The 115,343-nt window shown below is 53.4% G+C and carries 98 protein-coding genes, 1 tRNA gene, 3 pseudogenes and 1 riboswitch (2 of these 103 cut by a window edge); of the genes and pseudogenes, 47 read left to right on the top strand and 55 right to left on the bottom strand.

Going from position 1 to position 115,343, the window contains the following annotated elements; genetic code table 11:
• Both G7064_RS08505 and recA read right to left on the bottom strand, forming a co-directional pair.
• Nucleotides 1–218, bottom strand: the 5' portion of a protein-coding gene (locus tag G7064_RS08505) for a DUF3108 domain-containing protein (protein WP_166073249.1). 619 nt of this gene lie to the left of the window's left edge; the window shows 218 of its 837 coding nt (coding positions 1–218); its start codon is at nt 216–218; its stop codon lies off the left edge, out of view.
• 245 nt (nt 219–463) lie between these two features.
• A complete protein-coding gene (gene recA / locus G7064_RS08500) occupies nt 464–1,543 on the bottom strand; it encodes a recombinase RecA (protein ID WP_133271716.1) in 1,080 nt (359 codons plus the stop codon).
• A 272-nt stretch (nt 1,544–1,815) separates the two neighbouring features.
• Between recA and G7064_RS08495 the strand changes: the two genes are divergently transcribed.
• Together G7064_RS08495 and G7064_RS08490 are read left to right on the top strand one after the other, a co-directional pair.
• The gene (locus G7064_RS08495; protein ID WP_166073248.1) at nt 1,816–2,610 is read left to right on the top strand and encodes a hypothetical protein; all 795 of its coding nucleotides are present in this window, start codon (nt 1,816–1,818) and stop codon (nt 2,608–2,610) included.
• Nucleotides 2,574–2,924 carry a hypothetical protein gene (locus G7064_RS08490; protein WP_166073247.1) on the top strand — a complete coding sequence of 117 codons (351 nt, stop codon included), beginning with the start codon at nt 2,574–2,576 and terminating at the stop codon, nt 2,922–2,924. Before G7064_RS08495 ends, G7064_RS08490 begins: the two co-directional genes overlap by 37 nt.
• 36 nt (nt 2,925–2,960) lie before the next feature.
• Here the strand turns inward: G7064_RS08490 and G7064_RS08485 are convergent, their stop codons facing one another.
• Nucleotides 2,961–3,539, bottom strand: a complete 579-nt coding sequence (locus G7064_RS08485) for a GNAT family N-acetyltransferase (RefSeq protein WP_166073246.1) — start codon at nt 3,537–3,539, stop codon at nt 2,961–2,963.
• A 173-nt stretch (nt 3,540–3,712) separates the two neighbouring features.
• Between G7064_RS08485 and G7064_RS08480 the strand changes: the two genes are divergently transcribed.
• A complete protein-coding gene (locus G7064_RS08480) occupies nt 3,713–4,597 on the top strand; it encodes an SDR family NAD(P)-dependent oxidoreductase (protein ID WP_166073245.1) in 885 nt (294 codons plus the stop codon).
• A 78-nt stretch (nt 4,598–4,675) separates the two neighbouring features.
• On the opposite strand, the gene G7064_RS08475 is transcribed toward G7064_RS08480, so the two are convergent.
• From G7064_RS08475 to G7064_RS08430, 10 genes are all read right to left on the bottom strand, one after another.
• A complete protein-coding gene (locus tag G7064_RS08475; RefSeq protein ID WP_133271720.1) occupies nt 4,676–5,092 on the bottom strand; it encodes a hypothetical protein in 417 nt (138 codons plus the stop codon).
• A gap of 83 nt (nt 5,093–5,175) precedes the next feature.
• Nucleotides 5,176–6,141, bottom strand: coding sequence for an AAA family ATPase (locus tag G7064_RS08470; RefSeq protein ID WP_133271721.1), 966 nt, complete (start codon nt 6,139–6,141; stop codon nt 5,176–5,178).
• A gap of 93 nt (nt 6,142–6,234) precedes the next feature.
• Nucleotides 6,235–7,623, bottom strand: a complete 1,389-nt coding sequence (locus tag G7064_RS08465) for a peptidylprolyl isomerase (protein WP_133271722.1) — start codon at nt 7,621–7,623, stop codon at nt 6,235–6,237.
• Nucleotides 7,624–7,925: 302 nt separating this feature from the next.
• A complete protein-coding gene (locus G7064_RS08460) occupies nt 7,926–10,247 on the bottom strand; it encodes a peptidylprolyl isomerase (protein ID WP_166073244.1) in 2,322 nt (773 codons plus the stop codon).
• A 173-nt stretch (nt 10,248–10,420) separates the two neighbouring features.
• Nucleotides 10,421–10,834 (bottom strand): ATP-binding protein, encoded by a 414-nt coding sequence (locus tag G7064_RS08455; protein WP_133271724.1) that lies wholly within the window; start codon nt 10,832–10,834, stop codon nt 10,421–10,423.
• 21 nt (nt 10,835–10,855) lie between these two features.
• Nucleotides 10,856–11,185, bottom strand: coding sequence for an STAS domain-containing protein (locus G7064_RS08450; RefSeq protein ID WP_133271725.1), 330 nt, complete (start codon nt 11,183–11,185; stop codon nt 10,856–10,858).
• A 14-nt stretch (nt 11,186–11,199) separates the two neighbouring features.
• Complete coding sequence (locus tag G7064_RS08445; RefSeq protein ID WP_166073243.1) at nt 11,200–13,122, bottom strand: PP2C family protein-serine/threonine phosphatase; 1,923 nt, start codon at nt 13,120–13,122, stop codon at nt 11,200–11,202.
• Between the two features lie 555 nt (nt 13,123–13,677).
• Complete coding sequence (guaB, locus tag G7064_RS08440; protein WP_166073241.1) at nt 13,678–15,150, bottom strand: IMP dehydrogenase; 1,473 nt, start codon at nt 15,148–15,150, stop codon at nt 13,678–13,680.
• Nucleotides 15,151–15,371: 221 nt separating this feature from the next.
• Nucleotides 15,372–17,912: an ATP-dependent helicase HrpB gene (gene hrpB / locus G7064_RS08435; protein ID WP_205711197.1), complete on the bottom strand. Its 2,541-nt coding sequence runs from the start codon at nt 17,910–17,912 to the stop codon at nt 15,372–15,374.
• Nucleotides 17,913–17,974: 62 nt separating this feature from the next.
• Nucleotides 17,975–18,343 carry a rhodanese-like domain-containing protein gene (locus G7064_RS08430; protein ID WP_240935824.1) on the bottom strand — a complete coding sequence of 123 codons (369 nt, stop codon included), beginning with the start codon at nt 18,341–18,343 and terminating at the stop codon, nt 17,975–17,977.
• Between the two features lie 36 nt (nt 18,344–18,379).
• Here G7064_RS08430 and pnuC point away from each other — a divergent pair, with 36 nt between their 5' ends.
• The 3 genes from pnuC to G7064_RS08415 are packed head-to-tail and all read left to right on the top strand — an operon-like array spanning nt 18,380 to nt 20,414.
• A complete protein-coding gene (pnuC, locus tag G7064_RS08425) occupies nt 18,380–19,012 on the top strand; it encodes a nicotinamide riboside transporter PnuC (protein WP_240935823.1) in 633 nt (210 codons plus the stop codon).
• Nucleotides 19,012–19,539 carry an AAA family ATPase gene (locus G7064_RS08420; RefSeq protein WP_133271731.1) on the top strand — a complete coding sequence of 176 codons (528 nt, stop codon included), beginning with the start codon at nt 19,012–19,014 and terminating at the stop codon, nt 19,537–19,539. The genes pnuC and G7064_RS08420 overlap by 1 nt, the downstream gene beginning before the upstream one ends.
• On the top strand, nt 19,536–20,414 hold the full coding sequence (locus tag G7064_RS08415) for an aldose 1-epimerase family protein (protein ID WP_133271732.1): 879 nt from the start codon (nt 19,536–19,538) through the stop codon (nt 20,412–20,414). Before G7064_RS08420 ends, G7064_RS08415 begins: the two co-directional genes overlap by 4 nt.
• 115 nt (nt 20,415–20,529) lie before the next feature.
• On the opposite strand, the gene G7064_RS08410 is transcribed toward G7064_RS08415, so the two are convergent.
• The gene (locus G7064_RS08410; protein WP_133271733.1) at nt 20,530–20,775 is read right to left on the bottom strand and encodes a hypothetical protein; all 246 of its coding nucleotides are present in this window, start codon (nt 20,773–20,775) and stop codon (nt 20,530–20,532) included.
• 200 nt (nt 20,776–20,975) lie between these two features.
• Nucleotides 20,976–21,097, top strand: a riboswitch (TPP riboswitch).
• 58 nt (nt 21,098–21,155) lie between these two features.
• Here G7064_RS08410 and G7064_RS08405 point away from each other — a divergent pair.
• Nucleotides 21,156–21,971, top strand: a complete 816-nt coding sequence (locus tag G7064_RS08405; RefSeq protein ID WP_166073240.1) for a TonB-dependent receptor plug domain-containing protein — start codon at nt 21,156–21,158, stop codon at nt 21,969–21,971.
• Between the two features lie 35 nt (nt 21,972–22,006).
• Nucleotides 22,007–23,653 carry a TonB-dependent receptor gene (locus G7064_RS08400; protein ID WP_166073239.1) on the top strand — a complete coding sequence of 549 codons (1,647 nt, stop codon included), beginning with the start codon at nt 22,007–22,009 and terminating at the stop codon, nt 23,651–23,653.
• A gap of 111 nt (nt 23,654–23,764) precedes the next feature.
• On the opposite strand, the gene G7064_RS08395 is transcribed toward G7064_RS08400, so the two are convergent.
• Nucleotides 23,765–25,504 (bottom strand): APC family permease, encoded by a 1,740-nt coding sequence (locus G7064_RS08395; protein ID WP_166073238.1) that lies wholly within the window; start codon nt 25,502–25,504, stop codon nt 23,765–23,767.
• Between the two features lie 284 nt (nt 25,505–25,788).
• Here G7064_RS08395 and G7064_RS08390 point away from each other — a divergent pair, with 284 nt between their 5' ends.
• Nucleotides 25,789–27,024, top strand: coding sequence for an acyl-CoA dehydrogenase family protein (locus G7064_RS08390; RefSeq protein ID WP_166073237.1), 1,236 nt, complete (start codon nt 25,789–25,791; stop codon nt 27,022–27,024).
• A gap of 155 nt (nt 27,025–27,179) precedes the next feature.
• Complete coding sequence (locus tag G7064_RS08385; RefSeq protein WP_133271736.1) at nt 27,180–27,515, top strand: HIRAN domain-containing protein; 336 nt, start codon at nt 27,180–27,182, stop codon at nt 27,513–27,515.
• A 53-nt stretch (nt 27,516–27,568) separates the two neighbouring features.
• Here the strand turns inward: G7064_RS08385 and G7064_RS08380 are convergent, their stop codons facing one another.
• On the bottom strand, nt 27,569–28,078 hold the full coding sequence (locus G7064_RS08380; RefSeq protein ID WP_240935821.1) for a DUF4268 domain-containing protein: 510 nt from the start codon (nt 28,076–28,078) through the stop codon (nt 27,569–27,571).
• Nucleotides 28,079–28,268: 190 nt separating this feature from the next.
• On the opposite strand from G7064_RS08380, the pseudogene G7064_RS23240 reads away from it, so the two are divergent.
• The 5 genes and pseudogenes from G7064_RS23240 to queG form a co-directional block, all read left to right on the top strand.
• A pseudogene (locus tag G7064_RS23240) lies at nt 28,269–29,329 on the top strand (cation:proton antiporter); the annotation flags it as partial.
• Nucleotides 29,321–30,259 (top strand): NAD-binding protein, encoded by a 939-nt coding sequence (locus tag G7064_RS23235; RefSeq protein ID WP_410505551.1) that lies wholly within the window; start codon nt 29,321–29,323, stop codon nt 30,257–30,259. The pseudogene G7064_RS23240 and the gene G7064_RS23235, both read left to right, overlap by 9 nt.
• Before the next feature lie 255 nt (nt 30,260–30,514).
• A complete protein-coding gene (gene ruvB / locus G7064_RS08370; protein WP_133271738.1) occupies nt 30,515–31,567 on the top strand; it encodes a Holliday junction branch migration DNA helicase RuvB in 1,053 nt (350 codons plus the stop codon).
• A gap of 241 nt (nt 31,568–31,808) precedes the next feature.
• Nucleotides 31,809–32,498 carry a tetratricopeptide repeat protein gene (locus G7064_RS08365; RefSeq protein WP_166073236.1) on the top strand — a complete coding sequence of 230 codons (690 nt, stop codon included), beginning with the start codon at nt 31,809–31,811 and terminating at the stop codon, nt 32,496–32,498.
• A 271-nt stretch (nt 32,499–32,769) separates the two neighbouring features.
• A pseudogene (gene queG, locus G7064_RS08360) lies at nt 32,770–33,707 on the top strand (tRNA epoxyqueuosine(34) reductase QueG); the annotation flags it as partial.
• A 105-nt stretch (nt 33,708–33,812) separates the two neighbouring features.
• Here the strand turns inward: queG and G7064_RS08355 are convergent.
• From G7064_RS08355 to G7064_RS08335, 5 genes are all read right to left on the bottom strand, one after another.
• Nucleotides 33,813–34,001, bottom strand: coding sequence for a hypothetical protein (locus G7064_RS08355; protein ID WP_166073235.1), 189 nt, complete (start codon nt 33,999–34,001; stop codon nt 33,813–33,815).
• A 259-nt stretch (nt 34,002–34,260) separates the two neighbouring features.
• Complete coding sequence (locus G7064_RS08350; protein WP_166073233.1) at nt 34,261–35,142, bottom strand: ferritin-like domain-containing protein; 882 nt, start codon at nt 35,140–35,142, stop codon at nt 34,261–34,263.
• A gap of 23 nt (nt 35,143–35,165) precedes the next feature.
• The gene (locus tag G7064_RS08345; RefSeq protein ID WP_240935817.1) at nt 35,166–35,873 is read right to left on the bottom strand and encodes a ferritin-like domain-containing protein; all 708 of its coding nucleotides are present in this window, start codon (nt 35,871–35,873) and stop codon (nt 35,166–35,168) included.
• Between the two features lie 205 nt (nt 35,874–36,078).
• Nucleotides 36,079–37,068, bottom strand: a complete 990-nt coding sequence (locus G7064_RS08340; RefSeq protein WP_166073231.1) for a ferritin-like domain-containing protein — start codon at nt 37,066–37,068, stop codon at nt 36,079–36,081.
• A 49-nt stretch (nt 37,069–37,117) separates the two neighbouring features.
• Nucleotides 37,118–37,882, bottom strand: coding sequence for a ferritin-like domain-containing protein (locus G7064_RS08335; RefSeq protein WP_133271744.1), 765 nt, complete (start codon nt 37,880–37,882; stop codon nt 37,118–37,120).
• A gap of 270 nt (nt 37,883–38,152) precedes the next feature.
• Between G7064_RS08335 and G7064_RS08330 the strand changes: the two genes are divergently transcribed.
• The 6 genes from G7064_RS08330 (at nt 38,153) to G7064_RS08305 (ending at nt 44,852) form a co-directional block, all read left to right on the top strand.
• Nucleotides 38,153–39,667, top strand: a complete 1,515-nt coding sequence (locus tag G7064_RS08330; RefSeq protein ID WP_166073230.1) for a BatD family protein — start codon at nt 38,153–38,155, stop codon at nt 39,665–39,667.
• A gap of 180 nt (nt 39,668–39,847) precedes the next feature.
• Complete coding sequence (aroC, locus tag G7064_RS08325) at nt 39,848–40,927, top strand: chorismate synthase (RefSeq protein WP_166073229.1); 1,080 nt, start codon at nt 39,848–39,850, stop codon at nt 40,925–40,927.
• 150 nt (nt 40,928–41,077) lie between these two features.
• Nucleotides 41,078–41,701: a NifU family protein gene (locus G7064_RS08320; RefSeq protein WP_166073228.1), complete on the top strand. Its 624-nt coding sequence runs from the start codon at nt 41,078–41,080 to the stop codon at nt 41,699–41,701.
• A 148-nt stretch (nt 41,702–41,849) separates the two neighbouring features.
• The gene (locus G7064_RS08315) at nt 41,850–42,449 is read left to right on the top strand and encodes an RNA polymerase sigma factor (protein WP_166073227.1); all 600 of its coding nucleotides are present in this window, start codon (nt 41,850–41,852) and stop codon (nt 42,447–42,449) included.
• The gene (locus G7064_RS08310; protein WP_166073226.1) at nt 42,424–43,812 is read left to right on the top strand and encodes a hypothetical protein; all 1,389 of its coding nucleotides are present in this window, start codon (nt 42,424–42,426) and stop codon (nt 43,810–43,812) included. The genes G7064_RS08315 and G7064_RS08310 overlap by 26 nt, the downstream gene beginning before the upstream one ends.
• Nucleotides 43,813–44,000: 188 nt before the next feature.
• On the top strand, nt 44,001–44,852 hold the full coding sequence (locus tag G7064_RS08305; protein WP_166073224.1) for a hypothetical protein: 852 nt from the start codon (nt 44,001–44,003) through the stop codon (nt 44,850–44,852).
• Between the two features lie 95 nt (nt 44,853–44,947).
• On the opposite strand, the gene secDF is transcribed toward G7064_RS08305, so the two are convergent.
• The 5 genes from secDF to G7064_RS08280 all read right to left on the bottom strand — a co-directional run bounded on the left by secDF (nt 44,948) and on the right by G7064_RS08280 (nt 50,081).
• Nucleotides 44,948–47,938 carry a protein translocase subunit SecDF gene (secDF, locus tag G7064_RS08300; RefSeq protein ID WP_166073223.1) on the bottom strand — a complete coding sequence of 997 codons (2,991 nt, stop codon included), beginning with the start codon at nt 47,936–47,938 and terminating at the stop codon, nt 44,948–44,950.
• A 142-nt stretch (nt 47,939–48,080) separates the two neighbouring features.
• Nucleotides 48,081–48,323, bottom strand: a complete 243-nt coding sequence (locus tag G7064_RS08295; protein ID WP_166073222.1) for a hypothetical protein — start codon at nt 48,321–48,323, stop codon at nt 48,081–48,083.
• Nucleotides 48,287–48,445 (bottom strand): hypothetical protein, encoded by a 159-nt coding sequence (locus G7064_RS08290; RefSeq protein ID WP_166073221.1) that lies wholly within the window; start codon nt 48,443–48,445, stop codon nt 48,287–48,289. The genes G7064_RS08295 and G7064_RS08290 overlap by 37 nt, the downstream gene beginning before the upstream one ends.
• A gap of 211 nt (nt 48,446–48,656) precedes the next feature.
• A complete protein-coding gene (locus tag G7064_RS08285; RefSeq protein WP_133271753.1) occupies nt 48,657–49,289 on the bottom strand; it encodes a uridine kinase in 633 nt (210 codons plus the stop codon).
• Between the two features lie 207 nt (nt 49,290–49,496).
• Nucleotides 49,497–50,081, bottom strand: coding sequence for a non-canonical purine NTP diphosphatase (locus tag G7064_RS08280; RefSeq protein ID WP_166073219.1), 585 nt, complete (start codon nt 50,079–50,081; stop codon nt 49,497–49,499).
• A 634-nt stretch (nt 50,082–50,715) separates the two neighbouring features.
• On the opposite strand from G7064_RS08280, the gene G7064_RS08275 reads away from it, so the two are divergent.
• The 6 genes from G7064_RS08275 to G7064_RS08250 all read left to right on the top strand — a co-directional run bounded on the left by G7064_RS08275 (nt 50,716) and on the right by G7064_RS08250 (nt 56,430).
• Nucleotides 50,716–50,961 carry a type B 50S ribosomal protein L31 gene (locus G7064_RS08275; protein ID WP_133271755.1) on the top strand — a complete coding sequence of 82 codons (246 nt, stop codon included), beginning with the start codon at nt 50,716–50,718 and terminating at the stop codon, nt 50,959–50,961.
• Between the two features lie 180 nt (nt 50,962–51,141).
• The gene (locus tag G7064_RS08270) at nt 51,142–52,350 is read left to right on the top strand and encodes a GlmU family protein (RefSeq protein WP_166073218.1); all 1,209 of its coding nucleotides are present in this window, start codon (nt 51,142–51,144) and stop codon (nt 52,348–52,350) included.
• 40 nt (nt 52,351–52,390) lie between these two features.
• Nucleotides 52,391–53,524 carry an ATP-binding protein gene (locus G7064_RS08265; protein ID WP_166073217.1) on the top strand — a complete coding sequence of 378 codons (1,134 nt, stop codon included), beginning with the start codon at nt 52,391–52,393 and terminating at the stop codon, nt 53,522–53,524.
• A gap of 222 nt (nt 53,525–53,746) precedes the next feature.
• Nucleotides 53,747–54,715: a hydroxymethylbilane synthase gene (hemC, locus tag G7064_RS08260; RefSeq protein WP_166073216.1), complete on the top strand. Its 969-nt coding sequence runs from the start codon at nt 53,747–53,749 to the stop codon at nt 54,713–54,715.
• Between the two features lie 80 nt (nt 54,716–54,795).
• Nucleotides 54,796–55,437, top strand: coding sequence for a peptidylprolyl isomerase (locus tag G7064_RS08255; protein ID WP_166073215.1), 642 nt, complete (start codon nt 54,796–54,798; stop codon nt 55,435–55,437).
• Between the two features lie 87 nt (nt 55,438–55,524).
• The gene (locus G7064_RS08250; RefSeq protein ID WP_166073214.1) at nt 55,525–56,430 is read left to right on the top strand and encodes an SDR family oxidoreductase; all 906 of its coding nucleotides are present in this window, start codon (nt 55,525–55,527) and stop codon (nt 56,428–56,430) included.
• A gap of 117 nt (nt 56,431–56,547) precedes the next feature.
• Here G7064_RS08250 and G7064_RS08245 read toward each other — a convergent pair whose 3' ends face one another.
• The 5 genes from G7064_RS08245 to G7064_RS08225 form a co-directional block, all read right to left on the bottom strand.
• The gene (locus tag G7064_RS08245) at nt 56,548–56,769 is read right to left on the bottom strand and encodes a hypothetical protein (RefSeq protein WP_133271761.1); all 222 of its coding nucleotides are present in this window, start codon (nt 56,767–56,769) and stop codon (nt 56,548–56,550) included.
• Between the two features lie 327 nt (nt 56,770–57,096).
• Nucleotides 57,097–57,999, bottom strand: a complete 903-nt coding sequence (locus G7064_RS08240; RefSeq protein WP_166073213.1) for an ABC transporter permease — start codon at nt 57,997–57,999, stop codon at nt 57,097–57,099.
• A 166-nt stretch (nt 58,000–58,165) separates the two neighbouring features.
• Nucleotides 58,166–59,143 (bottom strand): ABC transporter permease, encoded by a 978-nt coding sequence (locus G7064_RS08235; protein WP_166073212.1) that lies wholly within the window; start codon nt 59,141–59,143, stop codon nt 58,166–58,168.
• A 6-nt stretch (nt 59,144–59,149) separates the two neighbouring features.
• Entirely contained in the window at nt 59,150–60,886 is a 1,737-nt protein-coding gene (locus G7064_RS08230; RefSeq protein WP_166073211.1) for an ABC transporter substrate-binding protein, read from the bottom strand.
• 147 nt (nt 60,887–61,033) lie between these two features.
• Nucleotides 61,034–61,231 (bottom strand): hypothetical protein, encoded by a 198-nt coding sequence (locus G7064_RS08225; protein ID WP_133271765.1) that lies wholly within the window; start codon nt 61,229–61,231, stop codon nt 61,034–61,036.
• A gap of 746 nt (nt 61,232–61,977) precedes the next feature.
• On the opposite strand from G7064_RS08225, the gene G7064_RS08220 reads away from it, so the two are divergent.
• Complete coding sequence (locus G7064_RS08220) at nt 61,978–63,123, top strand: hypothetical protein (RefSeq protein WP_166073210.1); 1,146 nt, start codon at nt 61,978–61,980, stop codon at nt 63,121–63,123.
• Between the two features lie 77 nt (nt 63,124–63,200).
• Here G7064_RS08220 and G7064_RS08215 read toward each other — a convergent pair whose 3' ends face one another.
• Both G7064_RS08215 and G7064_RS08210 read right to left on the bottom strand, forming a co-directional pair.
• On the bottom strand, nt 63,201–65,237 hold the full coding sequence (locus G7064_RS08215; RefSeq protein ID WP_166073209.1) for an OmpA family protein: 2,037 nt from the start codon (nt 65,235–65,237) through the stop codon (nt 63,201–63,203).
• Nucleotides 65,238–65,336: 99 nt separating this feature from the next.
• The gene (locus G7064_RS08210) at nt 65,337–66,398 is read right to left on the bottom strand and encodes a tetratricopeptide repeat protein (protein ID WP_166073208.1); all 1,062 of its coding nucleotides are present in this window, start codon (nt 66,396–66,398) and stop codon (nt 65,337–65,339) included.
• A gap of 303 nt (nt 66,399–66,701) precedes the next feature.
• Between G7064_RS08210 and G7064_RS08205 the strand changes: the two genes are divergently transcribed.
• Nucleotides 66,702–67,124 carry a BrxA/BrxB family bacilliredoxin gene (locus tag G7064_RS08205; protein ID WP_133271769.1) on the top strand — a complete coding sequence of 141 codons (423 nt, stop codon included), beginning with the start codon at nt 66,702–66,704 and terminating at the stop codon, nt 67,122–67,124.
• A gap of 78 nt (nt 67,125–67,202) precedes the next feature.
• Here the strand turns inward: G7064_RS08205 and recQ are convergent, their stop codons facing one another.
• Nucleotides 67,203–69,401, bottom strand: a complete 2,199-nt coding sequence (recQ, locus tag G7064_RS08200; RefSeq protein WP_166073207.1) for a DNA helicase RecQ — start codon at nt 69,399–69,401, stop codon at nt 67,203–67,205.
• 255 nt (nt 69,402–69,656) lie between these two features.
• Here recQ and G7064_RS08195 point away from each other — a divergent pair, with 255 nt between their 5' ends.
• Both G7064_RS08195 and G7064_RS08190 read left to right on the top strand, forming a co-directional pair.
• Entirely contained in the window at nt 69,657–70,634 is a 978-nt protein-coding gene (locus G7064_RS08195) for an SIS domain-containing protein (RefSeq protein ID WP_410505550.1), read from the top strand.
• Between the two features lie 140 nt (nt 70,635–70,774).
• Nucleotides 70,775–71,863 carry a mannose-1-phosphate guanylyltransferase gene (locus G7064_RS08190; RefSeq protein WP_166073205.1) on the top strand — a complete coding sequence of 363 codons (1,089 nt, stop codon included), beginning with the start codon at nt 70,775–70,777 and terminating at the stop codon, nt 71,861–71,863.
• A 111-nt stretch (nt 71,864–71,974) separates the two neighbouring features.
• Here G7064_RS08190 and rlmB read toward each other — a convergent pair whose 3' ends face one another.
• The 5 genes from rlmB to G7064_RS08165 all read right to left on the bottom strand — a co-directional run bounded on the left by rlmB (nt 71,975) and on the right by G7064_RS08165 (nt 79,087).
• Complete coding sequence (rlmB, locus tag G7064_RS08185; protein ID WP_240935815.1) at nt 71,975–72,907, bottom strand: 23S rRNA (guanosine(2251)-2'-O)-methyltransferase RlmB; 933 nt, start codon at nt 72,905–72,907, stop codon at nt 71,975–71,977.
• On the bottom strand, nt 72,868–74,085 hold the full coding sequence (locus G7064_RS08180) for a GWxTD domain-containing protein (RefSeq protein ID WP_166073204.1): 1,218 nt from the start codon (nt 74,083–74,085) through the stop codon (nt 72,868–72,870). The genes rlmB and G7064_RS08180 overlap by 40 nt, the downstream gene beginning before the upstream one ends.
• A gap of 167 nt (nt 74,086–74,252) precedes the next feature.
• Entirely contained in the window at nt 74,253–77,240 is a 2,988-nt protein-coding gene (locus G7064_RS08175) for a DUF2723 domain-containing protein (protein WP_166073203.1), read from the bottom strand.
• Nucleotides 77,241–77,440: 200 nt separating this feature from the next.
• A complete protein-coding gene (locus G7064_RS08170; protein WP_166073202.1) occupies nt 77,441–78,028 on the bottom strand; it encodes a T9SS type A sorting domain-containing protein in 588 nt (195 codons plus the stop codon).
• A 282-nt stretch (nt 78,029–78,310) separates the two neighbouring features.
• Nucleotides 78,311–79,087: a biotin--[acetyl-CoA-carboxylase] ligase gene (locus G7064_RS08165; RefSeq protein ID WP_317172846.1), complete on the bottom strand. Its 777-nt coding sequence runs from the start codon at nt 79,085–79,087 to the stop codon at nt 78,311–78,313.
• Nucleotides 79,088–79,131: 44 nt separating this feature from the next.
• Between G7064_RS08165 and rsfS the strand changes: the two genes are divergently transcribed.
• Nucleotides 79,132–79,542 (top strand): ribosome silencing factor, encoded by a 411-nt coding sequence (gene rsfS, locus G7064_RS08160; RefSeq protein WP_166073201.1) that lies wholly within the window; start codon nt 79,132–79,134, stop codon nt 79,540–79,542.
• Nucleotides 79,543–79,589: 47 nt separating this feature from the next.
• Nucleotides 79,590–81,698 carry an ATP-dependent zinc metalloprotease FtsH gene (ftsH, locus tag G7064_RS08155; protein ID WP_166073200.1) on the top strand — a complete coding sequence of 703 codons (2,109 nt, stop codon included), beginning with the start codon at nt 79,590–79,592 and terminating at the stop codon, nt 81,696–81,698.
• A 64-nt stretch (nt 81,699–81,762) separates the two neighbouring features.
• Here the strand turns inward: ftsH and G7064_RS08150 are convergent, their stop codons facing one another.
• The gene (locus G7064_RS08150; protein ID WP_166073199.1) at nt 81,763–82,824 is read right to left on the bottom strand and encodes a hypothetical protein; all 1,062 of its coding nucleotides are present in this window, start codon (nt 82,822–82,824) and stop codon (nt 81,763–81,765) included.
• A gap of 134 nt (nt 82,825–82,958) precedes the next feature.
• The gene (locus G7064_RS08145) at nt 82,959–83,858 is read right to left on the bottom strand and encodes a sulfatase-like hydrolase/transferase (RefSeq protein WP_240731622.1); all 900 of its coding nucleotides are present in this window, start codon (nt 83,856–83,858) and stop codon (nt 82,959–82,961) included.
• Nucleotides 83,859–84,101: 243 nt separating this feature from the next.
• On the opposite strand from G7064_RS08145, the gene G7064_RS08140 reads away from it, so the two are divergent.
• The 5 genes from G7064_RS08140 (at nt 84,102) to G7064_RS08120 (ending at nt 90,750) form a co-directional block, all read left to right on the top strand.
• On the top strand, nt 84,102–84,755 hold the full coding sequence (locus tag G7064_RS08140; RefSeq protein WP_166073197.1) for a lactate utilization protein C: 654 nt from the start codon (nt 84,102–84,104) through the stop codon (nt 84,753–84,755).
• Entirely contained in the window at nt 84,730–85,512 is a 783-nt protein-coding gene (locus G7064_RS08135) for a UDP-2,3-diacylglucosamine diphosphatase (protein WP_133271781.1), read from the top strand. The genes G7064_RS08140 and G7064_RS08135 overlap by 26 nt, the downstream gene beginning before the upstream one ends.
• Entirely contained in the window at nt 85,472–86,437 is a 966-nt protein-coding gene (locus tag G7064_RS08130; RefSeq protein ID WP_166073196.1) for a hypothetical protein, read from the top strand. Before G7064_RS08135 ends, G7064_RS08130 begins: the two co-directional genes overlap by 41 nt.
• A 292-nt stretch (nt 86,438–86,729) precedes the next feature.
• A complete protein-coding gene (locus tag G7064_RS08125) occupies nt 86,730–87,890 on the top strand; it encodes a zinc-dependent alcohol dehydrogenase (RefSeq protein WP_166073195.1) in 1,161 nt (386 codons plus the stop codon).
• Nucleotides 87,891–88,275: 385 nt separating this feature from the next.
• Nucleotides 88,276–90,750 (top strand): S8 family serine peptidase, encoded by a 2,475-nt coding sequence (locus tag G7064_RS08120; protein WP_166073194.1) that lies wholly within the window; start codon nt 88,276–88,278, stop codon nt 90,748–90,750.
• 138 nt (nt 90,751–90,888) lie between these two features.
• Here the strand turns inward: G7064_RS08120 and G7064_RS08115 are convergent, their stop codons facing one another.
• Nucleotides 90,889–91,701: a M57 family metalloprotease gene (locus G7064_RS08115; RefSeq protein WP_166073193.1), complete on the bottom strand. Its 813-nt coding sequence runs from the start codon at nt 91,699–91,701 to the stop codon at nt 90,889–90,891.
• A 967-nt stretch (nt 91,702–92,668) separates the two neighbouring features.
• On the opposite strand from G7064_RS08115, the gene G7064_RS08110 reads away from it, so the two are divergent.
• Both G7064_RS08110 and G7064_RS08105 read left to right on the top strand, forming a co-directional pair.
• Nucleotides 92,669–94,267, top strand: a complete 1,599-nt coding sequence (locus G7064_RS08110; RefSeq protein ID WP_240935814.1) for a stage 0 sporulation family protein — start codon at nt 92,669–92,671, stop codon at nt 94,265–94,267.
• A gap of 2 nt (nt 94,268–94,269) precedes the next feature.
• On the top strand, nt 94,270–94,749 hold the full coding sequence (locus G7064_RS08105; protein ID WP_166073191.1) for a gliding motility lipoprotein GldH: 480 nt from the start codon (nt 94,270–94,272) through the stop codon (nt 94,747–94,749).
• Nucleotides 94,750–94,937: 188 nt separating this feature from the next.
• On the opposite strand, the gene G7064_RS08100 is transcribed toward G7064_RS08105, so the two are convergent.
• A complete protein-coding gene (locus G7064_RS08100; RefSeq protein WP_084446316.1) occupies nt 94,938–95,132 on the bottom strand; it encodes a cold-shock protein in 195 nt (64 codons plus the stop codon).
• 223 nt (nt 95,133–95,355) lie between these two features.
• Nucleotides 95,356–95,547 carry a cold-shock protein gene (locus tag G7064_RS08095; RefSeq protein ID WP_133271788.1) on the bottom strand — a complete coding sequence of 64 codons (192 nt, stop codon included), beginning with the start codon at nt 95,545–95,547 and terminating at the stop codon, nt 95,356–95,358.
• Between the two features lie 286 nt (nt 95,548–95,833).
• On the opposite strand from G7064_RS08095, the gene G7064_RS08090 reads away from it, so the two are divergent.
• Complete coding sequence (locus G7064_RS08090; protein WP_133271789.1) at nt 95,834–96,058, top strand: hypothetical protein; 225 nt, start codon at nt 95,834–95,836, stop codon at nt 96,056–96,058.
• A 59-nt stretch (nt 96,059–96,117) separates the two neighbouring features.
• Nucleotides 96,118–97,233, top strand: a complete 1,116-nt coding sequence (locus tag G7064_RS08085; protein WP_166073190.1) for a hypothetical protein — start codon at nt 96,118–96,120, stop codon at nt 97,231–97,233.
• Between the two features lie 95 nt (nt 97,234–97,328).
• Here G7064_RS08085 and G7064_RS08080 read toward each other — a convergent pair whose 3' ends face one another.
• The 3 genes from G7064_RS08080 to G7064_RS08070 form a co-directional block, all read right to left on the bottom strand.
• Entirely contained in the window at nt 97,329–98,213 is an 885-nt protein-coding gene (locus G7064_RS08080; RefSeq protein WP_166073189.1) for an SDR family oxidoreductase, read from the bottom strand.
• 86 nt (nt 98,214–98,299) lie between these two features.
• Complete coding sequence (locus G7064_RS08075; protein WP_166073188.1) at nt 98,300–99,169, bottom strand: hypothetical protein; 870 nt, start codon at nt 99,167–99,169, stop codon at nt 98,300–98,302.
• A gap of 214 nt (nt 99,170–99,383) precedes the next feature.
• Entirely contained in the window at nt 99,384–100,379 is a 996-nt protein-coding gene (locus G7064_RS08070) for a ComEA family DNA-binding protein (protein WP_166073187.1), read from the bottom strand.
• A 238-nt stretch (nt 100,380–100,617) separates the two neighbouring features.
• On the opposite strand from G7064_RS08070, the gene G7064_RS08065 reads away from it, so the two are divergent.
• Nucleotides 100,618–101,226, top strand: coding sequence for a DinB family protein (locus tag G7064_RS08065; RefSeq protein ID WP_166073186.1), 609 nt, complete (start codon nt 100,618–100,620; stop codon nt 101,224–101,226).
• Between the two features lie 3 nt (nt 101,227–101,229).
• Here the strand turns inward: G7064_RS08065 and G7064_RS08060 are convergent, their stop codons facing one another.
• Genes G7064_RS08060 through G7064_RS21910 form a run of 4 tightly spaced genes read right to left on the bottom strand, consistent with a single transcriptional unit; the run spans nt 101,230 to nt 103,843 of the window.
• On the bottom strand, nt 101,230–101,991 hold the full coding sequence (locus G7064_RS08060; RefSeq protein WP_166073185.1) for a fatty acid desaturase: 762 nt from the start codon (nt 101,989–101,991) through the stop codon (nt 101,230–101,232).
• The gene (locus tag G7064_RS08055) at nt 101,984–102,739 is read right to left on the bottom strand and encodes a DUF4166 domain-containing protein (RefSeq protein ID WP_205711196.1); all 756 of its coding nucleotides are present in this window, start codon (nt 102,737–102,739) and stop codon (nt 101,984–101,986) included. Before G7064_RS08055 ends, G7064_RS08060 begins: the two co-directional genes overlap by 8 nt.
• A gap of 52 nt (nt 102,740–102,791) precedes the next feature.
• Entirely contained in the window at nt 102,792–103,466 is a 675-nt protein-coding gene (locus G7064_RS08050; protein ID WP_205711195.1) for a DoxX-like family protein, read from the bottom strand.
• Complete coding sequence (locus G7064_RS21910) at nt 103,430–103,843, bottom strand: hypothetical protein (protein WP_205711194.1); 414 nt, start codon at nt 103,841–103,843, stop codon at nt 103,430–103,432. Before G7064_RS21910 ends, G7064_RS08050 begins: the two co-directional genes overlap by 37 nt.
• Before the next feature lie 162 nt (nt 103,844–104,005).
• Between G7064_RS21910 and G7064_RS08045 the strand changes: the two genes are divergently transcribed.
• The gene (locus G7064_RS08045; protein WP_166073184.1) at nt 104,006–110,191 is read left to right on the top strand and encodes an alpha-2-macroglobulin family protein; all 6,186 of its coding nucleotides are present in this window, start codon (nt 104,006–104,008) and stop codon (nt 110,189–110,191) included.
• A gap of 150 nt (nt 110,192–110,341) precedes the next feature.
• Nucleotides 110,342–110,758: a hypothetical protein gene (locus tag G7064_RS08040; protein WP_133271800.1), complete on the top strand. Its 417-nt coding sequence runs from the start codon at nt 110,342–110,344 to the stop codon at nt 110,756–110,758.
• A 138-nt stretch (nt 110,759–110,896) separates the two neighbouring features.
• Here the strand turns inward: G7064_RS08040 and G7064_RS08035 are convergent, their stop codons facing one another.
• The 4 genes from G7064_RS08035 to G7064_RS08020 all read right to left on the bottom strand — a co-directional run bounded on the left by G7064_RS08035 (nt 110,897) and on the right by G7064_RS08020 (nt 113,598).
• Nucleotides 110,897–111,226 carry a 2Fe-2S iron-sulfur cluster-binding protein gene (locus G7064_RS08035; protein ID WP_084446342.1) on the bottom strand — a complete coding sequence of 110 codons (330 nt, stop codon included), beginning with the start codon at nt 111,224–111,226 and terminating at the stop codon, nt 110,897–110,899.
• A gap of 164 nt (nt 111,227–111,390) precedes the next feature.
• Nucleotides 111,391–112,407, bottom strand: a complete 1,017-nt coding sequence (locus G7064_RS08030) for an NAD(P)/FAD-dependent oxidoreductase (protein WP_133271801.1) — start codon at nt 112,405–112,407, stop codon at nt 111,391–111,393.
• A gap of 282 nt (nt 112,408–112,689) precedes the next feature.
• Nucleotides 112,690–112,763 (bottom strand) — tRNA-Arg (locus tag G7064_RS08025).
• Nucleotides 112,764–112,878: 115 nt separating this feature from the next.
• The gene (locus G7064_RS08020) at nt 112,879–113,598 is read right to left on the bottom strand and encodes a TVP38/TMEM64 family protein (protein WP_240935813.1); all 720 of its coding nucleotides are present in this window, start codon (nt 113,596–113,598) and stop codon (nt 112,879–112,881) included.
• Between the two features lie 219 nt (nt 113,599–113,817).
• Here G7064_RS08020 and G7064_RS08015 point away from each other — a divergent pair.
• Together G7064_RS08015 and G7064_RS08010 are read left to right on the top strand one after the other, a co-directional pair.
• Nucleotides 113,818–114,956: pseudogene (locus tag G7064_RS08015) on the top strand (cystathionine gamma-synthase).
• Between the two features lie 359 nt (nt 114,957–115,315).
• Nucleotides 115,316–115,343, top strand: the 5' portion of a protein-coding gene (locus G7064_RS08010) for a TonB-dependent receptor (RefSeq protein WP_166073182.1). Its footprint extends 2,795 nt past the window's final position; only the first 28 of its 2,823 coding nucleotides appear in the window; its start codon is at nt 115,316–115,318; its stop codon lies beyond the right edge, outside the window.

Raw genomic sequence — 115,343 nt, 5'->3', positions numbered from 1 at the left:
TGGTAGCAAGGCCGGTCGTTGATGCGATGCAATGCGCTGGAGACTTCAATGGTGGCCTCAGCCGCGTTTATTAGCCCATAATGCACTTTGTAATGCATTTTCTCGCCCTTGGTAAAGCTGGTGTTCTTAACTGTGCGCGACCCGTCTGCCGGCTGCCAGGCCAGCAGCGCCAGCAAAGGCAGCAAAAGCGTAAGGAGCAAAGACCAGCGGCGAGTCATGAAGGGCAAACCAAAAAGTGATTCAGCTGACACTAAGTCAAATGAAATGCCAGCAAATATATCCCTAACCATGCGAACGACCGGCAAGACAAGACTAAGCGAAACGTCAACGCTTAAAAACGAGTTGCACGACGGCACGGATTGCCGCTAGCACTCAACGGCTCAAGAACGCAGCTTATTGCTGAATAAAAAAGCCCCCAGAAATCATCTGGGGGGCTTTTTTAAATTACAAAAACTCAGAAAGATTAATCGTCGTCTTCGTCAATCGACTCATCGGTAGGAATGGCAGCCAGCGCAACAGCGGGCTCACCTTTCACCATTGCCCGAATCTTAGCTTCGATCTCATCAGCTAGCTCAGGGTTGTCGTGCAGAATGGTTTTTACACCCTCACGGCCCTGGCCCAAACGGTCGCCGTTGTAGCTGAACCAAGAGCCCGACTTCGCGATGATGTTCATATCAACACCCAAATCGAGAATCTCGCCGACTTTGGAAATACCCTCGCCGTAGATGATATCGAACTCAACTACTTTGAACGGTGGCGCTACTTTGTTTTTCACCACCTTCACTTTCGTGCGGTTACCAGTCACGTTGTCCTTGTCCTCCTTGATCTGGCCAATACGGCGAATATCAAGGCGTACAGAGGCGTAGAACTTCAGAGCGTTACCACCGGTAGTCGTTTCGGGCGAACCGAACATAACCCCGATTTTCTCGCGAAGCTGGTTAATGAAAATGCAGCAGCAACCGGTTTTGTTGATCGTACCGGTGAGCTTACGTAGAGCCTGGCTCATCAAGCGGGCGTGCAAGCCTACTTTTGAGTCGCCCATGTCGCCTTCCAGTTCGCCTTTCGGCACCAGCGCAGCTACGGAGTCAATAACAATGATATCGATGGCACCGCTGGAAATCAGCTGGTCAGCAATTTCAAGGGCTTGCTCACCGTTGTCGGGCTGCGAAATCAGAAGGTTTTCAGTGTCAATGCCTAGTTTCTCGGCGTAGCTACGATCGAAGGCGTGCTCGGCGTCGATGAAAGCAGCCATGCCGCCTTTCTTCTGAGCTTCAGCAATGCAGTGCAGCGTAAGCGTAGTTTTACCGCTCGACTCAGGACCGTAGATCTCTACGACCCGGCCCCGGGGCAGACCACCGATGCCGAGGGCAATGTCCAGCCCGAGCGAGCCGGTGCTGATAGCAGGAATATCAACGACTTTATTGTCGCTCAATTTCATGACAGTGCCTTTGCCGTAGTTCTTGTCGAGCTTGTCCAGCGTAAGCTGAAGAGCTTTCATTTTCTCGGCGTTGGCGTTGACAACTTTGTCAGTGGATGCAGCCATTAGAATGGGGTTGGGGTATAAATGCTTAGGTTTGGTGAAATTAGGCTTTTTAGGCCGTTTTTACAAGTGGAAAACCGCTTTCTACGTGTCGAATACGGCTGTTGTAGGTCGGCAGTGGGTAACATAGGGATGCTATATTTTGTGCCCGCAATGCTAAAAATATTTGCTGATTCTGGGATAAATAAATAATGCTAAAATTTTTGTCAAAGGTAGTCATTGATACCCAGTCTAAACCAGTTTTTTGGTGTGCACTCGGTCTGTTTCTTAGTTTGTTGCTAAGCAGCTTTCCAGTCACTGCCCAGCTCGATAATCATGCTTTCAACTACTCATTGCCCATTAAGCCGGAGTACGAAGGTCAGCTTCGAGTGGCTGTGCAGGGCTTCTTGTTTACGAAGGATAACGAGTATTTCAACAAAATAGACGAGGGCCGAACGTATTATGGGACGCAGTTGGCCCCACGGCTCGTGTATTTTCCTAGCGCTAACATCCGCTTGGAGGCCGGTATCTTTCTATATAAAGACTACGGCACGTCGCGCCTGCGGCAAGTGCGGCCCGTGTTTACGGCTAAGTACCAAAATGGCCCCCACAGCTTTCTATTCGGAAATATTGAAGGACACTTGCAGCACGATTACATTGAGCCGCTGTTTGATTTTGAGCGCGTGATGACCAACCGGTTGGAAGAAGGCATGCAGTATAAGCTTCAGACCGACCGCGTGAAGCTCGACGCTTGGGTTGACTGGCAGCGGCAGCAGTACCGATTCAGCAACTTTCAGGAGCAGGTAGCCGGCGGCCTCACCTCTGAAGTCACGGCCTATCAGGACTCGGCGGGCTGGCGGTTGGGCGTGGTGCCGCTACAGTTTCTGGCCATGCACCGCGGGGGCAAATTGATACGATTGCGACCCCGCTGCAAACCCTATTCAACTTCGCTACAGGCCTGCGCGTGCGGCGTAAGCTGTCCGCCACTGGCTTTGTGCGGGCGCTGCATTTCGATGGCTACGTTACGCGCTTCACCGACTACTCCTTTTCGGAAGTGCTGCCCTACAATAAGGGCAACGGCTGGTATTTAAACGCCAGCGTAAATACGCGCCTCTCCAATATTATGCTCAGTTATTGGTCGGGGAATGGCTTTGTATCGCCTCAAGGCGGACGGCTATACCAATCCATTTCCAGCACCGTCAACAACGCCGACTTTACCCAACGCCGCCGCGAATTGCTTATTCTGCGCATGTTCAGCGATTTTCATTTGCCTGGCAACATCCTGCTGACAACCCGCTTCGAGCCTTTTTATGACCTCAACCGCCGGCAGATAGAGTTTTCCTTCGGCACGTATTTGAACTTCAATCAGGAGTTTTTTCTGACGATGCTACGGCGGGCAGACTAACGTAAGAGCTAGCGTTCGTAACCCTGAATAGCTGTGTCAGGACCGGTCAAGGGCAAAATGTAGAATTTGAGATTCTTTCTCATTGCCTTGTAGTGACCACAAACGCGGCTTAGGAGGTACGGAGCGAAAGCCAGCCGCTACGGCCACAGCACAGCTCTTAGGATTATTAACCCTACAACGAATAACTAGGCGGTCAGCGTTGATAATGGGGCTAAAGCCGAGCTGTACGGCCGCCGTTAGCGCCTCTCGAGCGTACCCATGTCCTTCGGCTTCTGAGGCGAGGTAGTAGCCAATTTCGGCCGTAACAGTTCGTGCCCAGGTAGGCTTCAGACTGATATCGCCCAAATATTGTCCCCCAGCCGTGTGCCAGATGCCCAGCACAAACATCCGCTTGGTGTGCCAATCCTGGTCGAATGACTCTAAGATGCGGCCCGCATCGGCAGAAGTTTGAACGGCGGCGAGGCGAGCCGGAAAGGCTTCCTGGAGTCGAGCACGATCTTTTTCAAGAACAGCGAAAAATGCCGCTTCGTCCGAAGGCACATAGGGCCGCAGCGTAAGGCGAGGCGTGAGCAAAGGCAAGCGGGCCGGAGAAGGTGGCGGATCGGCGGCGTACATAATTCGGCGAAAGCGACAAGCTAACCTACGCGCAAACTAAGCTCCGAGATGATCAAAGACAGGGAATAGTAACTCTGGGGGGCAAATCTCGTTTGGTTTGAATAGCTATCATACGAATAGAAAGGAGTTTTTTCCTTGCTACAGAAGCTATTCTCAACCTCACACTAACTGCTATGAAAAGAAGACTTGAAGGCAAAGTTGCCATTGTAACCGGTGGCGGCACTGGCATTGGCGAAGCTATTTGCAAACGATTTGTGCAAGAAGGCGCGGCCGTGGTGGTCGTGGGCCTCGATACGGACCCCGTGCGCGAAGTAGTAGACGAAATTCAAGCCCGCGGCGGCCGCGCCATTGGCTTCCTTGGCGATATTTCTAGGAAAGAAGCGGCCGAAGAATGCGTAAAGCTAGCTATTCACGACTTCGGCAAGCTGGATATTCTGATCAATAATGCTGGCGTATTTCCCGCCACTTCTACTATCGATAAATACCCGATAAACGCGTTCGAGTACATGATTAAGCACAACGTGTACTCCAACTTCATGATGACCCGAGCGGCCATTCCTTACTTGCAGAAAACGCGCGGCAATATTGTGTCGGCTGGTTCGGAGGCGGGGCATATGGGCATTCCACAGAACGCACCTTACGGCGGCACTAAGGGCTTTGTGCACGCTTTCCAACGTGGCGTAGCCGTGGAGCAGGCGAAGTTCGGGGTGCGGTCTAATATCGTGGGTCCTGGCCCTATCGACACAGCCTGGACCCATAAGGAAACCGGCCCGATGACGGCTAAAATGGAAAAGCAAACGGTGCAGGGCGTGCCAATGGGCCGCCGCGGCACGCCGGAAGAAGTAGCCAATGTCTACTTGTTTCTGGCCTCCGATGAAGCCAGCTACGTAACCGGCGCGACGTATTTCGTGGATGGTGGCGTAACGCTTTCCAAAGGCCCGCATGGCGACGAGGTACCTAGCAAACTCAAGCGGGAGCCCGCCGATGACCTAGACCTACAGCACGAAAGAGACGGCCATACCAAAATCAAGTCAGAGTATAAGGCTAAGATGAGCTAAGCTTGAATCTGAATTCATAAAAAAAGCCCCCAGAATTATTCTGGGGGGCTTTTTTTATGAATGTATTGTATAGCGTGCTTATGGGTGTTTATACTGCAAAGGACTTCCTAGGGCTTGCTGAATGCGCATGACATTTACTTGCCGAGCAGCCTCGTTGAAAAACTCAAGCCGACGGATAAGCATTTCTTTCACCAGCATACGTCCTTCCGGGGTGCGCATGACGGCTTTTTTGTCATCCAGAATGCGTTGCATGATAGCTTCAGTTTCGGCTTCACGCTGTACATACTGGTCACGAAACTCAGCCAGACGTGCTAAGCCGTCGGTAGTCAAGCGGAACTGAGCGCCGCCTTGGTTCAGCACCTCGCAGAGTACATACACTTCCAGCGGCAGAGAAGTAGCCAGCGTGGTAGTGCGCAAATCGAGGCCGGCCTGCAAGGCATCCAGAATAATAGCAATGTTGCGCTCGAATTGCTGGTAATAACCGGAAGCTTCCATCCTTGAAATATTGGGCGTTAAATGTTGAATGCGAAAGGGGAATAGAGAGCACAAAGCTAGGCTCTATTCAAGCTTTCAGCGCACTACAGTAATTCTTTTACAATCTGCTCTACCGAAATTCCTTCGGCTTCCGCTTTAAAATTGCGCACCAAGCGATGACGTAGAATAGGCAGTGCTACAGCTTTCACGTCTTCAATGTCGGGCGAGTACTTGCCGTTGAGCAAGGCGTTGCATTTGGCCCCTACAATGAGGTGTTGCGAAGCCCGCGGCCCGGCGCCCCACTCCAGCAACTGCGTAGCCCGCGCTGCCCCCCGATCTGTGTTCGGACGGGTTTTGTGCACCAGATTAACGGCGTACTCCACTACATTATCGGCCACGGGTACGCGGCGCACCAAGTGCTGAAATGCCTGAATGTCATCGCCGTGCAATATTTTACTCACCGTGGGACGATGGTCGGAAGTTGTGTTCTTCACGATTTGCAACTCAGCATCATAGCTCGGATAGCCTAGCTGAATATTAAACATGAAGCGGTCGAGCTGGGCTTCGGGTAGGGGATAGGTGCCTTCCTGCTCAATCGGGTTTTGGGTCGCGAGCACGAAGAAAGGCCGCTCCAATGGGTAGCGCTGCCCAGCCACCGTTACCGAATATTCCTGCATGCTTTCCAGCAAGGCGGCCTGCGTCTTGGGCGGCGTCCGGTTGATTTCGTCGGCCAGCACGATGTTGGCAAACACAGGTCCTTTCACAAAGTGAAAATCGCGCTGCTGATTCATCGTTTCCGAGCCTACGATGTCGGAAGGCATCAGGTCAGGTGTAAACTGAATGCGGTTGAACGACAAGTCGAGCGAGTCGGCAATGGTCTGAATAAGGAGCGTTTTGGCTAAGCCTGGAACTCCGACCAACAAACAATGACCCTGCGAAAATACGGCTGTAAGCACCAGGCGAACCACCTCATCTTGCCCAATAATTATTTTACCGATTTCCTGTCGTAGGGCTTGATAAGACTGAGCCAACGCGTCGGCGGCTTCTTTATCGGAAGAGAAATTTCGCATGTAAGGGGAGGAGCTAGAAGCCGAAAGCTAGGAGTAAGAAGCCAAGAACACACTATTAGGTGTTCCTCGCCTCTCACTCCTAGCTCCTAAAAGTTAATTAACCGCATTAAGTAGCTTACAGTCAGCATACTGCGGGTCTACTTCAATATAGACGTCGCCACGGTTCTTCTTAAACCACTCATCCAGAGCCTTGTTTTTCTTCTCGTTGAGAGCAGCGGCGGCTATTTTCTGATAGTCGTCTTGCAGGTTAGCCTGGTGGGGCGGGTTGTTCGATTTCAGCCACAGAATACGCATAGCATCCTTGCCGTCATCGGTGCGGTAGGGCATGGGAGGCGTGATGCTGCCCACTTTCATGGTATCGATGGTGAAGAAAATAGCCGGATCGATCTTATCCAATGGTAGGTAGTTGCTCCGGTCTTGGGGGTTCTGAATCAAGCCACCGTTGCCACTAGTGTTTTTATCGTCGGAGAAATCCTTGGCTGCTTTGGCAAACGTGATGCTGTCGGCCAGAATGCGCTTACGAATTTTGCTGAGCTGCACGGCCGCCTCACTTACGTCGGAAGTACCAGTGGCTGGTTTAAGCAGAATGTGACGGGTGCTGAAGGTCTCACCTTTGCGCTCAATGAGCTGGATAAGGTGGAAGCCAAACTGCGACTCTACAATGGGTGACAATTGGCCAGGCTCCAAGCGTAAAGCCGCCGCCTCGTACTCGGGCACCAATTCACGGCGCTTAAAAAAGCCTAAGTAGCCACCTTGGGCCGCGGAGCCAGGATCTTGGGAGAATTCCTTAGCCAGTTTCTCGAAGTCTTCGCCCGCTATGATGCGCGCCCTGAGCTCGTTGAGTTTCGCCTGCGTTTCCTGCTTGGCCTTTTGGTTGACTTGGGCAAACTTAATAATCTGGCCGACCTCCACTTCGGTGGAATAATAGGGCAAGCTGTCCTTTGGAATGCGATTAAAAAACTGCTTTACCTCCCGAGGCGTTACGGTCACTTTACCAGCAATCTCTTCCTGCATTTTCTGCTGGATGAGCTGCTCCTTTACTTGGGGCCGTAAGTCGTCCTTGAGCTGCTTAATGGGCTTTTTGTAGTACTCTTCCAGCTTCTGCTCCGAGCCAATCTGCTGCACGAAATACGCCATACGCCGATCCAGCTCGCTCCTTACCTGATCGTCTTCCACCACCACGGAGTCAACCTCGGCTTTTGCCAGCATGAGCTTGTTCAGCACGATGCTCTCCAAAATCTGACACTTAACATTAGGAGGCAGGGGTTTGCCCTCCGCACGAGCCAGCTCCTGCTGATAAATATTTTCGAGGTCGGAGCGCAGCACAATCTGGTTGTCCAGCTTCACGATGATGGCATCCACAGTTTGGCGACCTACAGGCCGGGCCAAACCTAGCTGAGCGAATCCAGTGCTCATCGCACCTACGAGTAAGCCACCGCTCAACAGCGCTACACGAGCCGCCGTACGAAATAATTGAGTCATGTAATTCAGAAAATAAGAGGCTGAACAGCAAAGAATATCCAGCCCAACGGCTATCGAAACGCGAAAAGCCGCCGGTAAATTTCAACATAAATCCCTTCTCTGGCAAAAAGCTGACTTTGAGGCCGGAAAAGAGCGTTTCGGAGTAAAGAGACCTTATTGCCGGCTAACGTTGCGCGGCCCAGCAACTTTTGCTAAGGTAGAGCGAACACGTCCCGTGCTCATGTTTATACAATGAAAAAGCCCCCAGAAACCGGCTGCCTTTGCTGGGCTCTCTGGGGGGCTTTTTCGGCAGTTTCGCCTGCTTATTTGGTTATCAGCTTATCTACTTCCGTCTGATTGACCTGCACCGGATTCTTGGTGCGAAGCTCGGCCAGCCACTGCTTCTCCAGATAGTTCTGATAGTCAGAGGTAGCCTGGCCCCGGGTTTCGGATAAAGTCTTTGGCCCGGCTGGCAGCGCTTTCTCAATGGTAACAGCGTAGAAACGGCCATCTTTCTGCACTTGATAAGTGCCTGGACCACGGTCTATTACATCGTCAACTACTTTGCTATCGCCCTTTTGAAAATTCTGCTTTAAAATCTGCACAGCCAGCGGGTTTTTCGCATTTAAGTTTTCTTCCAATACGGCTGTGCTGGTGCTGGTTAGCGTGAACAGGGCCGAAGCATCAGAGGCAGGTGTAGGCGTCGTCTTGGTACTGATGCGGCTGGCAGCTACGCCCTTGCCAGTCAGGTAGGCAACTACTGCGGCCGCGCGGCGCTGAGCTAAAGCAGTGGTTTCGCCGCGCTTTACTCTGCCCGTAACCGTCAGATTCAGGGTTGGGTCGGCTGCTAGGCTGGTAGCCAGGCGGTCGAGACTTGCCTGGCTGGGGGGCAAAATGGTGGCCTGACCAGCGCGGAACGATACTGGCGATGGCGTATCGCGGGTTACTTCATAGCGACCCGTAGCCAGTTGCTTTTGTGCCTGCGTCAGGATAGCTGGCGAGGCTGCACTGATCATGGTGGCCTGCACACGAGGCCCCCACTGATAATTGGCTTGGTTAGCTGTGAAAAACTGCTGCAAGCCCACTGTATCCGTCAGCGCCTTCGACCATACTTTCTCATCCATCAGCTGGAAAAGCAGGATACCGTCGCGGTACTCTTTTACCAGCATGCGGTAATCCTCGTACTTGGTATCGAGGTTGGTCTTTTCAAATTCCGTCAGGCTTTGATCCACATATTGATCGTAGAGCTGCTGCATCACAAAGCGCGGATCAGCGCCAGCCCGTGCCCGCTGACCTTGCTGCACATAGGCCAGAAAGTCCTTGATGGGATAGGGTTTGCCTTTGATGGTAAACAGCGGAGCATCCCCGTTGACAACTAGCTCACCTTTTTTGCGCTTGCCACTCGGGAATTTGCTCAAGAACGTTTCTGACTTGAAACGGCCATTTACCAGCGCTGTATCGGCCTGTGCCAACAAAGCGTCGCGTACGGGGGGCATTTCTACGAACTGGTTTTCCTGCCGAATGCGCTTGAGAAAGGCCGCCCGATTTAGCTCCGAGCGCGAGTCTTTAGCTACTTTGCTCTTTAGTGTAGGAGCCATGGCCTCAAAGGTGGGCACAGGCTGCTTTTCGATAAGCTTAATGATATGCCAGCCATACGGCGTCTGAACGGGCGCTGAAATGTCGCCGGGCTTCTGGAGCTTAAAGGCTACTTCCTCAAAGCTTGGAATCATGCGCCCGGTGCCGAAAGCAGGCAGCTCGCCGCCATTGGCCGCCGAGCCGGCATCTTCCGAAAACTGCGTTACCAGCTTGTCCCAATCCTCACGGCGCCGTAAGCGGGAGTATAGTTCATCAACCTTCTTTTTAGCCGTTACCGAATCGGCCTTGGGCATGCCGGGCGTGGCCCGAATCATGAGGTGGGCTACTTTAATCTCGCCCTGCGCTGGCCGCACGTCGTTGACTTTGATTACGTGGTAGCCAAAGCGCGTCCGGACGGGCGCCGAGACTTCACCCTCTTTTGTCTTGTACGCTACATTTTCAAATGGATACACCATTTGCATAGCTGTAAAATAGCCGAGCTGCCCGCCATTATCACGTGCCGAAGGATCTTCGGAGGCCTGACGAGCCACTTGGTTGAAGTCTTCACCGCTGGTAACGCGCTGCCGCAAAGCCACCGCCTTTTGATACGCCGCTAATGTATCCCGCGGATCGGCGTCAGGAGCTACGCGCACCAGAATATGGGAAGCGCTGATTTCCTTGCTTAGCCGGTCGTAGGCCTCCCGCACAAGCTGATCGGTGACGCTTTTCTCCGTGAGATAGGGCTGGGCCAACTGCTGCTTGTAGCCGTCCAGCTCACGCTGAAAAGCCTGCGTGGTATCGAGGCCACGCTGCTCGGCTTCCAGTACTTTTAGCTTGAAGTTGGTGTACAAGTCCAGGTATTCCGTCACGTTGGCACGGGTCCCATAATCGGGAGCCGTGGCGTTGTTTTTCCGGTATACGTAGGCGAATTCCGAGGCTGGTACTACCTGCTTTCCTAATGTAACTACAGCAGGCTGCTTGGCAGCAGAAGTAGTTGACTTGGTAGACTGGCATCCGACGGCCAGTAGCGCGCCGGCTGCGAGGCTGGCGTACAAAATGCGTTTGGGCATAAAGAAAAAAAGATGCGACACGAACAATAACTCCCCTGTGACCCTGAGGGCCGAGTCGTTGCCAGGTGCAATTTTACGGATTTTTTTCGGCCTAACTCAGCGCGCTAGCAAACTGAGCGTGTACAAAAAAGCCCCCCAGGTCTTGGGGGCTTTTTGAAAATCAGAACGTTGAACTACACCACTTTCTTGTAGAGCCGGCAAACGTTGTGGTTGCCGGAGGAAGAAAACTCTACGCGGTCCATGATGCGGTTGACGAGTGCCATGCCTACACCGCCTTTCTTCCCAAGTCGGATATGCTCCAGCAAATCGGGCTCCCGGAAGGTTGATGGCAAATACGATTCCTTGCTGTCGTCCTCTATCTCGATGCCAAACATGTGGTCTTCCATAGCCAGCTTGAGTTGCAGATACTGCGATTCGTTCTCGGCATTGGCATGAATAATCAGGTTGGCCACGACCTCATCAACGGCCAGCACAATCTGATTGATATGCAATTCGGATAAGTGGTACACCGACAGATAGGCGCTCACAAAGTCGCGTACTATCTTCAGGTTAGCCCGGCTACAGCTTATGCGAATTACGTTCTTCATCCCCTCGTTACGCTGTCAAGCTTAAATGGCAGTGGCTTCCGACTCGGAAGGCACGATGGTCATTAGCGTATCTAACCCCAGAATTTCAAATACGTTGTGCACTTTTTCCTGCATGTTAAAAAATACCAATTTGACATTGGCATCCTGGAAGCGCTGGAGGTGAGAAATAAAGACGCCAAGACCTGCGGATGAGATGTAATTCAGGCGCTGGCAATCAATTAATACTTTCTGATAATTCAGGATTTCGGGCTTCGTCAGTTCCGTATCCAGAATCACTGAAGAGCTGGCATCCAACTCGCCATCGAGGCTGAGCGTGAGCGTATGCGCGGTGGTTTGTTGCGTGATTTTCATAGGACCCATCTACGTCAGACGGTTGGTTCTGGTTGAGACGCCCGGAACTTGATAACAAGCAAGGTCTGGTCGTCGTGAATTGGTTGACCACGGCTGAACTCCGCTAAGTCTTCCAGAATCATATTCTTGATTTCTTCGGCCTCCAGATAATACGTGCGCTCCAGCATCTGTTGCAGACGATCCTCGCCGTATTCCTCCTTATTTGCCCCTCGCGCTTCCACAATGCCATCTGTGTAGATTACCATTACGTCGCCGGGGTTGTAATCGTAGAATTGGTTCTTAATATGTTTCTCGTAGGAGTCTTGCCGAATAATGCCCAAGCCTAGGCCCGTGGTGCGGAAGTACGATACCTCCTCCTTAATAGAGTGGTAATACAAGGTGTGACAATGCCCGGCGCGTGCAAAAACGAAGCCACGGTTCTCATAATCTATTATATATAGCGATGCCGTAATAAAAGACGACTTTTCGAGGCAATGCACCAGCGCTTTATTAGCCATAGCCATGAACTTGCTGGGCACCGGAAACTTCTCGCGCTCATTACGAGCCAGCGGGTTTTCCTGCATCAAAGCATGAAAAATGCCTTTCATCTGGGCCATATGAAAAGCCGCTGTGATGCCCTTACCCGACACATCGCCAATCAGAATAGCGAGGCGCTGACCCGGTAGGTGCAGGAAATCATAAAAATCGCCCCCCACTTCCTTGGCCGCCAGTGCATGTGAGCTGATTTCAAACCAGTTGTCAATAGGTAGGTCTTTCGGAATCAGGCTTTCCTGTACGGTAGAAGCAATTTTGAGCTCCTCCTGCACGCGCTCATTCTGAATAGAAGCCGCCACCAGCTGAAGGTTCTCAATGCTAAGAATTGTCTGGCTGGTAAAGGTCTGCAGAATGCCCAGGTTCTCGCGGTCGAAGCCTTGAGGCTGGTTTTTTAGCATATACAACGCCCCGTACTGGCGCTTCGCGGAACGCAAAGGCATAACGATAAGCGAGCCGAAAGGCAAGCCCAAACTGCGAAAGCCGCTGCTATTCGGTAGGTCATTGTTTAGGTACTCAATGTGACCCAGATTGTAATCAGCCAGCAGCCCCCGAATGGCCGTACACTGTTCCTCGGTGATGTGGTAGCGTTGGCCTTTATACATGTCGTCGCTTGCTTCTACATCAAGCCAGGCGGCATCGGCTTCCACCGTTTGCACGGTAGCATCGAAGAGCATGCTGTACACATCTTCCTCCGTTTGTCCCCGCTGAATAAGCTGTGTAAGGCGCTGGAGACTCAGAATTTCTTCCCTTTTCTGCTCAAAGACGCCCGCTGTGGGCAAATTGAAGAAGGTGACAAATAGCCCCATCACGGCGTAGAAAGCCGCGAAAAATACCGTGAGCAGTAGAAAAGCATGCTGCGGTTCGGGAGCTATCAGCTTCGGATCATACTGAATCCGCACGAAGTAGGCCACAAAAATGGTCATGCACAGCAGAATAGCCAGCTGCATAAATACTACTTCCCACTTCTGCCGCCGGTTCAGATAGGCCACCCACTTCTGATTGCCGCTCAGATACACGCCAAAAATGGCTAATCCACCAATAGCCAATAGTGATACAGGGGTAGGCAACTCCCAGCCCAAAAGCCGAAATAGCAACGTGCCACCTAATAGGATTTCAAACAATTCCCACTCGCGGCGCAATCGGCCCGAAGATCGGAACAGCACCAACGAGCGCCACGTGTAGGTAGTGCTGGCCAGGAAGAGGATAAACAGCCCTAAGTTGATGGTGTAAATAACCGCAAAGAAGGTCCGGTCGCTACTCGGTAGTTGGTATTGTACAAAGCGCTCCAGTAGATGAAGAGCTACGCAAATACTTGCTAGTATGCCTGGTCCGAGCACTAACCGACGGAACAAACCGACAAAGTCGGTGCCCCGCAATGGATCTGGCTGGAGACGGTAGTACATAAATACTCCTGCAGCAAATACAGCTTGGGCAACCAAAGTCACCCAATCAGGCAGGGCAGATAGAGAGGCCGTTGCCGACGGGCTAGCGCGAAGAAGCGTACTAACCAGCAGCACGACCCAGCTAAGCAGCGTAAGGGGTAATAGCGTGGCTGTAAGCCTCTGGCTAGAGGGCATAGAAGGTAATTAAATACAAGTTATGCGTATCAAAAAAACAACCGGTGTGGACTGAAATATGGAGCAAGATAAAGCCTTATAAATTAAATAAGGCTTGACGTCTTTTGGCTTACCCACGACACATATTCAGAAGAAGGTAGTTCTGAATCGAGGCTACCCAATGTAATCTAAATCTGGAGGAGTACAGTATAAGCTATAGGCAGCAGCTTATTACAAGTTCTGTGACTACGTACTTATGACGATTATTTTGAGTACAAATACGAGGCCTGAATTTCTTGTTAGATACCTTCCCCTACATACTAAAAATAGATTCAGCATCTATAAGAATGCCACCAGCTAATCAGCTGGTGGCATAGTATAATTCAATCCAGACTTGCAGAGTTAGCGGCTGCTATAGTTAGGCGACTCACTGGTAATTTGGACGTCGTGGGGGTGGCTTTCACGCAAGCCGGCGCCGGTGATGCGCACCATACGAGCCTCCTGTAGGACGGCTATAGTTGGAGCACCACAGTAGCCCATGCCAGCTCGCAAGCCACCAGCTAATTGATAAAGAACTTCACCCACACCGCCTTTAAAAGGTACGCGGCCGACAATTCCTTCTGGTACAAGCTTTTTTACATCGTCTTCGGCCGATTGGAAATAACGATCCTTCGAACCATCCTCCATCGCCTCCACTGAGCCCATGCCACGGTAGGTTTTGAATTTGCGGCCTTCGTAAATAATAACTTCACCAGGAGCTTCTTCCGTACCGGCCAGCATAGAGCCAATCATCACAGAAGAGGCACCACCGGCAAACGCTTTTACCGCGTCGCCCGAAAACTTGACGCCACCATCAGCAATAAGAGGTACACCAGTGCCTTCGAGGCCACGGGCGGCTTCCAAAACGGCTGAGAGTTGCGGTACACCAATGCCGGCAATAATGCGTGTAGTACAGATAGAGCCGGGCCCAACACCTACTTTCACAGCATCGGCGCCGGCATCAGCTAATGCACGGGCTCCTTCAGCAGTAGCTACGTTGCCCGCAATTACTTCTAAGTCAGGGTACTCTTGTTTTATACGGCGGACGGCATCTAATACTCCTTTGGAATGACCGTGGGCCGTGTCTATACTTACTACATCAACTCCAGATTGCACGAGAGCAGCTACCCGTTCCAGCAAATCGGGCGTCACACCCACGGCAGCTCCCACGCGCAAGCGGCCGAATACGTCTTTGCAGGCGCGAGGTGTGCGGCGGCGTTTGCGAATGTCTTTATAGGTTATCAGGCCCGTAAGGCGGCCTTGCTCATCAACAACGGGGAGCTTTTCTACTTTAAATTCCTGTAATAAGTCTTCGGCCTGAGCCATGTCGGTGCCGGTAGCCGCTGTTATCAGGTTGTCGCGGGTCATCACATCCGCTACTGAGCGCTCCATATCCTTCTCGAAGCGCAAGTCACGATTGGTCAAAATGCCTTTGAGATGACGGTGCTCATCGATAATCGGAATGCCGCCGATCTTGTGCTGGCGCATCAGCTGTTTGGCATCGCCAAGGGTAGCCGTTTCAGACAGGGTAAATGGATCCAGAATCATTCCGCTTTCTGAACGCTTCACCCGACGCACTTGCTCTGCCTGGTCCTTGATGCTCATATTCTTGTGAATGATCCCGATACCACCCTCTTGGGCCATCGTAATGGCCAGCTCGTACTCGGTTACGGTATCCATGGCTGCCGACACAAAGGGCAGGTTCAGACGGATATTGCGGGTAAGCTGGGAGCTGGTGTCGGCGTCGCGGGGCAATACCTCCGAATAGGCAGGTAGCAGCAGAACGTCGTCGTAGGTAAGGGCCTCGAAGGCAATTTTGGCAGATTGGTCAGCCATGGCAACAAGAAGATTAGGTGACTCTTATTGCCGGGTAAAGCTACGACGAAAAGTTGGGTTACGTCGTTGACATTGAGAATCTTCTCGTTATTAAATAGTGAAGCAACCCCTAAAAGCAGGCACTAGTAGGCATGTTTCCTTGAAATTTGCCCCCCACCAAGCCCAACTAAAACAAAGGACTAGACCGGCCTGAACTATCACTACGAAACAAAGAGTACCGCTTACTTCAAGCCATTTTGCCGACGGGTGCCGCGCATAGGTTCTGCTTCCAGCGGATTATCGGGCCAATAATGCTTCGGGTAGCGGCCGCGCATATCCTTGCGCACTTCGAAGTAGCCGGTGGCCCAAAAGCTGCGCAAATCCCGGGTTACCTGAACTGGTCGGTGGCCGGGCGAAAGTAAGTGCATCGTAAGCGGAATTTGCCCCCCAGCCACTCGCGGAGTATCTAACAGCCCAAAAACCTCCTGTAGGCGCACGGCCAGTGCGGGAGCAGCGGGGTCAGCATAATCGACCCGGATGCGTGAGCCGGTAGGAACGACCACGTGGGAGGGCGCCAAGCGGTCCAGTTCCTGACGCTGGGACCAACCGCCGGGCAACCAGCTCAGTAGAGCTTCGCTTAAGTCTAGCCGGTTTATTTCCACAAGCGTGCGCAGGCTCGTAATGAAGGGCCCCAACCAGTGCGGTAAGTGCAGGAGCAAAGCTGCATCTGACACATCGGCCCATTCATTGGGCAGGTGATGGTGCAGAAAAGCCAGCCGCTCCCGCAGGTGTTGGGTTTCCTCCGTCCACGGTAAGCGCTGAATTCCCTGACGGCGTAATCCATTGAGCAGAGCATCTTCAACTGCCGATGGATCAGGGTGAGCAAGTGGTTGATCAGCGAGGGTTAATGCGCCTAGGCGCCGCAAACGACGGGATGTTACTCTGCCAGCGGCCTCCTCCCAGCGTACTTCTTCTGTACTGGTTATCAGGTCTGGAAAGTGGGTTTCAAGCTCGGTGCGGTCTACAGGGGCAGCTAGTACGGCACGCGGCGCGGCGGCATTGCCATCTAAGTGAGCCACCGCAAAAAACACGGATTCCTGCCCAAAATGCTCGGCTGGCAATACGGCGCGCTGGCCGGTTACTAGTCTGACGCGCTCAGAGGTTTCGCGCTGGGCCAGGCGGTCGGGGTAAGCTAAGGCAGCAAGTAGTCCGGCTGCATCCGGCTCAATAGGGGAGCTAAGAACAGATGCACGGTTGCGAAGCACAGCGGCGGCCTCCCGCACCCGATGCAGGGCACCACTATCGGGCACTAAGCCGGGCAAGGGAGGGCGTCCCGTCATCAGGGCTTCCAGGCGCAGGCGCAAATCGGGTGGGGCAGGAGTGCTGTCGGCAGGACGTAATAAGTCGCGCTCCGTAAGCAAAGCGGCCAAGGCGCAGGCCGTAGCGCCGTAGCCCGCTTCTTTGCCCCGCAGTACCAAATGCCCTAAGCGGGGCACTAGTCCTAGGCCAGCCAACGCGCGGCCATGTGGCGTAGGAGGGCCGGGGGGCAAAATTGCTCCTAACCTGACCAGTAAGTCGCGGGCCTGGGCCAGCGCCGCAGCAGGTGGTGCATCAAGCCAGCGCAATGCCGCCGGATCGTGGGTTCCCCACAGCGCCAGCTCGAGGGCAAGGCTGCTCAGGTCGGCGGTAAGGATTTCGGGGGGCAAATGCGCCGGATGCTCAGCGTGCTCGGCTTCGGTCCACAATCGTACGCAGGTTCCGGGCCCTAAACGGCCGGCGCGTCCGCGACGTTGGTCGGCCGCAGCCTGACTCACGGGCACCGTTTGCAGGGTGCTTAGGCCCGTGCGAGGCTCGAAGTGCGGCACTCGGGCATAGCCTCCGTCAATCACCACCCGCACGCCTTCAATAGTCAGGCTGGTTTCGGCAATGCTGGTGGTCAGCACGATTTTGCGCCGCCCAACGGGAGCCGGACGAAGAGCCGCATCCTGCTGTTCGGCGGGCAACTCGCCGTGGAGCACATGTACATCAACCGTTGTCGACAGCGTGCCAGCCAGGCGCTCTGCCACGCGCCGCTGATCGGCTAGGCCAGGCAAAAACACCAGCACGTCACCAAGAGGATGTTGAGCCAAGGCTTCACGGATGGCCGTTGGTACCAAGGCCGTCAGTCGTTCGGTAGGTCGGTTGCCGGCTGCCGCTACCCGACTGGGGGGCAAATAATGTGTGCTGACCGGGTGCTGCAGGCCCGCGCTACGTACCACCGGTGCCCCGAGCCAAGCGCCCAAACGTTCCGCTTCCAGCGTGGCACTCATAATAAGAATCCGTAAGTCGGGGCGCAATACTGCCTGAGCATCTAGGGCCAACGCCAGGCCCAAATCGGCCTGCACGCTCCGCTCATGAAACTCGTCGAATAACACGGCCGCTACGCCTTCCAGCGCCGGATCATCCTGCAACATGCGGGTCAGAATAACCTCCGTGGCTACTTCAATCCGCGTTTTGGCCGAAATCCGGCTTTCCAATCGCACTCGATACCCCACCGTTTGACCTACCGGCTCGCCCATAAGCTGAGCCATACGCGCCGCTGCGGCTCGTGCCGCAAGCCGCCGCGGCTCAAGCACGATAATGCGTCCGGTGGGGGGCATCCAGGATGCATTCAAGAGCGCCAGCGGTACCAAAGTCGTCTTGCCTGCTCCGGGCGGCGCCTGCAATACGGCACAATTCGTTGAGCCAAGCGTAGCAAGTAGCTCGGGCAAGGCCGCGCGGATAGGCAGGTCAGGCAGTTGCAAATCGAGTTTTCCTTAGAGATCTTATTTATAAGCAGATGCTTTGCGGCACTCTGCATGACCGGTTAATATATCGCTACCGAAGGATCTACCTGAACGCTCCAAGCATGGATGCCGCCGCGCAGGTTCAGCAGGTTTGTTAAGCCGTGGCGGTGTTGTAGGTAACCTAATGCCTGAGCCGAGCGCACGCCGTGGTGGCAGATAAGTACCACCGGCCGGTCGGTGGCCAGCTCCTCTACATGCTGCGGCAGGTCACCCAAAGGCAGCAACAGGCTACCTTCTATATGACAGTATTCATACTCCTCCGGCTCGCGCACATCCACGAGTTGCACGGGCTCGCCGCGCTGTAGGCGGGCTTGCAGATCTTGGGGCGTTAGTTCGGGGAGCATAATAGTGCGAATAGGGTTGGGGGCAAAAAGGCGATTGGGGGGCAAAAATAAGGGAACCGTTGCTACCTTCGGTCTTTCTTCTTGTTTAAAGAACCGCGCGTGGACGTATCCGAATTGTGGTCTGGCTTGCTGGCCAGCAGTCCCGTAGAGTTGGCTGGGGTGATAACGGGCATCGCCTGCGTATGGCTGGCCGCTCGCAATTCCATCTGGAATTTTCCTACCGCACTGGTCAGCTGCGCCCTCTACGTTATCGTATTTTGGGAGGCGCGCCTTTACTCCGACATGGCCTTGCAGGGCGTATTTATTGCCCTCGCATTTTATGGCTGGTACCAATGGCTGTACGGCGGACCGCAAGCCCAAGAGCTACCCGTAACCCGGGCTACCGCGCGGCAATGGACGTGGCTAAGCGCGGTGGGAGTGGCTTATGCCGTAGGAGTGGGCTATGTTTTAAGCGAGCACACGGATGCCGCTATTCCGTACTGGGATAGCTCTACCACGGCCATTAGCTTGGTAGCGCAAGTGCTGCTAACGCGCAAAAAGCTCGAAAACTGGATTCTTTGGCTAGTGGTCGATGTAGCCTACATTGGTCTGTACTGGCACCGTGAGCTTTATCTGACGGCGGGTTTATATGCGGTGTACTTGGTGTTGGCCGCCTATGGCTACCTGGAATGGCGCCGTTTGCTACGTGCTACTCTTGAGCCGCAAACTGCCTGATGCTGCGCGTCGCTATCACCGGCCCCGAGTCGACGGGAAAATCCACGCTAAGCCGCCTACTGGCCGAGCATTACGCTACCACTTGGGCGCCCGAATATGCCCGCCAGTATCTGGAAGAAAATGGCCCCCGCTATACGCTGTATGATTTAGAGCAAATCGCCCACGGCCAGCTTGCCGCCGAAGCCTCGGCCGCCGCTGCCGCGCGCGAAGTCGTATTCTTCGATACCGATCTGTTGGTTATCAAAATATGGGCGGAGGACGCATTTGGGCAGTGCCCGGACTGGATTCAGCGCCATTTGGAGCAGCAGCGCTATGATCTGGTGCTGCTACCCGGTATCGACTTGCCCTGGGAGTTTGACCCCCTGCGTGAGCACCCCCACCGTCGCCAGTACTTTTATAATCTATACTTAGCCCAGCTGCAAAAGATGGGCGCCACTTACGTTGAAATAAGTGGCACAAGTGGCCAACGCTTTGAGCAAGCGCGTAAGGCAGTAGATGTTCTAAGAAAACAAGCTCTCACTTCATGACTTTTTCTCTCGAAAACGATCAGTGCCGCGTAACGGTGAACTCCTTTGGCGCTGAGTTAAGCAGCTTCATCCGCAAAGATTTCAACGACCTAGAGTACATCTGGCAAGCCGACCCAGCCGTGTGGGCGCGTCATGCGCCGGTGCTTTTTCCTATCGTCGGCCGCTTGCCCCAGGATACCTATCTGCATCAAGGCAAGGAGTATAAGTTGTCGCAGCACGGCTTTGCCCGCGACCAGCAGTTTGCCCTGCTCAGCCAAACCAGCGAGGAGCTGACATTTAGCTTAAAAGCCAATGAGACGACGCACGCGCTGTATCCGTTTGACTTTGAGCTCATCATTCGCTACCAGCTGCGAGTCAATATGCTAGTGGTAAACTGGCAGGTAAACAACCTTGGGGCGGAGCAAGAATTATTGTTTAGCATTGGGGCGCACCCTGCCTTTCGGTGCCCATTGCTGCCTGATGAGCAATTCGAAGACTATTATTTCGAGTTCGATCATGCCGTTAGCTTCGAGCGCCATCTGCTGACGGGTGGTCTGCTCACGGGCCAGACGGAACCCGTGCTAAACGACCAGACCGAGTTGCCGCTGACCTACGAGCTGTTTGCTGATGATGCGCTGGTGTTGAAGAAATTCGACTTCACCCATCTCACCTTACGAAGCCATACATCAGAGCGCGCCGTGCGTCTGCGCTTTGATGGGTTTCCGTACCTGGGCCTCTGGACCAAAGGGCCCGGTGCGTCTTTCGTGTGTGTGGAGCCCTGGCAGGGCGTGGCCAGCACGGTCGGTGGCCCGCAGGAGCTAGCCGATAAAGAAGGTATTCTGAATTTGCCTCCCAATCAGACATTTACCACCGAATACAGTATTACAGTGGAATAAAGGCCCCATCAGTTAGCTTACACGAAAAGGCCCCTACGGCCTGCTCCAGATTGCTGCGTCAGCCACGATGACAGCAGGGGAGCGGGCCGTAGGGGCCTTACTTGCTTAACTACCGCTAAGAAAGGAGCGGCGCAGTAGGACGACTCGGGGAGGTAGGCCGACGGTTGTAGTCGGGTTCCCAGTCGTTGATGGGGCGCGTGATGCCGGGGGGCAAATCTAGGTCGGGTAGGCCGTCATCGAGGGGCTCGCCGCCCTCATCATCGTTATCAGTGGAGGGTGGACGCTGGTAACGACGCCGGGGCACGACCATGAAATAGGCGAGAATGGCAAGAACCACGAGCGTATAAACAAGGCTGATCATGGCGGGTAATGACTGGAGTTCAACGCAGTAAGAAGACCATAGGCTCCGATGATAGCTAACGGGGCCGGGGGTGGAGTTGTTTTCGAACACCACAATTTTCCTGGCCGGTTAGAGCCTTCCCTAAGTTACATAGTTTTTACCTGAAAGTAAAGGCCCTGTCTGCATCGGTAGGAAGTATAAATCACTGGTTGTAGCTTTACAACGAAGTTTAGGGGTGCCCCACCGACTCAACCGGCCATTTTGCCGGCCGCGGGGCTGAGATCATACCCATTGAACCTGATCCGGGTAATGCCGGCGAAGGGAACAAACGGTCCGCGAACGTAAAAACCGATCCTCCGACCCCTGGAGGGCGGTTCGTTCCACTTTTCCATTTCTCACTTTTGAAAAAGTATGTATTAACCGGTGCAGCGCTTCTGGCGCTATCCGGCGCGGCATGGGCACAAGGTCCCGTGTCCGGTAGTCTGCAAGCCTCCGGCTCCACTGCCGAAAAGCAGCCCGTGCCCGGCGCTACCATCTATCTCGATGGCCAGGCCGTCGGCGCAACGTCCGCCGACGGGTCCTTTCAAGTGCCGGCCGTGCCCGCCGGTTCGCATGCGATTCGGTTCACGGCCATTGGCTTCGAGCCTACCACGATACAGGTACTAGGACGAGCCGAAGCGCAGCAAGTGGCGCCAGTAACCCTGCAAACAGCCTCGGTCGTGACATCCGAAGCCCTCGTAACGGCTTCCCGCGCCAGCGACCGCACCGCTACGGCCTACTCCAACCTTAGCCGCGAAGACCTGGACAAGCGCAACTTCGCCCAGGACTTACCTTATCTGCTCGATCAGACGCCCTCCGTCGTAGTGACCTCCGACGCCGGTGCCGGTGTGGGCTACACCGACATCCGCATCCGAGGTACGAGCAATACGGGCATCAACATGACCATCAACGGCGTGCCACTGAACGATCCGGAGTCGCGGGGGGCTTTTTTGGTGAATCTGCCCGATTTGGCTTCGTCGGTGAGCAGCTTGCAGGTGCAGCGCGGGGTGGGTACCAGCCAGAATGGAGGCGCGGCCTTTGGGGCCAGCATCAACATTTCCACCCTTGATTCGCCCCGCGAAGCTTACGCCGAAACCCAGAATACCTACGGCTCTTTCAACACCTGGAAAAACAATGTGCAGTTCGGTACGGGGCTGCTTGGGGGCATTTTACCGTAGATGGCCGCCTTTCGCGCATCGCCACCGATGGCTATATGAACCGGGCGGAGTCGGATCTGAAATCGTACTATCTGGCGGCGGGCTACCAAGCCAAGAACACGCTGGTCAAGTTCATCACTTTCTCGGGCCGCGAGCAAACCTACCAAGCCTGGAACGGCGTGCCTGAGCCGGCTATTACCGGCAATCGCGATTTGCTACAAACTTATGTAGACAACGGCGAGCTGTCGACCACCGATGCCGAGCGGGTGCTGCAGGAAGGCCGCCGCTACAGCTACTACACCTACGACAACCAAACGGACAACTACCAGCAAAACCACTATCAGCTCCACCTATCGCAGGGCCTGGGCCAGAACTGGAATATCGGGGCGGCTTTGCACCTCACGCGCGGCTTTGGCTACTACGAAAGCTTCCGTGCTAACCGACGGTTTTCGGCTTACAACCTTCCCAACGTTGTGTTGGGCAACCAAACAATCACTCGCACCGACCTCGTGGACCAGAAGTGGCTAGATAATTATTTCTACGGCGGCACTTTCGCGCTCAACTACCAGCCTAAGAATAACGACAAATTTGAGGCGACGCTCGGTGGGGCCGTCAACCGTTTTGACAACGATCATTACGGCGAAATCATCTGGGCGCGGTACGCTTCTACCAGCAATATTCGTCAGCGCTACTACTTCAATGAGGCCACCAAGTCGGACTACAATACCTACGCTCGCGCTACCTGGCAAGTGCTGCCCCGGCTGGGCGTGTACGGCGACTTGCAGCTCCGCCACATCAAATACAGCATTGATGGGGTAGAGGATGACCAGAACGACGTCACGACCCGCGCCGACTACACCTTTTTCAATCCCAAAGCCGGTGCTACTTTCTCTCTAGCCAAAGGTCAACAGCTTTACGCCAGCTTCGCCGTGGGCCAGCGCGAGCCCGTGCGGGCCGACTTTACCGACCGTCCTGCCGGCGACCAAAGCGCCAAAGCAGAGCGCCTCGAAGATTTCGAAGCCGGCTACCGCCTCAATTTGTCGGATCTGAATTTGCTTACGCCGCGGACTTCCCTGCGCTTTGAGGCCAATTACTTCTACATGAACTACCAGAACCAGTTGGTGGCCACGGGGCAGCTGAACGACGTGGGTACGGCCCTGCGCACCAACGTAGCGCGCAGCTACCGCACCGGCTTGGAGCTTACGGGCTTTGTGTCGGCAGACGATAAAATTAGCCTGAGCAGCACGCTCACGCTCAGCCGCAACCGCATTCTGGGCTACCGCGATGTTTCCTACGACGAGGAATTCAACCCCATAGTAGCCGCCGAGGGCCGCACCACTACTATTTCTTACTCGCCTTCGGCAGTATCGGCGCACACGTTGGAAGGCCAGCCGCTGAACGGGCTGCGCGTGGGGCTGCTCTACAAAACCGTAAGCCGCCAGTATCTCGATAATTCCGCCAACGAAGCCCGCAGCATTCAGCCATATCAGGTGCTCGACTTTCGGGTGCGCTACGCACTGCGGCCCACGTTTATGAAGGAAATAGAGCTGGCTTTGCTGATAAACAACGTGCTCAACCGCGAGTACGTGGCCAATGGCTATACCTACGGCTATATCGGAGCCAGCGGGCAGCAGGAAACATTCAACTGGTATTACCCACAGGCCACGCGCAACTTTCTGGTTTCAGTCGGGCTAAAGCTCTAGAAACAAGTACTGCCTGTTCGGCAGGATAAAATAGTAAAAAAAGCCCCCCATAAACTTGTGGGGGCTTTTTCTTTGGACACTAGGTAGCAAAGTAAACACTGGTAGGGCAGCTCAGATAATCAGCCGTACGCCACCTAGCTCAGAGACATGGTAGGGAAACTGGTCGCCGGGCGAGCCAATAAACATGAAGTTCTTCGGGATTTTCCACTCCTGTGAGAGCTTGTCAATCAGCTCCGGGCCGAACTTGCCTTCCAGAGTTACAAAATCCACTTCAATCTGGTCGTAAGCGCGATCTAGTACATGGATATCAGTGAGCAAATCCTGCGGATACGTTTCGCCGGGCCTGAGCAGCGTCACGATTTTTAGCTTGGTCGTAAACTCATTCTCCACCACGTACGCCATCACCTTATTGAGGTTAGATACGTTATCCCCTTTCGTGAAAAAGACGAATTCCTGTTGGTGCAGTTCCCGTAGCATCTGCCGTAGCTTGAGGCGAAGCAGGCGCGAAAAGCGCGGCGACTGCTCAGCGAAGGAATTAGCGGCGGCCAATACCAGGTTCAGGATACCAATGCGATTCAGCATCACATAAATCAGCACCATAGCCGGCAGGAAATACTGCAGGAACACAATCAGATAGTCGGGGTGAATTTTGATGTTGCCATACAAGGCTACTAGAATGCTGACTAGCGCCAGCGTCACAGTAAGAATACCCGCGTACACCGGCCGCGGTAGCTTAGGCCGCTTGCGCTTGAGCAGAAAGTTGCCCAGCGCGAAAAACGCCATCACCGACAAAAAAGAAATAGTATACACGCCCGACAGCGGCCCCAGCTGCCCATTCGTGATTAGCAGTACCGATACGCACAGCAGGAAGAAGGTGATGAGAATGATGTAGTTGCTCTCGCGCTTGTTTTCCTTCAGGAAGAATTGGGGCAGAATACGGTCCAGGGTCATGCGCTTCATCAGGCCGCTTACGCCCACAAAAGACGTGAGCACCGCCCCGCTGAGTACAGCTACTGCATCTACCGAAATCAATGTGCCCAGCCAGGCGCCGCCGGTAGTGTTACCCAAGTGGGATAAGAGTGTTTCGGTGTGTTCGCCAACTTCGCCCATTGGCAGAGCCGCTACGGCCAGAAAGGCAATAGCTGGGTTGAAGAAGCTTACCACAATCCACATGTTGCGCAGAGTTTTGCCAAATACACCTCGCGCCTGCTCTTCCACAAAATTGGCGGAGCTTTCAAAGCCTGAAATGCCGAGCATAGCCGCGCTAAACCCGAAAAACAAGGCATGTGTGATACTGCCGCCCTTCAAGGGCAAGCTGAAATTGGCAGCAAGCGTATCAACTCCGTGGGTAGCTAAATACCAAATGGCACTACCTACTAGCAGAGTAAGCGAGATAAGGTGCACCAAGAAAATGGCCACCGCTACTTTCGCCGACTCAGATATTCCTAGAATAGTAAGTACCAAAAACAACCCCAGCAGCCCCAACGTGGCCCAGATAATCGGCAGGCCGTGCCACAGCGTGTGTAAGTAGTGCATGGCTTCGCTGGCCGAAATAACTGCCGTAGCCATGTAAGAAAGAATGGTAAGACAGGCGGCTAAAGCCGCGTTGCGTTTGCTGGTCGTATTTAGAAGCACGTTGTAGGCTCCGCCATTCAACGGGAGCGCGCCCACCACTTCGCCGTATATCTTCCGAAACAGGAACAGCACGGCGCCCACCATGAGCAGGGCAATCCAGGCGTACTGTCCGGCGTAGGCAATAGCCAGGGCCGATACGTACAGGCACGAAGAGGAAATGTCATTGCCGCAGATGGCAGTGGCTTCCAATTCATTGAGTTTCTTCTCGTGACTCATATAGGTAGTAAAAGCGGGCTACAGAAACGACGAACCGCAGTTGGCTCAGCCACCGACTGAGCCGCCGCTGGGGGGCTTTTTGACGAAGGTAGACGAATGAGAAGTATTCAGTCAACAACGTGGGATTGTGTCGATACGTTGGGGGGCTTTTTAGGGTAATCATTCCGCAAAAAAACTCTGCTGCTAAGCGTGAAGCCCGCCGCGAACCAAGCACAAGACGAACCGGTTCTCCTTACTGAAACTATTATCTTTGAGCTCTTACCCACCCCATTTATCCTTCCGTTATGTCATCCCAAGCCGACGTTCTCTCGCCCGAAGCTAAAGCCCACACCGCCCAGAAAGGCAGCACCAACGCCGCTGGCTTCACTGATTATTTCGACCTCGACGGCCTACTCACCGAGGAGCACAAGCTCATTCGCCAGAGCATCCGTGACTTCGTGAAGCGCGAGATTTCGCCCAGCATCGAGAAGTGGGCCCAACAGGCGCATTTTCCATCTGAAATTGTCCGCAAGTTTGGCGAAGTAGGCGCGTTTGGTCCCACCATTCCAGCCGAGTACGGCGGCGGCGGCCTCGATTACATCAGCTACGGCCTGATTATGCAGGAAATTGAGCGCGGCGACTCGGGCATGCGCTCCACCGCTTCAGTGCAGGGCTCGCTGGTTATGTTCCCCATCTACCAGTACGGCTCGGAGGAACAGCGGCGCAAGTTTCTGCCCAAGCTGGCCTCAGGTGAGTGGCTGGGCTGCTTCGGCCTCACCGAACCCGACCACGGCTCCAACCCCGGCGGCATGGTTACGAAGCTGCAAGACAAAGGCGACTACTATATCCTAAACGGCGCCAAGCTCTGGATTTCAAACTCGCCTGAGTGCCAAGTGGCTGTAGTATGGGCCAAAAACGAAGAAGGCCGCATCAAGGGCGTGATAGTGGAGCGCGGCATGGAAGGCTTCACCACCCCCGAAATTCATAATAAGTGGAGCCTGCGCGCCAGCACTACCGGCGAGCTGGTCTTCGACAATGTGCGCATCCCGAAGGAAAATGTGCTGCCCAACGTGGAAGGACTTAAAGGCCCCCTAAGCTGCCTCGACTCGGCCCGCTTCGGCATCGCCTGGGGGGCAATTGGTGCCGCCATCGACTGCTACGAGTCGGCCTTGAAATACTCCTTGGAGCGCGAGCAATTCGGGAAGCCGATTGCCGCTTTTCAGTTGCAGCAGCGCAAGTTGGCCGAAATGATTACCGAAATCACCAAAGCCCAACTCATGGCTTGGCGCCTGGGCGTGTTGAAAAATGAAGGCAAGGCCACGAGCGCCCAAATCAGCATGGCCAAGCGTAATTCCGTGGATATGGCTCTGCATATTGCCCGCGAAGCCCGCCAGATTCACGGCGGCATGGGTATCACCGGGGAATACCCCATCATGCGCCACATGATGAACCTGGAGTCGGTGATTACCTATGAGGGCACGCACGATATTCACTTGCTCATTACCGGCGCGGATATCACGGGTATTCAGGCGTTTAAGTAGCAGACAATACTAGTTTGAAAAAGGGCCGACTTATGTAAATAAGCTGGCCCTTTTTGATTGGCTCATTTTGCTAATACGGACTAACATTATCACTGCTTTCTAACAGTAAACCTATATTAGCCCATCTTTTACAAATATCCTCCTCGCTTGCTGCTATGGCCGCCGACTCCACTTCGCCCTTAGTAATCCTCGAATGCCTGATTGCGGGCACCTCCCACCGCGAAGGGTTGAAAGCCTACGAGCCGAACCTACAACCCGGCCAGGACCTGACTGTAGCCCGGGAAGCCGACAGCGCCTACGATGACTGGGCCGTGCGCGTGTACACCGCCGGCCCCGAGCCGATGTGGCTGGGCTACTTGCCCGAAGGGCGCAATGAAACCGTGGCTCGTTTGCTCGATGCCGGGTTTAAGTTAGCCGGCCGCCTAACCCACAAAGCCTGGGAAGACGACTGGCTGTATCTGGAAATGGAAGTACTGCTCTTGAACGAGTAGCCGATCTACAAAAAAGCCCCCCAAGCGCGCTTGGGGGCTTTTTTGTAGATCGGCTACCGAAATTCCTCAAATGCGTATTGTGCGTTGCTCCAGAATTCATCCAGCGCAATAAGGCGCGGCTTGAAAAAGGAAATCAGCTGAGGCCAGTCGTCGCGGCTGAATAGATTTACGGGTTGTAGCTCTCTATAAATGCGACTGATGGGGTGGCCATTAGCGTCTTCCGCTTCCAATTCCCACGTCCAAGCTTCGCCCAGTGTTTCCCCCAGCATAGCTTTCAACTGCTCGAACTGCTCAAAAAATAGCTGGCGGATTTCCGCGTCGGTGTGCGTTAGCTCAATGCCGATAGAGGCGCGGCGGTTGTCGGCGTGCAGGCGGAAATACAGATTTTTATAGCCGGTTTTATAGTTAATCCAGTTGGTGGGTATGCCTTCCGCTGAGGGTACTGGGGCCATATATTGCCCAAAGGCCGTCCAGAAGGCCTGGCGCAGCTGCGCGACTTCCGCTTTGCTATACATTGACTTTAGACTTCCGTTAGTATCAATTACGATGTGTTCTGGTGCCATTCTTACGAGATAACGGCTTCCGTGACTTACGCAAAGTACACCCTCGCCATACCAGACAAGCTACTGCTACCTGCTATATTCAGGCAGCTACTGGCGCTAAGCGGGCTATTAGTTGTGAGAGAGAAGCAAATGTCAGGGCGCTTCTTGGTAAAATTGCCCCCCAAGCCTTTTCCATTAGTGGTAGAAGCCTATGCATGTTCCCATATTTTCGGACGTCATTATTATCCTGCTGCTCTCGGTAGGGGTAATTCTGGTCGTAAATAAATTGCGTCTGCCCTCCATCGTAGGGTTTCTGGTCACGGGTATTGTAGCTGGTCCGTCGGCGCTCCGGCTCGTGAAAGCCCAGGACGATGTAGACATGCTGGCCGAGCTTGGCGTGATTCTGCTCATGTTTACCATTGGGCTGGAGTTTTCGCTCTCCAGCCTTTCCCGCCTAAAGCGGGCCGTGTTTCTGGGGGCTTTTTGCAAGTCGGACTCACAATTGGCGCCACGTATTTGATGGCCGTTTTCTGGGGCTTTTCGGCTGCAGAAGCTGTTTTTCTGGGCTTTCTGCTCTCCCTAAGCAGCACAGCCATTGTCCTCAAGCTCCTTCAGGATCGGCTTGAGATGGAGTCCCTGCACGGGCAAATCACGCTAGCTATCCTTATTTTTCAGGACCTGATTGTGGTGCCCATGATGCTGCTTACGCCTATGCTGGCCGGCAAAGGGGCCGGCAATGCGTGGGCTGATCTGGGGTTGCTGGCCGGCAAAATCATTGGGGTGCTGGCACTGGTTTGGTTCGGCGCGCGCTACGTCATGCCGCGCCTGTTGTTTGTAGTGGCCCAAACGCGCAGCCGCGAGCTGTTTCTGCTCACCACCATTGGCACTTGCCTGGGTGTAGCATGGCTGACCTCAACGGTGGGGCTTTCGCTGGCATTGGGGGCCTTTTTGGCCGGCCTTATCATCTCCGAATCGGAGTATAGCTACGAGGCAGTGAGCAATATTCTGCCCTTCCGCGAGATATTCGCCAGCTTCTTCTTTGTCTCCATCGGTATGCTGCTGGATGTCCGGTTTTTCCTGGAGAATCCGGTGACTATTGTGCTGATTACCTTGGCCGTCATGGCCGTGAAGCTGCTGCTTACAGTGGGGGCGGCGCTAGCCCTTCGCCTGCCCATGCGCTCAGTGCTGCTGGTGGGCTTGGCCCTGTGTCAGGTCGGAGAATTTGCCTTCATTCTCTCCAAAGTTGGGCTGGAAGCTGGGCTTATGCAGGAGCGGGAGTACCAATATTTCCTGGCCGTTTCCATCCTGACCATGAGCCTGACGCCTTTGGTGATGCTTGGTGCTGAGCCCTTTACTACGTTCCTGCTGCGCCTGAGCCTGTTTAAATCATTAGATCAAGGCCTTCGCATTCAAACCGAACAATTGCCCTCCGAGCAAGAGCAAGCGCTAAACGACCATCTGGTGGTGATGGGTTATGGCTTCAACGGCCGCAACTTGGTAAAAGCAGCCAAATATGCCAAAGTGCCCTACGTCATTATCGAGACCAACCCCATTACAGTGCGGCAGGAGCGAGAAAAGGGCGAGCCTATTCTGTATGGCGACGCCTCCCAGGAGCATGTATTGGAACAGGCCCACGTAGAGAACGCCCGCGTGATGGTGGTGGCTATTTCGGACCCAGCCAGCAGCCGCCGCATTGTGGTAGCCCTGCGCAAGATGAATCCGAACTCTTGCATTTTCGTGCGAACCCGTTACATCCACGAAATGGAGGAGCTGTATCGTCTTGGCGCCACCGAAGTAATACCGGAAGAGTTGGAAGCATCTATCGAGATTTTCTCGCGGGTATTGGCCAAATACCTGGTGCCTATGCCCGAAATCGATAAGCTGATTGGCGAGCTACGCGCGGGCCGCTACGACATGCTGCGCCGCCGTTCCCTCACGGAAGATGAGTGGTCATCGATGCACGTGTCCTTGGCCGATGCCGGCATGTCTACTTTCCAGGTGTCGCCGGAAGGAGAACTGGTGGGCAAAACCCTATCCGAAACTGAAGTGCGGCAGCGCTTTGGCATTAGTTTGCTCGCCATTCGCCGTGGGGGGCAAATGTTGTACGAAATGACCGGCGACACCATTATTAAGCCCGATGATACGCTCTATATCTTCGGCCCACCGGAGCGAATACAGGAGTTTGCCCGCAAGGCAGATTAATTTTATTGTTAATAGCTGGTTCAAATAGACTGTCATGCAGAGCGAAGCGAAGCATCTCGCGTGTTTAGTATGATTAGTAATCCAGCGTCAGCGCGCGAGATGCTTCGCTCTGCATGACCTTCTCTAGAAATAACCTTTGATCCATTGCTAATATAATTAGCTAAAATCTGCTATACTAAATATTTTTACTAAAACGGGAAGCATTTTGCCTCCCAAAGCGTTACCTTTATTCAACGCCAAACTTAGTATTACGCCATGCGCGAAGCTTTTCTCACTGGTGGCAACGACCACATGGACCCTTCCGAAAAGGAGATTGACAAGGCGCTGCGGCCACTCAGTTTCTCCGACTTTACGGGTCAGGATAAAATCGTCGAGAACCTGAAGATATTCGTGGCTGCTGCTCGTCGGCGCGGCGAAGCCCTCGACCACGTACTATTGCACGGCCCTCCCGGTCTGGGCAAAACCACTTTGTCGCACATCATTGCGGCCGAGTTGGAAGCCGGCATCAAAATGACCAGCGGCCCGGTACTCGACAAACCCTCCGACCTGGCTGGCCTGCTAACCAATCTGGAGCCCAACGATGTGCTTTTCATCGACGAGATACACCGCCTCAACCCCGTGGTAGAGGAGTATCTGTACTCGGCCATGGAAGACTACCGCATCGACATCATGCTCGATTCGGGTCCGAATGCGCGCTCCGTGCAGATTTCTCTGTCGCCGTTTACGCTCATCGGCGCTACAACGCGCTCTGGTCTGTTGACCTCACCACTGCGGGCGCGCTTTGGTATCAACGCTCGTCTAGAGTATTACGATTCGGCCCTGCTGACCAGCATTGTAAAGCGCTCAGCCGAGATTCTGAATACGCCCATTCACGATGATGCGGCCTTCGAAATTGCCCGCCGCTCGCGCGGTACGCCGCGTATCGCCAACAACCTGTTGCGCCGCACCCGCGACTTCGCCCAGATAAAAGGTACCGGCACCATTACCGTTGATATTGCGCAGTTTGCCCTAAACGCCCTCGACGTAGACCAAAACGGCCTCGACGAAATGGACGTGCGCATCCTGACCACTATCATCGACAAGTTTAAAGGTGGTCCGGTGGGCTTGAGCACCATCGCCACGGCCTGCTCCGAGGAGTCGGAAACCATCGAGGAAGTGTACGAGCCCTTCCTGATTCAGGAAGGCTACATCAAGCGCACCTCCCGGGGCCGCGAAGCTACAGAAGCCGCCTACCGTCACTTGGGCAAGCTCATGCCTCAGCATCTGCGCGGCAACTCGCCCGGTGATTTGTTCGGGGAGCCTGTTTAATTGGGTTTTTGCTGTAACAAGTAAAGAAAGAGCCGAGAAGCAATTTAAGATGCTTCTCGGCTCTTTTGCTTCCAAGATATTTGTCACTGGTGCCTGCAAGCTTGGATAGTAGTGTAAATTATGCTTATTTGGTATGCTACCCGCTGCTGACTTGTGTATTGAGAAGAAATATCCGCTATTAACGTAGCCCGCCAGTAGTGAATATTTAACTGCTGCCTGCTATTATTAACCCATAATTACAATGGACAAAGAAAATCAATCTGCTGATAATTGGGATAAATTAAAAACTATTTCTGGATTAATTGCATCTGTCTTAATTCCAGTTGTACTTGCTATTATTGGTAATAATTTTTCTAATGCAATAAAGGAAAGAGAAATTCAAGCTAAATATGTTGAATTAGCCATAAACATTCTTAACCAAGAGACGGATAAAAACGAAAGGACTAAGAGTTGGGCTGTTAAAATAATCAATGAGTACTCCAGTGTAAAGATTGATTCATTAACAGAGAATGAAATAATTAAGAATGAACTTATAAGTAGATTGCCACAAGACGCCTTTGTAGATTTTGCAGCTCAAAAAGCTTGGGAAGGCAATTTGCACTCAGCAATCAAGGGTTATGATTTAGCAATAACTAAAGATTCACTTAACCCGCAACCATATAATTTAAAAGGATATGCTTACTATAAGATGAAGGATTACAAAAATGCTTTAATATTTCTGGGAAAATCCAAAGAATTAGACGATACTTATCCATGGGTACATTATAACCTAGCGTTAGTTTATTGGGCGATAAATGAAAAAGACGAAGCCATAAACGAAATAGAAAGAGTTATTCTTCTTGACTCTTCTTTTAAAGAAATTATTGCAGGGGACAAACAATTTATTGAATTTACTGCAGATTCAAGATTCGATGACCTAATCAATAGGTGAAAATATCTTGACTTTCCATGACAATAGTCAATAGTGTGTTTGTAAAATCATGACGGGATGTTAAGTATTCGACTCTAAATCGCTATTCTGCTTTTGTGGTTAATTGAAACGGACGTTTTTTAAATGCCACAACATCATAAACACTTAACGTTAGGAGTGTATTTAATAATAGCTACACAATTTCCTTCGCTATAATTAACCTTTGTTGCCCAAATATTGGAACGCTCCGCTACCGGCGGGGCGTTTCGGTTTTTCAGCCAACCTTTGCCTGATGCTTGCCTCCGACATTGTCCGCTCTGAACGAACTGCCTTTATCAAGCGCCGGGCGGCGGAGCTGGGCTTTATGTACTGCGGCGTCTCGAAGGCGGAGTTCTTGGAAGAAGAAGCCCCGCGCCTCGAAAATTGGCTCAACCGGCAGATGCACGGGCAGATGGGCTACATGGCCAACCACTTCGATAAGCGCCTCGATCCGCGCTTGTTGGTAGACGGAGCCAAGTCGGTGATTTCGCTGCTGCTGAATTATTACCCCGCCGAGGAAGACCAATTGCCCCCCGACACCCTGCAAATCAGCAAGTACGCCTACGGCCGCGATTATCACTTCGTCATCAAAGACAAGCTCAAAACCTTGCTGGCGGATATTCAGCAGGAAATAGGGGAAGTCGGCGGCCGGGTGTTCGTGGATTCGGCGCCGGTGATGGATAAGGTGTGGGCCAAGAAAAGCGGCCTGGGCTGGGTGGGCAAAAACTCCAACCTGATTACGCCCGGCGTGGGCAGCTTCTACTTTATCGCCGAACTGATTGTGGATTTGGAGCTGGAGCCCGACGGACCCATAAAAGACTACTGCGGCACCTGTCGCAAGTGCATGGACGCCTGCCCCACCGATGCCATTTCCGACCCCTACGTGGTGGATGGTAGCAAGTGCATCAGCTATTTTACCATCGAGCTGAAAGACCAGATTCCGACGGAGGTGGGGGCAAATTAGGCAACTGGGTGTTCGGCTGCGACATCTGCCAGGACGTGTGCCCGTGGAACCGCTTTGCCAAGCCGCACCAGGAGCCCCAGTTTCGGGCGCACCCCCAGCTTAAGGAAATGAGCACTACTGATTGGCAGGAAATTACTCACGAGCTGTTTACAGAGTTGTTTCGGCAGTCGGCGGTGAAGCGCACCGGCTACGCTGGCCTGACGCGCACTATTCAATTTGTCACGGAGCCGCATACAGGCGTTCTTGACAAGGAAAAAGCCCCCGCGAGGAGGCCTGAGTGGCGGCTCGCGGGGGCTTTTTTTGGTACTGCTTACTCTACTTTACTTTAAGCTTTAAGCAGCTTGGGCAAAAACGCGGTTGAGTATACGCTGGTAGATGCTGGCGAACTGCTCGTAGCACCAGGTTTTTAGTTGCATCAACTCCTCTGGCACAAGCATACGCAAGGCCTTACGCAACTCTTTCTCAAATAGGATTTTGTCGAAGCTTACTTTAAGCAGAATGGTTTTCGCATATTCCAACATCGCTATGAATAGTAATAAAGGTGGGTGGTAAAGGGTAGGACAAGAGGGGTTAGGGGTATACGAAAGCCATCTAAAAAGGCTCTCTCCGAGGAGCAAAAGCGTTACTATTTTTTCAAACAGTCCAACGCCAGTAAAGTATAGTACCAAAGATAAAAAGCCCCCCATGGGGTTGCAAGCTCATGGACAAAAAAAGAGCGACGTAAGTCGCTCTTTTGAAGTAGATTACGTATAAAAATTGATATTATACGTAACGCGCTACTTAGTAAGTAAAAATACTTACGAGTGATGTTGCTGTGCTGGCCGGTATAGGCTCATCGAAGGCCTCGGCTACTTTAGCCACCGCCACCACCGTGTTTAGCGGAGCCTGATCGAAGGGTACCTGCCTGAGGCCCGCCATGAATTGATTGACCAAATCTTCGCCGGCATATACGGCGTCGGTTTTGCCCGGCACCCCAATGCTGGTGTCGGTGGCGCTCACCCAGTTCTTAACATTTGCCCCCCGCGCTCGCCGCATCGTACGAATGTGAGATGCATGGCGCGCTTCTACTGCGTGAATGCGTAATGCCGCTTCCAGCAATGAGTTGTCGGTTTGCAGGAAGCCAACCTGGCCTTTGTACGCCCGTACGCCGGCATCTTCCAGGGTTTGGGCTACTTGCAGAAACGTGTCGAAGTTGGTGAACACATCCGCGAATACCGCGGCTTGAGCGCCATTCTTGCTGCCCGTAAAGTCGAAACGAGGCTTAGCGGGCAGTGTACCACCCGAGGCCTGAATCACGCGCTCTAAGAACCGTACATGCTGCTGCTCATGGCGATGGATTGTTTCGATGGCCGGACGCGTGCCTGCTGGGAAAAAACCGGCGGGTACGCTGGGTGCGCCAGCCACGAGTCCCAGCGCACGGGCATAAAACTCGCTCTCCAGATATTCCAGCACAAGAGCAAAGTTCAGCGAATCGAGGATAGTACGGATGTCGCGGGCGTGGGCTGGTACGATGGCGGTGGCCAAGGCTACAGGTAATGCCGCCAGCGCCGCTTTACGACCTAAGTTGCTCAGGGGGGCAAAAGCGGCCCGCCGCGAGCTCAGCCGGTCATACAGGGTAGGATCAACTTCGGCCAGATCGGCGAGGAGTTTGAGAATATTCATGACGCAGGAATAACCGAAGAAACTTAGCTAGGCAGGCCGGCCGCCGAGATAGTAATGTTGAGAAAAGTATTTACTACGGCTATAACCTGAGCCGGCGTTTTGGCCGCATCAAGACCATCGAACTCGCCACCGTCATTGGCCACTACATCGGCCGCAGCGAAAGAGTTGGGCAGAACCAAATCGCGGATGAGCGCCGCGTGACGCGCTTCTACGGAGGCTATCTTGCCTGCTACGCCCAAGTACACCGGGTCAATGAAAAGCTTGCCCGCACCATTGTAGGCAGCTACACCCAAGTCTTCCAGGGTTTGAGCAGCCGCGAGTACACCGGCACGGGTAGTAAGCGTAATCGAGCCGAAGTTGAACACGGCCGTGCCGATGGCGCTCGTGCCCAGTGCAAACTTGAAGAACTCGCGGTGAATGACTTCGTGGTCGCGTAGATCAGTGAAGTAAGCCAACTCAGCGGCCGACATATCGGAGGGCGGCGTGGCTACAACTTTATCGTAGAAAGCGGCTTCCAATTGCTCCAGCAAGTACGCATAGTTGAGCAGACCAGTGTCGCCGGTGCCGAGGGTAAATGTCTGTTCGGCTGTGACCTCCGGGGTTTCATCATCCTTCGAGCAGCCTGCCAATACCAAAGCGGATGAAGCGGCGGTAGCGCCGGCCACTCTGAAAAAAGTGCGTCGCCGCACCGGTCGCGCCGCAAATAGGCGAGAGAGAGAAGTAGAATTCATATGCATATAAAGCGAAAGAACCAATCCAAAAAAGCCCCCCAGAAGCAATAGCGGGCGCAACACAAGCAAAGATAGGCCGATAAGCCAAGCTCCGCTTATTGATCAGAGCCTATAAAGCTGCAAAGTGTTGCATGGTTGAGCTAAAAAACAAAAAGGGACGGCCTATGGGCCGTCCCTTTAAGGGAATCATAACTGAACGCAGCAATTAGATGAACGTGCTGCCAGTAATAACAAACGTACGGGCGATGTCGGATACTACCGGTACGGGTAGGGCTTCGTCGAAGGCCTCCGAAAAAGCGGCCGCCGGGAAGTTCAACGAGCTTAAAGCCGTTTGCAGATTTACACCGCCTTGAGTTACGTTCTCTTCGCCGGGGAAAGTAATAACTGTTGGTGTGTAAGCTGGTGCAGCGCCCATGCCGTATACGGCAGCCGTTTGGGCTGGGGCTGGTCCGCCGCCGTCATTGCCGGAAACCCAGCTCTTAGGCGAAGCGCTCCGGTCGGTGCCAGCAGCCGTTTGCGAAGCCGCATTGTTCATAGCACCAGCACGACGCATCGTACGAATACGCGAGGCATGACGAGCTTCTACCGAGTGAATGTTCAGCGCGGCAGTCAATACGTCTTTGTTGCTGGCGAGATAAGGAGCACCGCCTTTGTAGGCACGTACACCGGTGTCTTCTAGCGCCTGAGCTACGGCCAAAAAGGTAGCAGGAGCAGTGAATACCGTAGCGAAAGGACCAGGTGTACCACCTTTGCCACCCGTGAAGTCGAACGTGTTGGCGGCCGGAGCATCAATAGCGTTGGTACCAAGCGCCGTGCGCAGGAAAGCTACGTGGGCAGTTTCGTCGTTGCGAATCTTGTCCAGCGCCGCTAGGTTGGTGGCGCTGAAGCCAGCCCGCAGAGCAGTTTGTACAGCAGTAGCCGTACCGTTCGCGGCGCCTAACCCTTGGTTATAAAAGGCGGCCTCCAGATACTCCAGCTTCAGAGCGAAGTTGAGAACATCATTTACGCCGGGAGCCATGCTGGTTTGCGCATAAGCTTTATTCAAAACGGCGCCGAAGGCCATTGGAACAGCAGCCGCGGCCAAGGTTTTGCCCATGCCGCTCATGTGCTTGAAAATGCTGCGGCGGGAGTCAAGACGATCGTACACCTCAGGGTCTACTTTCTCGATTTCAGAAATTATTTGGAAGATGTTCATAACTACAAGTCAATGAGTGAGTGGGGATGAAGACTACAAGCAACCTGCTTTAGACGAGGCCGGAAACATTCAGCTTAGAGCCTTCAGCCAAGAATGTATTGGCCGCCGCTACAACCTCAGTTGGTGTCTTAGAAATTTCTAACCCACTGGAGTTAATCACGTCAGTACCTACGAAATTGCCTTCCTGCAGCAAGTCGCGGATAATAGCCGCGTGACGAGCCTCTACCGAAACGATTTTGCCGGCTAGCAGCAGGTAAAGAGGGCCATTGCCCGTAGTAGAAATGAATCGGCCGGCACCATTGTAAGCCGATACGCCTAAGTCTTCGAATGCCTTGGCGGCACCCAATACACTCGCCCGATCATTGAAGTTGATAGCGCTGAAGTTTGGCGTCAGGTCCTTGATAATAGCCGTTGGCGCTGCGCCCGTAATAGCGGCCTTAAAGAATTCGCGGTGAATAACTTCGTGATAGTATAAATCGTCCAGAATCTGACGCTCGGCGCTGGTGGCGTTCAGGCCAGTGTAGTAAGAGCCGGTCCGTAGCTGCGTATAAAATGCCGCCTCTAGCTGCTCCAGGGCATAAGCATAGTTCAACACGCCTACATCACCTGATCCTACACTAACCGTGGTGCCTGGGGTAGGGGTAGGAGGAGTTGGATCGGCGAATACTTCATCGTCATCGCAACCCGACAGAAGAAGGGCTGTGGCACCAGCCGTAGCGCCAGCATACATAAAGAACGAGCGACGCTTGATGGGCACGTATAGCGGCTTATCAAAGCCAGTATCGTCTCCGCCTGCTTTGGTGATTTTGGACATGAGAAAAAAATTAGGGTGAATAGGAAAAAAGTAAAGGCAATAGTTTTCCAGCATGCCTTTGATAGGCACTTTTTGTAATAATCTTAGAAGGAGAGACTATTTAAACACCACTTACGGCTCAGCTCTGGAAGCGGATTGACTTAAGCCATATTATTTTGTGTAACTTTTAGTTATTAAAGTTCAACAAAGACAAGAGCCAGCTGCAAAACCCACGGTTGCTGGCACCAAACCCACTTTCTGCGTAGCTTTGGTAGGTTGTCTTGTGTTGCTATGCTCAGTCGTTGGTTGGCCCTCTGGGGGGCTTTTTTTCTGGTTCTATTCTTTGGAAGCGGCGTTCAGGCGCAAACTCCTGCTGTGAAGGCGCGCATTATTCTGGGCAAAGCGGACTTTCCTATTAATGAGTACTACACGATCAGCTTTAGCCTAACTGGCGCACCGCTTGAGCGTTATTCCGACTTTCCAGATCTGGAAGGCTTTAAGAGGAGCGGTAAATCCAGTACCACGACTACCCGTATCGTGAACGGGCAAAGCTCGTCGGAGCTAACTATTACGCAGCGCTACGCGGCGTATGATGAGGGCGAGTTTGTGGTGAAGCCCTTCACCATGACCATCAATGGCTTGACTGTGCGCTCAGCGGGAGCCACCCTAACGGTAAAGCCGCAACCAGCCACTGCCTCTGCCCCGAGTGCTTCGGCCACTCCGGCCCCGCCGCCCACGCAGGATGCACCGGGTATTGGGTTGCTCGATCAGCTGTTTGGCAAGCCCAAGCCGCAGGAATATGTGGAGCCCAAAGACAATGCTTTCTTGGCTTTAGTCCCCGGCAAAACAACCATTTTTACCGGCGAGGGGGTGCACATCGGGCTGTACTTTTACCTGACGCCCGCAGATCAGGGCTTGTTGGCCTTTCATGATTTTGCCGGCCAGCTCCCCACTATTCTGCGTCAGTTGCGCCAACCTACGGCGTGGGAAGAGTCGTTCGACGAGCAGGAGATTTATCCCGAAACGGTGGTGGCGGGGGGCAAAACCTACTTACGGTACCGCTTGTATGAGGCCGCATTCTATCCGCTCAATGCCCAGCCCCTGGTATTTCCGGAGGTGGCGTTGGAAATGGTAAAATACCGCATCGCCAAGAAGCCGGAGGCGGGCCTTGATAATAGACTGGCGGGGTACAAAACCTACCGCACCACGGCGCGCACCATTCCGGTACGCGTTCTGCCGCCGCACCCGCTCCGCGACCAAGTGCCGGTGGGCAACTATCAGCTGCGAGAAGCCATCGACCGCACAGCTTTTCGCACCGGGCAGGCATTCACTTACTCGTTTGTTGTAGAAGGGGAAGGCAACCTGACGACCGTAAATGCCCCCCAGGTGTCGCAGCCGAAGAAAGGACTGGAAATTTATGGCCCCGATGTGGAGCAGGAGCTTACCCGCCAGGGTGGAAGAGTAGGCGGCACTAAGCGGTTTCGCTACCGCTTAGTGCCCACCAAGCCAGGCACAGTGCCGCTCGATAGCCTGTTTTCGCTGATTATCTTCAACCCAACCACCGCCCGCTACGATACCTTGCGGGCCGAAATTGCCCCCCAGGTGCAGGGGCGCGAGCAAGCCGGAGCCGCCTTTCATGCCCGCCCCGATGATCCTTTTTACCAGCAAGTATTGACCTCCGCCGACAATACCGTGCAGCCGGTGGATGCGTATGCCGCCGTGCGCCGCTACGCCAATATTATTTTGGGGGCGCTGCTTATTCTGGCGGGAATAGGCTGGTGGCGCGGTCGGCGCGTGGAGCCGTAAGGCTGCGTGAGTATTGGCTTGGCTGCGCGGGCTGAAACATTTATGTCGGGAATAGTTATTGGGAAGCCAAGGTAAGCGCGCGCTACAACTGACTGCATCGGCCGCTGCTTTGTTAGTAGCTTTGAAGCCACAAAATGCGCGGACTCCTGTAGTCTGGCTCCTCATTACAGGCTGTTATATATGAGCAACTCTTTTGGTAAGCTATTTCGGATCACCACCTTCGGGGAGTCGCACGGCGTTGGGATAGGCGTAATAATAGATGGCTGCCCGGCTGGCCTTGATGTGGCAGCCGGTACCATTCAAGCGGCGCTGGATCGGCGGCGGCCGGGCCAGTCAGACCTGACTACACCGCGGAGCGAGGCCGACAAAGTGGAAATTCTGTCTGGGCTGTTTGAGGGTAAAACGACGGGCACGCCCATCAGCTTGCTTATTCGCAACCAGGATCAGGCCAGCCACGACTACGCCCACGTGGAGCATGCCTACCGCCCATCGCACGCCGACTACACGTACGATATGAAGTACGGCCGCCGCGATTATCGGGGTGGGGGCCGCAGCTCGGCCCGCGAAACGGCAGCGCGTGTAGCCGCCGGGGCCGTGGCCGCTCAATTTTTAGCCCACTATGGCATTGTGGCCCAAAGCTACGTGTCGCAGGTAGGGGCCGTGGCGGTGCCGGTGGGGTATGAGCAGCTCGATCTGAATTTGATAGAAAGCAACGCCGTGCGCTGCCCCGACCCGGCCACGGCCGAGCGTATGATCAGCCTCATCCGCCAGACCCGCGACCGGCAGGATACCGTGGGCGGACTGGTGACGGGCGTGGTGCGGGGGGTGCCCGCTGGCTTGGGCGAGCCCGTATTTGATAAGCTCCACGCGGAGCTGGGCAAAGCTATGCTCAGTATCAATGCGGTAAAAGGCTTCGAGTACGGTTCCGGCTTTGAGGGTACGCTGCTATTCGGCTCGGAGCACAACGACGCATTCTACACCGACGAAGCTGGTGCCGTGCGCACCCGCACCAACCACTCCGGGGGTATTCAGGGGGGCATTTCTAACGGGCAGGACATCTATTTTCGGGTCGCCTTTAAGCCTGTGGCTACCATTTTGCAGCCCCAAACGACCATCAATGACCAGGGTGAGGAAATTACACTGGCTGGGAAAGGCCGCCACGACCCGTGCGTATTACCCCGCGCCGTACCCATCGTAGATGCGATGACGAACCTGGTGCTAGCTGATATGCTGCTGCGCAGCCGGGCTAATAAGGTATAGGCCAAGAGCGGCCGCCCCGCTATTCCCTGTTGTTTTGGTATCTTTGCAACATCCAGCGGGCGTAGGTGGTTTTAGCTCTAACGGGCTAGCAATTCACCGTTAACCTGCGTAAATTCTCTTCGTATTCTCGCTTTTAAGCCCTTCAACCTTATGGCTGAACTAACTGCCCCGGCCGCTCCGGTTTCTATATACGCCGAAGCCAGCCCCAATCCCGAATCCATGAAATTTGTGCTCAACACCCAGTTCCTGAGTGAAGGGGTGAGCGTGGATTATCCTAACCTGGAGGCTGCGATCAACTCACCGTTGGCGCAGGAGCTATTCAATTTTGACTACGTAGGTCGGGTATTCATCGCGGCCAACTTTGTTACCATCACCAAAACCACTGACCATCAGTGGGCGCACCTTATTCCGGAGCTACGCAGCTTCCTGAAGTCGTATGTAGAGGCAGGTGGACCCGTTTTCTTGGTCGATCCAGCTGCGGAGCAGAAAGCCGCGCAGGAAGTTGCCGCCAATGGCAGCCACTCCGAGCAGGATCAGCAAACGAGTCAGAAGATCATTGATCTGCTCGAAAACTATGTGCGCCCAGCCGTTGAGCAGGATGGAGGTAATATTACCTTCAAAAGCTACCAAGATGGTATCGTGACTGTGAACCTGCAAGGCTCGTGCTCCGGCTGCCCTTCGGCCACGGTTACGTTGAAGTCGGGTATTGAAAACTTACTCAAGCGTATGGTTCCTGAAGTGAAAGAAGTAGTAGCCGAAGGCATCACCATCTAATACTTTCCAAGAAGTAAACAGCAAAAAAGCCCCCCAGATATATTCTGGGGGGCTTTTTTGTGTCTTAACGTACATAAGCGTATTTTTTATGTGGCAGAGGCAACCCTTTTCCAGCTTTTGCCGAGTAGGTGAGTAAACTCCTGCTGCCGTGTCTCAACCCGACCACGATTCTGCGCTGCTTACGGCTCTGCTGGCTGGCTGTCGGCGTGCAGACCGGGAATGCCAGCGGCGGCTGTATGGGCAGTATTACAGCTTAGCCATGAGTGTTTGCCTGCGCTACTTGCGCAACCGGGAGCAAGCAATGGAGGCAGTGAATGATGGATTTTTGAAGGTATTTCGGGATGCGGGCCGCTTCGACGTTCGTCTGCATCTCGATATAGCTGGCTCATTCCGGGCTTGGCTCCGCAAAATCATGGTACACACGGCTATCGACCACTTTCGGATAGCGGAGAAACATGCTTTTCAGCAGACCCTCGACGAAGTAGCCGCGCTCCACCCCGACCCTGGCGTTTCTGCCCTTGATACGCTCTCGTTCGATGAGTTGGTGGCGTTGGTGCATGGGCTGCCAGCGGCCTATCGGGCCGTGTTTAATCTCTACGCCATTGATGGCTTCACGCACGAAGAAATCGCGGAGCAGCTGGGCATTTCGGCGGGCACGTCGAAATCCAACTTATTTAAAGCGCGGGCTCACCTAAAGCATTTGTTAAAAAAAATTAAGCACCATGCCTACGCCAGACATGTCGGATGACGAGCTAGACGCGCTGTTTCGGCGTGGGGCGGAGGCTTACCCTGAGGAGCCGCCACCCCTGGGGGCCTGGGCGCGCATGGACGACAAACTGAACACCGCGACGGTGACTACTTTGGTGCGCCGCAAACTGATGCGCTTGTTTGGGGCAGGAGTAGTTGTGCTGCTGCTCACCTTCCTGGGGTGGCAAGGCTATCGTGAGTTCGTCTCCCGCCCCGTAGATAATTCCGCAAAGTCGGCTTCCTCCGACACGAATAACAACCAATCCACTCCTGAGTCTTCCGCCGTAAATAGCGCATCACAGTCCTTCCCGGATGCGGTTGGAACTGAGGCGTCATCGGACTTGCTGGCTGTAAGGTCGCCAAGTGCCGCGGCCAAGGCTTCAGCAACCATTGAGAAGAAGGAAAATCTACTACCTAAAGCAACAACCAGGGATAAGAGCGGCTCGCAGCCTGTTGCAGCGTGGCTTCGGCCGCCCAGATCTCGTCGTCCACAAAATGTCCCCCGGCGAGAGTTGGGTGCGGTCGGATCGACTGGGGGGCATTTTGCTGGTATTTCCAGTTCGGGTCAATCAGAAAATGGGCCCCTGCCAATGCCAAACTCAGAGGGGAACTTATCCAATTCAAGCTCAGAACAACGGTTAACCAGCCAAGTAATCCCCGATTCCGTTGTCAGCCAAGCCATTGTAGCAGCTTCCGATTCCATCCAGTCTGCCCCGGCTGATTCGGTAAAGAAGCCGGCGCCAGGTGCCACGCTGCCTTTGTATCGCTGGAGCCTGGGGCTGATAGGCGGCCCCTCAGCCAGCGGAGTGCGCGCAACGGAAGGTGCCCGCCTCGGCGGGGAGATTGGATTAACCCTCGACTACCGTGTTACGCCCCGTCTGCGGGTGCGCTCTGGTCTGGTTCGGAGTGTGAAGCGCTACGCCGCCCGCGGCAGCGATTACTACCCGCCGTATGGATACTGGCAGTCCGGCAGTCCTATTCTAGCTCTGGATGCCAACTGCCGCATCACAGAAATACCGCTCGATGTGCGCTACGATATAGTGGTGCGCCCTACGTACTCGCTCTTTCTGAGTACTGGCCTGACTACGCTGCTCATGCGTAACGAGCGCTACGCCTACCAATATGAAAGGAATGGAGCTATAACCACGGCTACCTGGTCGCTGGCGCACGGCTCCAATCATGCCCTAGGGGTGCTCAACCTGTCGGGGGGCGTGGAGCGTGCGGTAAGCACACGTTGGTCGGTGCAGGCTGAGCCTTTTTTGAAGCTGCCACTGAGTGGGGTAGGATTTGGCCACATCCGGCTGCGAAGCGCGGGGGTAGCTTTTTCAGTCAAATATGGATTGCTCGGGCGGGTTTCGCCCTGATTTTTTACGCTTTGCTTCCGTACGTTTATCAGCTCCGCTCGCGACGGGGTTACTTACCGGTGGTCGCCTTTACCCGAACGCAGTGTGCCGGGCCCAGCACACGTTGCCTAGAGTAACCGCTGCTACTAACTCATTTCTCTCTGTCAGTCAACCTTTTACTTCCAGGCACCGCTATGTTTATACTTTCCATGAATACACTGCGCCGGCGTTTGCTCGCTGGCTGCACGGCCCTGCTGTTATTCTCCACGTCGCTGGTAGTCAGTAGTTGCGACGACCTAGATGGCGTGATTCCTTTTGGCCCCAAGCCCACAATACGCATCAGCACCAGCCCTACGCTCGGGCCCTATCTGGTCGATAAGGACGGAAATACCTTGTATTACTTTGCCTTTGATGTGGCCGGTACTCCTAACTGCACCGGCGCCTGCGCGGCTCGCTGGCCCGCCTTTTATGATGCCAACCTGGTAGTAGGCAAAGGCCTCGATTCAAACGATTTTGCTACCATCACTGGCTCCGATGGCCGCCTACACACCACCTACCAAGGTTGGCCGCTTTACTATTTTGCCCCCCAAGCCACCCCGGAAAGCCCGAATGTGCGGGAAGCCCCTGGCGCTACGGGCGGCGATAATTTTGGGAATGTATGGTTCGTGACCAAGCCCAACTATGCCTTGCGCATAGCCCGCGCTAGCGTAACGAATAAAACCACTAATCAGAGTTCCGTAAAGAGTTTTCTGGTAGATAGTAAGGCTCGGACGCTCTACGTATTCGCTCCTGACCGCACCAGCCCAACTACGCAGCCTAATTGTATTGGCCCCTGCGCCAATGTGTGGCCGCCCTTTTTTGAGTCTGGTCGGGTGTTGCCCACCGCTTTAAGCAGCAATGACTTTGGTGCGATTACCAGGCCTGATGGCCCTAACGGCACCACCCGCCAGCAGACTATTTACAAAGGAGTGCCTCTGTATTACTTCGTAAATGATAACGCCACCCGCGGTAAAACTGAAGGCGAGGGTATTGCCAACTTATGGTCGGTAGCCACCCCGTAAACGTTGCCTCGGTCCAGTCGATAGGGTCTAGAATTTCAACAAAAAAGCCCTCCAGATCGTGTCTGGGGGGCTTTTTAACTAGGTGATAAGCAAGCTTAGCGCGTTACCGGGGCCGATAGCTTGGAGGCATCAGCGTCAGGCGTGTCGGTAGCTAGTGGATCGTGATGACGGCGCTCTTTGCTGCCATAGGTATCCAGAACCAGCGGAGTGGCAATAAACAGCGTTGAATAAGCACCCACAATTACGCCTATAATCATAGAGTAAGAGAAGGAACGCAAGGTTTCACCACCGAAGATGAACAACACGATTACTACCATCAACACGGTAGCCGAGGTGATAATGGTACGGGAGAAAGTACTGTTCAACGCGGGGTTCGCTACCTGAGCAAACGTCAGCTTGGGGTTCTCCTCTAGATATTCCCGAATACGGTCGTAGATAACTACGGTATCGTTGATCGAGAAACCCAGAATGGTAAGCACCGAAGCCACGAACACTTGGTCCATTTCGTAGGTGATACCAAATAAACGAGCAATCGGGAAGGCCACAATTACGAAGAGCACGTCGTGCAACAGAGCGACAACAGCGGCCATGGAGTACTGCCACTTCTCGAAGCGGAACAACACATACACGAAGATGCCGATAACAGACAGCAGCAAGCTAATAACCGATGACTGCTTGATATCGTCGGCGACGGTAGCGCCCACTTTCGAGCTGCTTTTAATAACTGGGTTGGCTGAAGCGTACTCGCGCAGACCCGCTTGCACTGCTTGCTCTACTTTTTGGTCAGCGACGGTGCTCTCATCGTTGGCGAGGTAGCTGGTCGTAATGCGCAGGCGGTTAGGTGCACCGAAGGTTTTTACTTCAATGCCTGCTTCTGCTAGGTCATCGGTGAGCGACTCCCTTACATCGGAGGCAACCATGGCCTTGTTGAAATCGACAGTGTAGCTACGGCCACCCCGGAAATCAACGCCCAAGTTAGGCCCACCTTGAATTGCCATCAGCACGAAGCCAAATACGATAATGGCCGTTGACACCGCATAAGCAATCTTGCGCTTGCCCACGATGTCAAAGTTGAAGCTTTTGTTCAGGTTGAGCGACAAAGGTCCCTTGAAGCTTAAGCTAGCAGCAGTTTTACCCTTAATCATCCAGTCGATGATGAGGTGAGAAAGGAACACAGCCGTCAGGAACGAGGTAAGAATACCAATTCCAAGCGTGATAGCGAAGCTTTGTACCGGACCTGTGCCGAAGAAACCCAGAATAAGGGCGATAAGCAGCGTGGTAATGTTAGAGTCGAAGATGGCCGAAAAAGCAAGGCTATAGCCTTTGTTAACCGCATCCTGAATACTCAAGCCTGCCTGTAATTCCTCTCGTATCCGCTCAAAAATCAGTACGTTGGCATCAACGGCCATACCGAATGTCAGTACCAAGCCGGCAATACCGGGCAGCGTCAGCGCAGTGCCAAACTGAGCCAGTACACCCAACACCAAGAAGATGTTGAAGATGAGGGCCAGGTTGGCGACCATACCAGCTTTGCCGTAGTATAGAGCCATGAACACAACAATGATAATCAGACCAGCCAGCGAAGAGTAAAGGCCCTGGGCAATAGCTTCTTTACCCAGCGACGGACCAACAACGGCCTCTTCTACAATGCGAGTAGGAGCGGGCAGCTTACCGGCCTTCAGTACGTTGGATAAGTCTTGGGCTTCTTCAATCGTGAAATTGCCGGAGATGCTAGAATTGCCCCCCGAGATTTCAGCCTGCACTACAGGAGCCGAATACACATTGTCATCGAGTACGATAGCTACCTGACGGCCTACGTTAGCAGCAGTCAGCTTCTGCCACCGGCGGGCACCAGTGGGGTTCATTTGCATCGAAACCTCAGGGCGTCCGCCTTGGTCGTAATCTTGGCGGGCGTCGCTTACTACCTCACCACCGAGAGGCGCTATAGCATCCGTCGTTTTGCGAATGGCGTACAGCTGCAGATATTCCTGCTTGTCAATAACAGTAGGCTTTACATCCCACAGAAATCTCAGGTTGGGGGGCAAAACTGCTTTTGCTTCGGCGCTAGCGAGCAGGTCATTTACACGGGCCGTATCGCGCACGTTAGAACCCAGCGCGCCAGGCATCGTGAACAAGCGGGCCAACAGGCTGCTCTGCTGCAGATTGGTTGTGTCGGTAGTAGCAGCGGCTTTTTTCTTGGCAAGCTGGCTAGCTAGTGACGTTGAGTCGCCAGTAGCAGCAGTTGCAGCCGTGTCAGTAGTTGTAGCTGCAGCTACGGCAGGCTTGGTGCTAGCGTCTTTCGCTACCAGCACTTCGTTCAACTGATTGAGGTAGGGGGCAAATTCATCGTTGCGCCATACTTCCCAGAACTCCAGTTTGGCCTGACCTTGCAACAGCTTGCGCACACGCTCGGGGTTGTCGACGCCGGGCAATTCGATCTGAATGCGGCCGGTACCTTTTACCCGCTGAATGTTGGGCTGATTTACCCCAAACTTGTCAACGCGGGTACGTAGGATGTTGAAAGAACGGTCGATAGCTTCTTCTACTTCCCGGTCGATAGCACCAATAATCTGAGCATTCGTGGAGTTGATGTCGATGCCGCGGCTCTTGTTGGTCGTGTTGGCGAAAATGCGAGCCAGTTTGCCCTCAGGCGCTATGGAACGATAAGCCTGCGAAAACAACGACGTGAACGGCGTGCCCGAATTGGTTTTCTGTAGCTCCTGCGCCTGAGCTAGCGCTTTGGTGAAGGCCGGATCTTTAGAGTTGCCCGACATAGCCCGGATAATCTCAACTGGCGAAACTTCCAGCGTCACGTGCATGCCACCTTTCAAGTCAAGGCCAAGACCTAGCTCGCTCTGACGCACATCTTTATAGGTGTAATCCACACCGAGCACGTTGATCACGGGCGCGCGCCATACCGAGTCGAGGTAGCGCTGACGCTTGAGTTGGTTTACCTGTCCATTGCTGGTGGCGTAGGTTTCGGCCTGCTGCTGCACCCGGCGCGACACCATGGTGAACGACAGGAAGTAAATGCACAACACCGATACAATAAGGGTGAGGGCGATAATAAGTCCTTTATTACGCATACTACTAAGTTGATTTGTTACTGTGCTATTGTGCTGAATACTTCAAATGCTATTATTCTACTGAGACAGTTTGGGAGAAGCGATAAGCATCCGATACTAGCGGTGTATCAGCTTTCTGGTCAGTAGAAAAGCAAAAAATCAGCTAGGGAGCCTGCGGCGAGAGCGCAGCCAAAAGCAGGCGAGCGCGGAAAAAATCCGGTATAGCACCAGGCTGGGGGGCAAATTTTAAGGTCTTCGCCAGCAAGCGAGGCCAGGTAAGAGGCACCGACGCCGGAAACCAAGCGTCGGCAGCGGGGGCTAGCCAAACGGCGGCGCTACCCGTGGCTTCCAGAGTTACTTTCTGCTTTACTACAGCTGCCTTTGGGGCCGCGCCAATACGCGCCATTTGCCCCCAGGCACCCGCAGCGTAGCCACTGTCCGGTGGTTTAGCCCCAGCACAAATAGCAACGTAGCCGCGAGCAGCACGAAACGGAAATGAGCTAAAAAAGTGAGGCGAGCAGAGACCATTAGCAAACTAAACGCTACAAATATAGCCATTTGGACTGCGCAGCCCAAAGTAGTTACATCTCGGGTGGCTATTTTAACCGCTAAATGCAACTGCTGCTGCTACCAAATGATTCAAAAATGAGTCACTCAAACACTGCTCAACAGCTATTGTAAACACAAAGAGCGTAACCGTGTAGCTACGCTCTTTGTGTTTGCTTCCCTATGAAAAAGCCTACTCTTGGCGAGCGGCGGCCACTTTGGTGCGCAGAAATGAAACCAATACTTCTAGACCTTTATCAAAGTGTCTGTTATTCGGAATCACGATGTCGGCATCCTGCTTGAAAGGCTTGATATATTTCTCGTAAGTAGGCGCTACGTGGTGGGTATAGCGGTAGAGCACATCCTCTAAATCGTAGCCCCGCTCGTCGCGGTCGCGCACAATGCGGCGCTGCAACTTCACATGCTCGCGGGCATCGATGTACACCTTCAGGTCGAGAAGGCGCGCGACTTCCTCGAAGTAAAAAACAAAAATGCCCTCCACCACAACGATAGGGGAAGGGCGAAACACCAGCTCTTTGGGCTGAACATTCGGGTTGTTAAACGTGTACTCCGGGCGCCGAACCTCCAGCCCCTGACTGATGCGCAACACATCGGCCGCATAGGCTGCCGAGTCAATAGAAGAAGGTAAGTCAAAATTAGTGACGCCATTGGGGTCAACCAGTTGGCTTTCACGCGGGTGGTAATAGTTGTCTTGGGATATCAGACAAATATCGTCCTCAGGAAAAGAAGCGAGCAAACGGCGCAGAAACGTGGTTTTGCCAGAGGCGCTGCCACCCGTAATACCGACGATGAAAGGATGTTGCATGGGGTGGGAAAGCGGCCCGTACCAGCAGGGCCAACCGTGCAAAATTAAGCAAAATGACGCCAGCGTTACGCCTTTTTGAAAAAAACGTAGCCGAGCTAACCTACTTGCTTCACCCTATCTAGTTGGTTTAAACCACCATCTAGTAGCCGTGATCAAACAACGAAACTTGTTTTGGGGGGCTTTTTTACTTGAAAATAAGTTCGCGGCCTAGCTCCCCCGGTTGCTCAGAAAAGTGATCAACTCAGCTACTGCCCGGCCCCGATGACTTAAGCTGTTTTTCTGCTCAGCTGTCATTTCGGCAAATGTTTGGTCGTGCCCAGTGGGCTCAAAAATCGGATCGTAGCCGAAGCCTGCTTGTCCGCGTGCTTCCTCCACAATGCGGCCTTCCACAACACCATTAAACTCCTGCCACTCTCCATTGGGCAGCACCAGCGCGATAACGGTACGAAACTGAGCGCTACGGTCTGCTGTGGGGGGCAAATCCTGGAGCAGTTTGGCCATATTGTCGGCAGCATTGCGCTGGGGGCCGGCGTAGCGCGCTGAGTATACCCCAGGCGCGCCGTCCAATGCCTTCACTTCCAGGCCGGTGTCATCGGCAAAGCAAGAGGTTTGATAGTGTTGCCACACATATTCGGCCTTTTGCCGAGCATTGCCGGACAGCGTATCCTGCGTTTCGGGCAGTTCCTCGTGACAGCCAATCTCCTGCAAACTCACCAACTCAATCGTCGCCGGCAGTAAAGCTCTGACTTCGGTAAGCTTGTGTTCATTATTCGTGGCAAAGCAGATACGCATGTAGTCAGATGAAAATATGTGTTAAAAAGCCGACCAAAGCCGGCATTCTGAGTGAGTAAGAGCGGTAAATAATTATAACAATGATTACCGAAACAGTATCCTTATACTGTGCCAAGCCTGTTCCAACTCCTCCGAAACGGAATTCCAGAGCTGAAGAAGGCCATTCTGGGCACTTTGCTGGTTTCGGGTACTAGATAATTTGCTGTTATCGGCCTGCCAAGTGATGGAGTCCGTTGCTGCGCTGGACGAATAAAGCTTTTGCCCAAACTCAGAGCCTCCTTTCTGAGTAGGAAACTGATACGCGAATGCTTGCGGAGCAAAGGGTAAGGGTGGAGTTGTGCTTGCTGAATATTGAGCGTAAGAATAGGCTTCTCTGACGGGTGGTAAGGTGGAAAAGCGAAGCTGCAAAGCAAGTATAACCAAGAGAAAACCAGTTGAATACACCATAAACCAGTAGTAAAAACGCAATAAGGGTAGTGCTCAAAACTAATCAAAAACCGCTAGCGTACTCATTATAAGGCTTAAGGAGTGTGAAATGCCGCTCGTAAGTTTTTAATTTCAAATGGAACGCGTACTTTTGCAATCCCTTCCGCAAAATCGGCAGGCATAGAAGGTTTTAACGGTATTTCCGATCATGAAAAAAGACATCCATCCCGAGTACCGCGAAGTCGTGTTTCAGGACACTTCCAGCGACTTCAAATTTATCACTCGCTCCACGATGAACTCTACCGAGACCATCACGATGGAGGATGGTAAGACTTATCCAGTTGTAAAAGTGGAAGTTAGCAGCGCTTCGCACCCTTTTTACACCGGCAAAAACGTATTTATTGACACCGCTGGCCGCGTGGAGAAGTTCCGCAACCGCTACCAGAAGAAGTAGTCATTCGGTTATCCGTTCTGCGCCGTCCTTGATGGCGATATACAGAACCTAGTATTAAAAACTCCCGCTGGCATGTCTGGTGGGAGTTTTTATTTGTGCCAACTTGCCGCCGAATATATCTGGGAGCCAAATTGCCCCCAGTCATTACAACCGATTCGTGACGCCTGTCACCAAAATGCTATGCACGTCTTACTCTTCGACGATCCTGCTATTCGGCCGCGCCTGTTGCCCTTCACGTTCACTCGGCCCGTGGCTGCCCTGCGCTGCGGTATCCTGACTATTGCCGAGAAGTGGCAGCACCGTTTGGGCCAAGAGATTTTTTATCTGACCGAACCCTACCTACAAGCCAAGTTTCCGGCTGTGGCTGTAAGCGGTCCGGCTCTAGTAATCAACGGGGCCGTGCTGCCCGATGAATTATTGGCGCGACAGATACAGAATTTGCCCCCCGGACAAGCACTCGTTGATGGCGAATTGCTGGTGGCTGCTCATCTTCCCGATGCCAGCAAAGTAGCTGAGCTAATTCAGGATGGCTTAGCCAGCACCACTGAAGTGGCTGAACCCGTTACCGTAATCAGTGAATTGTGGCATCTGTTCCTGCGTAATGGCGCCGAGATTCGGCAGGATTTCGACCTACTCACCCGCGGTCGGCAATCAGAGCCCATTGGCGATGTCCATACCATCGTGTACGGCGCCGAAAACATCTTTATTGAGCCAGGAGTAAAAATTCGGGCAGCCATTTTGAATGCGGAAGACGGGCCAATTTATCTGGGTAAAAACTCTCAGGTTCACGAAGGCGCTATTATAAAAGGCCCCCTGGCTTTGTGCGAAGGCTCCCATATTAACGCAGGCGCCAAAATGCGCGGCGACAATACCGTAGGGCCTTACTCCAAAGTGGGCGGTGAGGTAGGCAATTCCATCTTTTTCGGTTATGCCAACAAAGGCCACGACGGCTACCTCGGCAACTCCGTGATAGGAGAGTGGTGCAACCTAGGCGCAGATACCAACACTTCCAATCTTAAGAACAACTACGCCCCGGTCAAAATCTGGAGCCACGCGTCTGGCCGCTTCGTGAATACTGGGCAGCAGTTTTGTGGTCTCATGATGGGCGACCACAGTAAGTGCGGTATCAATACCATGTTCAATACGGGTACGGTAGTAGGAGTGGGGGCCAATATATTCGGGGCAGGCTTCCCGCGCACCTTCATCCCGAGCTTCAGTTGGGGTGGCGCTGCCGGCTTCGAAACCTTCAAACTGCCTAAAGTAGCCGAAGTAGCCGAACGCGTTATGGCGCGGCGTCAGCTTGAATACGATGCCACGGAGCAAGGAATCATGCAGCATGTGTTTGAGGCCACAGCCAAGGATAGAGTGTGGGAAAAAGCTATTGGATAGCTAGTACGAATTAGACTAACCTAACCGAGCGACTACGTTCATGCGCTTCGCTGAAATACCTGATCAAACCAAAGTCAAGCAGTTGCTGGTGCAATCGGTGCAGCGGCAGCACGTGGCGCACGCGCAGCTTTTTCGGGGCGCTGAGGGCTCAGCAGCTTTAGGACTAGCCCTTGCGTACGCTACATTTCTGAATTGCGAGGGCCGCACCCCTACCGATGAAGATTCTTGCGGCCGATGCTCAGCTTGTCAGAAACTGGATAAGCTCGTTCATCCAGACTTGAATTTCATTGTGCCCGTCACCAGTACCAAACAAGTGCCGAAGGATGCAGTCAGCAGTAAGTTTGCCGCCGACTGGCGCACGTTTGTGCTGGAGAATCCTTACCAAGGGCTGAACGACTGGATGCAGCACATTGGGGCCGACAACAAGCAAGGCAGCATTTCCAAGGAGGAAAGTCTTCAACTGTTAAAGCTGGTATCACTGAAAGCGTTTGAGGGCCGCTTCAAAATTGTGATTATCTGGCTGCCCGAGCTCATGCACCCTGCGGCCTCCAACGCCGTGCTAAAGCTACTGGAGGAGCCGCCGGCGGCCACCATTTTTTTGCTGGTCAGCCACGCACCCGAGCAATTACTGCCCACCATTATAAGTCGCGTGCAGCCCGTGGTAGTTCGGCCTTACACGGAAGATGAGTTGACGACTTATTTGCACGATGAGCACCACATACCGGAGGCCAAAGCCCGCCAGCTTGCCCAGGTAGCTGATGGTAATCTTGGGGCTGCTCTAGCGGCCCGTACCGCCCCCGACAACGACTACTTCACCTTCTTCACTGAGTGGATGCGTCTGTGTTTCCAGGACAACTTTTCTAAAGTGTTGGAAAAAAGCGACGAGTTCCAGAAAATGGGGCGTGAAAATCAAAAGGAGTTTTTACATTACGCCCTCGGATTGTTACGCAAAGTGCTGCTGTACGGCCTCGACGCACAATTAATTCCGCATCTGCCTGCCGCCGAGCAACAGTTCGTGACCCGCTTCAGCCGCTTCGTGCATCTTAGAAATGCTGAGTCTATTACCACTGAGTTGAACGATGCTCACTACCATGTAGAGCGCAATGCGAATCCGCGTATGGTCTTCGTGGATACCTCGTTGCGCATAGCTGAATTGCTGAAAATGCCTACGTAAATGCCGTAAAGGCAATAAATACAGTTTGCTAAATTGCTATAGCTGCTGCTAAATAAGCTATAGCCATGCCATTGCTAACGGCATTTGTAGCTTTGTATCACCATAGGGAAGCGCTTGATACAAGCAATCTCAGATGGGTTAGGCTGGGGTTGCCGAAGTATGACGGCGTTAAAATTGCCCCCCGACGTGCTTTAACCAGTTGTCATTAAGTAAAACTGTTAGTTGGAAACTACGCTCTTCAATCGTCCCATTCGCATAGGTACCCGTGGTAGCCGATTGGCTCTGTGGCAAGCGAATCATGTAGCGGCCTGCTTGGAGCGGGAATTATTTCAAACCGAAATAGTAATTATCACCACGAAAGGTGACGTGGTGCTCGACCGCTCTTTGGATAAGATCGGAGCAAAAGGTGTGTTCACGGAAGAGCTAGAAGAGAGCCTACGGAATGGCTTTATTGATATTGCTGTCCATAGTGCCAAGGACGTACAGAGCACTATCCCTGATGATCTGGAACTGCTGGCTTTTATGGAGCGGGAGAAGGTAAACGACGTAATTGTCAGCTTCGACCCTAGCTTCTCCCTTCAGCAGCCGAACATTGTGCTGGGTACCAGCAGTACGCGGCGGCGCTCCATGCTCAAGCGCTACTACCCAGATATTATTACAGCGGAAGCTCGCGGCAACCTCCAAACCCGATTGCGCAAGTTGGAAGAAGGGCAATACGATGCACTGGTACTAGCATTTGCTGGCGTGCACCGCATGGAGTACGACCACCTGATTACGCATGTGCTGCCCGAAACGCAGTTTGTGCCGGCGGCTGGGCAGGGAAGTGTCGCTATTGAGTGCGCCAAAAACCTGGAGTTAGGGCGTAAGATAGCGCTCCAAGGTATTCTGGACCATACGGATACTCATGCCTGCCTGCGTGCCGAACGGGCGTTTCTGCGCACTATGGAGGGCGGCTGCAGTATTCCATCCTTTGCCTTGGCTACCTATACCGATGAAGGCTTGCTGCAACTCCACGGCGGTCTCATCAGCCTTGATGGGCAGCAGTACGTAGAGGAAATAAGCGCCATTACCGACGTTGATCAAGCAGATGCAATGGGCGTTAGATTAGCCGAAACCGTGCTTCGCCGTGGCGGTAAGCAGATATTGGCTGAAATCCGCAGCCACCGGGAGTCAGAATCGAGCACATTTTAGGCTAGATGAGCTTGAAGCACGTATTCGACAGCCATGGAATCCACGTCATTTCAACCAATTACACCTAGCGTTTTAGCTTTATGAACCATGTTTCGCGCGTCTGGGCGCTGACTTTAGCTTTTATCTTGACTTTCACATTTGCGGTTCAGGCTAAAAAAGCCCCCCGCAAAAGCAAAAAGGATGAAGTAATTACTATCAGTACCAATCTCGGTGAGATGAAGCTGATTCTCTTTGAAATGACGCCTCAGCATAAGGCTAACTTTTTGAAGCTGGCACACAGTGGTTTCTATGATGGCACCACTTTTCATCGCGTCATTCAGAATTTTATGATTCAGGGCGGTGACCCAAATACCAAGGATACCGACCCAAACAATGATGGCGCTGGTCAGCCCGATGCCGCAACCATCCCGGCCGAAATTCGGCCAGAACTGCTCCATAAGTTTGGGGCTGTGGCTGCCGCCCGTCAGGGCGACTACGTTAATCCTACCCGTGCCAGCAGCGCGTCGCAGTTTTACATTGTGCAGAATCATCAGGGCACAAAGCACTTGGATGGGGCCTATACGGTATTCGGGCAGGTAATCAGTGGGCTCGACGTTATCGATAAAATTGCCACGCAGCCCACTGGCCCCCGCGACCGGCCGACCACCGATGTGAAGATGACTGTCAAGGTGGATAAACTGAAAAAAAAGAAAATCACCGAGCTGTATGGGTATCAATACTAAGGTTGCGGGTGATCTGCTAGTTGAGAGACTGGCAGATCACCCGTAGTTCTTTGTAACAATCTCATCTATCTAAGAAACAATTTGTGTATGCGTATTCTGCTCACCGGTTCTAATGGATTGTTAGGTCAGAAGTTGGTCGAACTGCTTCGCCAGCAACAAGGCGTAGAAATCATTGCCACTTCGCGCGGGACCAACAAGTTGGCATCTCTCTATCCTGATCTGCGCTTCGTGCCGCTGGATGTAACTGACCGCACCCAAGTTCAGCAGGTGTTAGGTAACGAAAAACCTACACATCTTATTCACACAGCTGCTATGACTAATGTGGATGAGTGCGAATTGAATAGGGAATCATGCTGGCTGCAGAATGTGACGGCCGTAGAGCACCTCGTGGAAGCTTGTGAGCACCACAAGATTCACCTCACCCATGTGAGCACTGACTTCATCTTCAGCGGCGAAAAAGGCCCCCTAACGGAAGAAGAGGTACCGGCTCCCATCAACTTCTATGGGGAAAGTAAGTGGGCAGCTGAGCAGATTGTACAAGCCAGTAAGGGCGCGTGGGCTATTGTGCGCACAGTGCTCGTATATGGTATTGTGCACGATTATGGCCGCACCAATATTGTGCTTTGGGTGCGCGATTCTCTACGTGCCGGCAAACAGATCAACGTTGTAGACGACCAATTCCGCACGCCTACTTTGGCTGAAGACTTGGCCCAGGGCTGTTGGCTGGTGGCGCGCCACAATGCAACTGGCATCTACAATATCAGTAGCAGCGAGTTGCTGACGCCGTACCAGATGGCCTTGCAGGTAGCCGACTATTTTGGGCTCGACAAGTCGCTGATTATAAAGGCCGACGGTAGTACGTTTACCCAGCCTGCCAAGCGTCCTCCCCGCACTGGTTTCATCATTAGTAAAGCCCAACGCGACCTGGGCTACAAGCCACATACTTTTCAGGAGGGGATAGCCTTGCTAGCACGCCAAACGGAGGAAGCATAAACGCAAAAAACCCGCGGGCAGAACCTGCGGGTTTTTTAACACACCTATTGCAACAACCTTTATTGTTTCGGCAGCGCCGCGAGCAAAGGCCGCGTGCCGAAACCATTTATTTTAATTTTACCAATTACCATCTGTTGCTGAGGCTACCATGCCTACAAGCAAATTACCAACTATGACTGCCCGGCCACTGCGCAAAGCAGATTGCGCCACAGCATAGGGGATCAAGTCTCCATCAATGGTTTCGAAATCTGACATCTGCGGGGCCGATTGCCGCGCCATTTCTATCAATAAGTAACGCAAAGCGTACCCCTGACGACGTTTGACAAGTAAAGAGGGCATAATGACTTAGAACAGGCAAGCGGAGTGAAAACCAGCAATGCTTCCGGGCACTGCCTGATCTTCGTTACAATAGTACGACCTCAATAGGCCTCGTGGAAAGGAACGTAAACCCACTTTTGTGACTTGAACTATTTGAATATTTTTTGCTTATTCTTCTCTATCATACTCGTGTGATTTACCTAGTAACATTGCTTATTGCCCTTTTATGAGGTTTTAATGAATTCAAGCCTCTAAAAACAAATAATGATGCTATCAAACCTCGTTTAACTATATATCTGCTCAAAAGGAAGAAATAGTTGTTATTTGTGACATAGAGAAAATAAAATATTAGGCAGAAATTTTATTGATAGTGACTTGACGGAGCGCTAACGTGGTTCCGGCAAGTACTAAAGCTGGAAAAATAATTAACCACCAAGCAGTCGGATCAAGACGGGCGGCTGCTAATGTTCGGCCCCAACTAGGCATTTCGGGTGGTAGGCCCACCCCGATAAAGGAAAGTGTGGTTTCTAAACCAATAAGGGCACTAATGCTAAGTGGAAATGCCGTGCGCACAGTTCGCCAAGCATTTGGTAAAGCATGTCGCCACAAAATTTGCCCCCCAGACAAGCCTATAGATCTAGCTGACTCTATGTAAGGCAAAGCACGAACCCTCAGAAGCTCAGCCCGAACTAGGTGAGCTGGCTCAGGCCAATAAGTGAGAGTTAACAGTAGAAACAAGCCTGTTAAAGAAGAATCTAGCACGGCTGCTAACGCCAGAATAAGCACCAACCGAGGTACTGATGCTAATAATGACGCGGCCCCTAGAACAAGTCGGTCGGTCGGAAAGGGCCAAGTGCGCCGCAACGCAGGTACACGTTTTAGAAATTTACTTGTAACGACAGCAGCAGGTATGCCTAAAAGAAGTGGCCACCACGTCAAAATAGAATCAGAACTAAATACCCCCAGAAAGAACAATGCCCCCATTAGCCAGTAGGCAATGGGTATACGAAGCCCAGAATTACCCCAGAAACCGGCTGCACTGCCCAAAAAAGTCCCCAATACAGTAGCAAAAAATGCTGCTGGCAAGCTCACCAAGAAAGCAGTGCGCGCTCCATACACCAATGCTGTTAATACATCGCGACCAGCCCCATCGGTCCCAAGCCAGTGATGGGAAGTTGCAGAGTCGTTGGGGGGCAAAAATGGTGATTGCGCTACATGATTCAGGTCGATAGAATCGGGAGGAAAGGGCAAGGGAAGCCAAGGTGCCAACAGGGCAACACTCCCTATTAACATCAACCAGCCGATTGCAATTATGTGCCGCGCACTGTCCTTTTTCTGCAGTCTCATGCCTGCAAGCGAATTCGTGGATCCGTCAGAAAATACAGTGTATCAGCTACTATGAGGCCTAGCAAGCGCATTATTGCCACCAATAAAACGCCCCCACGAGAACCGGAAAGTCATGGCCGGCCGCTGCATCAGCCATCAGTCGGCCCATACCAGGCAATGCAAAAATCACCTCCACTACCACGGCCCCAGCTACAAGTGCGGGCAGCAAATCGGTGAGTAAGGCAATGACTGGCAGTAGCGCATTGCGTAGGGCATGTCGCGTAGCTACCTGATAAGTCGAGAGTCCTTTGGCGCGAGCAGTAATTGCATAATTAGCTCCCAACTCATGCCGCAGCGCATCATGTAGCTGAACAACCAAGGAGGGTAGCTTCACTAGAACCAAACTGGCTAACGGGAGCGCGCTGTAATACAGATAAGAGCTAATCTGCTCGCTCCAGGGGGCATTTTCGAGGGTTTGTTGGCCCATGCCATACGCAGGAAAAAGCGGGAGAATATCAGGATTGGCAAGCAGAAGTAATAACCCCAAAGCCACTACAAATAGGGGCAGCGCGTCAATTCCGTACAGAATAGTGAGTAAAAATGCTGGCCCACCGCACACAAGCCACAAGCCCAGAGCTATGGAGAGCAGGGTAGCCAGTAGAGCAGCACTGATGGTAAGCGGCAAAGTAAACCGCAGCGCCTCACCCAACACGGCTGTAACTGGTTGGCCACTGCGATATGATTGGCCCAAATCGCCGTGCACTGCGCTCCTAAGCCACCGGTGATATTGATTGTCACTGCCATTCCATTGCCATACCGTGCCTGTAGATGACCGACTTCGGGAAAAATAGAAGACAGGCCCAGCAAGCCCTAAGCGTTGCTGTACCCGCAGAAGCGCATTTTCACGTTCGGCGGTAGTAATGCTCCGGCTTTCTGTATTTTCATTAAGGAGAGCTTGGTTCAATAAATCATCAGTAGGCAGCGTCCGGCTAAGCAGAAAAACCAGCGAAACAATGGCCCATGTGGCTGGAATAGTGCGTAGAAGTCGGTACAGCAGAAAAAGCCACATGCTGATTTAACTTTCCGGCAAAGGTTCGATCGTCGTAACGTCGTAGCCCGGGCGTAGCCCCGATACGCGCAAATTGGTAAGCTCTCGATCTGCAGCGAGGCGGTAGCGATAAAAGAATAGAACAACAACAGGACTTTCTGTTCGCATAATAACCTGAAACTTGCGCAGCAACTGTGCCTTCTGGGCTGGGTTTTCCTCGCGTACAATAGCTTTAATAAGCTTGTCACTTGTTGGTGTTCCGAAACGAGTAAAGTTGCTGATGTCAATACTCGAAGAGTGTAAAAGCGGGCTGAAATCGTAGGCAAAGGGATTTCCTGACAGTGTACGCAGGTAAATATCAAAGTTGCCGGTCCGCAGCTTGCCCAATAGCAGCGTTGATTCTGTGGGCCTCAACTGGATGGGTATGCCAAGCTGCGCCGCGGTGTTGCGGAGCTGTAAAGCAATGGTTTCGAAGGTGGAATCACCGGCCCGATAAGCAATGCTTAACTCCAAAGCTTGGCTTTGACCACCTGCTAAGGACTTAGTCCAACTGCCTGTACTTTGCCGCATCCAGCCTGCTTGCTTTAATAGCATTTCTGCCCGTTGGGGGGCATATTTGAGTAGAGGCAGGCTATCATTATACAATGCCTTTTCCTGCGGATTGATGAGGCCAACACTCGGATATGCCATTCCATTTTGGGTGGCCTTGATAAGTGCTGGTATATCAAATAAGTAGCTTAAGGCCTGGCGCGTCAGCCGATCATTCAGTGGCGCACGGCTGGTATTAAAGCCCGCCAGGACCATCTCATAGGAATCGGCTGTATAAAAGTGCAATGTTTTCTTCCCGCCTTCCGATGTACGCAGACGGTCGAATTCGTTCGCGGGGACCATCGGGAAAAGGTCTATGTCTCCCCGTCTTAACGCCAGCAATGCCGTAGCATTATCCGGAATAATCTGAAATTCAATCTGTTTTGGCTTAGCTACTAAGGGATGCTGCTGTACCGGCAGTCGGTCGGCCCACCAGTTTGTCTTACGGCGGAAAGTTAGGGCTTGCCCGCTACGCCAAGATGCCAGCTCGTAAGGCCCTGACCCAGGAAGATTCATTGGACTCTTATCCAAATTAGCCGCATTATAACGCTTCACAAAAGCTGCTAACCCGGGATATTCATTCAAAGAAATAGGATTGGGCTGGGTTAGTGTCGTTAAGGAAATAGTGCGTAGCTGGCGTTTTGGGTCTAGGGCGTACTCAGGAAGAATAGGATAATCGCCGGAAACATCTGCGAACTCTGGGGCGCGCCCCCGACATACAAGCGTAAACCGACGTGTATCGGTTGAGTCCAAGCGCACATCCTGAATAAAGCTGAAGGTGGTTCGGGCTACTTCATTGGGCAAACCCGGCAAGTTCATTATCTTCAAGGTAAAGGCCACATCCTGAGCTACTATGGGTTGCCCATTGTCCCAGGTAGCCGCGCTTCTGAGCCGATAGGTAAGTAGCGTTAGCGAATCTTGGTACTGAACTGTAGGTAGACTTTCGGCCAACCACGGTACCCATACCTTCTTTTGATTGTCTACGGTCAGCAGATTCTGGTATAATAACCCTATGGCCTGATTGGCAAGATCGTTAGGGATTGTGAGTGGATTTAAAGACTCAGGATCGCGCACCCACCGCACCCGAACAGCATCAGGAGACGACGCTTGTGGATTGCAAGCGGGCAGCAAAATAATAAGAAGATAGAGCCCCAGCCCCCTGAGTAGTCGCCGCATAAGCTAACAACCGCGTAGAAACGGCGCCGGGCAAGTTAGCTAAGATTCCCCAACTGGTGGAGATGTATCTTAGCTAACTTGCCCGAAGCGTATATAAAATGGTAGATAAAGTAGCTGTCTACCGAGCGTTTCTAGTATGAATAGAATCTAGCGAGCATTGCCATCGCTCCAGCCGCTGCTGCCGCCTTGAGCTGTTAGATTACCATCACTCCAGCCGCTGCTACCGCCTTGAGCTGAAGCTGTTTTATTGCCATCGCTCCAGCCGCTGCTGCCACCGTCAGCATTAGCAGGAGAAGAAAATACAGTAGCGAATTGAAGAAGGGCGAGAGCAAGTAATTCTAGCATGGTGTCAGTTAGTTGTGTGTAGTTCAGTCGATGAACTACACAAATGTGGGGTACCAGGGAAGAATATGAAAGGAAGATTAATGCGTAAATATGACTAGGATATTGTAAATATTAATTTGGGTATAATTGATAATAAAAAACAAATCTATTCTTAATTATATTATTTTTCCCATAGATTTGGCATTATAGAAAGGCAAGTTTGAATCAGTTTGGTATAAAAATAAGATATAGTGTAATTATGAAATTAGCTAGCTTTAAATCTGCGTATAAGTCGTAGGTTGCTTACTTTGAAAGTGTAAATCATGGATATTTGCTTCATTACATATCAAATACATCCGATTTTCTAAAATTGTACTCTATCTATGGAAGACATCAGTAATCTGGCTAAAATAATTATAGATAGACGGGTTGGGATGCCTCCTCTGATTGACTTTAGCGCGAAATCGTCTTCCAACAAAGAGATTGATCTCGTACAGATGCTGAGTAGTGAACAGCAGGCCACCCAACTCCAGGTCGTAAAAGCACTTTATTCCAAAGTTAATTCCACGAATCAGGCTGCTTTTCGAAAGCTGAAGTCGAGAGTACAAAAGAAGTTACTCAACCATTTATACTTCCTTGATCATACCGATCCTCGTCATTTAATCTCACGGCGATATGAGCTGCAATGCTTAGAACTGTTTCATCAGGCAAACATTCTGTTTAGGGAAAGTGAGTTTGAGCTTGCCGAACGGTTAGCTCGTAAGTGTTTGCGGCTGGCCTTAGAAGGCGAGTTTACGCAGTATACAGTGATGAGTTTAGGCTTTCTACGGGATTTATACGCCCAGTTAAGAAGGCCCACGCAATACCGATCCATCTCCTCTCAACTGGTTCACTACCAGAATATAGCAGTGGTTGAGGATCAGGCTAAAAATGTGTATTTGGGTGTGCGCATGGAGCAAGCCCAAACGGTGCGTTCCCGGCGCGTACTATTAAACGAACTCTCCGAACACATTGCCAAAATAGAGGCGCTACATCGAAAAATAAATACCTACAATACCTTCGAGTATGTGTATCGCTTACAATTGATGCGCGAAGAATTATCAGGGAATTTTGAGGAAATCATTAAAATAACCAGCACTACCGAGGCTTTATTTGAGGAGGGAAAGGTCAATAAAAAGCGGTTTGATACCCGATTCAATAAGTTCATCAGTGTGTGGGCGCATTTGCGGGGCCGCCAGGTAGAGCATGGATTACGGCTTGCAGAAGAATATATCAAGGATTTTCATCCTTCCTCGGCCAACTGGTTTTACTTTCTCGAGCACTACATGCTGCTGGCCTTGCACGCTAAGGAGTATAGCAAAGCATACGAAATACTGCGTTTAGCGCGCAAAAACCCCTACTATGGGAAGCAGCGTGCGGCGGCTATACAGCGTTGGGACCTGTTTGAGGTGTACCTGCACTTCATTCAGCCTGAGGGGTCTTCTCTGCGGCTACAGTTCAGCCAGTTTATCCAAACCGTACCTGACTATAGTCGGGACAAGCAGGGGTATAATGTGGCCATCTTGGTGCTACAGTTTCTGTATTATCTGCGGCAGCGCAATCTGGATGCGTTGCTTACCCGTCTGGAAGGGCTGCGAAAGTATGAGCAGAACCACTTGCGCGACCCAGCCACCTTGCGCAGCCAGCTGTTTTTTCGGCTATTGCTGCTAACGGTGCGGGAAGATTTTGCCCCCCAGGCCTGCGAAAAGAAAGGTCAGAGCCTGCTCAACCGTTTGCGCGAAGCTCCGCAGCCCGGCGATGCGTATGCCGAAAGCGAGATCATTCCCTACGAAGATCTATGGGACTTAACGCTCAATATTCTGCGGGTTAATGCGGAGGCCCAAGCCGCCGAAGAAGCAGGGCATGAACGCTAATTTTGGCAGGCACATGTCACAAAAAAAGCCCCCGGAAATCCTCCGGGGGGCTTTTTTTGTGACATGTGCCTGCTGTGCTATTTGCCAGTTACTTTAAATTCCGTGCGCCGGTTGAGCTGGCGACCTGCTTTCGTGGCATTTGGTGCCACGGGCTGGGCATCGCCGTAGCCAGCAAAGGTGAGGCGCCCTTTATCGACGCCTTTGCTCACTAAGTAATCAACTACGGCTTTAGCCCGGCGCTGCGACAAATCTTTATTGTAAGTGGCTTGGCCCACGTTGTCGGTATGGCCACTGATTTCCAGACGCAAGGCTGGAGCTTCGGCCAATAGCTTTTGCAGTCTCTCTAGCTCACTGGTGCTTTCACGCCGCAACGTGGCCTTATCAAAGTCGAAAAAGATATTATTGAGCACAACTTTTACCCCAACATCAAGCTTTTTGAGGCCGATATCTTTTATCACCTCCGAATAGGCTGCTCCGGCTGGCAGATCGAAGTTTTCAGAGTGAAACAGGTAACCTTCCTGACGTACTACAATGCCGTAATTAACGCCTGAAGGAAGCGAAACCAGATAACGGCCCGACTGCGCATTCGCCAAAAACGAAGCAATAACTTCGTTGCGCTGGTTATCAATTACTTCGATTGTAGCTTCTAGCGGTTGCTTTGTTACGTCATCGGTCACTACGCCTTTCAAAATAGTCACCTGAGCCGTAGCAATAGGTACGGACGGAGCTAACAGCGCTTCCTTCACAGGCTGGGCCCGACTGGCGAGGAGTTGATCCTCTTGGGAAAGCATGGGGGGCTTTTCTGGGCCTAGGAAAGTGATCTGGTAAATGTCTTTGCCGCCTAAGCCTTCTTCGCGAAAACTAGAATAGTAGCCGTGGCGACCTGAGGCAGAAATCACAAAAAATACATCGTCATCGGGCGTATTAATGGGCCAGCCGAGGTTTTCGGGCGCGCTCCATTTGCCGTTCTCAAACACTGCTTTAAAGATGTCGTAGCCGCCCATCGAGTTATGGCCCTCCGAGCTGAAATACATGGTTTTACCATCGGGATGCAGGAATACGCCCTCTTCGCCGTAGGGCGTATTTATAACGGAACCTAAGTTCAGAGCCGGACCACGGCCTTCCAATTCCACTTTGTATATATCGCGGCTGCCCAGTCCACCTTCTTTGTCGCTCACAAAATAGAGGCTGCGTCCATCGGGGGTATAAGCCGCCGACGATTCGTGGCCTTTACTGTTAATGCGGGCGCCTAGGCGCTGCGGCTTGCGCCATTCGGCGCCACGCAAATTCGCTTCGTGCAAGTCGCCGCCGTTGTCCTCCACATACACTAGCATGCGCTGCCCATCGGGAGAAAGCCCAACAGTGGCATCGTGGCCATCAGTATTAACCGGGGCTTTCATATTGCGGGCCGCGGCCCACTTCTGGCCAGTGCGTGAACTTTGATAAATATCTTCAAAAAAACCGCCGGTTTCGGGATCGGTTTGCTCTCCCGTTGAGTTGTCGCGCCGCGAAGTAAACATCAGCACCGATTCATCAGCCGAGATTACGGGGCTGTAGTCAGCATAGGACGAGTTGATAGTGGGGCCAGCATTATCAATAAAAGCGCGTACTGGCTTTTTGCTCATTTTCTGGCCGTTCTCGCACTCAGTAATCTTCTTACGAATGTCAACCAGGATCGGAGCAGAATTTTTGCCCCCCGTGGCCGGCTGAGCCGCTTTGTATTCAGCAATGGCCTCCTGCCATTTTCCATTCAAATGAAGGCCACGACCCAACAAATAATGAATGCGCGGATCAGCATCAGGGCTCAACTTATACGACTTTTGCAGAAAGCTAAGCGCCCGTGGCTTGAAGCCTGAATGCAGGTAGCAATCACCAATTTTAAGATTCAACTCCGCATTATCTGGGTTAAACTTTTGTGCGGCTAGGTAGTGAGGCAAGGCCTGCTCGTAGCGGGGCGGATCCATGTCGTAACTACCGTCGCCCTCTTTAATCTCGCGCAACGCCGCTTTTAGGCCCTCTTTATCGTCACCGAAACGGTCTTTGCTAAACTCCACGCTCTGCGCGTGGACTGCCTGGGCAAAGAGCAGGATAGTGAGTAGAAATAGCTTATACATTTTGGTACTGTATTATTCTGATGTGTTTTCTCCTGAGCTGATCAGTATCAGGAGTCATTTGACATTTGCCGTCGCGTGGCTCGCAGTATATATCTTGTTTTATTCGCTGCCACAGCCGGAGTTCGCGGCATAGCTACTGGCGGCTTCTAGGCCAAGCTCGGCGGCTTTGCGCCAGTCTTGGCAAGCGCCGGCTGCATCGCGGATCATTTCGCGTGCGTGGCCACGGTTGAGATAGGCTTCTGCATATTGTGGGTTAAGGCTGAGAGCCTTACCTGCGTCAGCAGCCGCTTTTTTATAATCCTCCAGCTTGAGGTACGCAGCCGCTCGATTATTCCAGGCAAAGGCATAAGAGGCATCGAGGCTGAGCGCTTTATTGAAATCTTCGACTGCCCCGCGGTAGTCAGCCGCCTCATAGCGGGCACTGCCACGGTTGCTGTACGCAATGGCGTTATCCGTTTTTTTGGTCAGATAATCATTGTAATCCGCTAGAGCTCCTTTTAGGTCACCTGCTCGCCGGCGCGTTGCTGCTCTGTTCAGCAGCGCAGGTAGCAAGTCGGGTTGTAGTGTTAGGGCTTTCGTATAGTCCTGAATGGCGGCCGCAAAGTTGCTGAGCTGCCGTTGGGCACTACCTCGGTCGTGGTAGGCGTAAGCATAATTTGGGTCGGCTTTCAGTGCCTGATCGAAATCCGTTTTAGCCGCTTGATATTCGCCTTTTTCAAATCGCAGGGCTCCCCGATAGTACCAAGCTGGTGCGAAATCAGCTTTGGTTTCAGCGGCTTTAGTATAGTCTTGCTCTGCTTCCGTACGCTGCCCCAACGCCTCGCGGGCTTGGCCCCGCCCAAAGTAGGAAGTATGGCTCGCAGGCTCCAATCGGATGGCGGCGTCATAATCTTGCACGGCCAGCGGATACTCGTTTAGCTCGTAGCGGGTGGTAGCACGATTATAATATGCTTTGGCGAAGTCGGGACGGGCTGCCAGCGCTTTATCAAAGTCCTGAAGAGCAGCTTGATAGCTTTTGTTGTTAAATTTTGTTACGCCACTGTTATAGAGCTTCTCCGCTAGTTGGGCGGGCGGTAGCGTACTGGCGCGCACTGTGTCTACCTGAGCATGGGCAATACCAGCACTACCAGCCAGAATGAACAAAATATATATGCGTAGCATGTAATTCAATATAAATGATTTTCAGGTGATAAATATAATTTTATTTGCTCAATAAGCTTATTAGATGCCTAATAAGTTTATTTTAATTGTATTTAAATAATAATAATTTGACATGCAAACTAGCCTTAAACGGTTGTAGTAGGCAGTACTAGATGTCGTGTGCGACTCATCATGTTTAATTAAATATGATGAGTCGCAACCAGTGTCCTTAAATAATGGTTGTGCAGGCAGCGCCGAAGTTTGCGTATTTTTGCGCGGCCTTCGGGCCTCTCATTTGATTTTTCATTTCAGCCTATATCTCTCATGGCATCTTATCCCGAATACATGGTAGCCCCTATCCGCCAAGACCTTACGTCAGCCGGATTCGAGCAGCTTATGACCCCCGAAGAAGTTGATTCAGTGCTCAACGAGCAGAGCGGCACCGTGCTGGTAGCCGTAAACTCGGTGTGTGGCTGCGCTGCTGCTAAAGCCCGCCCCGCTCTGAAAATGGCCTTGGCCAGCACCGACAAGAAACCGGCTAAGCTGGTGACCGTGTTTGCCGGCATGGAAACCGAAGCCGTTGAGAAAGCACGTCAGCACATGTTGCCTTATCCGCCTTCTTCCCCTTGCATTGCCTTGTTTAAGGATGGCGAGCTGGTGCATATGATTGAGCGCTACCACATTGAGGGCAGCGACACGATGCGTATTGTAAATAACCTGCAAGGCGCATTCGAAGAGTATTGCTAGGCTATAAAGACGCCACAAAAAAGCCCCCCAGACTGATCTGGGGGGCTTTTTTGTGGCGTCTACGCTCCAAATTTTAATTTAGTTAGCGTATTCGCTTAGGAACTTGATGCGCATCAGGCGTAAGTCTTCCTCTGTGTACTCATCCGGGCCGAGTTCTTTCAGGGCTACGGCAATATTGTCGGTATTCGACTGCAGAAAGTAATCAGTGATTTCGGCTTGGCGGTCGTGGTCCAAGATGCCGTCGATGTAATAGTTGAGGTTCAGCTTGGTGCCAGCGTAGCAGATATGCTCAATCTCCTCCATCAACTCACGCATGTCGATACCTTTAGAAGAAGCAATTTCTTCCAGATCCATTTTCTTATCGATTTGCTGAATAATGTAAATCTTGATTTTTGACTTGTTGACAGCCGATTTTACCACTACATCAGCGGCCGTCATGATGTCATTATCCTCCACGTATTTCTGAATCAGCTGCAGGAAAGGCCCCCCAAACTTGACGGCCTTGCCTTGACCAACGCCGCCTACGTGGGCGAGGTCGTCCATCTTCACGGGAAAGGTAGTGGCCATTTCCTTCAATGATGGATCCTGAAACAGTACGTAAGGAGGCAGATTCTTATCCTTCGCAATCTTTTTGCGCAGGGCTTTTAGCATTTCAAACAGCGCCTCGTCGTGACCGGCGGCCTGTTGCACCTCTTCCTGTTGCTGCTCCTGCTGAACCTCTTCGTCGTAGTTGTGGTCCTTCGTGAGCTTGATTGAATGAGGATTTTCGATGAATTCTTGACCTTTAGGACTCATTTTTACGACTCCAAAATTTTCAATATCCTTTTCCAGAAAACCATTGAGTAGCACCTGACGGAGCACCGAGTGCCAGAAGGCAGCATCATGTTCTTTGCCTTGCCCATATACTTCCAGCTTGTTGTGACCGTAGCTTTCTACGTGGGCATTGTTCATCCCCATCAGCACTGTGCCGATGTGCTCAAGACCAAAGCGCTCCTCCGTTAGCACCACCGCCTTCAACGCCATCAATACTTCGTCTTTAGCCTCAAAACGCTCTTTTGGGTGTTTGCAGTTGTCGCAGAAGCCACAGTCTTTCTCAAACGTTTCGCCGAAATAGTGTAGCAATTGCTTGCGCCGACACACCGCTGAATCGGCGTAGTTGGCCATTTCCTGGAGGAGTAGCTTAGAGTTGTCGCGCTCCGTAACGGGCTTGTCTTTGTTGAATTTCTCCAGCTTCACAATATCGTCGTAGCTGTAGAACATCAAGCAATTGCCCTCTAAACCATCACGGCCACCACGACCAGTTTCCTGGTAGTAGCCTTCAATGCTTTTGGGTGTGTCGTAGTGAATTACAAACCGCACGTCCGGCTTATCGATACCCATACCAAAAGCGATAGTCGCAACAATAACGTCGGCTTCCTCATTCAGAAACGCATCCTGATTAGCCATGCGCACTTGCGGGTCGAGGCCAGCGTGGTAGGGTAGAGCCTTTACATCATTCACCCGCAGCAACTCCGCAATTTCCTCCACCTTTTTGCGCGAAAGGCAATACACAATGCCTGCCTTGCCCTTGTGTTGCTTGACGTATTGAATCAGCTGCTTTTTAGTATTGTGCTTCGGCCGGACTTCGTAATAAAGATTGGTACGGTTGAACGAGGTTTTGAACACTGAAGCGTCGTCCATTTGCAGGTTCTTCTGGATATCCAGCTGCACTTTGGGCGTGGCCGTAGCGGTAAGCGCAATAATGGGCACATTGGCCCCCAGATTATCTATAATGCCGCGAATCTTGCGGTACTCCGGCCGAAAGTCGTGACCCCACTCCGAAATGCAATGCGCTTCGTCAATGGCTACGAATGAAATTGTAGCCTTTTGCAGAAAGTCAATGGTTTCGTCTTTGGTAAGCGACTCAGGCGCTACGTACAGCAAGCGCACCTCGCCGCTAATAACATCTTTTTTGACCCGATTAATTTCTGATTTCGACAGCGTTGAGTTCAGAAACTGGGCATTGACGCCGAAAGCGTTCAGCTGATCGACCTGATTTTTCATCAAGGCAATCAGGGGCGAAATCACAATGGCCGTGCCCGGCAGCACCAGCGCCGGAAGTTGGTAACAGAGCGACTTTCCCGCCCCAGTAGGCATGATAACGAAGGTATTATGGCCATCAATAACGTTTTGAATGACGGCTTCCTGGGTGCCGCGGAACTGGCCGTACCCGAAAACTTCCTTTAACTTGCCTTTCAGATCAGCCGTGGGCGCTGTTACTTGTTTTAGGGCTGGCATGGTCTCTCTCACTTACTCGGTTGTGGATTGCGAACGGGAGTACAACACCGCATGTTGAACTCTCAATCTAATGGTTTTTTGGTATTTACTAAACAGTAGGTGGTTGTTAATCATTTAAATACAGTATTTAACAACCGCATTCGTCATTAAGATAGCAACACAACAATAGCCAGAGGCTCAGGGCTAGAAACCAACGACGGGATGAACAACCAACTACTCGATGCCGACTACTCGGTACCGGATATCAAATTTAGATTGAAACCGCAGAACGAACTCAACTCAATTGCAAAAAAAGTGCTTCATGAAGAAGCGAGCGCCATTCAGGGTGTGGCAGAGGCCCTTGATAAGACGCCTGATTTTGCACAATGCATAGAAGCAATACTCTCTTTGCGGGGTAGGGTAGTAGTGACAGGTATAGGTAAGAGCGCCCATATTGCGGCCAAAATAGTAGCTACGCTGAACTCTACGGGTACTCCAGCCCTGTTTATGCACGCCGCCGACGCTATCCATGGCGACCTAGGCATGATTCAAGCAGAAGATTTTGTCATTGCCATCAGTAAAAGCGGTGATACACCGGAAATAAAAGTGCTAGTGCCCTTGTTGAAGCGGAAAGGGGTGCCCTTGGCTGCCTTGGTTTCCAATGCCGATTCCTACCTAGCAGTGCAGGCCAATTACGTTTTGCACGCGCCTGTTACGCGCGAAGCCTGCCCTCACAATTTGGCCCCCACCACCAGTACAACCGCCGCATTAGCTCTTGGCGATGCGTTAGCCGTATGTCTGCTCGAGTCACGGGAGTTTACTTCGGCCGATTTTGCTCGTCTGCATCCGGGGGGCACCTTGGGGAAAAAGCTTTACTTGAAGGTTGGTGACTTGAGTCGGCAGAATCAGGCGCCGCAAGTGCTGGAAAATGCCCCCCTGCGTGAGATTATCCTGGAAATATCGGGCAAGCGACTGGGTGCAACGGCTGTGCTCAGCGAGGGTGACCAGCGACTATTGGGTATTATCACCGATGGCGACCTACGCCGTATGCTCACCAACTTCACCAATTTGGAAGATGTGCGGGCGCACAACATCCTCACGCCGTCGCCTATCACTATTGATATTGAAGACTTTGCAGCCGAAGCCCTCGCTCGCATGCAGCAGCGCAATATCACGCAACTCATTGTGACAGCTGCTGGTCGGTTCAGCGGCTTTATCCACCTCCACGATTTGCTGCGCGAAGGCTTGGTATAGATAGAAAGAAGCCCCCGTCTAAAACTGCATTTTAGCCTTTGTCTTTTGGCCAGATTCGTGCAGAAGGGGGCGCAACCCTGAAATATTTCGGACCTTCGCCCCTGATCTTACTTTAACCCGGCTTCGGTGAGGCCTGCTCTATGACTCAAAATACGTATCTCGTCGTGATGGCGGGCGGCATTGGTAGCCGCTTCTGGCCCTTTAGCCGTACGAATCATCCCAAACAGTTTCACGATGTAATGGGCGTCGGTCGGTCGATGTTGCAACTGACAGTAGACCGTTTTGCCGGAATTTGCCCCCCAGAGAATGTTTTTGTAGTAACCAACCGTGATTATACCGAGTTGGTACAGCAACACTTGCCCGATTTGCCCCCCGACCAGATTCTGGGTGAACCGATTGGCCGGAATACGGCGCCCTGCATTGCGTATGCAAGCTACCGCATCGCCCAGCGCGATCCAAAAGCTGTCATCATCGTGACGCCCGCCGACCACGCGGTGCAGCGTGAGGAAGAGTTTCGGGGCATTATCAGCCAAGCGGTAGCAAGCGCCCGCAGCCAAGATATTCTTATTACGCTCGGTATTCAGCCTTCTCGCCCCGATACTGGCTACGGCTACATTCAGTTTATCGACGGCGACCAAAGCGAACTGTATGGCAGCTTGCGGAAAGTAAAAACCTTCACTGAGAAGCCAAATCTGGAGCTTGCCAAGATGTTTGTGGATAGCGGCGACTTCCTGTGGAACTCTGGCTTATTTATCTGGCGGGCCGAAGTGATCATGCAGGCTTTCCACCAATATCTCAGTGACATTGCAGAGGTATTTGACGAAGGCCTAGATCAGCTGGGGACTAGTCACGAGCAAGATTTTATCACTGGTGCCTACTCACGTTGCCGCAACATCAGCATCGACTACGGCATCATGGAAAAGGCCGACAACGTGTACGTGCTGCCCGCCGACTTCGGTTGGAGCGACCTGGGTACGTGGGATTCCCTGCATCGCATTGGCCGTGGCGATGAGAATGGCAACGTGATTGATGGTGACGTCATCCTGTATGATACCCGCGAGTGCGTCATCAAAACTCCCTCTGAGCGCCTTGTGGTAGTGCAAGGCTTAGAAGGCTACATCGTGGCTGAGTACGACAACGTGCTGCTCATTTGCAAGCGCACCGAGGAGCAGCGTGTGAAAGAATTCGTGGCCGATGTTCGGGCCAAAAAAGGTAACGGCTACAACTAATCTGTATATCGAAGCAGCAAAAGAAGAGGCCGGCGGCCAACTCAGTGAGTTGGCCGCCGGCCTCTTCTTTTGCTGCATATTATAACCTAATCAGGTTAAAAAGACTTACAATTATTTGCTCTGAAGGCGCTGACGCAGAACTTCGAATAACATAATGCCGCTGGCTACGGACACATTCAGGGAGCCAATTTGACCCGCCATCGGAATGCGTACTTTATAGTCAGCAAGTCTTAGATACTCAGGCGAAATTCCGTCTTCTTCGCTGCCCATAAGCACTGCAACGGGACCAGTGAAGTCTACGCTGGCGGTTTCGAGGCTGGTATCGGCCTTTTCCGTACACGCTACCACCTGCACGCCTGACTGCTGGAGGAAGGTGATGGTTTCCTTCAAATTAGGCTCCCGGCATACCGGAATCAGATTTAAAGCACCAGCTGAAGTTTTAAGCGCATCGCCGTTTATCTGAGCAGCACCACGGCTGGGAATTACGATGGCGTGTACGCCCAAACATTCCGCATTACGGGCAATAGCGCCAAAATTGCGCACGTCCGTTACGCGGTCAAGCAAAAGGAGTAAGGGTGTTTTGCCTGCCTCAAATAAGCCCGCCAGAATACTATCTAAGGGAGCATAATCGATAGGCGAAACGAAGGCAACGGCGCCTTGGTGGTTTTTGCGAGTCAGGTCGTTGAGCTTCTCCAGGGGCACCAGCGACACCGGAATCGTAGCGGCTTTGGCCAACTCCGTTATTTCCTGGGTAATGCTGTTTTTAGTGCCGCGCAGCAGATAAATCTTCTCCAGCGTGCGGCCAGCACTTAAGGCTTCCTGAATAGGACGCAAGCCAAACAGCATATCGATGCTACGGTCGGCGGCTGGGCGGTGCGGGTAGCGCGGCTTGTAGTCAGGCTTGGGGCCTGAATTACCCGCGCGGGCAGCATCTGGCCGGTCACGGTCGCGGCGGGGCTCGTGGCGCGTGCCATTTTCATCGTAAAAGGTACGGCGCTGCTCGTTCAGCGGGCGGGACGGGCGTTCGTCAGGGCTTTTCTCCATTGCTCCACGGCGGCATACCAAAGCATTTCGTGCTCGGGTCGGCGCACCAATTCATAGTGTTCAGGAGCAAAGGTACTGGGTTTGGCGCGGAACACATATGTGCTGTTGCCCACGTCGGGCTGGCGGTATATCCAGCGTTCCTCCGCGGCGGTGCGGTATACTGCATCAGGCGGTCCCATCACCACGTAAAGCATACCTCGGTCGGTCATCCAGCCGGCTTTATAAGCGGAGAAAAGCTTATTGGCTGCTGCCACCCGGCCATAATACGTGCGAATGAGTTGGCGAGCTCCGGCCTGCTGGCCATTAGCGGCGTTAAGCCAAAATTGGTCGACTGCTTTTTTGGGTGAAGTGGCGTCGTATAGTTTTTTTCGCTCGATGGATGAAGTGAGGTAAATAAGCGGCTGAATTAAATCAGAAGCGGTAGTCAGCTCCGGAAAGTTGTTTTCCTCGACTAACAAGCTACTGGCTTGACCGCCTGAGCCATTGTTAAGCAAGTACAAACCAGCCCGCTGCAAGGCTACTAGCTGCCCCGCCTGGAAAGTAATGGAATCTTGGACGCCTAGCGTACGCGAAGCTGGCGGCTGGGCAGCTGGATTGGTCATGGGGGGCAAAGCTGCCGTGAAATTGCTTTCGTAGCGCCGCAGCAGTAAGGGCTGATCAAGGCCGTAAGCGCTTACTTCAAAAGGTTCGCTGGCGTGCACGTAGCGGCGCATAAGTGGAACTCCCACCGAATCGACCAAGATAAAGGGACGTGCCAGCCGCTCGGTAGTGAGTAGGATCCAGGCCTCATCGCCAGTGTCGGCGGCGTTGGGCCCCGGCTGGAGGCTCAGAACTTGCCCTGCCCGCAACCGAGATAGGGGAACACAAAACTCAACCAGCGCCGCCGTGCCTATGCGTTTTGTGTACTTAGTAAGCTGACTTAATGTGTCTTGCCACGCGGGCTGTTGGGCATCATAGCTTGGCCATACTGCAATACGTAACGGCTGCCCTGACCCAACGACGCTTCCATTAGGGAAGCGTACATACACACGCAAACTGTCGGCCTCACGCCGGGTATCCACTGCTACCCGCCGTGCCAGGCTGTATTGTCCGGCAAAGTCGCGGCGGCTAGCGGCGGGCCTGCTAGCTATCAGGCAAACCAAAAAACACAGGAGCAGCAGGATGGGGAGTTTGGTCATAGAATACAGCGTATGCAGCTTTCAACGGATTTTACTGAACCGCCAGCAATTAGGTAACGACTTATCTTTGTTTTAATTGATAGATCCTAAAAAAGCCCCCCAGATTGAGGCTGGGGGCTTTTTTAGGATCTATCAACTTGCTTCCAGAAATCAAACTGGTCAGTACTTTACTGACGAGGATAATACTGGTTCAACAGCTCAACTGCCTTAGCTGCGCGGGCTTGGTCCTTGATCTGCTCGGCAGCCTGATACACACTTTGCAGGGTAAGTAGGTTGCTCTGAATTTCCATTTCAAACAGGCTACCATTCGTGGTCGAATAATAGGCCAGCGCCTGCTGAGCGCGGTTGGTCATCGTGTCCAAAATGTCGGTGGCTTTCTTCCGCTCACCAACTGCCACGAGCGGTCCTACAAATTGCGGCGTGTAGTAATCGTACGGAATCGATGCATCGGGCATAACCGTGAAGGCCTTGTCCAGTATCTGCTTCGCTTTTACTTTGTCGCCGGCAGCCAAGTAGGCCTCGGTTAGGCGGGCAAATTTCTCACGATAGTTAGCCGGGAAGCGCAGGCTGTTCTCATCGTAATAAACCTTGGGGTCGTTGAGGTTGCGGAAGGCGAACTTCTTCATCATGTTCTCAAACATGAGATCCTTAGCCACGTAGCCTTCGTTGCCGCGCGGGTCATAGTTGGGGTCGCGAGCAGGTAATACACGGTACGCCATGCCTTCGAGTTGGAAGTACGGCTGCAAGTTCATCATGTCGGACGGCACGACGGTGCTGGAGAAGTAAATAGGACGCTGCCAGTTGCTGGTAGCCAGCATGTCCAGAATCACCAGGTTTTTCTTCTCAATGGCGCCACCACCCATGTCCCACTCCATGCGGGGTACTAGCTGTTTGCGACGCTCGGCCGGGATAATGCCGGAGCGCATAACCGCAGACGTATCGACGGGCAGGAAAAACTTCTTAGTAGGGAAGGACAGTAGCGAACGGCCACTCTGGGTTTGCACTTGCAACAGCTGGCTATTCTCATCAACTAACTGAATAAACTCCTTCAGGTTAACCTGCTGCACCGCCGGATTTTCTACGAAAGGCAGATAATCATTAGTGCCCTGCACGTAATTCTGCGGCTTCATCGAAATAGGCAGCGGCTGCGACTTGTAGGCGCGGCGGCGCATCTGCTCGATGTACCAATCGGTGTTCAAATAGCTCAGTACGGCCACACGCACATCTGTACGAACGCCTTCCACTTCCTGGGCATACCAAAGCGGGAAGGTGTCGTTATCACCGTTGGTGAACAGGATAGCGTTCGGCGCCAGCGAGTTAAGCAGGTTCTTCGCCGAATCTACAGAGCTATAGCGGTCGGAGCGATCGTGGTCGTCCCAGCCCTGGGCGGCCATAATGCCAGGAGCCAACAGGCCTAAGGCTAATGCCACGCCAGCCCGTACCGTATCGGCCTTAAGTATGCTGCGCAGCAGTTCTGCTAAACCAATGACACCCAAACCAATCCAGATGGCAAAGGCATACGTGGAGCCCGTAAAAGTGTAGTCACGCTCACGCGGCTCAATGGGCGGCTGGTTCAGGTAAAGCACGATGGCTAAGCCTGTAAACAAAAACAGTAAGCCTACAATGAAGGCATTGCGTCCATCGCGCTGGGCGTGGAAGAATAAGCCCACTAAGCCCAGAATCAGCGGAATAGCCAAGAAATTATTGTGGGCTTTGCTGCCACCGATACGAACAGGTAGTTCGCTCGCACTTGTACTGGTAGGCCATACTACCCCCGATTGTTGCACGTCGCTTTCGCGGCCCACGAAGTTCCAGAGGAAATAGCGCCAGTACATGTGGCCCATTTGATAACGGAAGAGGAAGCTCAGGTTTTGGCCCATCGTCGGCTTCACCTCTGGCTGCACATCTACCCACTTTTGGTAGTAGCGAATGTGGTCGGGCTGCGGGCTGTAGAGGCGCGGCAGGAGCATTTTGTCTTCGTCCCGATAGATGGTTTCGAGACGACGCTCTGCGATTACATATTTGTCGCCCTCACGTACGTAGCGTGGTGCACCTTCCACTTGGTCAACGGGCTGAGCGCTGAATTGCGGGCCGTAAAGCAAAGGCCGGTCGCCGTACTGCTCGCGCTTCAAATAGCTAACAAAGGAGAGCACGTCGTCGGGCTTGTTCTCGTCGATGGTCGGGTTGAAACCTGAGCGAATCGGCACAATCAGATACGACGAGTAGCCGATCAGAATAAACACGAACACCAGCATGCCGGTGTTCACAAGCTGACTGCCTTTGCGGTAGGAGTAGCGAAAGCCAAAATAAATAATGGCCAGCAGCAGCAGCACAAAGATGATAACGCCCCAGTTGAACGGTAGGCCTATACTATTCACAAAGAACACCTCGAAGGCTCCAGCAATAGTTGGCAAACCAGGAATAATGCCTGCCAGAATTGAGCCCACGATGATCATACTTACCACCAGCGTCAAAATGCCCCCCAGTAGGGTAGGGTTGGCGGTACGACGGTAATAGTAAATAAAACCCAGCGCTGGCAGCGCCAATAGGTTGAGCAAGTGGACGCCAATGGATAAGCCAATGATATAAGCAATCAGAATCAGCCACTTATCGGAGTCGGCCTCGTGGGCTCGGTTCTCCCATTTCAGCATTATCCAAACTACGACCGCCGTGCACAGCGATGACATGGCGTATACCTCGCCCTCGACAGCGTTGAACCAGAATGAATCGGAGAAGGCAAACGCCAGGGCACCCACAGCGCCAGCTCCCAGAATCAGCAGCGTTTGACCGAAAGTAGGCTCCAAGTTGGGCTCTAGGTTCGGTACGGCACGGTGCATTACCAGTTTCTTGGCCAACATAGTGATGGTCCAGAACAAGAAAAGCACGGTAAACGAACTGCTCAACGCGGATAAAGCATTTACTAGAACCGCCACCTTGGTTACGTCGCCAAAGGAAAACAGCGAGAAAATGCGCCCTAATAAGAGGAAGGTAGGGGCGCCGGGTGGGTGCGGTACCAACAGCTTGTAGGAGCAGGCAATAAATTCGCCGCAGTCCCAATAGCTGGCGGTAGGCTCCAGGGTAATCAGGTAAGTAAGTGTGGCAATGGCGAATACGAGCCAGCCAACCAGGTTATTCAGACTTTTATAACGGTGCATACTTGCTTGGTCAGAGAAGGGCCAAAAGTAGATAATAAATCCGGCCGTACCGCAGATTTGCCCCCCAGTTCGTTTCTGATCGATTTTTGGTGCATAAAAAAAGCAGCCGATTGATTCGGCTGCTTTTTGCAAATGATATTTATATAAAGCAGAACACTAAGCTAAGCGCCGCATAAGGAGCATCTTCGCTAGCAATCAGTTTAATTCTGTAGTACTAAGCGCTTTGTGCTTACTACCTTATCGTTTACAAGCAGGCTGTAGAAATACATGCCAGCTGGCAAGTCAGACAAGTTCATCGCGATACCAGTGCTCGCTAGGTCGGGGCGGAGCGTCAGCGTGCGCACTTCACGGCCGATAATGTTGCTGAGACGGAATTTGTAATCGGAGCCCGGCGTCTGAGAAAGGCTAACTACAACCATCCCACGGGCGGGATTGGGATACACGCTAAGCGTAGGAAGGTTGAGTCTGGCGTCCTGCACAGGCGTTGCCGCTGCACTCACCGACTTGGTAGCAGATTGCCCCCCAACACCCGAGAATGGGCTGCGAAACGCAAAAATGGTAGGAGCAGGTACGTTGCTGAATGGCGTATTTCGGAAGGTATTAGTAGAAAACTCTGTGCGCAAAGGAGTAGTAAGGCGACTTGAGCGGCTACCCAGGCCCATCTGGTACTGCTGTGGGGCCACACCGGCAGGTGGCGGGTATTGAGGCGGATGCACCGTAGTGGCAACCGCCGAAAGCTGCGCCATAAACAGCGTCAGCACTAATAACAAACGAGTAGAGATAATCATGAGGTGGTTAGCTGGAATGAACTTGGGGCCGGAGCAACCAAGTGATAGGTGGAGTTAGAAATTCTCCCGAGCTGTATGCAGTTAACTAAAACAAGCACCGTGCCTGCCCCAAAAACTGCCATTTGCTCAGCAGATAGATACTTCCTTAGATGCAAAGGTTGCAAGAAGGTTTATTGTTCCATTAAATTATTTGAATGTAATCAAAAAATAGGATGTTACTATACTTTATAGACTATTAGCGTGGTTGTCTAGATAAAAGCCTGCTCTTTATCGACTTTTGGTTTACTCTACAGAAGCGCTCGAAAGATATTTTATCTGTTGTAGGCCAAAGTGCCGCACTTGTCCATCAATCTCTACAAGCAGTTGCCCTGCCTCATCGACGCCTCTGATCTGACCAGTGACAGTCCGCCCATCTACTTCGTATAAATGGGGCTGCTGGTAGCGGTATAGCACTTGAAGGTAGGCTTGGTGCAGCGTGGCTACTTGCCCGGCCCGCAACTGCAAATAGCGCTTCTCGAGGCACTCCAGCAGCCGGGCAACTAGTGCTGGTAGCGCATATTGCCGGCCGGTGAGGCTACTCAAAGAGGTAGCCGTAGACACTGCAAATTCGCGTTGGTTTATATTTAAGCCCAAACCAACGATACTTGATTGAATTTTAGGGCCGCTTAAGGTGTTTTCGATTAAAATGCCCCCCAGCTTCTGTTCCCCGAAAAAAATATCGTTCGGCCACTTCACTCGAAGCGCGGGGTCGGGGCCGAGCAGACTACTTGCCCAATCATAGACGGCCAAGGCTACGGCCTGGCTGAGTTGAAACTGATCGGGCGCGGTTAGGAACGTGGGGCGCCAGACGACCGACATCGTCAGGTTTTCGCCGGGCTGAGCTTCCCAGCGGTTGCCACGTTGACCGCGACCGGCGGTCTGTTTGTCGGTAATGACCACGCAGCCGTCGGTGGCGCGGTTTTGGCCAATTAAGCGCTGTGCCTCCGTGTTTGTAGAGGCGCATTCGGGCAACCAGATTAGCTGTTGGCCCGTGAAGAGGGTTTGGGGGGAAATAACCACCGCCTGATTTTCTTACTTTGTGATTTCAAACCTAACAATACCCTATGAAAAGTACCCTGGTTCGGCAAGATTCGGACAGTTTGGCAGACGTGGTTGTGCGCGGCATGCAGGAGAAGAAGGCAGTTGACATTGTTGTGCTAAACCTTAAGGAACTTAAGAATGCCGTTGCCGACTACTTTGTTATCTGTTCCGCTTCCTCCGACACCCAGCTGGATGCCATTGCCCGCTCAGTAGAAGAAGAAGTTGAAAGGATAACGGGGCAGAATCCTTGGCAAACCGAAGGACGCACCAACCGTGAGTGGGTGCTGCTGGATTACGTAGATGTAGTAGTACACGTTTTTCTGCGCGACCGTCGGCAGTTTTACGCGCTCGAAGAGCTGTGGGGCGATGCCGAAATAAAGTATTTAGAAGAGGAAAACGTCTCTGTTCCTAACGCAGCGGGACCGAACAAATAGCGCCGGCGGCGTGTTCCGCCTTTGTCTTTCCCTGACTTATCTTATTCATGCCTAATACAACACCCAAAAAGAAAAAGCCCATGCTGCCGACGCCAACGCCGCGTCCGAGCATGCAGCTTTTGGTGCTGGGCGGGTTGGTACTGTTCATCTTCGCGATGTTCTACTTCAACCGCAGCAACTCTACGACCGACATTGATCAGCAGCGCTTCGAACAAATGCTGTTGGCTGGCGACGTACGCGACGTACTGCTCGTGAACGACCGGATGGTAGAGGTTACGCTGAAGCCTGAAGCCGCCAAGAGCGCGAAATACAATGATGAGCTGTCTCGCCGGGGCCCGCTCACCCTCGAGCAGGGTCCGCAGTTTGCTTTCCGAGTCGTGGACGGTAAAACCTTCAAAGAAGATCTTGATAAGATTCAGGCCGACTTGCCGCGTGAGCAGCGAGTGGGCTTGAAAATAGACCAGCGCCAAGATGGGTATGGCCTGCTCTCCAGCTGGGGTCTGATTATCCTGCTGATGGTTGGCTTCTGGTTCCTGATGCGCCGCATGAGCGGGGCCGGCGGACCTGGGGGGCAAATTTTCAACATCGGCAAGTCGCGCGCAGCTCTTTTTGAGGGTGGCGACAAGGTGAAGATCACATTTAAGGATGTGGCCGGTTTGGAAGAAGCCAAAGAAGAAGTAGAAGAAATCGTAGAGTTTCTCAAGAACCCGTCGAAGTTCACCGTTCTGGGGGGCAAAATTCCGAAGGGCGCACTGCTCGTAGGTCCTCCCGGTACGGGTAAAACCCTGATGGCGAAAGCCGTGGCTGGTGAGGCCGACGTTCCGTTCTTCTCGCTCTCAGGCTCCGACTTCGTCGAGATGTTCGTGGGTGTAGGTGCTGCGCGGGTACGTGACTTGTTTAAGCAAGCCAAAGCCAAAGCGCCTTGTATCATCTTCATCGACGAGATTGACGCCATTGGCCGTAGCCGCAGCAGCGGTAAGATGCCCGGTGGTAACGACGAGCGCGAGAACACGCTGAACTCATTACTGGTAGAGATGGACGGTTTCGGAACAGATTCCGGCGTTATCATCCTCGCTGCAACTAACCGTCCTGATACGCTCGACTCTGCGTTGCTGCGTCCCGGTCGCTTCGACCGTCAGATCAGCATCGACAAGCCCGATATTAACGGCCGCACCCAGATTTTCCAGGTGCACTTGAAGCCGTTGACGCTGGGTCCTGATGTAGATGCTCGTAAGCTGGCTGCGCAAACGCCTGGTTTTGCTGGCGCTGAAATCGCCAACGTTTGTAACGAAGCCGCGCTTATTGCCGCTCGCCGCGACAAGAAGATGGTAACAATGCAGGACTTCACCGACGCCGTTGACCGCGTAATCGGTGGCTTGGAGAAGAAGAACAAGATCATTTCGCCCAACGAGAAGCGCATTGTTGCTTACCACGAAGCTGGCCACGCCATTGCTGGTTGGTTCCTGGAGCACGCCGATCCGTTGGTGAAAGTGAGTATCGTACCGCGTGGTGTGGCTGCATTGGGCTATGCGCAATATTTGCCCCGCGAGCAGTTCCTATACAACACGGAGCAGCTTACCGACGAGATGTGCATGGCCCTTGGCGGCCGCGCTGCCGAAGACTTGGTTTTCGGTAAAATCTCGACGGGTGCTCTAAGCGACTTGGAGCGTATCACCAAGATGGCGTACAGCATCGTGACCATGTATGGCATGAATGAGAAGCTGGGCAACATTTCCTTCTATGACTCTAAGGGGCAGAATGAGTATGGCTTCAGCAAGCCGTATTCGGAAGCTACTTCTCAGATGATCGACGAGGAAGTACGCACGATCATCTCCGATGCCTATGAGCGTACGAAAGCCTTGCTCACCGACCGTCGGCATGAGTTGGAGATTGTAGCGAAAGAGCTGCTGGAGAAGGAGGTGCTGCTGCAAGACGACTTAGAGCGTTTGGTAGGCAAGCGTCCTTACGATACCCAGACCAGCTACCAAGCGCACATGGCCGGCACCGACCGCAGCGAAACCCTGAGTGAGCGGAAGAATGAGCACCCCATTCCCCTCAGCGACGACCTGCCCGAAAGCAACCTCCCTGGCTTGGACTATGGCCCTGACAATAACCCCGAAGGCCGTCAGGATACGCCTGTAGGAACGACGTTATAATATTGACAGACAAAAAAAGCCCCCCAGAAATGTATCTGGGGGGCTTTTTTGTGTATGCTCCTAATTACTCTAGTCCTTTGACATTCGTGTACTTCTGGCCATTTCTAATTCCCGCACGCACGATACTGCGCTCAAAGTCTTTGGAGTTATTCAGCGTTTTATAAAACTCATCCAGATACCTGACAGCGAAGGCTTTCTCGTCATTATCCAGATAAGGACATAATAGATACACATTATAGATGGCTGGTCGGCGGGAGTTGAACAGCTTAATGACTTCGGCATACGTTTCCGGTGGGAAGTCGTAACCCCGAAAAAGCCGTTGCCGCACCGAGGTGATACCAAGCTGTGCAGGTGGCTCGGCATAAGGCGCCATTACTATGCCGCTATAATCAAAATCATACGCCACTGGGACGGGTTTTGCTTGCTGATTTATGCTCAGCATTCGGATGTTGTGCCGATAAGGAACTGACCAATCCGTGTTCCCTATCATGTACTGAAAGAGCGCAAGCGTAGCCATATCCTTCTGATTCATGTGCTCCATGCCGATAAAAAACTGCTTTGGAACTAGCGTCGCATCGTTGCGCGCGGCCATGGCTTTTGCCTCTTCCAGAAAGAAGGCGTAATAGATGTCGGCTCGGCCTTTACGGGCGTTATCTTGGTAGGTAATGCGGCAAAGCCTTACCCGAAAGCTCTTGTCGGTCAGGAGATTGTAAACCTTATACACCAGATATTCTCGCAATGTATAGGTGTCACTCAGGCAATGTGTGATGAGTTTGAGCTCCTTTACTTCTCCAAAAGGCGAACCTAAGATGTCCGGTGGAAAGCTTACCAGCAAAGGCGGAAACCCACATACTGTAGGGTCTTTGCGCCGGTTTCCACGCACCTTTACCTGCACAGCCACCGTTTTGAGGGCAGCAGCCGTATCCCGATACGTAAGTAGTGCCGGATGGAAGCCTGGGGTAGCCCCACGGTCCTTCAAAACGCTCTGCAGCGGTAGCGCAAGCGTAAGTTCTACTACTTCGTTCCTGGCAAAGAACGGGTTTTCGCTGGTGCTGACAGATACTTTTTCCTGCTTACCGGCCGGAGTAATTTGGGGCTGGTAAGTAAGCAGGCTTAGGCTTGCCAAAACCGATAAAATCCTGACTATCACAGCGAAATGCCATATTATAGCAAAGGAGGTGAATGCACTGCCTGACTAAGTGGCTACCAGTTGCGTACAAGCTGCTTATTGCGTCAAAGTACTCTGAATATAGCTGATTATCAGCGCTTAAACAAGCTTTCGATTACCTTTCCCTGACTTTGCTCCAGCGGAAAGCCCAGCAGAAAGGCTACCGTAGAAGGCACGTCGGGCTGGGTATATTTTTCGGTAAGCGTGCGGCCTCGTTTAAAGTCTGGTCCAAGAGCTAGCAGGCTAATATGTCGGCACCCTTCACAATCGTCCCCATGGTCCACGAACCCTCCATCAATACCATCAAGGTGTCGGCCGTGGTCATTGGTGATAAGTAAAGTAGTCGTGTTTCTGTAGGTTTTATTCTTTTGCAGAAAGTCGTAAAGCTCGCCTACATATTTATCGTCGCGCGCTATGCCACGTAGGTAATTCTCCCAATTGGCGGCGTGCGCGTAGCCATCGGGTTCCATAAAGTTGATGAGTACCAGATTGGGCTTGTGCTGGGTCAGAATGCGCTTAGCGGCTACCAGTGTCAACGAATCGGCGCGGTAGCCACTGCCGGGGCCACTTATACCGCAGTCGACGGAGGGTTGAAACTGATCTTTCCATTCCGGGTTTAGGGTATTAGCCAGAATGTGCAGCTTGTCTTTACTGGTAATGAGCCAAGCCGCCGTTGCAGGCTTGCCGGTAGCTTTGCGCCAAATCTGAAATATGGATGGCTGTTGCGGAAACTCAACGTCAAAGTTGTCGATGGGCTGATTGATGCCTGTAGTTAGAGCGGTGTGGCCGGAATTGGTGTAGGTAAAAGCGTTGTTGTAAAAGTTAGAAAAGAAGACGCCCCGGGGCTTCAGCCGTGTAGCCATCTGAGGAATAATGCCGGGAGTGGCGCCCCAGGTTTCGGAATACCGAGGACCATCAATGACTACGATAATCACGTTTTTGGTGCGCAGACCTTTCTTTGCGGGCGGGGGGGCAAATGAGAAGAGGAGCAACAGCCAAAGGAAAATAGCATACCGCCACCAGCTGCTGCCAAGTGCTAAAGGGCTTTGTTGTGCACGATTAATAAAGAAAGCCATGGCGTTTGCCTGAATAAAGAGCGTTTTTGCTTTCGATAATATGGGGTAAGAAATTGAGGATAGATGCTATATAACTGGTAATCAATATATAAAATAATCGCCACTTGTCCAATAGAGAATAAGGCGTTGCTTGGTTTGACTCTGCTACCTTTGCCTATCATGTCTGATACCTCCCGCGACCGTATGCTGCGCCGCATCCGTGAGGCGCTGCTGCAACCGGCGCCCCAGCCGGCTGCTCCCGATTTTTCTGCCCCGCTGCATCCTCCTCTGACCGATGATCTGGCCATCCACTTTGCCCAGAGCTTTGCTAGGGTCGGGGGGGCTTTTTATTACTGCGAGTCAGAAGAGCACTTCTTCGATCAGCTTTTCGTCTACAAAAAAGACATGCAGCTGGATAACCTCTTTGTGTGGGAGCCGGAGCTGAAAAAGATGCTGCACGAAGGCGGCGTGGCCTTTAGCGGCGACGAAGCCAACTTTATTAAGAAAGCCGATGCCGGCCTTACTACCTGCGAAGCGCTAGTGGCCCGCACGGGCAGCATCCTGGTAAGTGCCGCTTCGGCCGCTGGTCGCCGCCTGAGCATTTATCCCGATCAGCATTTGGTATTGGCCCGCACCTCTCAAATTGTGCCCGACATTGGCGATGCCCTGAGTGTGGTAACCAAGCGCTACGGCGACCGGCTGCCATCCATGATTTCGCTGACTACGGGTCCCAGCCGCACGGCTGATATCGAAAAAACGTTGGTGCTCGGAGCGCATGGTCCGCGTAGCCTCGTGTTGTTTTTGTTGGATGACGCGCCCCTTGCAACTACCTGATCTAGCGCTGCCGCCCGGCCGCAAGGTGTATTTCGCCTCCGACTTTCATCTCGGCGCCCCCGACGCCGCTAGTTCTGCCGCGCGGGAGCGCCGTATTGTGCGCTGGCTCGACACGGCGGCCCAGGATGCGGGCGCTATTTATCTGCTGGGGGACATTTTCGACTTTTGGTTTGAATATCGTCATGCTGTGCCGCGCGGCTTTATCCGTTTGCAAGGCAAACTAGCCGAGCTCACCGATGCGGGCCTGCCTGTTACCTTTTTCACTGGCAACCATGATATGTGGATGTTCGACTACTTTACCAAAGAGTTGAATATTCCCATTTTGCGCCACCCCGTAAGCCAGCGCATTGGCAATCAGCTGTTCCATATTGGGCACGGCGACGGGCTAGGACCCAAAGACCACACGTATAAAGTACTCAAACGCGTATTCGCTAGCCCCGTGTCGCAGTGGTTGTTTGCGCGTTTGCACCCAAACTTCGGCATTGGATTAGCCAACAAATGGAGTCGTCGTAGCCGAATCCAGAACGCGGCCGCCGATGAAAAGTATTTTGGCGAAGATGAGTGGCTGCTCGTTTACTGCCGCGAGCTCGAGCAGCATTACCACCACGACTACTACGTTTTTGGCCACCGCCACTTGCCGCTCGATGTGCCCGTAGCGCCCGGTAGTCGCTATCTTAACCTGGGCGAGTGGGTCAATTATTGCTCCTATGCCGTGTATGACGGACACGATCTGGCTTTGCAACATTTTGAGCAGTAGACGCTTTCTGGGGGGCAAATTGCTGAGTTTGCTCGTGCTGCTGTTGTCGCTGGCTGGTGGCTCCCTGCAAGCGCAGACTACCGCGCCTCGGGCGGGCTCCGTCGTGCCGCCTTCCCGCACTGCGCCTGATTCAGTGAATAAAGGCAAAATTGCCCCCCAGAGCGCCGTTACATCGGCTACCAATGGCTGGACGCTGGTTCGCACCATTAGTCTGCGTCAGCCCGGCGCGGCTTCCCTTGATCGGCGCGGCAACCTGTATGTAGCCGATGCCCAAGATAATATCCACCAGTACGGACCCGATGGCCAGCCGCTTAATGTGTATTCGCCGCCATTGCCCGGCCACACAGCTCAACTCGAGGCGTGGAATGTGTCCAAGATTATGGCCTTTTATGACGACCGTCAAGAAATTCGCCTGCTTGATCGGTTTTTGGCCCCCATCACCCAAATTCGCCTTGGCGACTATTTCGATGGCCTCGTTCGGGTTGCTACTCTAGCCCCCGACGATAAGCTGTGGCTGCTCGACGAAAGCGACCTGACCCTGCGCCAGTTCGACCCCACGGTCCAGCGCTTTGGACAAAGCACGCCCTTGGATCTGATCATTGGCCGGAGCAAACCCGATTTTCGCTTCCTGCGGCAGTATCAGAATAATTTATACCTCGTGGACCGCACCAGTGGCATCTTTGTGTTCGATAACCTGGGCAATTACCGCAAAAAGCTGCCTTTCACTGGCCTGAGTACCGTAGGCTTTCGCGGTGATGAGCTATACTATCTGGCTGATGGAGTACTGCATCTCTTTCAACTCTATACCCTCGCCGAACGCACTCAGCCACTACCAAAAGTAGAAGGCCCCATGAACCAGGTATTGCTGGGAGAGCAATTCGCGTATCTGCTGACGCCTACGTCAGTGTTGGTTTACAAGCTCTGATCGATTCTAAGCAGGGGTAGAGACGCGGTACTTTGCATCTCAAACGTCGCGGTCGTTACTTGGATTAATGGCGCGGTTCCCATTGTTTGATAATTAGACGGGAATACGTGTCTATTCAACCTTTCTGCTTTGATGCCGAAAGGTTTTTTTGTGTCGATGTGCTAGTCTCTCTGCTAACCCTTAGACCTGAATAGAGCAACCTGAGCTGGAATCTGCCCGTTAAGCTTTCTACTACATAGGCGCTTCGTAGCGCTTGCTGACCTCCTTATTTTTCCAACCCAACCCTATCACTATGAAAGCACTCGTGTTTCACGGGATGAAAGATGTTCGCGTTGACAACGTGGATGATCCCAAAATTGAAGAAGCTCGCGACGCCATTATCCGCGTGACTAGCACTGCTATTTGCGGCTCCGATCTTCACATTTATAATGGCGGCATTCCGCAGCCCCGTCCCATGGTGCTCGGTCATGAGTTTATGGGTATTGTGGAGGAAGTAGGCAAAGGCGTCGGCAACCTGAAGCGCGGCGACCGGGTAGTAGTGCCCTTCCCAATTGCGTGCGGTACCTGCTTCTTCTGTAATCACGAGTTGCCCGGCCACTGCGAAAACTCAAATCCTGATCATTATGGCCCCGAAGGTGGCGTAATGACTCAAAAAGGCGGTGCCCTATTCGGCTATACGGACATATACGGTGGCTACAACGGCGGACAGGCCGAGTACGTGCGCGTTCCCTACGCCGACTACAGCCCCCGCGTAATTCCGGATAGCCTCACCGATGAGCAGGCCTTATTCCTGACTGATATTTTCCCCACAGGCTACTCTGCCATTGATTGGGGCGAAGTAAAAGGTGGCGAGTTCGTTGTAATTTTTGGGGCCGGCCCGGTCGGAATTATGGCTGCCAAATCAGCCTGGCTGCGCGGCGCGGCACGAGTGCTGATTGTCGATCCGCTGGAATATCGCCTAGATAAAGCCCAGCAAACGGCCCACTGTGAAGCCCTCCTGTGGCACGATCACAAGCAGGTAGTAGAAGTAATCCGTGACCTGACCGGCGGCCGGGGTGCTGATGTTTGTGTGGAAGCTGTCGGCTTTGAGCCAGTGCGCAGCCTCGCAGACCGTGCTAAAGCAGTTATCAACTTTGAGAAAGGCTCGATGAAGGTGCTGGAAGCTTGCATGAGCGCGGTGCGTCGGGGTGGTATTGTATCAGTGGTAGGCGTGTATGGTTCGCCCTACGACAATTTTCCCTTGCATCAGTTCTTCGATAAAGGCATCACCCTGCGTGGGGGACAGGCACCTGCTCAAAAGCACATAGATAAGCTACTTAAATATGTGGTGGACGGCAAGGTGAAGCTTGATGATATCATTACGCACACTTTGCCTTTGAGCCAAGCGGCACACGGCTACGATATCTTCCGCAACAAGAAAGACAACTGCGTAAAGGTGGTGCTCAAGCCATAGTTGCGTAATTATTCGTCTAAGAAAAGAAGCGCCCATCAGCAATGATGGGCGCTTCTTTTATGCGCTTGGAAAGATGAAAAAGCCCCCCTTAACGCAAAAGTTGAACACGAAGGAGTCGGCAGGATTCTGCCTATATTGGGTCAGGAACATTAACCTAAATCGGGCCGCGCCCGCTGCTACTCTATACGTTCGGTGCATGGGGAATAACTACGAATCTAGCACATACAGATTGGTAAGTAAAAGCGGGTTCTGGCTGTTGTGGCTACTGTGTCTGCCGGGTGTTAGCTCGGCTCAAGACCGCATATCAGCTCAGAGCACACCACCGCTGAAGTTGGCCCCACCGCTCAAAGCAGCCACGGTACAGTCGGCGACTACATCGTACCGCGTGAGTGTACAATCTGTCGCTGAGTTTAATGCTTGGATGCGCCTGCAACTGCCTTCCGTGCGTGTAAGTCGGCACGCTGCGCCTGGCGACACTTATACGTTGGATGGCGTAAAAGCCCCCCATTTAGCTGAGTTGCTTGCTTGTCCTTGGGTAACTTTTGTGGATGTGCCCAGCCGGCGTGCCCGCGAAGAGCGCCCCCTTGACAACTCTGACTTAGTTACCAATACTATTGCCCCGCTGCATGCTCGCTTTCCAAGTCTGGCCGGTCAAGGAATGACAGTATCAGTGAAAGAAAGGCCATTTGATCCGACTGATATTGATTTTCGGGGCCGAGTTGCCGTCGGCGAATCAACTACGCAGGCAGTGTCGGCACATGCTACGGCCATGGCCACGCTCATTGCGGGCGGCGGCAACTCGGCCCCGTCGGGCAAGGGTGCCGCCTGGCAGGCTGGCCTTATTAGCGCCGACTTTAGTGAGTTGATGCCTGACGACGGGGGGCGTTTAACCCAAATGGGAGTGTCGGTTCAAAACCATTCTTATGGCGTCGCTATTGAGAACTATTACGGTCTAGAAACCCGAGCTTACGATGCGCACGCCACCAGGTATCCGCAGTTGGTGCACGTTTTTTCCTCCGGCAATGATGGCAATAAGACCAGCCCCAGCGGTCGTTATGCCGGCTTAGCGGGTGTAGCCAACATAACCGGGCAATTCAAGATGTCGAAAAACACCCTGAGCGTGGGTGCCACCGATAGCCGCGGAAACGTAGTGCCACTGAGCTCGCGTGGCCCGGCGTATGATGGGCGCGTGAAGCCCGAACTCGTCGCGTATGGCGCCGATGGCTCCTCCGATGCCGCAGCATTGGTTTCGGGAATGAGCCTGCTGGTACTGCAAGCCTATAAGGAGCAGTTGGGGGGCATTTTGCCCCCCGCAGCCCTTGTAAAAGCAGTACTACTCAATAGCGCCAACGATACCGGACGCCCAGCCATAGATTTTGAAAGCGGCTATGGCCAGGCCGATGCGCTGGGAGCCGTGCAGACAATTCGTGAGCGACGGTTTTATACGAACTCAGCCACACAGAATTCTGAGCGGGTATTTACTGTCACGGTGCCGGCTGGTAGCCCTGAGCTGAAGATAACGCTGGCCTGGCATGACGCCGCCGCTGCTCCTGACGCAGAGCAGGCACTCATCAATGACCTCGATTTAGAGCTGTTTCGCCCAGCCACCAAGCAAAGGTGGAAACCTTGGGTATTAAGCCATTTTCCGCACCTAGATTCTTTGACGCTGCCCGCCCGCCGCCGCCCCGATCATCTCAACAACGTAGAGCAGATTACAGTAGTAGCGCCGGCGGCGGGGGTGTATGAACTGCACGTGCGAGGGTTTTCGGTGCCTCAGGGGCCGCAGGCGTTCAGTGTAGCGTATGAGTTTGGGGAAACCGGTTTTGCTTGGCTTAATCCGCTAGCCGGCTCCACCTTTAACCCGGGTAGTACGCAGGAGCTACGCTGGCAGTGGGCGGGTGCTACCACCACGGCGCGCCTCGAATATCAGCCTGCTGGCAGTACCGCGTGGCAGGTAGTCAATCCGACGGTGGAGTTAAAAGCTGGCTTCACTACCTGGACGCCTCCCAGTGCTGCCGCCGCTCAATTACGAATGGTGACGCCCACTGGCGTATACCCTTCCGAGACGTTCACGATTCATGCACCGTTGAGATTGCAGGTCGGTTATGCTTGTCCGGAAGAAGCGCTACTGCACTGGTCGGCTGTGCCCGGCGCTACCGAATACCAACTCTACAGTCTGAGCGCCACCGGCTTGCAGCCTCTGCGAAGAACCCGGGATACGGTAGCTATTTTGCCCGCAACTGAGCTGCCATTCCGTTATTTCGCTGTAGCGCCAGTACTGGGGGGCAAAATGGGGGAGCGAAGCCCCAGTGTAGAATACAGCCAGCAGGGAACAGGCTGCTACGTCCGTTCTTTCATCCCGCGCCAAGCTGTTACAGACACGGTTTTGCTCGATCTTGAAATTGGCACCGCTTACGGTTTGAACAGCATCAGCCTGGAGCGCCAAGCTCCCGATGGCAGCTACCAAACGCTACAAACCATCGCCCCTGTACAGGACTTGCAATTTGCCTTTCCAGACCTAGCGCCCAACTCTGGCCTCAATCACTACCGGGTGCGGCTGAATACGGTGGGGGGGCAAATTTTTTATAGCGCACTAGAAGCCGTGCAATATGCACGCACCGGGGAACTGCTAGCCTATCCCAATCCGGTGCAGGCAGGCGAATCTCTCCAGCTCATCACGAGTACTACAGGTGCCGTCCATATTCAACTCTACGATGTGCTTGGCCGCTTAGTCCGTGAAGCCACCGCTACTGGCACCATCAACCCATTTGATACCAGTGGCTTGCAAAGCGGGACTTACCTCGTGCGAGTGACACCAGAAAACGGTCCTAGAATGACGCAGCGTATTGTTGTCCTTTAAAGCGCAGCAGTTTACATGAACTTAAAGACAAGAAGCCCCGACTCCACTGGAGTCGGGGCTTCTTGTTTGCATCCGTTCAAGATACGTTTAACTAATGATGCGTACGGGCATCGGTTCTAAGCCAGTGGGTGGGACCGGCTAGTACAGGTAGCGAAGAGCCGTACGGTCGTTGGCGTTGAAGTAGCGGTTAGCACCAGTACCAATGCAAGCGAGCATCCAAGAGTTCGGATCGGCGCCGCTTGGAGTGCCAGGGATAAGGATAGCGCCTACTGTGCTGGCTCCCTCGTTGGTGTACTGACCGCCGCAGCTATAGCTCCGGTCCATGTAGTCGGTGTGGCGGAACCCAATGCAGTGACCAACTTCATGGGCCAAAATAGTAGCCAAGTAGTTCGTATTTGGGTTAGAGCCAATGGCAGCTGTGTTTACCTGCACACGGTTGTAAGCATTGCCGCCCGATGGGAAGCCAGCCGAAGCCAAGTAGGTAGAACCAGCAGGAGCGGCCGTCAGCAAGATGCCATAGTTAGACGACACGCGCTGGAATCGAATCAATAAGCCCTCGGCATTATAGCGACGAATAGCTTCGTCAACGGCAGCTACATACGTAGAAGGTAGGCTGGTAGAAACGGCAATGCCAATCGTGCGGCCCGAGCCTACGCTTACCAAGTTATTGGTGCGGTACTGCTCTTCTTCGCCCACACGGAGCATTTTGTAATCGGGCTTGCTATCTAAGTCAGCATCCGTAAGCATAATGTCGCCCTCTACGAGGTAGCCATCATTTACGCGCTGAGCATTCTGAGTGCTAAGGCCTAGGTCTTGAATCTTGGATTTAACTTCTGCTGAAATTTCGTCTTTGGCGACTACTTGGTTACCATCTTCTTTTTGGCAAGAAGAAAGGGCTAATACCGAGCAGGCAAGCAGGGTAAGCGAAGAGAGGTAATTTTGGATTTTCATACAGAATGGAATGGATTTGGGTGAAAATGGGTGGGAAATGAACGGATGCGGTAAGCGGGAAATGTTCAAAAAATTCAAAAAAGCCAGGTTGTGATTTTGCATAGAAATCCCCGGCTGCTTTCCGAAAGCGGAAAAACACGATGGAAAACCAGAAAATGGATAGCCAGGTAGCTCAGTGAAGGCTACAGCCAAGAACTATGTATAAGCAGACGGTGCTTACGCAGCAGCCATCAGCGTTATACAAGCAGAAAAAACAGGGAGGGGAGGGACTGGGGGGCGAAGTTGGGCTTCGCGCCACAGGGCTAAATTAATTTGTAACCGGAGCGGCAGACAAGCCGAACAGACAACGCGCGGGCGACTCGGCCGAACTGAGGCGGTGCGCTTAGCAGAAGCAGTAAGTAAAATAGGGTCCATAGTACACCTTATATCGAGCGAGGAGTTTCGCGCGATGGTACTGTTGCCGGAAAGGTGTGGGTTGGTAGGACGGGTGAGAATCAGAATAATCTAATTCTGACTGGTTGTACGAATATATATAAATAAGGTGATGATGTGAAGAAAGAAAAATTGAAAATATTCACTGTAATATCATATGTGTCTGATAATCTGCAAGATTATTTTATAAAAAAAGTGTCAGAAGTATAATAGTCATCCTCATCAATCGGGATTTGGGGTAGCTACCACAGACACTCAGTATTTCGGTCGCAACAGCTGAACAGTAATCTGAGGGCTTTTGCCGTTCTTAGCCTATCGGGTACTGGCTTGCAGCTTTAACTAATGCAGTCATTTATTCTGGTTGATGAGAATAAAATGGCGCTCTGGTTGTTAAGGTCGCCGATATAAGATAGGTTAGTTGCTTCTGGATAGCGCCTGTTGACAGGTCCGAAAGCACGCCTTCTAAATGCCTATCTTTGTTCATAATGGTTTTCGTGCGGATGTTACTGCCGCCTCACTATATATACTTCAAGCCGTGGCTTGCACTTCATGTTCCTCCGGTGGGGGCTGTTCTACAACTGCTAAGGGCTGTGGCTCTAAGGGCAGCTGTAGCTCCGGCTGTACCCGCCTCAACGTATTCGACTGGCTTCAGGACGTAGCCCTGCCCAGCGACTTTAAAGAATTTGACATTGTAGAAATCCGCTTTAAAGGCGGCCGCAAAGAGTTCTACCGCAATAAAACCCGCTTGCCCTTGGTTACGGGCGACGCCGTGGTAGTAGAAGCTGCCGGCAACGGCTGGCACCTGGGCCACGTGTCGCTGAAGGGCGAGCTGGTGCGCCTGCAAATGCGCAAGAAAAAGGCTGAAGTAGACGCCAAAGACATGCGCAACATTTTGCGGGTGGCTACTGAGCAGGACGAAGAACGCTGGCAAGCCGTGCGCGACCTTGAAACGGGTACTATGTTTCGGGCGCGCTCGGTAGTGGAAGAGCTACGCCTTAAAATGAAGCTTTCGGATGTAGAATATCAGGCCGACCGTACCCGCGCTACCTTCTTTTACTCCGCCGAAGACCGTGTTGATTTTCGCGACCTTATCCGCCGCCTCGCCGACGAGTTTCGGGTGCGGGTAGATATGCGGCAAATCTCGCTGCGCCACGAGGCCGGTCGTCTGGGGGGCATTGGCTCCTGTGGCCGCGAGCTATGCTGCTCTACCTGGCTCACCGATTTTAAAAGCGTGAGCACCACGGCGGCCCGTTATCAGAATCTGAGCCTGAACCCAGCTAAGCTTTCGGGTCAGTGCGGACGCCTTAAATGTTGCTTGAATTACGAACTCGATACCTACCTCGACGCCCTTAAGGATATCCCGCAAGTACAGCGCCCCCTATTGACGGAAAAAGGAGAGGCCTTCTTGCAGAAAACGGACATATTCAAAAAAAGAATGTGGTTTGCTCTGCGCGGCGACAACAACTGGGTAATGCTAGACGCAGAGCGCGTGCGCGAAATTCAGGATATGAATAAGCGCGGCGAAAAACCCGAGAATCTACTGCCGCCCGTTAAGGAAGAGGAGCGCGCGCCCGAGGTTTCGGCCCATGTGGAAGGCAACCTCGACCGCCTCGACGACAAGATAAAAGGGGGCAAGCGTCCTAAGCGCCGCAAGAAGAAAGAAGGTGCAGAGGGCAGCACACCAGTGACTGCCGCGCCTGCTCGGACGGCCGTTTCAAAGTCGGCGCCTGATGCTTCCAGCGGCATTGAAGTGCCCGCGGCTTCTTCTTCCGACGAGGCCCGTCGGCCACGTGGAGCAGCTGCCCGGCCCCTCAATCGGCGCAACAACCGCTCACGTTCTGAAGGTGGCCGCACCGGGGAAGCACGCTCCGACAACAAGCGCCCAGACATTCCCCGTCCCGAGGGCAGCGTTGCGGCGCCGCGCCCCCCACGCGGCGAAAATCGCCCCCCACGCGAAGGAAGCTCTCGTCCTGCCGGTGATGCCAATGTTAATCGTGACGCCAATGTTCCGCGGGAAGCTAATGCCAACCGCGGCGGCCGCGAAAATCGCCCCCCACGGCGCGGTCCTCGACCCCCGCGCCCCGGCGGTGGCGAAGGCAACACTGGTACTACTCCTACGCCCACAGCCTCTTAAGTATGCGTTTGTTCCTCCGACTGTGGCCGGTGCTCTCGCTATTGGTGCTGGCCGCCTGCGACTCGAACCAAGTATTCGAGAAGAATGCCGACTTCGACAACTTTACCTGGACCGTGCAGGAAAAGCCTGCGTTTGAGTTCGAAATTCAGGATACTACCCAGCGCTACAACATCAGCTTTAATGTTCGCAACGCTTCCATGTACGGCTACTACAATCTGTATGTGAAGCATCAACTATTCGGTCCGGATGGCAAACCGCTATCGGCGCTGCTGCACCAAATGATTCTTATGGATCCGCAGTCGGGCGAACCCCGCGGCAAAGGCACCGGCGATATCTACGACCACCAGTTTCTGGCGCTGCGCAATCAGCAGTTTCGGCAACCCGGCACCTATAAAATTGTGCTCGAACAGTACATGCGCCAAGACCAGCTGCCCGGCATTATGGCCGTAGGAGTGCGAGTAGCGAAAGCTGAAACAAAATAGATGATCTAACAGCACGAAAAAGCCCCCCAGCCATACGCTAGGGGGCTTTTTTGTGCTTGTTCATTAGAGCCATAATGCCATGCATATGAATGGCAAGGATGCCACCAGGAAAAACAAGCCACAAAAAAATCCCGTCTCAGCAAGAGCTAAGACGGGATTCAGAGTGCAGCGTTAGCTGTCCGAAAGGACTATTGTACGATGCGCACGTTTACGGCGTTCAGGCCTTTTTTGCCTTGCTGAACCTCAAACTCTACGCGGTCAGTATCGCGGACAGGCTGCATGAGGCCGGTAGCGTGAACGAAGATGTCCTCGCCCCCGCCGTCGGGTGTGATGAAGCCAAATCCTTTGGTTTCATTGAAAAATTTTACGATACCGGTGCTCATGATAAAAGAAATGTGGTGAAGAATGGGGTAAAGATAGTGCTAATTCCGGTTTATGTTGGTCAGCTTCAGCTGCAACATTATCTGGAAGCTAAGAAAGCGTGGTAAAACGGGGGCATTATTAGTTGCCAAACGATATAAAATATGGCTTAGAATTAAATAAGACAGCGTTTTACGTCAACTTTAACTAAGAAGGAAATCTGAGAAATTACTCTTATAGCTGAGCCTAAATGCGCTCAACCTTCACGGCATTCAGTCCTTTTTTGCCTTCAATGATATCAAACGACACCCGATCATTTTCGCGAATCTCGTGAATCAGGCCTGTCTGGTGAACGAAAATTTCCTGATTGTCCTCATCCTGAACTATAAAGCCGAAGCCCTTCGACTCATTAAAGAATTTTACTTTGCCCGTTTTCATTGACAGATACTAACTAAGGTTGGGGTTAAATAATGACCAAAATTAAGGCTATTTTCTTATCCGTGTTACTAGTTGAGCTGATAAATAGCCGGGAAAGAGCAGCTTTAAAAGCATGATTGGGGTGCCCAGGGCTACAAATTGGGAAGAATAGGAATGGCTTTAATCGCCTTGTATGATAGCGCTAGCAGGGTTTGCCGGCCGCTCGCTAAAATCAACTCTGTGCTAGCGGGCGCGTATAGTTACTAGTAGCAATGCCCTAGTTTTTTCATCTTAAATAGTCCGCCCCATGAAAAACGAACCTGGAAATAAGAACGAGAATCCCATTCCTGAAGGCCTTTACACTGATTCTCATGCCGCCGCGTCGAGCGAATCGTTGGCTGCTTCGGAAATGAGTGTCGGGAAGGGCGCCGTAACAGGCGAAGAAGGCAAGGAAGAAAATAAAGAGGCCAACCCTTTAGTGATGGGACAAAATCCCGAGAGAGAACGCCTATCGGGCAACCGAACCAACTAAACTGCCAAGAAAGCGGGGCATTGACCTCAATAGCTCAACGCCGCTTGCTACCTGAACTTATGGAAAATGAACAGCCTGAACAAAACGCTAAGCTTGACCCTGAAACAGGCAATCCGCTGGCGAATAGCCGTACGCAGCCCGAAACGCCGGGCATGACGGACCACTCGTCTGCCGGGGCTCCGCTTCCCAAAACGGCTCCAGCTGCCGCTGAAAACCCTGAAGATATTAACGACCGTCCTGTACTGGACACGCCCTATATCGACCTCGCTAACGACCCAACTATAGAAGTGCCGTACGGCGGTAATTTTGGTAATAGTACTCAGCCCGTTTTTCAGGACGAGGATAGACTGGAAAATCAATTGAGCGGTCCGGGCCGCGGCGAATTTGGCCCCCAAAATGTTGGCTCAACGCAAGGCGGCTATGGCGACCAGTTCCGCGCCGATGAAGTGTACGGAGGAAAGCTGGGCACCCAGCAAGCCACCAGAGGTGGTTATGAAGGAGGAAAGCCGGAGAATAATACGGCCCCAACTGCCGCGCAATACTCAAGTGCCCCACTGCCAGATCATCCGGAGGGCAGCACGTTTGGCAATGAACCCGGTACGCCCCGCAGCGGTACCACAGTGGACAGCCACTATGAGAACGATAATGATTCGCCCCGCAGTGGTGCCGGCTTTAGCGAGGACTATGGACGTACGTCGCTAGGCGGCAGTTCAAGCAACACCTCTTCAACGGCAGGGGTAAATTTGCCCCCCAACCAACGGAATCAGACCGAGGACTATCGGCCTTCGCAGGAAGGTCACGACAGCGATGGCTTGGCTTTCCGGCCAGTGGCTACTGAGCCGCGTACTACCGAACTGGGTGGGCGTGATGAGCCCGGGCCGGCGGGTGAGCCTGAAGCTCCCACAACTAGCACCGGCTCAGCTTCCCGCACGGGCTACGTAGAGTCGGATGGGGAGCGTAGCCAGAGTGGTGATGCAGCGGAAGGTATTGGGTCGCGCGGCGGCTCTTACAATGACTCCAACGCCAACAAGAACACCGGCGGGGCATCGGCCGAAGAATCGAGGCGTGCTGAAAACAACCAGGCTCCGGTGCCTCCGCGCGCCGACGACAACAGCGACTACGGCACCACACCGCGTCGCAATGCCGGCCGCGACAACGACCCAGAACGGCAGTAAATCCGTGTCGCTTTTAGACTTTTGACTTACATTCCACACAAAAAAGCCCCCCAGACTAGTCTGGGGGGCTTTTTTGTGTGGAATGTAAATGACCGTTAGGACGCTGGCAGAAAGCAGTGCTGATTGTCGTGGGCAAACTGCTCGATAGTGTGGGGCGCGTGGCCGGTGAGCTCTTGCACGGTGGAAGTGGTATGGGCCGCGTAGCCAGCTCTGCTGATGGCGTGCAGCTCCAGCAAAGCATCAGTCAGCCAAGCGGGTAGCTGCTGAGCCATTGCCTGTCGGGCAGCAGCTTCGGGGACATCTACGTACTCAACTGCCCGACCACACGCCTTGCTGATGGCCTGCGCCACTTCCTGCCCACTGACAGCCGCCGGCCCGGTCAATGTGTAAGCCTGGCCGTGATGCTGGTTTATGTCGGCCGTCAAAATGGTGGCAGCCACGGCGGCAATATCACGCACATCGATGTACGCGACTTTTGAATCACCCAACGGTAGATAAAACTTGCCCTCATGCCGGATGGAGTGGCCGTATTGCTCCGCGAAGTTTTGCATAAAGCCCCCTGGGCGTAGGATGCAGTATGCCAGGCCGCTTTGCTCCAAATACTTCTCTACCTCGCGGTGCCAGCGCCCGAACTGTATTCCCGGTTCGGCATCGGCCCCGGCCACCGACAGCCGCACAATCTGACGTACACCCGCCTCCTTGGCAATATCGATAAACTGCTTGCTGATTGCCACCTGATCGTCGGTAACGGGCGTAATCATGAATACCCGACCCACGCCGGTTAGGGCAACGCGCAGGGTTGCGGGCTTATGAAAATCCATTTCTACCAGCTGCACGCCGGAAGTAATGTGGCTGAAACGGTCGCCCTTAATAAGGGAGTGCACGCCGGCGCGCACCGTTAGGCCCCGGTTGGCCAGGGCCAATACTGCTTCGGTGCCTACAGTGCCCGTTGCGCCAGTAACCAGAATTGTATGCGACATGTGGTAGGTGTTGAGGGGTGAAGTTGAAAGAGCAGCGAGTGACGTGCTCGTATGCTAAACGTACTGATTCCTGCTTTCAGCAGCTATTATTTCTTCACGTAAGCCGCCCGGAATATTTTTCCTTTCTCATTGCTGAGCAGAAAGTCGTGGTCGTTGATAAAAACGATGGCCTCGGCCTGTCCGGTTTGCGGAAGTGGCAAGCAACTCTTAGCTCCGTCAAAAAGCTTGGCACCCGCTGTGCGCTCAATCAGGTATGCGTAGCCGTAGCCCAGCAAGGCCACCGTACGTCCATCCGGGCTGATGTCGGCGGCAGTAATCCAGGTATTCATTTGCATGCTGTCTACCAAGCGGGCCGTATAGGTGCCGGGGCGGGCAGGCAACACATAATACTTTACCCAATTGCCCTCACCGCGGTTTTTGGTAAATAAGTGCAGGCTATCCTGATAAAAGAAAAAAGCTTCACAGTCGAAATTGCGGGCGACTTTTTTGGGTGGAAACGCTCGCTGGTCGGGATACTCAAACCGAATCGTGTCAACTTCCTTCAACTCGGGGCCGCGGAGGCGATAAATGGCCAGGTTGCGACGCTTATTCTGGTTGTTGCCAAAGTCGCCGATGTATATGTTGCCTTCTTCATCCCGTGCTAAGTCCTCCCAATCGATGTTGGTGAGCGGCGCCAAATCCAGCTCCTGGAGCTTATCGCCCTGCATGGTTACTTTGTAGAGCTTGGCCGTGTTGCCACCGTCGCCGTGGGTCCAGAGGTCGCCTTCCTCATTGGCAATTTCCAGCCCCGAGCTTTCCACTACTTTATCTTTCTGCAAGCGGCCCACCTGCTTCACTTGGTAAGTCTGGCTAATCCGGTCGAAGTCGCCGCGCCCTTTGTCGTTGGCACAGCCACAGAGCACCGTATGAAAAAAGATGAGAAGGGGAAAAAGCTTGTCGCGTAGCAATAAGGCCATGGAATGATGAGTTAGCAGAATGCCGAATGCGATGCGCCGAATACGCTTGGCGCCACGTATTGCTCATCCATACGAAAGGCAAACCCAAATAGGCGAAGCAAGGCGCAAAACATTAGCCTAGCTTCCCTCCGCTATTACCCAAGGATTTACTTAATAAAAAAGCCCCCCAAGGCAACGCTCCCGGTTAGGCGCGACTACAGACACACCGGCGATGCTAGAACCGCAGGTAAGGCTGAAGTTTCTCAAACGTTGCATCGTCGAGGATGCGGATTTTGCGCAGGTCGGTGGCTTGCTGGTAAGGGCCGTGCTGCTGCCGATACGCCACCAGCACCCGACCCAGGCGCAAACCCACATATGGGTGGTCTTTTAGCTCAGCCAGCGTGGCCTTATTTACATCAATGGCCGTAGGGGTGAAACTCGCCGCAACGAACGTGTATTTGCGCAGGCTATCCACAAGGTCGGGGGGCAAATTGAAGATCTCACTTAGCTGCTCTTCTCTAGAAAAGCCCCCCAGCCGCGCCCGATAAGTCACCACCCGGCTCGACAGTCCCCGCCCGATACCCCGAATCTGCATAAGCTGGGTTGTGTCGGCCGCGTTCAGGTCGAAAGGAGCCAGATTGGTTGGCTTGCGTGGAAACTTGCTGGCCGGAAACGCAGAGGTTCGCTCCGGATAGCGGTTTTTGGTGGCAGCGTAAGCAGTGCGAGCGGGCAACTCATCAGGCAGCAGCATATACGGTGCAAGGCGAGCGTACACGGAGTCGGGGAGACCATACGTGCGACGGATCTGGGCTTTGGCTTTAAAGCCCTGAATAACATCGCGATACTTCACCATGCGCTGAGCTACGTAGCGCGGCACCCCGCGCGCTTCCCAATCGGTGGCCGACAATGCATTTGGGTCGAACGCAGCAAGTGCTACCTGCGCTACGGGCGGCTGGGGGGCTTTTTGGCGGGGGTAGCGGTTGGCGTAGGTGCGCGGCCGACGGGTAGCAGCCAGTTCGGCGGCCAGAGCGTCAAGCTGCTGTTGGTCGGCTTTGGGATTGTAGTGCGGGAGAGCCGGCTGAAGCAACTGCGGCAACACCAGCCAGAGCACGAGTAGTAGCAATAGCACTACAAACCCGGACGTCTCGCGGCGCGAGAATCCAAAATACCGCCGCACCGCGTCGCGTAGGGCTATGTGCGGGGCTTTGCGCGGGCGCTGATGCTTAAGCACGAAGAAGGTAGAATATAACTAAAAACTGATACTAGCTACTCACGTAAATCAACCGGCGCATTTGCATAAATCAAGCCTTAAAGCGGTTGCAGTGCAATTAATTTATGATCAGCTAAGTTAAAATAGCTGAATTGCCCGCTGAGCGAGGGTATGAAGTGCGGGCTAAAAATTGGCGAAAACCGCTGTAGCCCGTATCATTACGTATTCAATTTTCGTTCTGCTGCTCACGCCCTCACCTATGCCCTCTGCCGTCATTCGCACCACTGAGTTTTTTGACCAGCTTGCCGCCACCGTGCAGGCGGTTCGTGGGGTAGTGACGCAGCGGCTGCGGCATCTGAGCGAAGATCAACTAAACCGTCGGCCTTCCCCAGATACTTGGAGTGTGGGGCAATGCCTAGAACATCTTACCATCGTGGGTGGGCATCATCTGCCGGCAGTGGTTCGTAAAATCAAGGCCGCGAGTGAGCGGGGCACCAAGCCAGCTGAGACGGTAAAATCAGGCTTTATTGGGGGGCGGCTTGTGCAGGCTATGCGCACGCCCGTTAGTCAGAAAGCCCTTAAAACGCCCCAGCGCTACGCCCCCAGCGGCAGCCGCCTGCCCCGTACGGTAGTAGAAGTATTTGGCCGTCAGCTCGATGAAATGTTGCACCTCATTGATCAGGCCAGGACCATAAACGCCAACCGCGTACGCATTCCTAATCCGCTGATTCCGCTGCTCCAATTACGCCTCACCGATGAATTTGCCTTCTTGGTAGCGCACATAGAGCGCCATATGGCGCAGGTAGAGCGCGTACTGCAAGCCACCAAGCGCCCCCAGGACGAGACAGAAAATAAGCCAGCCGAGTAAGCATTAAGGATGATGCTCGTGCTCTGGAGGGGCTGGCAACTCGGCTGCTGCGCGGGGCAATAGTGCCGTGGGCACACGCGGATAATGGTGGTGCACATGGTGAAATGCAAACGAAGCGACTACCGGTGTCCAGATCTGCGCGAGCGAAGCCGCTACCCGTGCTGCGGGGTTCTGAACAGCTAAGTGGTGCGGAATATAGGAGGCCCAGATTGGCATGGTAGCGCTCATAAAGAAGGCCACGCCCCAATATACCAACCCGACCAGGGAGCCCGCAAAAACATACAGCCCTACAAAAGCAGCCAGCAAAGCCACCGTATACATTGTCTCGATAAGCTGCTTGCGGCGGGTGTGGGGGGCAATTCTCCACGACTCACGGCGCAGCGTCAGGATATGGTAGGGGCCTTGCCACAGCACCCGCGAAAACCGCCAGTTGGCAGGCGCACCTTCTGGGTCTTCCTCCGTAAGGCAGCGACCGTGGTGACGCAAATGCGTTACCTGCATGGCGTGGCCACTTTTCAAAATAAGCAACGCGCTAAGTGCCAGTACGCGCTCATTCGCGGCTTTAGACAAGCCCAGCGCATGGTGCATGGCGTCATGCATCTGCACGAAAGCCGCCAAGCACACTGCTACTGCCAACGGGACCGCGACCCACCACCAGCCGGCCAAAGCGGCGGCTACATAAAGTGCGGCCAGCACCCACGGGCGGGCTAGTTCAATCCGGCGCTGCTGGGTGGTGAGCTGTAAGTGGGCGGCGACTTTACTCATAATAGTGATAGTTAAGTAGAGGTAATGACAAGCAGCAGATTGTGGCTAGTATGCACCGTAACGGCGCTTTATTCTCGTCTTTCCTCCCGTCGGGGCAAGGCATATGCCGGAATCCGTTCGGGGGCAATTCTTGCCAGCGGGGCTGAAACGAGCCATGGTAACCGAATAACTTTCCAAACGTCGGGTTGCGCACTTCTACCTTGATGCGGTAGCACGCGGCGGCATCATCATACCATTCCTCTACATCGGCCAGGCCGGAGAATAGCATAGGAAAGCGAAACCAGAACGGCCCCTCATAAAACCGCTGCTCCCCGGAGCGTAGTCGCAGTCCACCTCGTTCCGACACCGACAAATCGATATCCACGGCCAGATGCTGATGGGTGCCTAGGTAATCGACAATGCGGTTGCGCCCGGTGCTACGAATCATAGTTGCGTCGAAGCAGCGGGTACGCTTCGGAAAGGAGAAGCGCCGAATCCACGACACGGTTTCACGCCCAAAGGAGTCGCGGTAAGCATAGTTTTCGATGCGGAACGGCACATTCTGGCCCGCATCGGGAAACATAATATGGCGTAGCAAACCGATACGCAGGAAAGGCTGAGTATAAAACGGGCCGTGCCACACACGCTCCATAGTACCCTCGCCAATAAAAGCGCGGTGGTCGTCGCTGGCAAAAGCCAGCCGCTCCTGCATTCGCGGATGAAGCTTAGTAAACTCAGTGCCTAATTGCTGCTGGTAGATAGAGGCCATAAAGAGGGTAGAGAAAGCGAATAAATATCCGGTAGTTCGGCGTCTAGCTAGCTCAGACTGGTGCCGTGGGTGGCGGCTGGCGAAGGCAATTGCGGGCACTCGGCAAATCATTGAGGCTAAGCAGCCCTACGGCGGCCAGCACCAGCATAGAAGCGTTGAGCGTAACGGGATTAAAAGGCGCCACGAAAATGGCCGGCTGGCTAAAAATGGCCCCCAGTCCCAATACCACGAGCCCGAGCATATTCAGCCAATATACAGGCCGCAAATACCGTAGCGGCAGCAGCCAGAATAGTAAGCCAAACACGATTTCACCCACGCCCACCGCGCTTGCCACGTATCGGGCGGCTTCAGCCGTGAAGCCCGCGCCTTGCAGAATACTTAGCTCACCGGTATCCGGGTAAAGCAGCTTGGGCACTACACCCTGATATATCCAGCAAAAGCCTAAGACCAACCGAACTACTAACTGAATAATTGCTAGGCGAATAGAAGCACTTGGCTTGATGCCCTTCTCTAGCCAGAGCCGCAGACAGTCGAAGCTCCAGGCGGTAGCCCAGCCCATAAGGGGCCGAAACGCAAGTCGGTCAAGCACGCGGCCGGGTGCCCCAAAACGCGTCTGATAATCGTAGCCCGTAAGAAAGCGCAGGCCCTCCGGCGTCGGGACGTATTTCCAATAGCCAGCCCCGGTTTGGATCAGCGAAAGCCACTCATCCGACCAAAATTTAAGCACCGAAGTACGCTCGCCATTTTTCTCTTTGGTGCCAACACTTTCCCCCGACCAGCCACGCCCAAGCCAAAGCCGATGCGCGTAGCGTACAGAAACTGTTGGGGCTCAGAATCTACAGAGCGGGGCAGGTAGCGAATCTCGGTAAAGCGCAAATCCCACTGCTGATGTAAGTCGGGTTGCTGGGTATGGTCCCAGAGCGCGTCCATAGGACAGCGGATCAGGGTTTCAACGTAGATAGGCGGGTTTTTCAAAAGCGCAGGCCGGGTAGCAAACGGCTGAAGAAAGGTAGGCGAAGCGCGGCAGGAAGGCAAGGGAAATAACAGATAAGTACTGAGCGTTGGAGGCAGATAATCAGCGCTCAGCTTTGAGGTGGCACGCATGGTTGCCGAAGCAAGCGGGGGGGCTTTTTGGCGTTCAGTTTTTATTGAAAATGCCTGTGGCTGAACTGATCCGTAAAAATTATCAACTGCTTTATGGAATCAGGGCGAGTTGCGCATCAGGTTTTTACCAACTTACCCACCGCTTTCTATTCCTCTATCCCTATGCGTCTTCTTGGCTTATTATTTTTGCTGGTACTCGTCATGATTAGCCCCACTTCTACCTCGACGCCCGACCCCAAAAAATGGCGCCAGATTGACGCGTTGTTAGCCAAAGATCAAACGGCCTCGGCGGCCAAGCTCGTCGATGAGATTTACCGCCAGGCCCGGCAGCGCCAGGATACGCCGGAGTACCTGCGGGCTGTGCTGTATAAACTGCGGCTGCTGGAAGAGAAGGAGGAAGACGCGCAGGAAAAGGCAATTGCCTTGGTGGAGGCTGATCTGAAAACGGCCAAATTTCCGGCCCGGCCCATTCTGCATAGCCTGCTGGCGCAGCTCTACGCCCGGTACTACGATGAGCATCGCTACCAACTCTACGACCGCACCACCCAGGCCAGCCCCGACTCAGCTGATATTCGCACCTGGGATGCCGCCCGCCTGGGCAGCGCCGTAGTGCGCCACTACCGCGCTTCCGTGGCCGATGAGCCCCGGCGCCTGCAACAACTGACATTAAAAGAACTGGGCTACGCCGTCCGCCCAGGCGATGCGGAAGGCCAGGCGCTGCGCCCCACGCTCTATGATTTGCTGGCTCACCGAGCTGTTTCGGGCCTGGAAAACGATGAGTTCTACATTACAACGCCCGCCCAGCAGTTCGAGCTTCAGGATAAAACGCTGTTTGGCCCCGCCACCGAGTTTGCTAATTTAAAGCTGAGTGCGCCGGCCGCCGATTCACTGAACGGACAGTTTCATGCCCTACAAATACTGCAGCAGCTCACGGCTTTTCGTCTGCAAGCCAATAATCCAGCGGCCCTGGCCGACGTGGAGCTGGAACGCCTGCGCTTCGTGCACGAGCATACAGAGCTAGCTACCAACGACGAGCTATACCAGGCCGCCCTGGCCCGTAGCGCAGAATCGTTTAAAGCCCTGCCCATATCTACCCGGTTTCTGGCCGAGCAGGCTGAAAGCCTCGAAGAAAGTGAGCCAGCTCAAGCCCGAAAAATAGCCCTAGAAGCCGAAAAACGCTTTTCAAAGTCTCTTGGGGGGCAAAAAGCCTTGGCGCTCCGGCGGAAAATTGAGGCGGTGGAAGTGGCCTTCACTACGGAAGAGGTGATACTGCCAAATCAGGCGTGGCTGCTGAAGCTGGACGTGCGCAACGCCCCCAAGCTCTACGCGAAGGCGTACCGAATGAGTACTGCTTTAGCCAGCCGCCTGCGGGAGCGGCCTGAAGCATACCAAAACCAAGACTGGCAGAAAATACATGCTCGCGCCTTAAACGCTGCACCGGTAGCGGCCTGGACGCTAGCTTTGCCTGGCCCCACTGATTACGAGAGTCACTCGATACAAAATGCCGGGCCGGCGCTGCCGCTGGGGCGCTATCTGCTGGTGCTAAGCACGGCGGCCGACAATCCTACCCAAAAGCGCGCCGGCGTTACCACCGTGTTCGCAGAGCTGAGCGTGAGCGAGTTAAGCCAGCTGCGTCGTCGCGACTCTGACCAGGAAGGAGCGGAACTGCTGGTGTTGCACCGTCAAAGCGGACAAGCACTGGCTGGGGTGCAGGTAGTGCCTTTTTTTCAATACTACGACCAAGCGAGCCGCGACTACAAGCGCCGTCGCGGGGACGCGCTTACTACCTCCGCCGAAGGGCTGACTCGCATAGCGCTAGGACTCAAAACGGGGGACAATACCCAGCTGGGCGGCATTTTGCTTACTAAAGGCCGCGACTCATTGCTGGTAACGGAAGGTGGCTACTACTTCCCGCGTCGCAGCCGCAACCCCGAGCCAGAGCAGGCCGAGCGGCAGGCGTTTTTGTATACCGACCGCGCTATCTATCGTCCGGGCCAAACGCTGTACTTCAAAGGCATTCTAACCGAAAGTCTGGCCGGTAAATCCCATTTGCTAACCAAGCAGGCTGTATCGGTGCGGCTACAGGACGTGAATGGGCAAACCGTACAAACGCTGCCCTTCACCACGTCTACGTTCGGTTCATTTCACGGCTCCATCGTGCTGCCCACGGGCCTGTTGAATGGCGAAATGAGCCTGCAAACCGAATTTGGCAGCGTCAGCTTTGCGGTAGAAGACTACAAGCGGCCTACGTTTCAGGTTACATTTGAGCCAGTGCAGGGCACGCCCGTGCTGGGGCAGGAGGTAACCATGCGCGGCAAAGCCACGGCCTACGCTGGCCAACCCATCGATGGGGCTGCGGTAAGCTACCGCGTCACGCGCCGTACGCTGTGGCCTATGTTTGGCCGGGGCATTGGTGGCGGCCGGCCCGAGATGGAGATTTTGAGCGGCATAACTCAAACCGATTCGGTGGGGGGCTTTTTGGTAAAGTTTGTGGCCAAAGGCGAGGAACTTGGCAAAAATAAGAGCGGCCCGTGGGAGCCCGGCCACGTGTTTGAAATAACCGCCGACGTAACCGACGCAGCCGGCGAAACCCGTACCGGCCAGGAGCAGGTGAGCATCGGGAAGGAAGCCCTGACATTGCGCCTGGAACTGCCCGAGCTGCTGAACCGCGAAAAAATGCCCCCCATACGGCTGTTCAGCACCAACGCCGCAGGCGAAGCACAGTCTGCCCGCGGCACGCTGAGCCTCTACCGCCTCACGCCACCCGCCCGCGCCCTGCGCCCCCGGGTCTGGGAGCGGCCCGAGCGTGAAGGTCTGAGTCCGGAGGAGTTTAAACGCCTGTTTCCGCTGGATGCTTACGCCAAGGAGGACAACGACAGCACCTGGACCCGTACGCTGGTGCTAACCCAGGCATTTGATACCGAAAAATCGGTGCTCCTGCCTGCGCTGAACGCCCCAATAGCTCAGCAGCAGCCCGGTCGCTACCTGCTGGAAGCCACAGCCGCAACCAACGCAACGGGGCAGCCAGCCAAGACGGAGCAACGATTCACCCTGTATGCGTCTTCGGCCAAAACACTGCCTATTCCTACGCCTGATTGGTTTATCTCGCTGCAGGACAGCGTAGTGCCCGGCCAGCCGGCCCGTTTCCTGATAGGCAGCTCGGAAGCGGGAGCACGCGTGTTGCTGGAAGCGGAGGCTAAGGGCGAAAGCCTGCGCCGCGAATGGCTCACGCTAACGGCGGGCGAACAGCGGCTCATAGAAATTCCGGTGCCGGCTAGCCTCGGCGAAACCCAGCTCTACGTGCATACCACGCAGGTGCGCGACAATCGCCTGTACACGCACACGGCGCCGGTGCAGATAGCCACGCCGCCCATGCCGCTCGTGCTCAGCATCGCCACCTTCCGTGACAAGCTACAACCCGGCCAGCGCGAAACCTGGCGCGTTACCATCCATCAAACCAATGGGAAGCCCGCCGATGCGGAGCTGCTCGCCACGCTCTACGACCAGTCGCTGGATGCCTTCCGTCCGCATTCATTTAGGGCGCTGGAGTTTCCAAAGCCCTATCAGCCGGCTATGCTGGCGTGGCAGGGCCAGTTTGAAACGAAAGAGTCAACTGAGCTGATGAATCAGAATGTGGCAGGGCCTAATGTGCGGGACATTGCTTATCCGCATATCAATATGTGGGGTTTCGATGGAGAAGATGTGGAGCAGTATGACGTAGAGCGAAAGGCGAGTACTACTAAATTTACTCCGCCAGTGATAAAGCGCGACGAGGAAATGATGGTGACTAGTGGTAATGCAGCACCACAGATGGCAAAGATGCGTATGGCTCCACCGCCTCCGCCTAGGGATGGAAGTGCAGAAATGATGGATGAAATTCCAGATGAAGAAGTGCTTAGAGATAAGCCTCGCGAGGTAGACTTTTCGGCCATCCAAGCCCGTAAAGACTTCCGCGAAACGGCCTTCTGGCTGCCCGAACTACGCACCAATGCCCAGGGCGAAACTGTGCTGGAATTCCAGATGCCCGAAGCCGTGACGCGCTGGCAGCTGCTGGCTCTGGCCCACGACCAGCAACTGCACAGCGGCCTGCTGCGCCGGGAGCTAGTGACGCAAAAGCAGCTACAAGTAACGCCCAACGCCCCGCGCTTCTTCCGCGAAGGTGATCAACTACGGCTCACCGCCAAGCTCAGCAACCTCACCGACCAGCCCATGCAAGGCACGGCCCAGCTGTTTCTACTCGATACTCGCACCCAGCAGCCATTGGAAGGCACCGTTCTCAAAAGCGCGGCTACCCTCAACTTTGACCTGAAGGCCAACCAAAGCAACGCCCTGGCCTGGAACCTCGCCATTCCGGAAACCGCCGAAGGGCGGGTGCCGCTGGAGGCCATTACCTACCGTGTAGTGGCCCAGACAACAGCTTCGAAGCAATCCAAACGCAAAGCCAAAAAAGCCCCCCAGGCCGCCGTTTACTCCGATGGGGAGGAAAACACGCTGCCTGTGCTATCCAACCGCCTGCTCGTGACGGAAAGCCTGCCGCTGCCGATTGTGGGGCCAACTACGCGGGAGTTTGAGTTGAAAAAGCTAACCAGCACTACCTCGCCCACGCGCCGCAATTATTCGCTCACGCTGGAAATGACCCAGAACCCCGCGTGGTACGCGGTGCAGGCGCTGCCGTATTTGATGGAGTACCCATACGAGTGCTCGGAGCAAATCTTCAGTCGGCTGTACGCCAATCTTTTGGCAGCGAAAATTCTGCAAAGCAACCCGCGCCTCAAAACAACCTTAGCCGAGTGGAAGCGTGCCGCCCAGGCCGGCGACAAAGCAGCGCTGGCCAGCAAGCTGGAGCAAAACCAAGAGCTGAAGAGTCTGCTGCTGCAGGAAACGCCTTGGGTGCGCGACGCCCAGTCGGATACGGAGCGCATGCGCCGCCTCACGGAGCTGTTCGACGAGCAGCGCCTGCAAGCCGAAACTACCCGCGCTCTCACCAAGCTGGTCCAAATGCAGCAACCCAACGGCGCGTTTCCTTGGTTTGAGAAGATGCCCGACGACCGCTACATCACCCAGCTCATCGTGACCGGGTTCGGCAAGCTGAATAAGCTCGGAGCTTTCGATGCCAGCAAAAACGAGACTGGGGGGCAAATTTTGCGCAAAGCGCTTGCTTACCTCGACGAGCAGCTACAGCGCGACTACGATGTCCTGCGCAAGCAGCCAAAAATTGACCTTAAGCAAAACCACCTCGCCGACCTGCACATTCAGGCCTTATACGGCCGTAGCTTTTGGCCAAACGAGGCTGTAGCGAAGTCGGCGCAGCCAGCTTACGCTTACTATCAGCAGCAAGCCGCCACCTACTGGCCCGCCCAAACCCGCTACCTGCAAGCCCAGACGGCGCTGGCTTTGCACCGTGGCAAAATGGCCCCCACCGCCGTGCGCAACATCTTGCAGGCTCTCACCGAAAACGCACTGCACTCGCCGGAACTGGGAATGTATTGGAAAGAAGTGCGCGGCGGCTATTACTGGCGTGAGGCGCCCACCGAAACCCAGGCAACATTAATTGAAGCCTACGATGAAGTACAGAATGACCAGAAGGCAGTAGATGAAATGAAGCTTTGGCTGCTTAAGCAAAAGCAAACCCAGAACTGGGAGAGTACCCGCGCCACCGCCGATGCCTGCTACGCCCTGCTTCTGCGCGGCTCCGACTGGTTGCAGCCCGCTCAGCCCATACAGGTAACGGTAGGCGGCGCCTTGGTGCAGCCTACCACCCAACAGGCCGGCACCGGCTATTTCAAAACCACTTTCCCCAGCGCCAGCATCAAGCCGACCCAAGGAAAAGTAACTGTGAAAAAGACTGATGCTGGCGTAGCCTGGGGGGCGCTTTACTGGCAATACTTCGAGCAGCTGGATAAAATAACGCCCGCCGCCACTCCATTGCAGCTGGAGCGTCAGTTGTTTCGGGAGCGGCGCACGGCCGCTGGCCCAGTGCTCGAACCGCTCACGGTCGGTACGCCATTACGAGTAGGGGAGGTGCTGGTAGTGCGCCTGACCCTCCGCACCGACCGCACCCTAGAGTACGTGCATCTGAAAGACCAGCGCGCCGCCGGACTGGAGCTGATCAGCCAGGTATCGGGCTACCGGTATCAGGGCGGGCTGGGCTATTATGAGAGTCCGCGTGATGCCGCTACCAACTTTTTTATGGGCCAGTTACCGAAGGGAACGCACACATTTGAGTACCGACTGCGGGCAGCTCAAAGCGGTAATTTCTCGGGTGGTCTGAGCCAGATTCAGTGCCTTTACGCCCCTGAGTTTACGAGCCATTCGGCCGGCCAACGACTACATATTGGGTCTAACTAAGCTCCTTAGTAGCCCGAATTTTTTATTCCCTAAAATCGGGCTCAACAGCACTGAAAGGCCGTTTCCAGTGAGTTAAAGCCTATGCAGTCTTGTCTGGGCACCATTCAGGTCTTACTTTTGCGTCCTCTTAGCCCTTTTTAAGCTATGCTGATGCGTCAACTATATGTGCTTGCCGGGCTGCTTTTATGCAGCGCACCGGTGCTTGCCCAAGGCAAGAAAACAACCCAAATTTCAAGCTCTTCCGGTCATTTTACAGTACCCGTTACACCAGCTTTGCCCGGTGAGGAAAAGCTCTCCGCCAGGGAGCGCGTCGAGCGCGATTTGCTGATGCCGGTGCGCCGCAAACAAGCAGCCCTGACCCTGCAAGAAGCCAAGCAAGCTTCCGCTGAAATCACCGCCCGTGGCCTAGAGGCTGCCGAAGCCAACGCCGCTGAAGAAGCCAAAAAAGCCCCCCAGCCAACCGTCGCGGAGTCTCAAGCTGCCTTGCCTGTTGCTCAGCCTAAAGAGGCTCCCGCCGTCAAGCAGAAATCACCTATTAGTCATAAAAAGTTTCGGCGTCGTCGGTAGGGAGGCAACTGCCTCATCCCGACTAAGCAACCCGATAGGTTTGCACAATTCACAATCACAAAAAAGCCCCCAGAATAGATCTGGGGGCTTTTTTGTGATTGTGAATTGTGCAAAGACCTGCAGTCTAGAGCACTTTATTTAGATAATAGGCATCAGCCGCACTACCAGCCCATCGAGGCGGGGCGTAATGCGGATTTGGCAGGAAAGGCGGCTGCCGGGGCTGAGTACGGGCAGCGTTTCGAGCATATACATTTCTTCGTCGCCGGGCTCGTCGAGGGCCGGACCGGCTAGTACTTCCACATGACAGGTGGCGCATAGAGCCATGCCGCCGCAGGTAGCCTGAATATCGTAGCCGCTGGCCTTGAGTACCTCCATCAAGCTGAGGCTCATATCGGTAGGGGCCTCTATTTCGCGCCGCTGGCCGGGGGCCTCCTCCACGTATACTCGAACTTCGGTAGCGTCAGTCATTGAGTTATTAGTTGGTCGTCAGTAGTCGTATCAATATTATCAATTAAAATTGGTGCTACGCAAAAATCATTGTCATCCTGAGGCACGAAGGACCTTCTCGCATATGAACAAATCGTTCTTCGGTGAGAAGGTCCTTCGTGCCTCAGGATGACAATGATTGCTACTTACATCGTCGGTACGCCGTTCACAGTCGTGTACTTCAATACATACTTCTTATCCGGGAACATGTATTTGTAAGCACCCTGGGCCATGAGGGCAGCCTCGTGAAAACCGCACAGAATCAGCTTCAACTTGCCCGGATATGTGTTGATGTCACCAATGGCGTACACGCCCGGCACGGAGGTCGAGTAGTCCAGCGTATCTACCTGCACCGCGTCGTTATCCAAGCCTAAGTTCCACTCGCCGATGGGGCCAAGCTTCGGCGTGAGACCAAACAGCGGAATAAAGGCATCAACAGGCAGGCTCTCGGTCGTGCCGTCGTTAGCGGTGATAGTCACGGCTTCCAGGTTGTCGATGCCGTGGACGTGGGTCACGTTAGACGACAGCACCAAGCGGGCACGACCAGCTTCGTGCAAGTTTTTCACCTTCTCCGCCGAATCGGCCGCGCCGCGGAAGGTAGTGCCGCGATGCACCAGCGTTACTTCTTTGGCAATATCAGCCAAGAAAATAGTCCAGTCGAGCGCCGAGTCGCCACCGCCGGCAATCACAATGCGCTTATCGCGGAAAGTTTCGGGGTCGCGCACCATATAATATACACCGCGGCCCTGCTCAAAGCGCTCCAACTCATCGATAGCAGGCTTGCGAGGCTCAAACGAACCCAGCCCACCAGCGATAGCTACGGCTTTGCACAGAATCTCCGTGCCATCGGTAGTGAAAAGCTGAAACGAGCCGTCTTCGAGCTTCGCGAAACGCTCGACCCGCTCACCGAGGGTGAAAGTGGGGTGAAAGGGCTCAATCTGACGCATCAGGTTGCGCACCAAGTCACCAGCCAATACCTCGGGAAAACCGGGAATGTCGTAAATGGGCTTCTTCGGATAAATCTCGGTCAGTTGACCTCCCACGGCGGGCAGCGCGTCTACCACATGGCAGCGCAGCTTCAACAACCCAGCCTCAAACACCGCAAACAGCCCCACCGGGCCAGCTCCGATAATACAGATATCGGTCGAAATAGTATTCAGCATGCAATCAAGAATCAGCGAAAAACAAACAAACGGCCTTGAGCCGCCTGAATAACAAACAAAGCCCCGGAATCGTTGGGTCCGCCTTCACGAATGATACGCGGCTACTAAGTTTAAGCTTTGCGGGTGCAAAGATAAGTTCAGGCAGCCGCGTTTTTGGTATTGGGGGGCAAAATGTGCTAGGCCATGTTATTCGCTTGTCCAATCATAAGGCATTGATAACCTTGCGGACCAGAAACGAACTAAATAAAAAAGCCCCCCAGCATCATGCTGGGGGCTTTTTCGTGGTCGTGTAAGGAGTCGAACCTTAAACCTCCTGATTCGTAGTCAGGTGCTCTATCCAGTTGAGCTACACAACCATTATCCCGCTTGGGGAGCGCAAAGATAATCGCTAAAATTTCAGACGTCCAAGCCGGGGGGCGTTTTTAGCGTAAAATTTTGCTAGAAAACGCGCAAACGGCTGAGCCTCAGATTTTATTTTTCAACGGTTTTTTCGGGGTTGCGGTTCAAAGCCCGTTTTAGGGCGCGGTTGAAGAGGTAATAAAGCCCAAAAACCGATACGATAATCAGCCCAATCACTAGCAGCTTACCTGCCGTACCCGTGTCGGGGTCGCTGACGAGGCTGATCACATCCTGCGCCTTTGTACCCAGCCAATAGAAAAACAGGCTGCGCGGCAGCATGCCCACCACCGAGGCCAGCAGAAATTTGCGCCGGTCGATGCGCATCACGGCCAGCACGAACGTCATAAGGGCAAAAGGCAGCACCGGCGAGATGCGGGTAAGCACAATGAGTTGCCAGCTTTCAGTTTTCAACTCCCGCATTACCGCATCGGCTTTTGGAAAGTGACGCAGAAAGCTGAGCATACGGCCGTGGTCCAATGAACTGGCTATCTGATAGCCGACCAGCGCGGCCAGCGCGTACGCCACCACCATACCCGGCAACCCAGCCCAGCCAAAATAGAACCCCGTGACCAGCGCCACAAACGTGGTGGGCGTGAAGGCAAAGGCCATCATAAAGGCGATGACCACGAAGTAAAGCGCAGTCTGGGCGGGCGTGAGCTGCTGCAATAGCGCCTGATTGCGGTAGAGCAGGAAAGTGAGCGAAGAGCTACCCAACACCGGCAAGGCCACCAGCAAAAACATGGAAACCAGCGTAGACGCGTTTTTTTGGAAAAGCTCTTTGAGTACAGACATAGGCAATAAACAAATCGGGCCGACTGTGCGCAGCCGGCCCGAAGGTAGAACGTAAACTCTACGGTAAAGGCTACGCGCTGACCCAAGACGAAAGAAGTACATAGTAGCAGAAGCTATTCTGGGGAACGGCAGCTTGCCAAAAAATAATCGCGCAGGCCGTTTTACCTTTGAGCCCGCTTGTCCCACCCCGTATACTCTACTTTTCGCTTCGCTTTTTCTATGAAATTCGGAACCAAGACCATCCATGCCGGCGTGCATCCTGATCCTGAGACAGGGGCCATCATGACGCCTATCTACCAGACTTCTACTTATGTGCAGCGCTCGCCCGGCGACCACCGCGGCTATGAGTACTCCCGCACGCACAACCCCACCCGGACCCAGCTTCAGGACTCGCTGGCCGCTCTCGAAAATGGTAAGCACGGCTTAGCATTCGCCTCCGGTATGGCTGCCACCGACGCTATTGTGAAGCTGCTTCAGCCCGGCGACGAGGTGATTTCAACCAACGACTTGTATGGTGGCAGCTACCGCATTTTTACCAAGGTATTTGCCCCCCTGGGTATTAAATTTCACTTCGTGCCCATGCACGACATGAGCGCCGTGCGCGAGAAGGTAACTGAGCGCACCAAGCTGATTTGGGTAGAAACGCCCACCAACCCGCTGCTCAACGTGATTGATATTGCCGCCGCCGCTGCCGTAGCCAAAGAAGCTGGTGCCCTGCTGGTAGTGGATAATACCTTCGCCACGCCCTATCTGCAAACTCCTCTCGACCTGGGGGCCGACATGGTAATGCACTCGCTAACCAAGTATATGGGCGGCCACTCCGACGTGGTAATGGGGCAATCATCGTGAAGGACGACGAATTGCATGAGCGCCTGCGCTTCCTGCAAAATGCCTGCGGTGGCACGCCCGGTCCTCAAGATTGCTTCCTGTTGCTGCGCGGCATTAAAACATTGCATATCCGCATGCAGCGCCACTGCGAAAATGGTCGCGCCGTCGCAGAGTTTTTGAAAGCGCACCCCAAAGTGGAGAAAGTGTACTGGCCCGGTTTCGCTGATCATCCTAACCACGATATCGCGGTCAAGCAGATGAATGATTTCGGTGGTATGATCAGCTTCGTGCTCCAGGGCGACCGCAAGGAAGACGCCATTGCCGTGCTCGAAAAGCTGGAACTGTTTGCCCTTGCCGAGAGCCTTGGTGGTGTAGAAAGCCTCTGCGGCCACCCAGCCACCATGACTCACGCCAGCATTCCAGCCGAGGAGCGTCGCAAAGCTGGGCTCTCTGACTCACTTATCCGCCTCAGCGTAGGTATTGAGGATATTGAGGACCTGATCGAAGACTTGCGCCAGGCCATAGGCTAACGGTAGCGAAACCAAAGTAAAAGCCCGGCTGCAGAGCCGGGCTTTTTTTGTTAAAAAAATCGAGGGGTTATATATTAGAAATAAATCATTTATACTAGAGATAAAATTCAGCTACTTAAGCATTTTCGTATTCGAAGCAATGCCTCTTTTATCACCATCAACTTACACCTTACCGACTGTGGCAATCAGTCAGGATTGTTGTTGCTGATTTCACTATTAAGCTGACGCTTTCTCATTTCTTTTCGGATACCAGGTACGCAGTGTAAGCGGGTTTTAGCCGCTTGTCCGACTGCGGGATACGCCACCGTTGTGGCTGTTAGCTTACTCTGCCCCATTCTTTCAAACCTCCTCTTTCTTGTATGAAAAAATTACTACTCTTTCTGGTGT

The organism is Hymenobacter sp. HDW8 (genome assembly GCF_011305775.1).
GTDB lineage: Bacteria > Bacteroidota > Bacteroidia > Cytophagales > Hymenobacteraceae > Hymenobacter > Hymenobacter radiodurans.
Note: the sequence above shows the minus strand (reverse complement) of the source record. Positions and strands in the feature narration are given on the sequence as shown.

Coding starts and splice junctions, on each gene's coding strand:
- G7064_RS23235 (WP_410505551.1), top strand. CDS start 29,321: ATGCAGGAGCGGGAGTACCAATATTTCCTGGCCGTTTCCATCCTGACC.
- aroC (WP_166073229.1), top strand. CDS start 39,848: ATGAGCAACTCTTTTGGTAAGCTATTTCGGATCACCACCTTCGGGGAG.
- G7064_RS08035 (WP_084446342.1), bottom strand. CDS start 111,226: ATGACTGACGCTACCGAAGTTCGAGTATACGTGGAGGAGGCCCCCGGC.
- G7064_RS08250 (WP_166073214.1), top strand. CDS start 55,525: ATGCGTATTCTGCTCACCGGTTCTAATGGATTGTTAGGTCAGAAGTTG.
- G7064_RS08280 (WP_166073219.1), bottom strand. CDS start 50,081: ATGCGTATCTGCTTTGCCACGAATAATGAACACAAGCTTACCGAAGTC.
- G7064_RS08270 (WP_166073218.1), top strand. CDS start 51,142: ATGCACGTCTTACTCTTCGACGATCCTGCTATTCGGCCGCGCCTGTTG.
- G7064_RS08130 (WP_166073196.1), top strand. CDS start 85,472: ATGACGGACACGATCTGGCTTTGCAACATTTTGAGCAGTAGACGCTTT.
- G7064_RS08115 (WP_166073193.1), bottom strand. CDS start 91,701: ATGAAAATCCAAAATTACCTCTCTTCGCTTACCCTGCTTGCCTGCTCG.
- G7064_RS08275 (WP_133271755.1), top strand. CDS start 50,716: ATGAAAAAAGACATCCATCCCGAGTACCGCGAAGTCGTGTTTCAGGAC.
- G7064_RS08095 (WP_133271788.1), bottom strand. CDS start 95,547: ATGAAAACGGGCAAAGTAAAATTCTTTAATGAGTCGAAGGGCTTCGGC.
- G7064_RS08105 (WP_166073191.1), top strand. CDS start 94,270: ATGCGTTTGTTCCTCCGACTGTGGCCGGTGCTCTCGCTATTGGTGCTG.
- G7064_RS08085 (WP_166073190.1), top strand. CDS start 96,118: ATGGAAAATGAACAGCCTGAACAAAACGCTAAGCTTGACCCTGAAACA.
- G7064_RS08480 (WP_166073245.1), top strand. CDS start 3,713: ATGAAAAGAAGACTTGAAGGCAAAGTTGCCATTGTAACCGGTGGCGGC.
- G7064_RS08420 (WP_133271731.1), top strand. CDS start 19,012: ATGCTGCGCGTCGCTATCACCGGCCCCGAGTCGACGGGAAAATCCACG.
- G7064_RS08225 (WP_133271765.1), bottom strand. CDS start 61,231: ATGCTAGAATTACTTGCTCTCGCCCTTCTTCAATTCGCTACTGTATTT.
- recA (WP_133271716.1), bottom strand. CDS start 1,543: ATGGCTGCATCCACTGACAAAGTTGTCAACGCCAACGCCGAGAAAATG.
- G7064_RS08410 (WP_133271733.1), bottom strand. CDS start 20,775: ATGATCAGCCTTGTTTATACGCTCGTGGTTCTTGCCATTCTCGCCTAT.
- G7064_RS08140 (WP_166073197.1), top strand. CDS start 84,102: ATGTCTGATACCTCCCGCGACCGTATGCTGCGCCGCATCCGTGAGGCG.
- G7064_RS08320 (WP_166073228.1), top strand. CDS start 41,078: ATGGCTGAACTAACTGCCCCGGCCGCTCCGGTTTCTATATACGCCGAA.
- G7064_RS08215 (WP_166073209.1), bottom strand. CDS start 65,237: ATGTATAAGCTATTTCTACTCACTATCCTGCTCTTTGCCCAGGCAGTC.
- G7064_RS08040 (WP_133271800.1), top strand. CDS start 110,342: ATGCGTCAACTATATGTGCTTGCCGGGCTGCTTTTATGCAGCGCACCG.
- G7064_RS08395 (WP_166073238.1), bottom strand. CDS start 25,504: ATGAGTCACGAGAAGAAACTCAATGAATTGGAAGCCACTGCCATCTGC.
- guaB (WP_166073241.1), bottom strand. CDS start 15,150: ATGGCTGACCAATCTGCCAAAATTGCCTTCGAGGCCCTTACCTACGAC.
- G7064_RS08290 (WP_166073221.1), bottom strand. CDS start 48,445: ATGGTCTCTGCTCGCCTCACTTTTTTAGCTCATTTCCGTTTCGTGCTG.
- G7064_RS08355 (WP_166073235.1), bottom strand. CDS start 34,001: ATGTTGGAATATGCGAAAACCATTCTGCTTAAAGTAAGCTTCGACAAA.
- G7064_RS08310 (WP_166073226.1), top strand. CDS start 42,424: ATGCCTACGCCAGACATGTCGGATGACGAGCTAGACGCGCTGTTTCGG.
- G7064_RS08365 (WP_166073236.1), top strand. CDS start 31,809: ATGGACAAAGAAAATCAATCTGCTGATAATTGGGATAAATTAAAAACT.
- ftsH (WP_166073200.1), top strand. CDS start 79,590: ATGCCTAATACAACACCCAAAAAGAAAAAGCCCATGCTGCCGACGCCA.
- G7064_RS08345 (WP_240935817.1), bottom strand. CDS start 35,873: ATGAATTCTACTTCTCTCTCTCGCCTATTTGCGGCGCGACCGGTGCGG.
- rsfS (WP_166073201.1), top strand. CDS start 79,132: ATGAAAAGTACCCTGGTTCGGCAAGATTCGGACAGTTTGGCAGACGTG.
- G7064_RS08075 (WP_166073188.1), bottom strand. CDS start 99,169: ATGGCCTTATTGCTACGCGACAAGCTTTTTCCCCTTCTCATCTTTTTT.
- recQ (WP_166073207.1), bottom strand. CDS start 69,401: ATGCCAGCCCTAAAACAAGTAACAGCGCCCACGGCTGATCTGAAAGGC.
- G7064_RS08380 (WP_240935821.1), bottom strand. CDS start 28,078: ATGGCACCAGAACACATCGTAATTGATACTAACGGAAGTCTAAAGTCA.
- G7064_RS08295 (WP_166073222.1), bottom strand. CDS start 48,323: ATGGCGCGTATTGGCGCGGCCCCAAAGGCAGCTGTAGTAAAGCAGAAA.
- G7064_RS08060 (WP_166073185.1), bottom strand. CDS start 101,991: ATGAGTAAAGTCGCCGCCCACTTACAGCTCACCACCCAGCAGCGCCGG.
- G7064_RS08135 (WP_133271781.1), top strand. CDS start 84,730: ATGACGCGCCCCTTGCAACTACCTGATCTAGCGCTGCCGCCCGGCCGC.
- G7064_RS08020 (WP_240935813.1), bottom strand. CDS start 113,598: ATGTCTGTACTCAAAGAGCTTTTCCAAAAAAACGCGTCTACGCTGGTT.
- G7064_RS08335 (WP_133271744.1), bottom strand. CDS start 37,882: ATGTCCAAAATCACCAAAGCAGGCGGAGACGATACTGGCTTTGATAAG.
- G7064_RS08445 (WP_166073243.1), bottom strand. CDS start 13,122: ATGTACTACCGTCTCCAGCCAGATCCATTGCGGGGCACCGACTTTGTC.
- G7064_RS08190 (WP_166073205.1), top strand. CDS start 70,775: ATGACTCAAAATACGTATCTCGTCGTGATGGCGGGCGGCATTGGTAGC.
- G7064_RS08055 (WP_205711196.1), bottom strand. CDS start 102,739: ATGGCCTCTATCTACCAGCAGCAATTAGGCACTGAGTTTACTAAGCTT.
- G7064_RS08450 (WP_133271725.1), bottom strand. CDS start 11,185: ATGAAAATCACGCAACAAACCACCGCGCATACGCTCACGCTCAGCCTC.
- G7064_RS08125 (WP_166073195.1), top strand. CDS start 86,730: ATGAAAGCACTCGTGTTTCACGGGATGAAAGATGTTCGCGTTGACAAC.
- G7064_RS08065 (WP_166073186.1), top strand. CDS start 100,618: ATGCCCTCTGCCGTCATTCGCACCACTGAGTTTTTTGACCAGCTTGCC.
- ruvB (WP_133271738.1), top strand. CDS start 30,515: ATGCGCGAAGCTTTTCTCACTGGTGGCAACGACCACATGGACCCTTCC.
- G7064_RS08235 (WP_166073212.1), bottom strand. CDS start 59,143: ATGTGGCTTTTTCTGCTGTACCGACTTCTACGCACTATTCCAGCCACA.
- G7064_RS21910 (WP_205711194.1), bottom strand. CDS start 103,843: ATGCGTGCCACCTCAAAGCTGAGCGCTGATTATCTGCCTCCAACGCTC.
- G7064_RS08045 (WP_166073184.1), top strand. CDS start 104,006: ATGCGTCTTCTTGGCTTATTATTTTTGCTGGTACTCGTCATGATTAGC.
- G7064_RS08255 (WP_166073215.1), top strand. CDS start 54,796: ATGAACCATGTTTCGCGCGTCTGGGCGCTGACTTTAGCTTTTATCTTG.
- G7064_RS08230 (WP_166073211.1), bottom strand. CDS start 60,886: ATGCGGCGACTACTCAGGGGGCTGGGGCTCTATCTTCTTATTATTTTG.
- G7064_RS08415 (WP_133271732.1), top strand. CDS start 19,536: ATGACTTTTTCTCTCGAAAACGATCAGTGCCGCGTAACGGTGAACTCC.
- rlmB (WP_240935815.1), bottom strand. CDS start 72,907: ATGGAGAAAAGCCCTGACGAACGCCCGTCCCGCCCGCTGAACGAGCAG.
- G7064_RS08470 (WP_133271721.1), bottom strand. CDS start 6,141: ATGCGAAATTTCTCTTCCGATAAAGAAGCCGCCGACGCGTTGGCTCAG.
- secDF (WP_166073223.1), bottom strand. CDS start 47,938: ATGCGTAATAAAGGACTTATTATCGCCCTCACCCTTATTGTATCGGTG.
- G7064_RS08175 (WP_166073203.1), bottom strand. CDS start 77,240: ATGCACCGTTATAAAAGTCTGAATAACCTGGTTGGCTGGCTCGTATTC.
- G7064_RS08210 (WP_166073208.1), bottom strand. CDS start 66,398: ATGCTACGCATATATATTTTGTTCATTCTGGCTGGTAGTGCTGGTATT.
- G7064_RS08100 (WP_084446316.1), bottom strand. CDS start 95,132: ATGAGCACCGGTATCGTAAAATTTTTCAATGAAACCAAAGGATTTGGC.
- G7064_RS08090 (WP_133271789.1), top strand. CDS start 95,834: ATGAAAAACGAACCTGGAAATAAGAACGAGAATCCCATTCCTGAAGGC.
- G7064_RS08180 (WP_166073204.1), bottom strand. CDS start 74,085: ATGACCAAACTCCCCATCCTGCTGCTCCTGTGTTTTTTGGTTTGCCTG.
- G7064_RS08030 (WP_133271801.1), bottom strand. CDS start 112,407: ATGCTGAATACTATTTCGACCGATATCTGTATTATCGGAGCTGGCCCG.
- G7064_RS08400 (WP_166073239.1), top strand. CDS start 22,007: ATGAACCGGGCGGAGTCGGATCTGAAATCGTACTATCTGGCGGCGGGC.
- G7064_RS08485 (WP_166073246.1), bottom strand. CDS start 3,539: ATGTACGCCGCCGATCCGCCACCTTCTCCGGCCCGCTTGCCTTTGCTC.
- G7064_RS08245 (WP_133271761.1), bottom strand. CDS start 56,769: ATGCCCTCTTTACTTGTCAAACGTCGTCAGGGGTACGCTTTGCGTTAC.
- G7064_RS08305 (WP_166073224.1), top strand. CDS start 44,001: ATGAATACACTGCGCCGGCGTTTGCTCGCTGGCTGCACGGCCCTGCTG.
- G7064_RS08460 (WP_166073244.1), bottom strand. CDS start 10,247: ATGCCCAAACGCATTTTGTACGCCAGCCTCGCAGCCGGCGCGCTACTG.
- G7064_RS08205 (WP_133271769.1), top strand. CDS start 66,702: ATGGCATCTTATCCCGAATACATGGTAGCCCCTATCCGCCAAGACCTT.
- G7064_RS08285 (WP_133271753.1), bottom strand. CDS start 49,289: ATGCAACATCCTTTCATCGTCGGTATTACGGGTGGCAGCGCCTCTGGC.
- G7064_RS08170 (WP_166073202.1), bottom strand. CDS start 78,028: ATGATTATCTCTACTCGTTTGTTATTAGTGCTGACGCTGTTTATGGCG.
- G7064_RS08455 (WP_133271724.1), bottom strand. CDS start 10,834: ATGAAGAACGTAATTCGCATAAGCTGTAGCCGGGCTAACCTGAAGATA.
- G7064_RS08390 (WP_166073237.1), top strand. CDS start 25,789: ATGTCATCCCAAGCCGACGTTCTCTCGCCCGAAGCTAAAGCCCACACC.
- G7064_RS08385 (WP_133271736.1), top strand. CDS start 27,180: ATGGCCGCCGACTCCACTTCGCCCTTAGTAATCCTCGAATGCCTGATT.
- G7064_RS08340 (WP_166073231.1), bottom strand. CDS start 37,068: ATGAACATCTTCCAAATAATTTCTGAAATCGAGAAAGTAGACCCTGAG.
- G7064_RS08330 (WP_166073230.1), top strand. CDS start 38,153: ATGCTCAGTCGTTGGTTGGCCCTCTGGGGGGCTTTTTTTCTGGTTCTA.
- G7064_RS08080 (WP_166073189.1), bottom strand. CDS start 98,213: ATGTCGCATACAATTCTGGTTACTGGCGCAACGGGCACTGTAGGCACC.
- G7064_RS08350 (WP_166073233.1), bottom strand. CDS start 35,142: ATGAATATTCTCAAACTCCTCGCCGATCTGGCCGAAGTTGATCCTACC.
- G7064_RS08475 (WP_133271720.1), bottom strand. CDS start 5,092: ATGGAAGCTTCCGGTTATTACCAGCAATTCGAGCGCAACATTGCTATT.
- G7064_RS08265 (WP_166073217.1), top strand. CDS start 52,391: ATGCGCTTCGCTGAAATACCTGATCAAACCAAAGTCAAGCAGTTGCTG.
- G7064_RS08465 (WP_133271722.1), bottom strand. CDS start 7,623: ATGACTCAATTATTTCGTACGGCGGCTCGTGTAGCGCTGTTGAGCGGT.